We start from the raw sequence: 115,343 nt of genomic DNA, 5'->3' as shown, positions 1-115,343 counted from the left end.
TTCCAAAGTTCTGGAATTATAAATATTACAAAAAGTGCCGCCAAAACACTCAATCCCCTTTGCATATAAACTATTTCTTTTGAAATAGAAAGCCAATATCCTGCAAAAAAAAGCAAAAGCATTTGTGCAAATAACCACTCTTTTTTCATAATTTGAATCTGCAAGGCAATAAATTCAATAAAGCCAATTCTATTTTCATTTTCCTCACTATTAATAAATTCTTTAGCTTTAAAAACTAATTTGTCAATTGCTTCATTGGAAGGCTTTTTTTCCTCAAATTCCCCTATATTTCTTAGTATTTTTTCCATTTTTTTATCATACTTGTCTATTTTTTTCATCTTTCACCTTCTACATACTTTCTTATCATATCCTTGCCTTTCCTAAGCCTATATTTTGTTAATTCTAATGAAATGCCACAAATCTTTGCAACTTCTTTTTGTTTTCTATCAAAAAAATAATATAGAATTATTACATCCTTAATATCTGATGGCAATTTTTTAACAGCTTCTTTAACATCTAAATATTCTATTTTCCTATCAGATTCTGTAAATTCCAAAAATATATTTTCAGAAAAATCTTCAATATAAAGATCTTTATTGCTTGTCTTCTTTTTTTCATCAATACATTTATTACGAGCAATTGTATATAAATAATTTAAAAGTTTGCCCTTATGTTTATAATGATTAATCGTTTTTAGAAAAGTTAAAAATACATCCTGTGTTATGTCCTCAGCCGTATTTATATCCAAAGCATGATATTTGCAATAGTTAAATATATTTCCATAATATTTTCGTATTATAATTTCAAAAGCATCACTATCGCCATTTTTTGCCCTATATATCAATAAAAAATCTACGCTCATGCCTAACAATTCTCCTCAAATAAATCTTGCCCTTTGTAATGTTTAACGATCAAAAACTACAAAAAGATAGTTTAAAAATTTAATTTAAATAAATTATCCTTTAAATTCCATCTACAAGCAAAATTTTATTTTGCAAGTATTTGAAATTTTTCAAAAAAAGACGATGAAGATATACTCTCACCGTCCTATAATTTATATCAGTCTGTAATTCTCTTTTTTTCAATATGATAAGTTGTAAAATTAAATGCGACACAAATAAAAATAAAAAAGACTAAATATTTCTCAGATAAATAGCCTTTAATATTATTCACACAGAAATAGATTTCTGTATTTATTTTTTAAACATTTCTTAAATAATTCTGTACTATATTTAATTTTGCTATTTTAAGATATAAAAAATCCTATAATAAAAACAGCACACATAGATAAAACACTCAACCATAATTTATAGCGTTTTTCTATATCTAATAAATTAATATATCCAATCCAACTTGTAATTTGTACAATAAATATCAAAATAACCCAGATGTTATCTAACTTAATCTTCTCATTAGTTACCATCCCAATCAGGATAGTAGCAAGTAAAAATACTATTCCTAATATTTTATTCATATATACACCTAATAACGACTAACTGAAACGATTGATTTAGATATATACCATACATGTCTTTTCCCAAGCCTACTACGATAATGCTTAACTTTTTTATTGTAAATTTCAAACCATGGCTAGAATCATTAGGAATAAGTAATGTTCCTCCACCAACTATAGTGCTGATTGTTCCAATTACACTTCCTACAACTTGCCCACCAGGAACTCTTGTCAAAATTAAACCTACTACACCACCCACTGTTGCAGTTGTACCGATAGTAGTTTTAAACTCTGCCCATGATATATATACAGTACTATATGAAGTATCTGAGCGAGGTGATATAATAGGATTCTGTTCATCGCTACTTAATGTTTTATTCGTAATGGATGAATAAATTGAACCATCCTTTTTATTTAAGATTAAGTATTCTTCTTCACCAGTAGTATTATTATAAATGGTAACCTTTCTTGTGTTATCATCTTCTTTAACACTAACACGCTCAATTCCATCTTTTGAATTTATTGTAACAGCATCGTTGCCATCTTCGCTTATTGAGTAATCTTGTCCCTCTATTTTCTCTATACCATAATTTTCACTTGCGTATATTGGTGAAATTAGACTTGTAGACATTACTAAAACTGTCAATATTAATACACTCATTCGCTTTTTAAAGTTTTTATCATAATCTCTAACCTTCTTATTATCAATTATTTGTTTTTCAAATACAAACTATAATACTGTGTCAATTCTTATTCTCAAACTATAATATAAATAAATCTCCGTTCTTGTACCTCTGAGGATTCATATAATTTATCACAATTAAACCTACCTTTATTTTAAGAAATAACATAAATTAGTAATGCATTTTGCTAATTATTACTACAATTTGAATCTAAACATTTATAATGTCCTGTACCATCTAAATCAAATATTTGGTATATACAAACGTCCAAAGCATTTGCTATATCGTTAGCAGTTTTTAGGCTCGGAATCGTTTTTCCTGTTTCTATTTTATTTATACTTGTCCTTGATATTCCCACTTTTTACCAAGTCTATGTTGTGATAAACCTAGAGGTTTACGGTATTTCTCGATTCTATTATTCATTATTTCACCTTTCTTTGGTTAACTATAGTTAAACACAATCTCATCCAGGTGTCAATAATTCATCATATTTTTTAATTACCTTTTCCTCGTATATTGTTACATAATATCTATGTTAATACTTTCCATTTTGCCTTATTGCTCTAAGTGTTTCTTTGAATTCTTTTGTCTTTGTTGCTTCTTCTAGTAGGATTTTTATTTCTTCATCTGTTAGTTCCTCTGCATTTTCTATAAGGCTTTCTAAGATTGCTCCTCTTGTTATGAGCCTATGAGTTCTTTCTTTTCTTTTTTTCACTATGTCTTGTTTTAATATCTTTTTTTCTTGATTTTTTAGTTGCCTTAATCTTTCTTCTGTATCATCAATTTTATCTTTTATTTCTTTTGATTCTTGTCTTATTTGTTCTAATTTTTCATACTAATCTCCCTTCTTGCAATAAAAAGACGATAGAATTTTAATTTTCTATCGCCTAGGTTATTTATCCTATTTATTTTTATTTTACACCCATTTCAATTTTGCAAGCTATAGGTATCTCTATAAAAAATACTGTATATTGTCCAAACTCACTTCTTACTCTTATATCTCCTCCCGCATTATTAAGTATTTTTTTTACTATTGATAAGCCTAATCCCATTGATTCTTTATCAGTTGACCTAGCTTTATCCACTGTGTACAATGGATTAAAAATCTTATCTAATTCTGATTTCTCTATGCCCTTTCCATTGTCTTTAAATTCTATTATAACTGTATCTGGGTTTTCTTTTGCAATTATATCAATTTCCAATGGATTTTCTCCTCTATATTTTATAGAATTTGAAAACAGATTTTCTAATATGATTTCAAGCATCCTATCAGATAAACCTATAACTGTACTTTCTTTTATATAATTTTTATAAAAGAAATTTTCTATTTCAATTGTAAATGATTTATTTAATTCATCTACAATTCTATCCAAAGATTCTCTAGCTCTGATATTATTTATTTCTTTGTCATATATACCAAATGATGAATAATCTTTTAGTTGTTTGATTCTATTATTCAATTGTTTAATCTTTTTGTTTATTATCCTTATATATTCATCTTTTTTTTCTTGGCTATCAGCAACGCCGTCACTTATTCCATCTATATGGGCTTGTATTACAGATAAGGGAGTTGATAAGTCATGGCTTATAGATGATATCAGCTCTTCTCTTTCTTCCTTTGCTTTATTTTCTCTTTCCCTATATGATTTTAAGGATGCTACCAATTTATTAAAATTATCCAATAATTCTCCTATTTCATCCACCCTATCATTTTCTATATATAAATCATATTCCCCTTTAGATAACTTTTTGAAATTATCTAGCAAATTATATATAGGCTTTATAATAATCTTATCGACGTAAGCTAAAAATATAGTCAATATGATGGCAATTACTATAGCAATCAAGAAAAAAATTGATGTTATGGATAATAAAATACTTTTAGGTTCTTTTTCTGGTATTCCTAAGACCAACAAAAATAAAATTGGTATTAGAATGATTGTTATGACAAATACTATTAAGTTTTTTTTAAGTGATTTAGATTTCAAATTTATAACCTACTCCCCAAACTGTTAATATATATTTTGGATTCTTTGGATTATCTTCGATTTTTTGACGGAGTCTGTTTATAGTAACGGTTACAGTATTTAAATCTCCATAACTATCGAAGCCCCAGATTCTCTCATATAGTTGTTCTCGACTAAAAACTTGTCTTGGATTTTTAGATAAAAATATCAAAAGTTCAAATTCATTTCTACTTAAATCAAGATCTCTACCATCTTTTTCTACCTTATATTCTTTAGTATATATTCTGATATTTTCTAGGTCTATTATTTCAAGATTTTCCTTATTAAAAACTTGGCTTCTTCTAAGTTGAGCATTAACTCTTGCAAGTAATTCTCTTGGCCTAAAGGGTTTGGTAATATAATCATCAGCTCCAAGATCAAGTCCCTTTACCTTATCAAATTCATCAATTTTTGCTGACAAAATCAAAATCGGTATTGTAGATTTTATTCTTATATTTTGGCAGATTTCATAACCATTCATACCTGGAAGCATTAAATCTAATATTACCAAGGACGGCTTAAATTTATCAAAAATTTCTATTGCCTTATCACCTTCTGTACAAATTTCTACCTCATATAGCTCTTTTTCTAGATAATCTTTTATTATATTTGCCAAGTCAAGTTCATCTTCTACGATTAAAATTCTACTCATCCTATCCTCTCCTATTTTAATATTTCTACCCTTTTAAAATAGGAAATATTGACAAAATATAAGATTAATATACCTATTAAAGATATTGCAATATACAAGCTAAGTTCAATACCAAATTCCCCTTTTATTAAAAGAGATGGTATTTTATAAACATGTCTTACTAAAAATAAATATTTTAATTTTTCAGGACCTATTAAGCTTAGAATATAATATAAAAATCCCATTCCCATAACACTTGAAGCATTTTTTAAAACAAGACCAGCATATACAATAAACATAGCTAAACATATTAGTGGCAAGATAATAGAAATTTCACTAAAAAATACACTAACAAAGCCTCTTATTCCCTCTAACTTTACTCCTCCAAGCAAAATAGCTTTTCTATCGGAAATCAAAACTGTTCCATCATTAAGCATTATTTTACCAACTAGAAAAGATGACATTATATCAATAATCACTAAGGCTATTAGCCACATGATTATAGTTAATATTTTTGCTTTTATTAAATTTTTTCGATCTCCATTTATCATTATTGATAATTTGATAAGACCTTTTTCAAACTCTATAGCTGTTAAGTCTGATGATATATAAATCACAAATAAGACTAAAAACAAAACTGTATCCGGAACTGAAACTAAGGGAAATGACATCCAATTCATATCCGTATGAATAAATTGATTCGCTTTTACTATATGAGAAATTAAAATTATTAGAAAAAATAGATAATAAAACTTATTTTTCCTTTGTTTATATAACTCAAAATCTATAAATTTTTTCATATCTCACCCTAATATAAAATATCTTTCTTTTCTAAATAAATATTGCTTATTATTAAAAATAAAGCTAATAATATCCCGCTTGCTAATATTAGAATATTAAATTCATTAGCTGATACATTTTTTATCATTGTAAATTTTTCTCCCATACTTGTATTAAAGAAAAATATAAGACCAACAATAGAAATGATATTTGCTAGGCTTACATTTTCTATAAATAATCCTATTGACATACTTAATAAGCCGTAGGTAATTGTTGGTAAAAGAATCCTCCCATAAGTTAAGAATGTATAGATTAAATCACTAGCTTTTGTAAATCCTGGTCTTATTAAAGATAAATCACTCATGTTTTTAAAATATAGTATTCCAAATAAATAGGACAAAAGAATAAAAATTGTAGTTGCCATTATGCAAAATATAATAAAGGCGATTTGTTTGCTGACTAAATTTTTAATTCTTGACGGTTCTTTCAATATGCTCAATTTCATTGTGCCTGCTACTAGGTCCTTTGTTACTAAGGCATTTGCTAAAATTGGTATGAAAAATATTAATATTTGCATATAAATATCTAAAAGGCTAGCAGGAAAGGTATAAAAACTATCAATATTCCAAACACCTTCTTTTGGATCATACATGGTAATATTCATCCAAATTAAGAGTCCAGCTGATAATAAAAATACATATCCTATCTTTAATTTTATGATTTTCTCTAATTCATTAATAATTAATGCTTTCATTTTTCCCACCTACTTTATCAAAGAACAGTTCTTCAAGATTAGATACATTATTTCCTGAAACTAATTTTTTTACATCACCTTCTATACATAATTTTCCGTCATGTAAAATTCCAACTCTATTGCAAATACCTTCCATTTCATGGAGAAGATGGGATGAGATTATAAAAGTTTTATTAGAAGTTTTTGCCAAAGATACTATAAGTTCGTTTATATCCCTCATACCATACGGATCTAGTACATTAGTAGGCTCATCTAAAATTATTAAATATGGATTTCCTAATAAGGCATTAGCAATGCCAAGTCTTTGTTTCATACCCATGGAGTATGAAGCAAATTTATCTTTGCTCCTATCTTTTAGACCTACTAATTCAAGTAATTTATCAATATCTTTATCACTAGTGCCATCAATTAGTTTTGCCATCAATTTTAAATTTTCATATCCAGATAGATTTTCATAAAACTTAGGAGATTCTACCATAGCACCTATATTTTTAATTGCTTGATCTCTATTTTTTATTACAGACTTTTCATTTATTAAAATTTCTCCAGAATCAGACCTAATTAATGATGTAATCATTCTAATAGTAGTTGTTTTCCCCTCTCCATTTGCTCCAAGAAAACCATAAACATCTCCTTTAAACACAGTCATATTCAAATTATTTATAATCTTTCTTTTACCATAAGATTTAAATAAATTTTTTATTTCAAGTACTTTTTCGGACATAATTTCCTCCTTTGATGATTCTATTATAAGAGGTAAATATAACAAAACTATAAAAATAACATAATTTTTAACTAATTTTTGAATAACAATCAGTAATATTATTTTAATTGGTCTTTTAATTTCATATTAATGATACGAAACTAGTACCACAATCTTCGCAAGCCCTAGCATTGCAATGGCATTATTACAAGTCCTGCTATTGTTATTCTTAATAAAAAGATTTGGTTATTTTATTTAAATTGTTTGTATTACCACTTCCTAAACCTAAGTATGAAAAAGCACCCACTCTTGTAGATGCTAATAATCTTAGGCTTTTATATACTTAGTCGATCTTCCACTTCCTATTTGTTTAATTAATCCTCCATCTCTTAGTTCTTTAATGCTCTCTCAATAGTTCTCTTTGAAATATCTGGACAAAGTATAACAATGTCAGATTTGGATAGAGCCTCTAAGGAGTTTTCAAATACCTTCATCACTCTTTCTGCAGATGTCAAAGATTTCTCCCCAATTATCTTAAATCTCTCATCACATTCACTATATGCCTTGTAGATTACAGATAAGGTATATTTTATAAATGGCAACTCATCATTATTTCCAGAATGCCAATTTTCACTTGACGCTTGTAATTCTTCATAATACGAATCTTTAGTATCTTCTATTAACATTTCTAATGAAATATATTTTCCTACAAAAAAACCATTTTTGTAAAGAAGCAAAAGTGTTATAAGCCTTGACATTCTCCCATTTCCATCAAAAAAGGATGGATGCACAAAAATCATGAATTACCACTGGAATTAAAAGCAATGGTGGTATTTTTTGGCTTATAGCATCATCATAAGCACTAATCATTTTATCTATATAAGATTCTGTTTCAAAAGCTGATACAGGCTGAAATCTTATTCTTTTTTCACCAAGTGCATTTGTTTCAACTATACTATTATCTATGCCCTTAAATTTGCCCTTATGACTATGACCAGAGAAAGAATATAGTTTATTGTGCAAGGTCAAATATTATTTTTTGTAAATTCAATGTTTTCATAATTTTCATGTATGATATCTAGTACTTGTCTATAGCCATATATTTCTTCTTCATTTCTATTTCTTGGTTGGCTTTTTTTCTTCATCAATTCTTCTAACCTACTATCATTTGTAGAAATTCCTTCAATTGCATTTGATGATTTTGTTGATTGGATCTTAGCAACTTCTACCATTTTTTCAAGTATATCTGGGAAATTAACCACATATAATTCCTGTTTGCCTTTATACTCATATATTTTTGATATTAGATCATACATATTTGCTGGTATATTTAAATTAAGTAATTTTGCATAATTAAACTCTCTCATGTAATCCACCACCTTTCTCGCCATTATAGCACAATTGGCGTATATAAGTCAATGTTGGCGAGATTAATATCGCCATTTTAATGAATTTGGTTATGATGGATCAAAAGTGGCAAGATTAAATACAATTAATCATTTATCATCATTGGAAAATTCAATTGAATCGTTACCAAGTTTTATAGTCCTATCAAGAGCCAAAATTATAATGATAATAATAAACCGCTTTATATCTAAAATGAGCCTTATAATATTTCAACTCTCTTTCTATATCAACAAGTTGAGTATAGAATTCGTCATTTTTGTTTTTACTTGCTTTTTTAAATTTTTATTACTAGCTTGTCTACTCATTCTTTAATCCTCTTGTGATTGTATTGATTTGCTAATCTCGATAACATCTTCAATTTTGCAATCCAACGCCAAGCAAATCTTTTCTAATGACTCTAAGTTCACATAAGAGTTTTTGCTCATTCTTGAAACTATGTTGCTTGTTATGTTTGCAGCTCTTTTTAAGTCTTCTTTGTTCATTTCTCTTTCTACTAATAAGTGCCATAATGGTTTATAAGAAATTGCCATATTATTACCCCTTATCCGTTTTATTGTTAAGATATATTATATCATAAATGGCTAATAAGTCACTTTAGCCTATTTTATACTTGTGCTTGCGTGAGTATTTATTGAGATAGTCCTATCAAGCCGTTCCAAATCGCAAGACACATATTCCTTTACTAGTTTTACCTTAAATTCTTTTGTGTATTCTGGCATACAAAAACCCCTCCATCCGTATTCCGGATTTTGGGGTTCAGGTCCATATATAGCAAGTGATTATCTAATATTTATTTTTCTTTAAACTGATTCTATTGTATAGCTTAATAATTCTATTAATCCAATTATAAAAATTAAACTGGGATTCATTACAAACCCCAGTTTCATAATTAGCGTGTTCTTTTAATATAATTTTGATCCTGCTGGAATATTATTATCCAACATTATTAAGTTAAGTTTTTCTTCTCCGTCGTACTCACAAATTGCAGATATAATCATACCTTCTGAGTCGATTCCCATCATCTTGCGAGGAGGAAGATTACAGATAGCAAGTAGTGTCTTTCCAATTAAGCTCTCTGCACTGTAATATTCCTTAATACCAGATAAAATAACTCTTTCTTTTTCAGAACCATCATCTAATGTAAATTTCAAAAGTTTTTTTGACTTTGGAACTTCTTCGCAATTTTTAACTTTCACAGCTCTAAAATCAGATTTTGAGAAAGTTTCAAAATCTACATAATCTTCAAATAGTGGTTCAACTTTTATTTTTGATAAGTCAATTTTTTCTGTAGCAATTTTTCCATAATTTTCATTTGATGAGATTTCATTTTCTGCTTTTTCTTTTCCTATTGGCTTCATTGTTGGGAAAATCCCCTCTACCTTAGATAATTGTCTAAATCTCTATAAAAGTCTATTTTATGGTACTTCTCCATTTACGACAATTTGCTAACTCTCTATAAGTGCCTATAGATTTCTAGCAAATTGTCGTAAATTTGTCGTAAGCTGTCGTAAATTCTAAAATATAAATTTCATCGCTTTTTCAAATTCTCCCATCTGTTCTATCTTAAAATCTTCTGTTGCATCTACATATATATTCATTGTTGTACTAATATCAGAATGACCTAGAATAGACTGCATTGCCTTTGTATTTATATTTTGTTCATTAAGCCTTGTAGTAAAGGTGTGTCTGAAAATGTGATTGCTTAAATGTGGAACTAATAGAATATCATTAGAGTTCGATTTATTTTTATCCATTATACTTAAATTGCAATCTCTAACAATTCTTCTTAAAGCTTTATTAAGTGTTCCATTATTGTGAACCTTTCCGAATCTGTTTAAAAATACAAAGTCTTTAAATCCATCGATTGAATCACAACATACGATTCCAAAAGTCTTTTGTAACTCTCTTTCCATAAGAAAAGCATCTTTTACTTTTTGAACCATAGGAATACTTCGCTTACCTGATGCTGTCTTCGGTGTATTAATAGCATATCTATTGTTTAATCCTTTACCTTTACTATAATATACCAAAGTCCTATTTACATTTATAAGACCATTATCAAAATCTAGATCGTCCCATTGTAATCCTGTGACTTCTCCAACTCTCATTCCCGTCCAAAGCATAACAATGAATATTGGATACCATTTTCTATATTCATCACTATTAGATAAATATTCTTCAAATAGCACCTGTTCTTCTATTGTCATAGCTTTTTTCTTCGGAGATTCATTTCGATAAGCTACTTTCAATTCCTTCAAAGCATTGTCAGACGGATTAAACCTTATATATTCGTCATCCACTGCTAATTCTAATACCTGATGTAAGACAGTATGGACACAATCTATGGTAGAAACCATCAATCCCTGGTCTTCCTTTAATCTGTTATAAAAACTTCTAACATCAGATCTTTTAATATCAGATAGTTTAATGCGACCAAAAGTCGGTTCTACAAATTGTTGATACATATAGATGTAATTTTTAAAGGTATTATCCTTTAAACCTCTTTTAACCTTTGTCCATAGCTTAAAAGTATCATTTACAGACAAGCTACTTCCTTCGTTGTTGATTCCATCTATAGTATTGCGTAAAATATCTAATTCCTTTTCTCTTAATTCTTTTAGAGTTTTCGCATAGATAGATTTTCTACGACCTATTTTGTCTTGCCACTTAAATTCATAAGTGCCATTTGACCTTTGATATTCACCGTCTTTTAAAACAACCCCTTTACTATCTTTGCGTCTTTTTACCATAAAAATTCTCCTTTTTTGATAAAAGACACGCTATAATTATTATACCGCATTATGCGTGTTTTATATATAGTTTTAGATTAAATAGAGAACTGTCTATTTAAATATTCTTCCATTAATTTTTTCTTAATAAGACGCTTACTTCCATTAAATAATACAAAATCACAATCATTTTCATCCGTTAATTGTCTAACTTTATCTTGACCAATATTAAAATATTCAGATGCTTCTTTTAATGTTAGAAATGCTTTCTCAGAAACACGAACACCTTTTATATTTTCGTTAATCATAAATCCTCCAAATAATATATTTAAAATATTTATTTTAATATTTTTAAAGTTTTTTGACATTGACAAGTGCCTTGGATTAGCAACATAGGAATCTCACCTCCGCCTCTGTTCAGGATGAGCCGGCTTCAACCTTAGAAGTATCATTATCCTCATTTTCTTCATAGCGAATAGGGTATCCCTCCCTATATTCAAACTCTTACTTATCGCTCCCTTTCTTCTTCCCTTGCTTTTAGCTTAGCAGTACTTGTTTTGCCGAATTATTCAGCAGAAAGATCTTGGCGGATAGGTTATCACGCTCTAAAAATGATTAATGTCTTGTCTTGGTCTATTTAATTGTTATGGTTCAAATATTGTTTAAATTTCTTTTAAAATAGAAAGAGGACAAAACTCCCCTCACTTTATAAAGGAAAATTTGCCCTCTTTGGTAACCAGAAATTATATCTCTTCTATAAATTTCTTTAGTTTTTCTAAAATCTTATCTCGTCTTTTTATTAAAGCAGGATGAGATATATTTTGAGCCTTTGCTACTGCACGAAGTGTTTCATCATTGAAATATAATCTTTCAATTATTTCCCGTTCATCTTTATTTAACTTTGACATTGCATTTCTTAGTGCTTCAATCATCATTTGTGTAGCTACAACTTTTTCAACATCAACATTTTTATCTTCTAGATTATCTTCGAAATTCCCATCATGATTTAGGGACGAAAAAAAGAGCAAGTGGTTTTTCTTGTCCACCTGCTCTAAATACTTTTCGTGTTCTCTTTCTTGCCAGTAGACTTTGTATATCTGCTTGCTTACTTTGATTTTTTGTCCACCGACATAAAGATAATATTCTTTTGTCATAAATGTTTCCTCCATTTCTTTTTTTGTCTTTTTGTTTTTAGACAAAAAAAGGAGGACTCCTGCTCTTGGGCATGGTTAGTCCTCTAAAATGAACGAAACCCTTTCTAGTGTTGATAATATTTAATTTTTCATCAGAGTTATCTTGATGATAACCATAGTAAATTATAGAAAAAGGAATATTTACTTAGATCCATTATTGTTATTTTCATAAAGTAAGTCCTTTCCTTTTTTCTGAATTTATAAAGACCTTATCCTCACTAGATTATTTTCACTTGGTGAGAATAAATGCGAAACTAAGTTTCTTGTCTTTTAAAGTATAGTATAACTTAAATAAATTTATAATTCTGCTAACTTTTGTGCATATTTTATAAGCAATTACTGTTTTGTATCATGGGTAAATATGATAGATAAAGTAATAAAAATGTTATAATAAAGATAGAAAAATATACTGATAGATACCGAGCTTTTCAAAAATATCTGAATATATGAAATACGATTGTAATTAGCTTTTAGAATAAAACAATGAGTTTAAAAATCGAATTTATAAAAATGATTATAAGAAAGGATTAAGTATAGTTAGTAGTATTAAAAGCAAAGTCTATGGTAATAATTCACGTTAACAAAATTTATATTGGAGATAAAGATGTAACTAATTTAGATATTACTAATGCATATTAGTAAGATAAAAGATAGAATAAGAAATATCATTAGGAGATTTTTTCAATATAAATTGATATAATAAAATTATCAAATGCCTTATGGTTGGCACAAGCTTTTATTAAAATCAACATTATAGCTTTTAATATAATAGATCAAACTTATCATCAATTACCAATAACAAAAAGTATGATGATAAATCCTTAATTGTATTCTTGATTAGTATTTCAGTGTTTGAAAAGGTAGAATGCAATTCATACATGGAGGGACTTATGATACCAGTAAATATATCTGAACAACTTATGTTCAACACTGTAAGATTAGAAACTAAAGAAGGTTCTGGTACAGGATTTTTCTTCAATTTTATATTTGGAAATAGTTATGTACCAATTTTAGTAACAAATAAACACGTAGTAAACTACAATCAATCAGAAACCGTCACTTTTTCTTACATCTAAGAGAAGGAAAGGATAACGAGACTATAGAAAGTTATCCTATTACATTAGAAACAAATTGGATATTCCACTCGAATAAAGATCTATGTTTTTCATTTATGAACCAAGTTTTTGAAGAAGTAAAAGCACGTACTGGTAAAAGTGTATATTATATACCGGCCGAGGAAGATTTGATTCCCAATGAAGAAGTCACAAGTAATCTTTCTGCTTTAGAGGAAATAGTAATGGTAGGATATCCCATAGGACTATGGGATAAAATAAATAATTATCCTATTTTAGAAAGGGTTATACTTCTTCACATCCATCATATGATTTTAATGAAAAAGGAATTGCTCTCGCTGATATTGCAGCATTCCCTGGATCATCAGGATCTCCAATTTATATTATAAATGAGGGTAGTTACAAAGAAAAAACTGGTGGTATAATTATTGGACAAAGCAGGTTAATATTTTTAGGTATTCTATTTGCTGGTCCTACTATTAATACCAATGGAGAAATAATTGCTATTGATATACCTACACAACAAAAAATAATAAGCAAAACATCAATAATGACTAACTTAGGTTATTACATTAAATCTGCTGAATTACTTGAATTTAAAAATGTAATAGAAAGTATACTTAAAAATCAAAATTAAATATTAATACACGCTTAACGCTTATAACTTTAATAGCAAGCACAGTAAGTGTACGGACACTTACGAAAAAATTAATGGAGCAGACCTTTACGGAATGCTCCATTTTTTTAATTTTTACCTTGTTAGGGAGAACCCTAAGACCCCGAAATATATTTTATAAAGGAGAATAAAATGGCAAATAGATTTAGAAATGAAAGAATAGAAATAAAACTAACTAAAGAAGAAAAAGAAGTTTTTGAAAAGAAAATGAAACTTGCAAACTGCAAAACTATGTCCCACTTTCTTAGAAAATGTGTATTAGAAAAAGAGATTTATGTTGTAGATTTAGAACCATTTAGAAACCTACAATGGCTACTTTCAAATGCAACAAATAATATAAACCAGATTGCAAAAGCTACTAATACAACTGGTGTTATTTACAAAAATGAAATTGAATCTATGAATAAACAGATAGAAAAATTATCAAAAGAAATATGGCAGATCCATTCCCTACTTCTTAATAAATCAAAAGAAAGTTCTGGTGATTAGTATGGCAATTACAAAAATACATCCTATAAAATCAACTTTAAATTTGGCAATAGATTACATTACTAAGAGTGAAAAAACTGATGAAAAAATCTTGGTATCTTCATTCAAATGTCATCCATCTACTGCCCATATTCAATTTATGAAAACACGAGAAGACAATGATACTAAAGGTACAGTTTTAGCTAGACATTTAATCCAATCTTTTCTACCAGGAGAGGTTGATCCTATAAAAGCTCACGAGATAGGAATGGAATTATGCAAGAAAATTTTAAATGAAGATTATGAATTTGTTCTTGCAACTCATATAGATAGAGGGCATATCCATAACCATATTATTTTTAATAATGTTAATTACAAGACTGGTAAATGCTACCAATCTAATAAAAAATCTTATCATAAAATCAGATTTCAAAGTGACGAATTATGTAGAGGAAATAAGCTCTCAGTCATTGATGAATATTATGAAGCTTACAAAAGAAAATATAAAACTGCTGGTAAATCTTGGTATGAATATGACCAAAACAAGAAAGGAAATTCTTGGAAATCTAAACTGCAATTTGATATAGACAGAATGATTAATAAGTCTAAATCTTGGGAAGAATTTTTAGAAAATATGAAATCTCTTGATTATGAAATTAAGTTTGGTAAACATATTGCTTTTCGACATAAAGATAAGCAAAGATTTACAAGAGCAAAGACTATCGGAGAAGATTATACTGAAGAGAAAATCAAAGAAAGAATAGATTTAGCTATTAAAAATAAAGCTAATCCTATTAAAAAGCGTGTAGGAAATGTTATTGATATATCTACTAATGAAAAAGCTCAATCCTCTAAAGGTTATGAAGTTTGGGCAAGAAAACACAATATCAAAACAATGGCTGATTCAATAATTAAACTTAGAGAACAAGGAATTAATTCAATTACTCAACTCGATGATCTAATCAAAAAATCTGCTGATGATAGACAAGACTTGTTAGATAAAATAAAGAAAATTGAAACTGAAATGAAGAGTTTATCTCAAGATATGGAAAATATAAATACTATAAATAAGTATCGTGAAATCTACAAATACCACAAGAAAAATCCTGAGGATAAGCAATTTGCAGAAGAATATTATAGTGAACTTTCCGTCTACAAAATAGCTGCTCAAGACATACTAAAGAATTATAAAAAGCTACCAAACACAAAAGAAATACTATCAAAGCTCGATAAATTGCAAGAAAAAAAGAACACCCTTATGCAAGAGTATTCTTTGAATAAAGAACAATTTTATGACCTTGTTCAGTATAGGAAAAACTATGAAAATTATTATGGGAAGGAAGTGGAGAGGTAGGACTGCTTAACTACCTCTTTTACATTTATTACTTTTCCCACTCGAATAAAATATTTAGTTCATTATATTCTTCTGAATATTTTTCTTTGTCTATAATTACTCCTCAATATATTTTATCAATGATTTATTGTCTACAGTTTTAGCTATTACAATCTCAATAATTGCCGCTAATACATGAATTAATATTAGATAAGCCAACACATATATTAAGTTAAAATTATATTCGAACTTCAATACTATATCTCCGATTATATCTATCAATGTTTTCCCTATTATCCCCCCTAGTATAATTGAAATAATATTAGATATTACTATTATTATTTGTGTTTCAAATATTCTTGATAGTATAAAATGTGATTTTTTCATCCCTAGTGCCATCATAGTTCCTATTTGATTTTTTCTTTCAATAAATGTGGTTATGGATAAATTAATGACATTAAACAAAGCAAATATCAAAAAAACACACGTAAATATCAGTGATGCTAACAAAATTGTTTTGTATTGCTTGTTAAGCTCTTTTACATAATCATCAACTTTATTGAATTCAAGTAATTTATTTTCTGACAAGATGTTTCGAACTTTATCCTCTATAATATTCATTTTTTTCTTATTTATAGAGTCCTTTAATTTTAATGAAATAGAATTGTTAATGTTATAGTCGCATAATTCTTCTAATTTTTTTTCTGGAATACCAAATATATATTCTGAACTTGTATCGTTTAAAATAGCGGATATAGTAAAATCTTTTTCATCAATATGTCCATCTTTCCCTCTAAATTTTAACCTAATAGTGTCCCCTAACTTTGGACTTAGTTTATACACATCTTCAAAAACATTGTTAGCATTATTAACTATCAAATCATTCTCATCTTTTATATCTCCCAATACTAATTTAGTCTTTAATTTATCAATATCAGTTTCTTTATATCCCACAATAGTTGTAACCTGATTGCGTATATCATTCTTTTCTATATCAAAATTTACCGTAGTAGCTTTTTCAATATTAATACGATCAATCTCATCTATTTCCTTAATTTTTGATATTAATTTTTCATCAATTGGATTGTTTTCGGCTTGTGTAAAAGCTTTTTTATAATTGCTTGCATTTATATCATCTGGTTTATACTCCATAAATTTAAATGTGATATTATATTCACCTAATTTGAATTTAGTATTTTTAGCTATATCTTCAGTCGAAATAGAAGAAAAAACACCTATCATAGCAATAAATATTACACTACATAACGCTAAAGATATTAACGTAAATATAGAACGCTTTTTATTCCTTTTAGCATTTAACATACCTAGATATAAAGGAGTAACTTTTTTAGAGCTATGCCTTGGAGCTATAACATCCGTATAAGAAGTATAACTCATTGCTTCAACTGGAGAAATTTTAGATGCGTAATTTGCAGGTCTTAATGTAGAAATACAAGCAATTGTGAATACAAAGATGACTGTTGCAATAAAAATCAAACCATGTATCTTGAAATCAAAAGTTCCTGGTCTAATCAATATATTTACCAAAATGCCCAATAATCCGCCCACTATTCCTGAAGGAATTGCAATAAACTGAGCCTGTCTTATTATTAATTTTTTTAAATCTTTACGCTTTAAACCTAGTGCTCTTAATTTACCAAGTTCATTGATGCTTCTATTTATAGATATATAATATATTGAATATAAAACTAATGAAGTTGTAATTGAAAGCAATAGCAAAATAAGCGTTAGTTCTATACTAGAATCACTAATTTTTTGATTATTGGAATAAGTAAAAAACTCATTATAAATATTAATGTTTTCTTTAGGAATTTCAAACTTATCTCTTATTTCATTAGCTTTACTATAAGCAAACTTCTCTGACTTATCTTTCAAAAATATCATAGAGGAACTTACTTTTACTTTTGAATTCTTAAAATAATTTTCCGATACGTATAAATTAACCTGACTCACTTCCATATCCCTATATGCTATAGATGATATAGTAAATGTTTTTTCTCCAGAATTATCATCGACTTTTATTTCATCTCCGATTTTCAAACCATATTTGTCTGAAATAGATTTTCTATCATAATATCATGTGAATCTATTGGCAATTCACCTTTTATTGAATCGAAATAATTATTATTGTCTAAATAAATTACATTAGTTGGAGATCCTTGAAATTTTACTTGATCAATAATATTTAACGTAACAATTTTATCTATGCTTCTATCTGATTTTATATCATTAATTTTATCAGATTTATTTAATACTGTTATTTGAGGCATGTATTTTGTAGTCTTATGTATGCCAATTTGATTTGATGCAGAAAAAGAAAGTGTCAATGACAAAATAAATGCGGAAAAGATTATTGTTAAACCTATAAGGAAATTTTTATTTTCTCCTCTTATATACTTAGTTGCCAATCTACTAATATAATTCATTATTTTGATAACCTCCCATCTTCAAGACGCACTATACTTGCATATTTATTCTCCAATAAATACTCAACTATATTTTGATCATGGGTAATTAAAATAATTGTTTGGTTAAAATTTCTATTAGTTGAAACAAGTAAATCAATAACATTTTTACTATTTTTGCTGTCTAGATTCCCAGTAGGTTCATCTGCCAATAATATACTTGGATTTGTTATTAAAGCTCTTGCAATAGCAACTCTTTGTTGCTGTCCGCCCGAAAGTTCATTTGGCATTTTTTGTAATATATCTTCGATACCTAAAGTATCAACTATTTTATTTAGGTATTTCTCATCTTCTACAAGTCCACTAATATTAAGTGGAAAAAGTATATTTTCTTTTATATTCAATATATTTATCAAATTAAACCTTTGAAAAATAAACCCAATATTTTTACTTCTAAATTCAGTCAATCCATTATCGTCTAAATCCGCTAAATTTATACCATTAATTTTTATACTTCCGCTTGTCGCTCTATCCAGCCCTCCTATTATATTTAGGAGCGTAGATTTACCACTACCAGATGCTCCTTGGATTATTAAAAAATCGCCTTTCCCAACTTCTAAATCAACCCCATCCAAAGCCTTTACTTGATTATTTACTGTTCCATAATATTTTTTATTGCTTTTATATTTAATATTTCCATATTTATCTCCTTGTATATCTAAATTTAAAGAAACTTTAAGTATGTTTTTTATATTATTAGTACTAATAAACTCACTGTGATATCTATCATGACTTATACTTAAATGTTTTAATCCGCCTTTCTTAAGCTGATGAAGTTTATCGTATGTTGCTTATTCGTTTACAGCCCAAAATCCATTTGTCGCAATACTAGTATTCTTACCAACTTCTGTTGAAATTTCAACTAATTTTAATAATGTCGGATATTCTAAAAAAACTTCTCCTCCCGTAAAAGCTATTGTTTTTATTTCATTTATTTCTTCTGATTCTTTAATGTATTGTATCACTCTATTGATATCAAGTCTTTGTTGAGATTCAGGAGAACATGAAAAACAACAATGTTTGCATTTTGCCGTGCATTTATTAAATAGAGCAAATCCCAATGTATCATATGCTATAAAATCCTCCATTTATAGTTTAATAAATATCTCTTTTGCTAAGAATCATGGTATTCAATATTATCATAATCACCAAATAAATAATCGATAATAATGTCACTCTTAAATAAATAGAAACACTGCTATCAATTGATAATAATACTATGTTTCCTGATATAAGATAATTCATAATTGAAAATGATAAATTTCCAGATATTTGATGGAATATTGTATCAATTATTTGTAATATTCCAGCTGACTCAAGGAGACCAATAATAAGTGTAACGGCAGAATTTCTTATCAAATACGCTAAAAACATTATTACAATACTATATGTAATATATAATAAATATTCTGCGAGTATATATTTTATGAATATTCCTGTTTCTGTGAATTTCAAATATCCTTCCATAATATAAAATGATAATGACATAATAATAAAACTGGTAATAAATATTGCGAATGTATATATACATATTATTATTACTTTTCCTAAAATTAGCTCTATTTTTTTTGGAAAAACTTGATTAATATTTTTTAGAAAACTAGATTTAAGTTCATCTCCTATATACATCACAATAAAAACTGTTTGAAACATCAATAAAATTTTACTTTGAATATTTCTCATAAATAATTCAGTTATAGGTATATAGCCTAAATCTAACCAATCTGGAATCACACTTCCAACATAAATCCCCCAATTTATCTGTGTGAAATTTATTTTCAAGTTTTCTAGTGCTGCTTTATCATTAATATAGTAATGATAATCAACTTTTGTCATATATACAGATCCAATTATCATAAGGCTACTAAGAATTAAAATTATCCATGGATATTTGTTTCTTCGTAGTCTATATAACTCTAATTTTATTGCTCTACTCATCTTAATATCTCCATATAATAATCTTCAAAGCTCATTTCTTTTACAGAAATTGAACTTATTTCTATACCACAATTTACTAACAAAGAGTTTATTAGACTTATTTTATCAAAGTAATCGTTTAATATAACTTTTTTACTATTTATAATCTCATTTTCATATCCATTTTTAGTTAAAATTTTTGATACTTCATTCGTTTCGCTGGTTATTATCTCTATTCTTGATCTACATTTTTTATGCAAATCTTCTATTGTAAACTCAGCTAGTAACTTCCCTTTTGAAATTACTCCAAAATCTGTTGCGATTTTAGATAACTCTTCTAATATATGGCTTGATATAATTATGGTAATGCCGTATTTTTTATTAATTTCTTTTAACATATTTCTAATATCGACTATTCCTTGAGGATCAAGCCCATTAATTGGCTCGTCTAAAATAATAATTTCAGGAGATCCTATAAGTGCCATTGCAATACCAAGTCTTTGTTTCATTCCTAATGAAAAACTCTTAACTTGTTTATTATAACAATTTTCCAACCCAACTATTTTAAGTATTTCTTTTATATACATTTCATTTTCTATATCATAAGATAAACATTTTAATTTCAAATTGTCATAAGCTGTTAGCTGCATATATAATGCTGGTGTTTCTATTAAATTGCCTACTTTACTAAAATAACTAGAATTTTTTTAACATTTTTACCAAATAGCTCTATATTCCCACTACTCTTATTAGATAATCCAGATATCATCCTCATAATAGTTGATTTTCCGGCTCCATTATCTCCTATTAAACCATAGATAGATTGTTTTTTACTTTTAAATTAACATTATCTATTGCTGTAAAATTTCCGAAATTTTTTACTAAATTTTTAGTTTCTAATATATATTCGCTCATTTGATTATTCCTTTCTATAATTTTATGAGGAATTCTAAATAATGATATTATATATCCTACTTTTAACATAATTATAAGGTCTTTTATAAGATATTTCAGCTAACTTTTGTGAATATTTTTATTATCTTTCCTATATAATTTTTAGTCATTGAAAATACTTCGTCACTTGCTTTTTGAATTCCTTGTTCATAAAAAATTATTACTATAATACTATTTTAAATTTTGCCTTTTATTTTAGAAATTGCTCTTTACTTCAATTGTATGTAAAACTCAGATAATGCTACGTTTAAATGAATCAAAGAATGTTAAGCATGTCTTTATCCTAGTTAGCCTGATATTTTTGTTCTTTTTCTGATGTATAAACCGAAATAAAAAGTCAGTCACAAGATATGATAAAATGTAAATATTATAAATAAATATCATGAGATTTATAAATACCACAAGAAAAATCCTGAAGATAAACAATTTGTCAAAGAATATTATAGTGAACTTTCTGTCTACAAAATAGACGTTAAAGAAATCTTAGAAAGCTATAAAAAACTACCAAATACAAAAGAAATACTATCAAAGCTCGATAAATTGCAAGAAAAAAAGAACACCCTTATGCAAGAGTATTCTTTGAATAAAGAACAATTTTATGACCTTGTTCAGTATAGGAAAAACTATGAAAATTATTATGGGAAGGAAGTGGAGAGATAGAATATAACTTCTATAATGGATCTGTAAATAATTTTGTGTATCAATCTAAATCCTCAAATATTGTAATTTGATTTTTTATTTTTTACCCATACTATTTCCTCTTAGTAATCAATATGGTATCAACAATCCTCAAAACAATTCTTCCAATGACATACATAATAATAGAATACAATATAAATTCTACAATTGGGAATCTATATTGCAATCCACCAAGAATCGGATCATTATTTGTATAAACGTGAAGACCATACGAAATAATAACTCCACCTATTAAAGTAATTATAAGAATTCTCTTCATATAGTAACGATTTTCGTTCATGAGCATACTAATACGTTGAGATTTACTCATACCTACAAGATTTAAGAAAGAAATCTCTTTCTTCCTACTAATCACATTTGTAAAGTAAGTATTTATTAAGTTTCCAACACCCATAATCAAAATTAATATAGTTATTGATAAAAGAAACTTTTTACTAGTTTTTAAAGACACTTTATATTCATCTACCGCATTTAAATAAGTTTCCATTTTTAATGGATGCATATTAATCAATTGTTTTACTTTATTTACAGTACTTTTTTGAGCCTTTAATGTCTTATCTTTTAATTCAAGTCTCAATTCATAATTAAAATTAGTATTATTATCTCCAAAATAATTCAATGAATTATCTGGAATATAAAAGTATATCCCACTACTTAAAGTATCGGTTATACCCATTACTTTAGCCGTAAAATCTTTGCCATTTTGTTGAAATTTTACTTCGTCACCTATTTGTACATCCCATCCATAATATTTTTTATTTCTTTTGGCTGATTAACAATAACTCCCTTTTCTTTGGTCAACTTCGAGTATGAGGTATTTCCCTCTATAAGTTTGTTATTAAGAAAGCTTTCTTGTTGATGAGTATATCCTACAATACTCAAATCTTCTGAGTTTCCATTTGGACTTACGAAAGTTGCATTTGTACCTTTTACCACTTCAATTTTTTCTACATTATCAATCTCTTCTAATGAACGAATTAAGTTATTATCTAATGGATTTCTTTTTCCATATCACCATTAATTTCATCATTAGAACTGCCCAAAATAGAATCTTCATTTGACATAATACTTATTTCATAATTTGTATAACTTTTTCTTGCTAATTGTTCTGGATCAAAGGATTTTAAAAAAGCATAAGATGAAACAAGTAATACTCCTCCAATACTTAGTGATAGAATCATAGTTATTGTCTTTCTAGGATCTCTTTTTATATTAAGCCATGCTATAAATTTAGGTGTAACAAAACTATTTTCCTTTCTCTTTACCAGATGGCTTGTAGATTGACCACTTGTAAAAAGTTCTTTAGCAGAAATTCTATTTATATCTTTTCTTATAGAGATTGCCGAAGATTTAAGAACCATAAAAATATACAAACTGCTAAGTATTAAAGTGACTATTATATATAATGGATTATGTTCTAATAAAAATATTAGTCCATTTCTGTTATTGATAAAAATATGCTAAAAGTCCCTAAAATTCCTAAGCAAATTCCTATTAAACCAATATATAATATCCTTTTATTTAGAATAATCATTGACTGTTTTCTACTTGCTCCTATCAATCGCAGAATCGCTATGTTTTTCCTATCTTCTAATGTAAAAACATACAAAATATTATGGATAATGAGATATGAAACTACCCCTAACAAAACTGCCAATATTAAAAGCATAATATATTGATCTGTATTAACCAAATTCATATAACTAAAATACATATCAAAAAAGTGAACGTCAGATTCTTCTACTTTATATTTAGCTGCTATTGAATTTATCTCATTTTTTAGCATATCTTCAGAGTATGAATTTGGTGATTTCATACTTAGTTGTACTAAGTAATTATCAACTTGACCAAATTTATCAACATAAGATTTAGATACAAATATGGGATAAGTTCCTTCTACACCTTCTTTATATAAAATTCCACTTATTATATATTTTTTTGAACCATTACCTAAATTTAGGTTTATACTTTCTCTAATACCAATTTTTTTGTTAATACGTTTTAAGTAGTTTTCAGACACTATTATCTCATTATCTTTTTGAGGATAAGATCCTTCTATACTATTTACATTCCCTAAGTCACGTAAATCTGAATCCATATATGCAACTCTTAGATTTATATCACCTATACTAACTTCTGGAAAAATATATCCTATTCCTGCTTTTTTTATGCTCTTCTCTGATTTTATCCCTTCAACTTGTTTAGGATTTACTTTAATTAATGATGCTTGATGTCCATTTTCTAGTTTTTCCTGAAACATTAATTTAGCACTTATAGAATACAAACTCATTATGCTAATAAAGACAAAAGATAAAATTATAGTCAGCAATATTGTAGAACTTTTAATTTTATTAACTTTCAAATCTCTTTTGACATATGTTTTCAGGATATTATTTTTCATTTTTTTTATCCTCCACAATTTGACCATCTAATATGCGTATAACTCTATCGCAATACTTTGTTAATTCTAAATTGTGTGTAATCATTATAATTGTTTGATTAAATTTTTTATTCATCTGAACAAATAGCTCCATTATATTTTGACTATTTCTTTGATCCAAATTTCCTGTTGGTTCGTCTGCTAAAATTACTTTTGGTTTCGAAATGAGAGCTCTGGCAATAGCTACTCTTTGTTGTTGTCCTCCTGACAATTGGTTTGGGAAAGCAGATATTTTTGTTTTATCTCTAACAAATCTAAAATTTCATCTAAATAGTCGTTATCGGCTTCTTTGCCATCTAAATTTAAAGGTAAAATTATATTTTCTCGAACATTTAAGATGGGAATTAGATTGTATTCTTGGAATATAAACCCTATATTCTTTCTACGATACTCTGTTAATTCTTCCTCATTTAAATTATTTAATTCCACATCATCAAACATAATTTTCCCCTCTGTTTGATGATCAATCCCTCCTATAAGATTTAACAATGTTGTCTTCCCCTACAATGTCAAGCAATTGTTACATAAAATTAGACGATATTTCTATCGCCTAATTTATATACAAAACTTTTATTTTAACTTTTTATACGTTCACTTTCTGTTAGAATCCTCATTTGTTCAATAGCAATTGCATTTAATTTTTCTATCCTTTCAGTTGCATCCATTCCCTCATTTATAAAAACAGCATTTAAGTTCTCAAGATTTGATAAACACACTAATTGTGATATATCAGCATAGTCTCTCATATTTCCTTTTAAGTCCGGATTTTCTTCACGCCATTCTTTTGCTGTCATTCCAAACAAAGCTACATTTAATATATCTGCTTCACTTGCATAAATAAAGTTGATTTTTTCTTTTGAAAGTTTTTCAGGTACAAGCTTATTTTTAATGGCATCTGTATGAATTTTGTAATTTATCTTAGCTAAATTCCTCTTGATATCCCAACCTAATTGTTTTTGTTCTTCTTCTTTTAAGCGCTCAAACTCTTTAATAAGATAGAGCTTAAAATAAGGTGATACCCAAGAAGCAAATTCAAAAGCTATATCTTTATGAGCATATGTTCCACCATATCTTCCTGCTTTGGCAATAATTCCAATAGAATTCGTCTTATTGACCCATTGTTTAACAGATAAAATAAATCGGTTAAATCCTGCTTCATTTTTAATTCCCTCGAATTCGGGGGAATTAAAATTTGTATTATACATTTCTTCCCAAATACCTAAAAACTCTATTGTGTTCTTGTTTCTAAGCCATTTTTCTATTAGTGCCACACCATTTTCAACATTTCTAACCATATCTGTTAAAGAAATGTAATCCCTATTATCTATAGCAATAATGCTGATTTCTGAACCTTCAACATTTATTTTAGACACAAAAATCACCTCACAATATCTCATTTTAACTATAATTATATCATTTTTTATTTGTTCCTAAATATTTACCCTATCAACTCATAGTAAACAGTACTATTTATTTCCGCAAATTTCCTCGCCATTATTTTCACTTTGGCGTATTTAAATTAAAGTTGGCGAGATTATGAGTTACTTTTAATGCTATTCATCTATTTTTCTACAATTTCTATTTCTCCACTTCTTGATACGATTATTTTATCAATTAAACTTTTCACATAAACTTTCAGCAAACCTTCCTCATCTAAGATAACAATATCCGTTTCTTTCTTTGAATCAATATTCTCCGACTTCAATTCTTCCAACTTACTCTCCAATAATATCTTTTTATCTTGGATAAAAGATTTTTCCTTTAAATAGTCATCTTTTGAAATATTTTCCTTTTATAGTTTTCATAGATGATTTGTAAATTACTGTTTAATATGGATATTTCCTTTAGAATCTCTTCTTTCACATTCTTGTGTTCTATGACTTTCTCTTCATTTAATGTGTTTTGTATCTTAAAATCTTTTAATTTGGGTTTTATAAGTTCAATAATATCTTTCTCTTTGATATTGTTTGGTTTTTTCTCAGCTTTACATAAATTACAATAATAACTTTTATACTTGTATATTTTATCCGAATTTTTCTTTTGTCTAATATCACTGCGAAAACTCATATGTCTACCACATTCTTTACAAAAAATCTTATCAGAAAAAATAGAACGATTTTTGTTTCCTGTATATCCCCCAAAACTTCTTTTTTCTTTTATTTTCTTTACCTCATCAAATACTTCTCTTGAAATAATCGCTTCATGGGTATTTGGAAGTATTTTCCACTCCTCTTCAGGAAGTAAAATTCTTTTTCTTCCACCTATTTTTGTTTCTTTGAATTTATTATATACATAATCTCCTGTATATAGTTCGTTCCTTGTAATCTGTGAGATAGCTGCGTTTGTCCAAACTCTTTTCTTTACCTCACTTCCAGTAATTAAATTTCCAGTATAATCAGAAAGTTTCAGTTCTTCTTTTCGTTCAGAGCGTGTAATATAACCTTTTTCATTAAATATATTAGCCACTTGATTACAGGAATATCCTTTTAGCAATAAATCAAAAGCTTCTTTAACTATAAAAGCTGTTTTTTCATCAATGATGATACTATGTTTATCTTTAGGATCTTTAATATATCCAAAAGGTGCTGCCCAATTTATATTTTTCCCCTGCGATTTAATTTGCCTAATAGAACTTCTTACCTTTCAGATAATTCCTTACTGAATAAATCATAATACAATGTCTTAAACTGTGTATCTGTATCTAAGCCATTGCCTTGTTCTTTTAAAGAATCATAGTTGTCATTAATAGCAATAAATCGTATTTTTAGAAATGGTAATATATTGCTTAAGTAATCCCCAAGCAAAATATAATCTCTTGAAAACCTAGACATATCTTTTACAATTATAGTTCCTACTTTACCACTCTTTATATCCTCAATAAGCCTTAAAAATGAAGGTCTATTTGTATTAGTAGCAGAATATCCATCATCTACATATTCTTCTATTTCACAACTTTTTAAAGATGTTTCATTTTCAATGTAGCTTTTTATATAATCTCTTTGATTTACTATACTTACACTTTCATCTACTTTGTGATAATCTTCTTCAGAAAGTCTTAAATATATAGCTATCTTATTCATGCTCTACCTCCAACTGCTTTTCCATATCTTTATCAAGATTAAACTTAAAATATATGGTAACCTGCTTATACTCTGATATTTCTATATGGCTAATTAATGTATCGACCAATTCTTTATCAACTTCTATGCTTTTAGCATCCAAGCAGCAAAATAGTACATCTATAAATTCTATAATTTCTCTTTTTTCTTTTTTATATTTCTTATTCTTTCATCAAAAACTTTTAACTCATTTTTTAAGGTTTTTATTTGATTATTTATTTTTTACTTTCTATTTTAAAATCACTTAAAAGAACCTCTCCTTTAACATAGTTTTCATATTGTTCTTGTAGATTGATCCTAAGAGAAGCAATCTTTTTATTATTTACATCTGTTTTTATAGAAACTTGATTTATCTTTTCAGCACTTATATTTTCTAAATATATTTTTAGTTGTAATCTTTTATCCTTTTTATAAAAGCTTGAAAACAGTCTTTTAAAGGTATCTACTAAAATTTTGTCTAGGTCTGTTTCATATATTCTGACATGAGATTTTTCTAATTTTAATCTGTCTCCACCTTTACAATAATAGCAATAGCAAATCTCATCATGATATTTCAGTCCTCGTGGTCCATATTGTTTTTTCAAATTTCTACCACAAACACTGCATTGTATGAGGCCGTCATACTTTCCTTCTTTTTTATAATCTCTTTGAATTTTTACTCCAACATTTTCTTTTCCGTCTTTTATTATGTTTTTCAGTGAATGGTAAGGTAGATAGTTTTGTTTTTTCTCCTTTATCTCTCTGATATTTTTAAATGTAGTTTTGTCTATTAACCCTTCGTGGGTGTTCTCTGTTATAATCCACTCTTCTTTATCACGAAACTTACTTTTCCTACTTGGATCATGTCTATTTGAGTATACTCTTTGAATCAAATTCCCAATATATACTTCATCAGAAAGCATTTTTGATATATAAGAAATATCCCATTGTTTTGTATCTTCTTTATCCTTAAAATTTTACCTGTTCTTTTATATTCATCAGGTGTCGTATATGTTTTAGTCAATTCTCTTGCTATTTGCATATTGGATTTACCTTGACCTGCCATATAAAAGATAAGTCTTACTACATCTGATGCCTTTTCGTCCATCACCAGAACTCTTTTTCCATCAATTTTATCAACCTTATAGCCATACGGAGCCATCGCTCCTATAAAAGACCCTTGTTTCATTTTTATTTCTTTAGAGGCTTTTATTTTCTTTGAAATATCTTTTGCGTATAAATCATTGAAGATATTTTTATTGCTATTTCATAACTCTGATCTGATTTTATACCGTCTTTGGTATCCAGATTATCATTTACGGAAATAAATCGAACTCCCAAAAATGGAAATACTTTTTCGATATAGTTTGCGATTTCTAAATACTCTCTACCAAACCTTGACATATCTTTTACGATGATACAATTTATCCTACCTGTTCGGATATCTTCCATCATTTCAATAAATGCAGGTCTTTTAAAATTTGTTCCAGAATACTCATAGTCCTTGTATACTCTTAAAATCTTTATATCTTTTTCGTTTGCAGCTTTTATGCAAAGTTCTTCCTGCATTTCAAGTGAATTACTTTTATCCCTATAAGCTTCCTTTCTTTCCTGTGATAATCTAGCATAAATACCGGCAATGTATATTTTTTCAATCACTTTTACAACTTCTGTTTCTGATTGTGATATATGCCTATTTTTTGTTCTAGCCATAGCATACCTCACTTTCAGCCCTTACAAGACTTTTATTCATAACAGTGGGTATAGTTTTTGACTTCCTGCTTATATCGATACTTTTCTTTTTTATGGTGTTAGCTTTAATGTCAGACTTATCCATTTTTGTCATTTCTTCAAGTAAAGATAATTCTTCGGTATGATTAAACCTAACATATATCGTCTTATCTTCAGAAATAAAAATTTTATCAATAAGCATCACAACAGATAATCTATCTATTTCCGATAAATTTTTATACTTGTTAATGTCGATGATCCAACTTTTATTTTTGTCAATCTTCTCCTTAGTATCTTCCTGTTTTTTAATCTATACTCGATACTTTCATCTAATTTAGTCAATTTCTCTGTATAGTTTTTTCTAAAAAGTTGATATTCTTCTTTACTAATAACATCTTCTTTTAGATCAAGGTAAAGGGAAGATAAGAGTTCTTCTGTCATTGCTTTTTCTCGTTTTAGTATAGGAATTTGATTGTCTTTCAAATTTTTATTTATATCTATACGCTGAACTTTAGAATATAGATTTTCATTAAATTCAATGTAGGACTTCATTATTTTAGATACTGCTTTTATTAAAGTTTCTTCTTTTATGCTGTGTCTTGTGCAAGATTTTCCCTTGTTGTACTTTGAACAGATATAGAATATCTCTTCTCTTTTTTATACTTTACAGTCCTTCTAATCAAAGAACTTCCACATTCTTTACAAAAAAGCATTCCTGTAAAAATATCAATTTTGTCCTTTCCACGAGAATTATTCAAATCTCTTTTTAACATAGTATTTGCAATAGTAAAAACTTCTTTACTTATAATTGCTTCATGGGTATTTTCTACTCTTATCCATTCTTCTTTCTCTTTTTCTATCTGCTTTTTATTTTTATAACTTAAAGTAACACTCTTTCCTTGTAAAGTATTTCCAATATATACTTCATTTTCTATAATTCTATTTACTGTCTTTGCTGACCAAGTTCCACCTTTTGTATTTTGAAATCCATTACACTTAAATCCTTGACTTTCTTTATATTTTCTTGGATTTAAAACTCCTAAATGATTTAGTTCATCTGCAATTGCCTTTGAGGAATATCCCAAGAGTTTCATATCAAATATATTTTTGATAATATCCGATATCTTTTTATCAATCACTAACTTGTTTTTATTCTCCTCAGACTTTTTATATCCATAAGGTGCAAAAGCACTGATAAAATCTCCTTTTTCTCTTTTTATCTTTTGAGAGCTTTTTACCTTATTGGAAATATCTCGGCAATAACTATCATTGATGAAGTTTTTTATAGGAAGTATAAGATGTGTATCGTTTATATCTGCACTTTTACTATCGTAATTGTCATTTACTGATATAAATCTTATACCATTTTCCGGAAATATTCTTTGAATATATTTTCCAGCTTCTATATAATCTCTTCCGAATCTTGATAAGTCCTTTACAATAATTGTATTGAACTTTCTATCATAGGCAGCCTTTATCATTTCTTTAAAATTGGGACGATCAAAATTTGCACCTGAATACCCATCATCTACATACTCTTTTACTATTGGAATTTGATTTTTTCTTGCATAAGAGTTTATAATTTCTCTTTGATTGGATATAGAGTTACTTTCTGTTTTTTCGCCATCTTCTTTTGATAATCTTAAATACATAACTGCCAAATTTTCTTTTGCTAAATTGTTTTTAAACATAAAAAGCCTCCTTTAATTCAATTTACATACAATAAATCGAACCAAGGTTAGGCTTCCACAAAATATTATAACGCTCCTTATATTTTTTGTCAGCCCCTAATAGACAGAAATTTTTCTTTGATGTATTCCTCTACTAAATTTTCTAAACTAAATCCATTTTCATTAAATTTAACTTCTATATTCCAACCATCAATTTGATTTATCATCTGTTTATCTTTTTATCTGTTTTCATTTCTGTATTTATATTATGTTCATCACACATAATATCTTCTCCTTATCTTTAATTTTTTTAAGTTTTTTGACATTAACAGGCGTGTAGGTCACGACATTGGAATTTCACCACCGCCCCTTTTCAAGATGAGCCGGCAACAACTGTAGAAGTATCATTATCCCCATTTGCTTCAATGCATCAGTTTCCTAGGCTGAATATATAATTTCTTTTTGTCGCTCGTTTTCTTATATCCTTCCTTTAGCTAGAGTATTTATTTAAACCGAAATCCTTATCAGCAGAAAAGTCATGGCGAAGAAATTATAAAGCTCCACAAATGGTTAATGTCCTGTCTTGGTCTATTCAGTTGTCACGGTTCAAATTTCTATTAATTTCTTTTTTATATAAAAGAGGACAAAATTCCCCTTCAATTTATAAAGGAAAATCTGCCCTCTTTGGTAACCAGAATTTATAATTCTTCTATAAATTTCTTTAGTTTTTCTAAAATTTTATCTCGTCTTTTAATTAAAGTTGGATGTGAGATATTTTTAGTCTTTGCTACTGCACGAAGTGTTTCATCATTGAAATATAATCTTTCTATGATTTCCCGCTCATCCCTATTTAACTTTGACATTGCATTTCTTAGTGCTTCAATCATCATTTGTGTAGCTACAACTTTTTCAACATCAACATTTTTATCTTCTAGATTATCTTCGAAATTCCCATCATGATTTAGGGACGAAAAAAAGAGCAAGTGGTTTTTCTTGTCCACCTGCTCTAAATACTTTTCGTGTTCTCTTTCTTGCCAGTAGACTTTGTATATCTGTTCGCTTACTTTGATTTTTTGCCCACCAACATAAAGGTAATATTCTTTTGTCATTTATGTTTCCTCCATTCTTTTTTTGTCTTTATGTTTTCAGACAAAAAAAGGAGGACTCCTGCTCTTGGGCATGGTTAGTCCTCTAGAATGAAAGAAACTCTTTCTAATAGTAATTGTATTTAATTTTTTAACTGAGTTATCTAACTTGTAAACAGCGTAAACCAAAGAAAAAAGGTAAATTTACTTTAATTATATTTATTTGCATATTTCCCTCCATTCTTTTAAATAAACCCACTTATTATTCATTACTCGAATTTTTCAAACTAATTTTATCCATCCTATTTAATTCCCCAAACATCATTACTACACCAACTATTATCATAATTAAATCTACAAGGGGTTCTGCAAACCATACTGCTTTAACTCCAAATATCATTGGTAAAATAATCATGGCAGGTATGAATAAAAATAACTGCCTTAGCATGACTATTATGCCAGCTTTTTTAGCGTTTCCTATTGATTGGAAGAATGTTATAGTCATTACCATTACTCCATATAGGATAAAGATAGAATAAAATAGTCTAAAGTTCCCTATTCCCTGAGTTATAATACTTTCTTCTACTCCAAATAAAGACAGAATATTCTTTGAAAATGCTAATGCTGGTATCCAAAATATTGATGCAAGAACTAATCCTCCGATAGAAAATACTTTCATAGCTTCTTTTACTCTGTCGTATTTTTTCGCTCCAAAATTTGTACCAACTACAGGTTGTAAACCTTGACTCATTCCCCAAAGTGGAATGAATGAAAAGGCATATATTCTAAGTGTTGCTGCCATCAAGATAGCATTTGTATCTCCGCCATATTTAAATGACATTTTATATAGCATTGTTTGTTGAATCATAAATAAAATTTGCATCATCATAGCAGATGACCCTACGCCAAACATTTCTTTTTTTATTTCCTGATCAGGTTTGATTTTATTTATTTTTACTGCTTTACTTTTATATTTGAAGTAATGGAGTGTTATTATCGCTTGAACAAATTGTGCTGTAATAGTTGCAAGTGCAGCCCCTTCTATTGCGTATTTTCCCATTAATTTCATTAGAATTGGATCAAGAATTATGTTTAAAAAAGCCCCTAGCCCCATAATGAGCATTGCTTTTTTCATTAATCCTTCTCCACGCATAACCATGTTTGCTGATTGAGTAAAGTTTACAAATAAAGAACCAATGAAAATTACTCGTAAATATCTGATACCATATTCTTTAATTTTTCCACTTGCTCCAACCATATCTAAAAAATGTGGTGCAAGTAAAATTCCGCCTATTGTAATAATTGATGAGAATAGAATAACCCAAAAGATTAAATTCCCCATAATTTTATCAACTGTTTTTTGGTCACCCTTTCCTATAGCTCTTGATAAAACCGATGCTGAACCTACACCAATAAGTGTAGATACACCACTATTGAAAAATGTAAGTGGCATAGCTACACCACAAGCTGTCATTGCTGTTTGTCCTATAATATTTCCTGCAAAAATTCCATCCATTAGTGGATAAAGACCTATTACTATCATTCCTATTACAGCAGGGACAGATAATTGAAAAAGTAAATCTATAGGTCTTTTTGTTAATAATTGTTCTTTCATATCTTGTTTCATAAATTACCTCCTTTTTTTATCCAGATTTTTTTAGCAAATTTTAAGTTTGATCGAAGAATTCCCTAATTTTCCCATATTCTTTTCATCTTTAATACCATGCCATTTGACTTTTCCATTCTCCATAAACATAAAATAATCACAACAACATTCTACTAATTCCGGATCATGTGTGATAATAAAAATAGTTTTTCCGTCCTCTTTAAGCCTTATCATTTCATTAGAAACTTCTTTCATATTCTTAAAATCCAAACCACTTGTAGGTTCGTCCAAAATCAGTATTGTCCTATCAGAAGCGATAGCACTTGCAATTGCAACCCTTTGTTTTTGCCCTCCGGATAATGACATTGGATGGCAATCTATAAAATCCATTAAATTTAACTTTTTACATATTTCATCGATCTTTTCTTCTTTATTCTCATCGTTCTCTATACTCAAAAGAATTTCTTCTTTAACTGATTCGGTAAATAATTGATGATTAACATCCTGCATCACCATAAAACATTTTTTTAGCCTTTCTCTTGTAGCATAACTTTCTGTTTGTATATTTAAAGTTCCTTTTGCTTTTTCTTCAACTCCACATAAGCATTTTGAAAAAGTTGATTTTCCAGAACCATTATTTCCTAAAACAGCCACAATAGATTTTTGAGGTAATACAGCATCATTAATTTCAAAAAACGGCTCTTTTCCATAACTAAACATAAAATTCTTAATCTCTATTTGTTCCTTAGATTCTATATTTTTTATACGGCTACTGGTATCAATAGGGTGTATGCTCCTTAACCCCATATTATTTAAAATGCTGTTAGGTAATTTCTTGAACTCAACACAAGAAAATTCTTTGTTAATTTTTCCATCTTTCATATAAATAAATCTATCTGCAATATCTATTAAATATTGTAGTCTATGCTCTGCAATAACCACAGTTGACTTTTTTCTTTCCATTTTTTATGATATATTTTAACATTTTATAGTTTGTATATCTAAATTAGAAGATGGCTCATCTAATACATAGATTTCAGGCTCCATAACAGCAGCAGAAGCACAAGCAATTTTTTGTTTTTCTCCTCCTGACATAGAAAACAAGCTCTTATCAAGCAAATCTTTTATATTTAATTCTTTTGTTACCTTGCCAATTCTTCTACAAATTTCTTCTCTTGAAATCCCAAAATTTTCACAGGCGAATGCAATTTCGCTTGTTGAATCTACATTGAAAAATTGAGTTCTTGGATTTTGAAATACTGATCCTACATATTGACTCAATTCATTAATAGAATTTTAGAAATTTCATGTTCATTTACAATAACGCTACCAGTCAAATTTCCGGAATAATACCCGGGAATTAACCCATTTATCAACCTACTTATTGTAGTTTTTCCGCAACCGGACTCACCACAAATACAACTACTTCACCAGCATTGATATTTAAATTAATATTATAAATTCCAGCATTCTTATTCCCGCTATCATAAGTAAATGACACGTCTTTAAATTCAATCAATGCTATCCCCTCCTATAAAAAATAGTCCTGTAAAGGCAATTGAAAAGAGTAAAATGAGCAAATCATATATAGTAAACTTTACTTTTACTACAGTAGTTCTCTTTTTCAAAGCTCCCAATCCTCTACTTATTGCCGCCGCCGACAATTCATCACCTATTTTTGCAATAGAAACGATTAAAGGTATTGTTACATATTCCAAGTATAAGCTTGGATTTTTCCACGCCTTTTTATTTTTAAAACTAATTCCTCTCATTTTCATAGCAGTCTTAATAGAGTTGTGTTCTTCTTTCAAAGTTGGAATAAACCTGAATGCAACTGCTGTTGGAATAATAAATGCATTGGGAATTTTCCACTTTACCATGGCTGCTATAAACTCGCTCGTTTTTGTGGACATTACAACATAATATCCCAACATGAAAATTGGAAATAGTCTTAAAATTAAGGCATTCAACAATACTGAAATTGTATTTATGAGTGTAGGCAATGTGTACATATCTTTCGTAAAGTGTGCCATAATAGCCAAGGTAAATAGCCCTCCATAAATGAAAGCTATCTTAACTTGTTTATTAGATAATAATAATGCTATTGCCACAATGGCGGATATAAGGCTAACTAAAATATCCTTATATCCGACAGACATTATGGTTGTTATAAATATCATAAATAAAATTTTAGTACGAGGATCTAAGAAAAAGCCCTTTGGTTTATTCGGTTCGTATACCTCATACTCTTCCATTAAATGATACCCGCTCTCTCAAAGTGTTTCTTAAGCATTTTCCTCCCTAAATTTGCACCAATAAATGAGCCGATAAAAATAATTCCAAATGCAGCAATACCCATCCAAGAAGGCATATATTTTGCGAGTGCAAGTGCATATTGTTCTCCCATTTGTTGCTTAACACCTTCCATATAGGTATCTGCCATTACCCACATTGGCATTTGACAACCTATCATTCCACAAGAAAATAGCCAAAATCCAATAACATTCTTTTTAAAACTCTTAAAACCACCTGATTTCATAACCAGATCACTGATAATTCCAAATGGAATATATCCCACTAACGCTAACCATGTATAGCCCATAAAATACCAAAACACACCAATAATAATTGACATAATCGTAACCATGCCAAATTTTTCTATTTTGGTTAAAAACAACATAAATGGAATTCCTGTGACTATAGGAATGAGAAGATAGATAGCTGGGTATAAGATAGGAATTGCATTCATCATCCCTACTACAAAAAACAGAACTAAATAAATGGCTGTATAAATTCCTACATTGATTAGATCTTTAGCTGACAATCCTTTTTTCATTTTTTTAATCCTCCTTAAATTAAAATAATATAAATCTACATGAGCTATATTTGAATAATTCTCATATAAATCATTTTCACTCATGACAATTTCCAATTAACTGCCTTTTGTCGTGCCTCAACAAAATTTTTATAGATACCTTCTGCTTGAATTAGCTCTTCATGTGTGCCTTTTTGATTTATTTTTCCATTTGCTAAAACAAGTATTTGGTTTGCATTTTTTATTGTCTTTAGTCTGTGTGCTATCATTATTACTGTTTTATTTCTTGTGAGTTCCTCCATAGCAACCTGCAATTTATCCTCATTTTCAGGGTCTACATTTGCAGTAGCTTCATCGAAAATAATAATAGGTGCATTCTTTATCATTGCTCTTGCAATTGATATTCTTTGTCTTTCTCCACCAGATAAACTTGCACCTCCCTCTCCTATAACTGTTTCATATTGTTCAGGAAGCTTCATAATAAATTCATGACAACACGCTTTCTTTGCAGCTTCTATAACTTCCTCATGTGTAGCATCTGGCTTAGCAAACTTTATATTGTTCTCAATAGTGTCTTGAAATAAATAAACATTTTGAAAAACCATACTAATTTGTCTCATTAATGACTCCAATGAATATTCTTTAATATTATGTTTACCTATGCTGATTTCTCCTTTCTCTACATCCCAAAATCTAGCTATCAAATTACAAAGTGTTGTTTTTCCAGCTCCTGAAGGTCCAACTATAGCTGTCATTTGGTTTTGTGGTATCTTGACAGAAATATCATCAAGGATTTTTTGCCTGAATAAGAAAACTCTACATTATCAAAAGAAATATCGAAAGTAGTAGGCTTTATGTCTTTTCCATCAATATCCATCTGTGGAAATTTCTCTAACTTCTTTGTTTGCTCAATAGATCCACTAACAACTCTGAGAGAAGTTGTTGCACTTCCTGCCAATTTTATTTGAGAAAAAGCAAGAAAAGAAATTATAATCGTCATAACTGTATTTAAGAATGAGAGTTCTCCATTGATATAAAAGAAAATACCTGCACCTATTATCAAAATGCTAAACAAATCCAAAAGAATATTTTGCAAAATCGTATAAGGTGTAAACAGTTTTTCACAATCAAGATTTATTTTCTACTATTTTCAATAGCACCTCTGACTTTTTCATCTCCTTTCCCTGTTAAATTGAAGGATTTATAACAGACATTCCTCCAATTTGTTCTAAAATGGCATCAACTAATTTAGCAGATGCTTTTTGTCTTTTAGGAAGAACACTCCTTGATTTGCTTTCCATTTTTGAGAGAACAAATAAGTACAATAGGCATCCAATTGCAACAATAAAACCTATTCTCCACTCAAATGCTAAATCATTATTGTAAATATTATCGTGTTTATAAAACCTGATAATGTATTTACCATAACCATTGCTGCGGTATTTTCTACATCTTCTAAAACAGTTGTAGAAATTCCAACCACTTCACCAATATTGTTTTCATTGAAAAATCCCATAGGTATTTTTTTTAACATTTCACCTATTGCTACTCTTTTATTTGCCACCATGAAATAACTTGCATGGCATTGCTGTAATTGTGAAAATAATTTGTAACACTTCTTCCGATTATGCTAATAACAAGAAGTATTAATGCGATCCACGCGGGCATCATGCTCATGTCTTTTTGGACAATTGCTTTCACTATAAAATAAATAGCACTGATTTGAAGCATATGAAAAATCGCAAACAAAAAACTTACCCATATAGAGTGATATACATTTTTCTTTTCATCACCTGAGAAATCTAAAATCTTTTTTAAAGCACTTAACATTTCATCCCACCATCCTTTGTTCCTATATGAGCGTTCCACATATTTCGGTATAATTCACAACCTTTTAATAATTCATCATGCTTACCGTATGAAACAAGTTTTCCATTCTCAATTAAGAATATTTGTTCTGCATCTGTTATAGTTGATAATCTATGAGCAATAATAATCACCGTTTTATCTTTTATAAGCTTTGATAAAGCTTGCTTTATAATCACTTCATTTTCAGGATCTATATATGAAGTAGCTTCATCAAGTATTACAATAGGTGCATTTTTGAGCATTGCTCTTGCTATAGATATTCTTTGCCTTTCTCCACCAGAAACATGGCTACCACTACTTCCGACAACCGTATCGTAACCATGTTCCATTTTCATAATAAAATCATGACAACCCGATTTCTTAGCAATGTCTTCTACTTCTTTATCACTGGCACTTGGATTACCCATTCGGATATTTTCCCTAATACTTTCGTTGAACAAAAAATTATCCTGCGAAACAAAGGCTGTTAAACTATATAATTGCTTTAATGGAATTTCATTAAGATTGTATCCACCAATATTTATATTTCCTTCCGTAATATCCCAATATCCAGCTATTAATTTTGCTAAAGTTGACTTGCCACTTCCACTTGGTCCAACAAAAGCCACTGTTGTTCCTTCTTTTATGTTTAGGGATATTCCATGAAGAATTTCTTTTTCTTCTTCATATCCAAACTTTACATTTTGTAAATCAATATTATATTGCTGGATAGTTACTTCTCTATCAGAATGCTTTTGTTCTTTTCCTTCTAAAATTAAGTTAATAGAATTAGCAATAGTTCCTATCTTAGCAAGACCATCAACAAAATTGATTGTTTCAAGTAAAGGTCCTGCAATACCTAAAGATAGAATAATTACAGATATAAATACTTCTGCACTTAAACTGCCGCTAATGTAGAAATACCAACCAAATGGAAGCACTGTTATCATTGTAGTAGGAGATATATTTTAGATAAAGATACAGGTAACTGACAGCTCTTCATCCATTCATAAAAGTATCTTGCATTTGCAATGACTTTATCTTTGTACTTTGCGTACGATCTCTTGTCTTGATTAAATGTTTTATCACTTCTATTCCATTGACATACTCAATAATTGCAGAATTCATTTCTCGATTTACCTTTACAGATCCTTCATATTGAACAGCATAATTTTTCATTACGAGTCCCATAAAAAGCATTCCCACAGGAATGGATACTAATGATAAAAGAGCCATTCTCCAATCAAGAAATAATAAGTAAATAAATATACTCAAAGAACCTAAGAGATTCGATGTCATTTCAGGCAACAGGTGAGCGAGCGGTTTCTCCATACTTTCAACCTGATCCACTATAATCTGCTTAAAGTTTCCGCTTGGAACAGAGATTATTTCTCCTAATGGCATCTTTGGAAGTTTTTCAAGCATTCTTAAACGAACATCTTTCAGTACACTAAAAGTTGCTTTATGGGATACAGATAAAGCCATAGAGTATAAAAATGATTTTAAGATGTAGGATAACAATCCTATTCCTAACCATAAAGAATAAATTTTAAAATCCTCATTTCCCTTTAACAATTCAACTAAAATACGACTTGCTGCAATATATGGAACAATCCCTGCAATAACACCGATACTCGCTATAAATACAGATGTTTTAACTTTGAATGTTCCTTTTTGCAAGCTCCCACAATATAGCAGCAGGACTTTTTTGTTTCATAATCAACACCTCCAAATAAAATAACATTATTAGCTAACTTAGTTATCATTTATGCAAAAAACTAACCCTTAAAATCCTTGCAATTTTTTCCACCCTTCACGAAAAAATCTCGCAACAATTTCTGAGTTTTGTTTAACCTCTTCAATATTGTCAGAATGCATAATAATTTCACACAATGCATTAATATATGCATGATTAAGTAAGTGCATTGATTTTTCAGATATATTAATGTATTTATAATTATCTTTTAAAACTATTTTTGAGATTTTATTTCTATTTAAATCTTCCATTTTTACTAATTTTCAATGAAATTATCATATTTTGTTCCATACGCTTTATACACTAAAAGTTCAAATATATCTTTTTTTCTAAATATATATATTGCGGTTTCAATTGATCCATCAATATTAATTTCAGCTAAATCTTTAATGTGTTTCTCATCAATACTTCTAAATGATTCTTCTTCAAATTTTGTATATAAATCTAAAATCTCTTTAGCGAGTGGTTCAACTAATGCAACAAATAGAGCTTCCTTATCCTCAAAATGTCTATAAAAAGCCCCTGTAGTAACACCGGCATCTTTACATATCTTTCTTAAATTAGCTCGTTCATATCCATCATTTAAAAAATTAATTTTCCCACTTTTCAAAATGTTTTCGTGTGTAACATCAAATCCTTTCAGATTTTTCATGTTATTCACCTCTTCCTATATGCAGATAACTTTGTTATCTAAAATTTACTATATATTCCATTTTAAGTCAAGAGAATTTAGAAGAGACATGATTTTTATGAATTTACAACATCCATATTCATGAACGATTATTTTGTAAGAATAAATGTATGTCTTCGGCAACTTTTTCCCAATGTGGATCAAGCATACAATCATGACATAATTCATTATAAATCTTCAAAGTTGCACCATAATAATTCATACTATCAATCAGAGACTTTACAGGTATGCATCTATCATTTTTTGAGCCAATTATAAAAGTTGGTACAAATTTGCAAAAAAATTTAATAGAAGAATATGTTAATGTCAACAATCTTATATTTTAGCTTCTTCTTTCATTTTAGCTACATATTCTTCAGCTTTATCTACTCTTCCAGAAAAGAAAAGTTCTTCCTTCGTTTTTCCGTAATAATTAAAAGAAATTTTTATAGCATTCAATAACCTATTACTAATTGGATAAGGTGAAAGTAATACTATTGCATTTACATTATTAATATTTTATCATCTTGTAAATATTCATTTAAGATTAAATTGCCCATTGAATGAGAAACTATCGCTAATTTACTATTACTTTCTCTTTTATCTTTCTTATAATTTCTTCTAACATTAAAACAGAGTTCCTAACATTTCTCGCATTTTTAGACAGAACGTGGATATTAACACTATAGCCTTTCTTTATAAAATATTTAGTAAAATTTTCATCCCAACACCATTCAGCATGTGATGCTCCACATATAAAAACAATATTATATTTTTGTGTTACCATATTTTCACCTCACTTTATCTTTAATTATTAATAACTTTTGCCCAAATATATTCAATTTGAAATTTTCTCTAGGGAAAATACTAATATCAAAATCCCCACATCGATTAATAAGTTCTATCCAATCATTTAATTCTAAAAAAGTGCTATTTTTAATCTTTCGTATATCATCAGGTTCTTCCATCATAAATACTTGTGATACTAGCATCTCAATTGGATTACCTATTGGTTCTGTAATCAACATTACTCCATCTGGTCTTATCTTTTTTAAAAATGCCTTCATTACTTTCTCAAGATTACTAGAATTATTTAAAACCCCTGCTGCAACAATAATATCTACCTTATCTAAAGATTCTATCTCTTCTAAATTATCAATATTAAGCCTTAAATACTTAATTGCTGAATTATTTTTAAACTTCTCTTTTCCAATATCTAAAAAGAACTTCGAAATATCAGTATATAAATAATTTATTTTTGTATCAAACTATATTCATTTAATTTGTAATTATACTATCTGTTGACGCACCTATACCAGCGCCAACCTCAAGTATGGTTATTTTCCTAAGCTTGCTTTCAAAATGTCGGTTTACATAATCAGCGACCTGAATTCCGATTATTTCGTTTAAAAATCTGTATATTAAATTATTTTTATACAGAGCTGTAGCATATTTTATATCAGCTTCCGGGAATAATATAGCATTACAATCAATTTCCCCATAAAACAACTCTTTCAAATTTTTTATATTTTCTCTGATATAATCTATCGAAGAGGGATCACCTAATTTCCAATCCCATAATTCACGCAACTCACAAAAAAGTTGTTCTGTATTGATTTGTAAATTCTTAGTCAAATAAAAACTTCCTTCATTATTTTCTATAAATCCATGCAAAACAAGCATTTTTAACCATCTCTTTACTATCTTACTATTTTTGCTATGGAAGCAGTTTTTAATGATCTTTTCCTCAGAATATTTTATATTTTGATCGTTAAAAGCACCGTTGTCTTTAAAAAATTTAAATATTTCTCCTAATATATAAGTATCCAACGTTTCTTTATACTTTAATAAATATTCTTTCGAGATATATGAATAATTCCTCTCTATATTAGCAATTTCTTTACTCATATTTATTGTAACTGAATTATTATAATTAAATCCATCTCCTTGTTTCAAAGTTTGAAACCAATTATTTTTCTTTTATATTCTCCTATTCCTGTCATTTTATCACATGATAATACTTTATTTATATCTTGAATAAAAGATAAATCGTTTAATGCTTCTTGAATATGAGAGCGATAATTAATTTCATTTATATCTATGCCCTCCTCAATAACTGTACTTAAATTCAACTTATAATTGTTCTTCAATGTTTGATTAAAACCGCTAATATTTCCTGCTGTTTTTTTATTATATTATAACCATATAATATATTTTTCTGAATAAAGTTAATTGTTATGCAACAATTTTTTGTGAAAATTTTTAACTCATCATTGTACGCAGTAAATTGATATTCTTCATTAAGATTAGGTCTATATATTCTTATGCAAAACGGAACACTTGCAATATATCCTGAAAATGATTTTATCATTGAATTACCATGATTATTTGTTATATTTACTTTTTGATTTGTCTTCAATCCTTCTTTCAGTATTTTAAAAATATAATATATCAAAAACTTTGAAAATAACCCATCAATATATAAAATATTGTTCTTACTAAATTCTTCATATATCGTATTTGTACACTGTTTAAAAAAATATCATTTTCACTTGGTATTTCTGGAATATAATAAACTTTTTTATTATTTGCAATTTTTACACAATCTTTTATTTGATCTACATCCAATGGCATCTGATCAACTATAGAAATTCCGGCTTCTAACAATTCCATTCTTAAATAGGGATTGTTAGAAGCTATCAAGGATTTTTGAGGAATATACGCCCATTTAATATCTGATGGTAACTGCGAAACAAATTTGTATAGTTTTAGATTTTTAAAATAAGCATTTTCTCAGCTAACTCATCTTCAGAATCTAATATACATAATTTAGTTTTTGCTTGCAAATAATGTAAATTTTCTGGATTACCACATATCAAAACATTTGACACCTTCATTTACATCTCCTTTAGACGTTTATTTTTATTAACATCGCCAATTGTTTAGCATTATTTTTATTTTGTACACAACTGTAGTGATTTCCATCAATATAGAATTTGTTTATATCGCCTATAATTGAATCTTTCCATTTATCAACTAAATGCTCAATATATTTATATGCTCCTTTGTTATCTTTAGCAATATAATAATCAAGATCCCCAAAGAAAAGATCGGGATTATATTTTTGAGCTTCTACTGAATGTCTAAATATTTTATATAGTTCAAACAAAGAGTACATAGATAACGCCTGTTTCTGCTTTTTATTAATAAGACTATGATACTTAATAAATCTATCACTCTGTATCATATTGTTTAATTCTATAATAAGATTTTTATCTTCTTCATTATTTAAATGATCTAAAATATTTGATATCGTTAGTATGTTTTTATTAGTATCAATTGAAGTATAAATATCATCAAATATATCAATTTGTCTAATTCCTAAATCTTCTAAGTTTATACCAAACGCATATATGAATATTAATTCAAGTGGTAATTCATCAAAACTATTCTCTGGAATTGTTCCGCCTTCAATTATAGATAAATTAACAACATTGATTCCCATTTCTAAAAGTCTTCTTGCCATTTCTATTGCTACGACTCCACTAAAACTATATCCTATTAGCTGCACTTCTTTGACATCAAATCCAACTATCTTTTTACAATACATATCCGCTAACATAGGCACCAGGTTTTTCTTATCAAGTTCTAAATATTTTTTATATTTGAAACTCCCAATATCAAAACATCTCCTGCATTTTGTTGGCATAATTCTGTAGCTAAATACTTGAAATTTTCCCAACTTCCAAAAGCGCCGTGTACAAGTACCCTTAACCTTGAGGTCTCCAAATTGTTTGAACCTTTAAAAATTTTTGTATATACCATTTCTTCATCACTATAATCTTTTTCTACGTCCTTGTCATCACTTTTTTCCAGAAACGCAGAAATTTCAGATACAAAAGGAAAATTAATTATTTCTCTCAATAATTCTTCAAAAGAAATTTCCTTATTTAGCTTATTTTTCACTTCGGTTGCTATTTTGCAATAATAAGTGAATCTGCACCAAAGTCATAAAAATTTGATTCCAGTGTTAAATCTTCAGTTTCCAACAAATTTTTGCAAATTTTAAGAATTTTTTCTTCAGTTTCAGATGTCGCTTCATTGTTAGCTGTATAAACTTTTTCTTCATTATTCTCAGCATTAATTATATCAAAATTCTTTTCCTGATCAATTTTGCCATTACTATTCAACATTATAGATTCTACATAGTAAACTTTAGATGGAATCATATAATTTGGCAAATATCCCTTAATACTCTCGTTTATTTTTTCCCTATCTATTTCCATAAACTTCGTTTTAAACTTTTTAATAAAAAGAGTTGCCCCAAAAATCCCTAACGATTTATTCTCATATGGAAATTTATAAACTTTATTGCTATCATCAACCTTAAGCAATATATTTTCCCATGTTTTGTGTCTATAAATACAGTTTCTTCTCTTATGCTATCAGTTGCTTCTTCCATCATTAATGCTTGCGATACCAATAGCCAAGGTTCGTTTTTTATAGCTTCTGAGAATAACAAATATCCTTTAGGTGCCATCAATGTCTTAATGTAAGACATGCTTTTAGCAATATCTTTAACATTTTCCAATACATATGCTCCTATAATAATATCAAAATAATTTGGTTGTAGGCCATTTTTAATTGGATCTTCATTTATATCTAGTTGGTAAACTAATATATTCTTATTATTTTTAAAATTCTCTTTAGCCTGTGGTAAAAAATATTTTTGCAAATCTGTAAAATGATATTCATAGTCATGACCATCAAGTATTTTTAATAGTTTTTTGTTGTTGCACCAGTACCTGCACCAATTTCTAAAACTCTTATCTTTTCTTTTTATTGTACTTTAAATAATTTTCTAAAAACTGGCAATAATAGTCATTAATCAAGGCTGAAAATATACTTTTTTCATAAAGAGATTCTGTATATTTCTTTGAGCCATTAGGATAAAGAATTCCTCTTGGATCAATCTTGTTTGTTAAAATGTTTTTTAAATTATCTATATTTTCCTTAATATAATACATTATATTAATATCTCCGAATGCATTATCCCACATTAAAATACAATTATTCCATAACTTATCTAATAATTCTTTCTTTATTATTTTAGGAATTACAATTGATTCTCCCTTTGAATAAATAACATTATTTATTTTAAGCTGAGTTATCCACTTATTTATAATTTTATGATATTTTAAATCTATATCAGTTGAATTTTTTCATAATTATATAAATTTAAACCAATATTTTTAATACCCCTAAATCTATCAAAGTATTTAACATCGAATTAAGGCAAACTATATCCCTTTGTTTGCAAATATATTGATAACAATCATAGTCTATATTTCTCTGAATATTTTCTTCTATTGCCTCAAACCCATCAAAATATTTATCGTATTGTTCGTCAACCTCACTAATATCAACCCCTATTTTGGCAATAACTTCAATCGGTTTATCCTCCTTATTATAGTTGACTCTAACAATTAAATCATCAATTCCTTCCTGTTTCATTAAGGTGTTTTTTATCTCTCCAAGTTCTATTCTATTGCCTCTTATTTTTACCTGAGTATCTTCCGTACCTAAAAATTCTATTTCTCCACTTGATAAATAGCGACCCAAATCTCCAGTAGAATAAAGTCTGACCTGCTTTAGAGGATGAATAAAGAACTTTTCTTCTGTTAACTTTTTATCTCCTAAATACCCTTCCGCCAAGCCTCTACCAGCTATATATAAATTACCTTCGCAATAAACTGGACAATCTTCAAAATTTTTATCTAATACATAAATTTGTTGATTAGTGAGCGGTTTCCCATACGGAATGCTTTTCCATCCCTTTTTAATACCTTTATATTCATGATAGTTAGACCATATAGAGGCTTCTGTAGCACCTCCCAATACTATTATTTTAGATTCTACAAAAGTTTTTTGCACCGCATTAGGCATATTTAAAGGAATCCAATCTCTTGACAGCAATATTAGTTTAATAAAATTTTGTTTTTTTGATAAATTTTCTAAATAATTTAAATATAGTTTCATTAATTCTGGTACCATATTTAATATAGACACAGAATTTCTTCAATCAATTTATCCCAATGAGCAGGATTTAAATACTCACTTTCATCAGGATATACAATAGTTCCTCCAACTGATAACATTCCAAAAATATCATAAACAGATAAGTCGAAATCTAATTTTGATATTCTTAATAAGCAATCTCTCTCAGATATTTCGAATTTTTGATTTATATCATATATAGTATTAAATACTGCGCCATGATTTATTACAGCACCTTTTGGATTTTCAGTAGTCTCTGACGTAAACATGATATAAGCTGCATCATTCGAATCAACATGTTCTATATTAAACATATTTATCAAATCCAACCTATAATTTACATCATCAATGTTCACAAAATTTCTTTGTCTGCTATAATAACAACTGCCATTTGTCAAAATAACTTTACAATTACATTGTTTTAAAATATTCTCTAATCTTTTTCTTCTATATTAAAATCTACTGGAACATATATAGCTCCTACCATAAGTATTCCAAGAATAGTATAAACTTGACTTTTATTATGTGGTAGTTTTACAATTATATGCTCACCTTTTTTACATTTTTTCTTTCAATGCTAAAGCTATAGATACAGACTTATTATATAATTCTTTATAAGAAATTGAACCTCTAGAGTCTATAACAGCCGCCTTATCTGGATAAGATTTTACTTTTTCTATAAAATCTTCTAATAATGTCTTATTATTAATTTTTTATTTGTAGCATTAACTTTTTCTCTAATTTCACGTTGCCACTTAGGTAGATCAATTTCAAGACGTTTCTCCCAAAATTCTTTATTGTTCGATAAATTTATTAAAATCTTTTAAACTCACTAAACATATCCTCCAACATATCATCTTCAAATATTCCTTCACGAACATCCCAATTAATCTGTAAACCTAATTCAGTATCCATAGCTTGACAATCAATAAATACTTGCGGTGTTTGAGATATTCCATACACATATCTTCCTATCAACCTCTTTTTAATTAAACCTATTGCACTTGTAAATACATATGGTGCTAAAAATTCTTTGGAGTTATGCAGTTTAGCAATATCTCTTAATATATTAACTCCAGGATATGCACTATTATCTATTGAGCTGAATAATTCTTTATTAACTTCTCTTGCTAACTCTGAAAAAGATTCTTTTATGTTTTTATCGAAATTACCGATGTATTTGTAAAATCGCCTACTAAATATTCTATATTTTCCCCTAAATTTTCTTGTTAAATAAAGTTAAATTTATAAGAAATTCTTTTCTGTACTCCATTTTTTAGTACTTCACTATATACAGTCAATACTGATGCTGTCGGTGTTAAAGCATGGTTTTGAGCTAAAATTTTAAATTTATCCCACATATCCTTATCTAATGTGAAAGACAATCTTTTAAACTTGCAAACGTCCGTTTCTTTTAGCGTTTTTAAAGGTATTACTGGAGATGTCTTTAATTTTCTAGTCTTTTGACTCCAATATGCTTTCGCCTTCTTGTATTCCGAGTTTTCTTTTGTCTTTTCTTCACTTATTATATAATTCCTAAATGATATCTTAGATTGTCTATCATTCTCTATTCCTTTAAAATACTTCATCTCAAACTCTAATAAAAGTTGCCATATACTTGACCAATCACATATCATAAAATCCATCGAAAAGTGTAAAATTGATTTTCTCCATAATTTGATACTCCAATATCAAACATTGGCCATTTTCTAATTGATAAACTTTATCCTCTAACTGTTCTCTAATAGATATCCTATCTCCAGTAACAACCTCATATTCTGGAACTTTTTGTAGTATTTTTGATATCCTTCTTTAAATATAACTGCCCTCAGCATTTCATGTTTATTTATCAAGTAATTCCATGTATCTTGTACTTTTGAAACGTCTAAATTATCATATAAAATTCTTGATAAATGTGACAAGATACATTTCCATATGAATGTAAGTCATCTCTTCCATAAAGATATGATGTCTGAACTGGAGATAATGGAAATGGTGCGTAATCATCTTTAACATCATATTTATTCTCAAGTTTTTAATGTATTCTTTAAGTCCCTCTTTATTTAATTTTAATTCCATTAAAATATCTTCATCTAACTGACCATTTATGGATTTATATTTTAACTTTTCACCATCAACATACAACTCAATACCTTGCTTAGAATATTTTTCAATTATTTCTTTATAACCGTTCTCCATTATTTACCTCCTTATTAAATTATTCATCAAAAATTTTATATCACTCAGCAAAAGCAGCTTCTCTTTACTAGTCTCCATAAACTTTGCATATCCCGCTTTTTTCTGCAAAATTTCCCATTTTTAGATGTTGATAGTTCCCTGTTTACTCGACGAATATCAAGTTTGCCTGAATTCATATATTTCTTCATTTTAATCAATTCTGCTGTTATTGAATCAATCCAGTATGTTTGAAAAAATTTTGAAGTACTCGTTTCTTTTAAAGAATTCAAAACCTTGTAGATTGACTCTTTACCTATATTTAAATCGTCTTTAGCTCCTTTTAAATATGTTCTTGGACGCCAAGCAACATCTCCATAAGCATCATTTAGCGATAATACTCCATCTTCATAATAAAGTTTAAAACTATACATTAATTGCATATTATAATCAGGTGTTTTGGGATTTAATTGATTATTGAATTCTATTAAAATAGGCAATTTCCCTATATTTCCATATAATATATCAAATGGGCCTAATCCCTTTATTATATTATTATCCAACTCTAAATCACCTAAAATACCAGAAATAGCTAATAAATCCAAAGCTACATATGATAATTGTGTAGAAAAAGAAACGCTTATATATTCTAACTTAGAATATATATTTAATTTTTTGCATACACTGCAAAGCTCTGCATATTTGATAAATTTGAATATAGATTTGCAGTCAAATAAATAAGGTTTTTCTCTCTTGCTAGCTTATAACATTTATATAAATGTTCTTGATAAACAGGTTGCTCTTGAATTACGTTTATTCCTTTATTTAGTAAATCTATGCACAATTCTGTTCCATCCCCACCTGTTCCCTCACTTCTAACAATAACGCAAGCTAAATCTATATCTGATGGCAATTCTTCAACATTAAAATACAGTGGTACATTATATTTCTTTGAAAGTGTCTTTGACCTTTCACTGCCTCTTCCGATAATACCAACAATTTGAAAATCTGATTCGGCTCTCTTTAATGCTTTTAAATAAAATTCCCCAAAATTCGTGCCACAAACTATGGCTTTCAATCTTTTTTCATTTTATATTTCTCCTTCAAAGATATTATTCAATTTCAAATTTGTTCCTTTCATCAATTTGTAATAAAATGTTGTATCCATTTCCATCATCTTATCAAGTAAACTATTTAATAAAGGAAACTCACTCATATCTTTGATTTCAGTTTTATTACCATGTTCTAGAGCTAAAATAGAAACAGCTGCTACTGTTAGAGCCGTTAATCTAGTTGGTGAAATGCTTTTTAAAATCATATTAGCATCTATAGTATTTTATTTTTATTCCTGTTGCCTCTAAGATAAATCCTCCAAATTCTTTTTTTCAATATTATCCAAATTGGATAAATCCACTAATTTTTGTGCCATTACATTTATATTTTCAATGTTATCAGAACGAATATTCTTTAAAAAATTGCAAACATATCCGTTCTTTATGCACATATAAAATATGGCATTTTCCACACCTATTTGCCTACAAACTTTAAGAGTTCTTTTATCAATATACGGAAATGGCACCCATCTTTCGCTGCTTATTGGCAATGTTATTGTTTTATTTCCTGCCAAATAGGGTTCTATCTTTCCTGAATTTAAGATTGATCTTGCATAAAAACCATCTTCACTTAAATATCTCAAGTATTCTTTGGCTGCATTATAAGTAAATTCTCCATTAGAGGCGTAATACATTTGAAAACTAAGGGTTTTATCAAAAACTCTAGAAATAATAACTGGCAATGCTTCTATTAATCCTGGCGATGAACCAACTCCATGATATATTGTTCCTCCTTCAAAAACAGATTTCTCATAGAAATTATAATAACTTAAGTCAATGAGAATACATTTGTTTTATTAACTGTATCTATTAAATTAAATATTGATGAATCTGAATACCCTGAACAGTTTATAATACAGTCACATCCATCAACAAACTCAATACAAGTATTTATATCATCCAAATCTATAAATGCAAAAGTATTCTTACTCTTATAAACTTTTTCTTTTCTTCTATATCCCAACTTTATATCTTTGATTCCATAATCATTCAAAATTTTAGTACATTCTGAACCAATATCTCCAGTAGCTCCAATTATTCCTATCATATTTCACCTTCTACTACCTCCATACCTAACTGTTTTGAATTTATCGAATTTAACATTTTTCAAATTCAGGATTTGAAAAAATTTCATTTAATGTGAGTTTGCATTTTAATCTTCTTTCTATCTCAACTAGAAGCTTTGTTGCAGATAAGCTATTTCCTCCAAGCTTAAAATAATTAGAATTTCTATCTACATCATCTATATCCAAATTTTGCATCCATATTATTTTAAGATTTCTTCTAAATTTTCATTATAATTTTTAATTGTTCTTTTATTGTTGCTTTATCAGAGACATCCACATCAAAAGAGTCCAATGACAGCAAAACAATCTTCTTATCGAAATCTAACCCAATTTCATTTTCTAAGTTATTTGTCAACTCAAGATGATCTGTATAGTTTTCTGATTCGAGATAATAAGCAATATTATTTTCTATCGAAAACATAGTATTTTTAAAAAAATATTTTTGGCTATTTTCTTAATATAATCAACTTTATAAAAAACTGCGTACGTTTTTCAGTTTCTACATTAAGATTTTTTCTTGAAAAAATATGGCTGTAAGTATAGATATTGGATCCATTTTACCAAAATCAATTACATGAATTTTTCCGTTTCTTTTTAACATTAGTTTTGAGGTTTTGAAAAAAGATTCAACATCTTCAATTTGATGTAAAAAATTAACAGAAATAATGTGATCAAATCTACTTAAGTAATTATCTTTTAAAAATTTCTTATCATTGCAATCATTTAATAAAATTACATTGTTTAAATATTTAATTCTGCTGACTAAGTTATCTTTTATTGTGCAATCTACATCATTAACAATGCCTATTGTTAACCTTTTAATATCTTTACTTTCATTATTGATGTTTTTAATTAATTTATCTAATAAACTCTCAGTAAACTCACTTCTAATGCCTAGTTTTGCTGGGGATATTTCATTATCTAAAAGCAAAAGCTCTTTTTTATTATTATTCTCAAGTATATCTACAAATAAATTCTTTTTTAGTTGTAGTTTTCTATATAAAGAATCCTCTGCGATTTTTACTTCATTCATCTCATCTGCTTTAAAATCTTTCACATATTTCAACCAGTATTTAATTATATTTTCATTCTTGTTGTCTATTTTTATTTTTTAACATTAATTTCAGTTAATAAATCTAATAAAAATTTTTGGACAAAATACTTTCTCTTTTTTACTTCATTGTCTGTATTAATATTATCAATATAATTTATCTTAAATTCCGATTTATCTTCCTCTAATTCTGGTTCAACCAGGAGCGTTTTAACATTTTCTTGTGAGATTATTGTTTTATATTTACCACTATAAATTCTTTTTGATACTCAATATTAAACTTTTTCTTTTCATATTATTCCCTCCATAGTTGATTTATCAAAAATTAGAGCATATTTCATTTGAAACATCAATATACTTACCTACCATCCAAATAATATCCTCTTCATATAATAATTCATCTATATAATCAAAAGTAATCACAATACTATCATCAATCATTCTTATATGATGATCTAGATAAACTTGAGGTGTTTGACTTAATGAACATATTTCATGGAATCCATTTTTACAATTGTTATAACTCTCTCCAATCATACAGGTAACTACTATTGGAAACAATTTATTTATTCCATTCTCTTGCCTAGCTTTATTTATAACATTAATCCCATCAAAACATCTATATTCTAATAACTTAAATATTTGTTTTTGGGTTTTTTTGATGGACTCTAATATAGATTTATATTCATCTTTATAGCTAATTAATCCTATATTTGTAAATTCTCCCAACAATTCATCTGCATTTTAACTACTGGTAATTTCCCAAATAATGTTGTTGTTATTGTTAATTCGTCAGTCTCAATTAAGTCAGACAATACTTTCATATAAATAGTGATTAATATAGCAGACAACGTTACACCTCTTAGTTTTGAATAATGTATTAAATTGTCAGTTTGTTCTTTACTAAAACGATATTCTTTTCTTTTAAAATTGTATTCTTCTAAGTCATTAATCGGCATTTTCGTTCTTAAATTCGGTGCTTTTGGTAGTGTTTTTATCATTTTATTCCAATATTTTTCAGCCTCATCTAAAAGTCTCTTATTAAACGCAAGTTCCTTATATATTCTTAAATTCATTACATAATCTTATAAGATACATCGGAAAAACTTATTTTTCTCCTTCGTATAACGCAAAAAGCTTATATATCATATTACCTGCACTCCACGCATCTAATATAGAACAATCAAAACTTATGTGGAGTACATCATTTTTATTCCCGCCATTAATTTTCTTTCCAACTACGAATTTAAACATAGGCCATGTTTCGATATTATACTTCATATGCGATAAAATCTTTCGCATTTTATACCTATCCTCTTTAGAATTATATTGATATTTAAAAACTTTATATTCAGGAACTTTTTCCAGTATAATCCCTCTACCATCCGATAATAAAATCAATCTTAAAATATCATTTTTCTAATCATCAAATTAATGTTTTTTCAAGATTAGCAATATTTAAATTTTGCTTTTCAAATTCAATATAATAATGAGCATTAACTTTATTTAAAAATTCCCCATCTACTTGTCCAGCCATATATGCCAACTGAAGTGAACTCAATTCCAAAGTGTTTTCTTGTGCTTTTGATAAATATCTGAGTAAATCCTCTTTGTTAACTTTAATTTCGTTGATTACCTCTTCATTGTATAATTCTTTTTGATTCTATATTTTAATTTTTATCTTCCACAAATAAAAACATTCCCTGTTTTCTCAGCTCATTTACATAATCAAATAATTCTAAGTCTGTACTATCATTTTTTAGTTTCATTTTTTCATCCCTAAATTTTTAAAGCTTGTAAATGGTTAAGATGTTCTTCACCAAATTTAACATTTTTAGGAAACCCTATTTCTTTCATTATTTCTCCCCATTTTTCGAAACTATTATTTCCTTTTGCATTCTTGTAATATTATTTTTCTTTGTTTAACATTTTCAATAAATTTTCAATTTCTTTCCTTATGGCATTCGGAAAAACATCATAAAGTATAGTTTCATATGTCAAGTTACTGTAATTTGCCAAGCTAAATTTTATTGGCTTATTTAAATAATTAACATCAATTTGTTTTGAATCTAACACAATATTATCAGATATATTCATTCTATCCCTCCATATTACAGATCCAAAGGTATCTTCAAGATCTAATCTTCCACTTTTATAAAAAAAGTAATTTTATGAAGAAGATGCATATGGTTATTCCCATCCACATCAGAAACCTCATTATGAATTTGTAAGTTTACATCCAATTGCCCATTTGACAAAACAACACGATTAAAAGGGTATCTTTTCTCTGTTAACGTTGGAATTATATTAAAACTTCTAAGAAGAGGTAATGCTTCGTTCAGAATACCTATCAAAGAATAAAGAAGTTGCGAAGATGTCATGATATCTACATGTTCAAGAACATCTTTTTTATTTAAATATTTTGCAGCTTCAATAAATTTTCAATAGTTTCCAATGAATTATATAAATTCCCTACTATATAATATGAGTTGAATTCATGAGCCAACTTTAAGCAGTTCTCTATCTCTCTATAATGAATTGGATGTTCCTGTATCACATGAATTCCTTTTTTAAGAGACTCTCTGACAATTCAGTTCCCTTACCTCCCAATACAGAAGATTTAATTATAACAAATGCAATATCTATATTTCCTGGAATAGAATCTACATCAACATATAGTGGAACATTATGTTCTTCTGCACACCTCTTAGAACGACTACTTCCAAAAGCTAATATACCTACCAATTCAATATTATTTATTTTTTTATCGCATTTATATAGGATTGACCAAAAGTTGTTCCACAAACTATCGCTTTCATCATAATGTTCCTCTCTCCAAATACATCATTTCAAAAAATCCATCAACTTTATTACCAAATTTTCAATATATGGAGTTTCCATAAATTCTCCTAATTCTAAATGAAAACCATATCGTTCCATTAATGTATTAGATAGTTGTATCATATTTAAAGAATTCCCTCCTAGTTTAAAGAAGTTATCTTCTTTTTTATTTCTTCAATTTTTAAAATTTCTTTCCAAATTTCTGATATAGAATAAAGTAGCTCAGTGTTCAGTTTATCTTCTGTTTTCTTGTTTGATTTATGAATATCTTCATCAGGTTCATTATTTTGATAAACTGATAAGTCTTCTCTAATACATACATTATTTTCAGTATCTTTATTTTCCTTATAATTAATTTTAGTGGAAAATGTATTGGTATTATTTATTATAGTATCCAATAAGTTTCCATAAGACTCAAACATCCTATCTAGCAACTGTGCCGTAAATATTTCATCAATGGAATCCCAAATTATTTTTAATTTGCCGTCCATTTCCATAACTTGATGATCAAGCCAAACTTGTGGTGTTTGAGAAATATTATATACAAGTTCTCCTAGCCAAGTATCTTTCCTGCCTTCAGACAAACCTAATCCACTTGTAAATACTATAGGCATTAAAGAATATCTATTGTTAGAGTATTTATTCCTTAATTCTCTTCCAAATTCTACAGCACTATATGAATTGTGTTTTGTATCTTCTAATAATTGTTTTTGCAACATTTTGGATTTTTCTAGCAATGAATCGCTAGTACAATTTTTTACTTCAAGAAATGTTAGGTTAGTAAAATCTCCTATGATTTTATTTATATCCGGATGAATTTGTTCCTTGTTAAACTGTGTAATATTTAATACAAATTCATCATTTAATGAATATTTCCTAATTATTTCAGAAAATAATGTTATTAATAAAATTGTCAATGTTATGTTATTTTCTCTTGCGATTCCTTTTAATTTATTCAATCCACAAGAATCAATGATTTTTCTCTTCTATTAAAAGTTTGTTCTTCTATATCACTTTCTAACTTTGCTATTTCAAATTTAGGGGCTTCCAAAAATCCATTCAATCTATTCAGCCAATATTTTTTATCAACCTGATATTTAGATGTGTTTTTTACTTTTCTAATTTCTAAAACATAATCTCTAAATGAAACATCTGGTAATTCCTTATAAAATTTCATCATTATATCTTAATTTCAATTCATCTAGAATATAGAACATACTCCAACCGTCTAAAATAATATTATCTAAACTAATGTGGAGTCTGGATTTAATTTCATCTAAAATGCTAAGTTTGAAATTAAATATAGGCCATTTATCTATCTTTAATATTTCGTGAGACATAATATCTCTAGTCAATTTTAAAGCTTCCTCTTGTTCAACCTTATTAAGACATGATAAGTTATTAATATCTAACATAAATGGTGGAACTTTTTCCAATATCTGTTGTGTTCCATTGTTTAAAATTATCGCCCTTAACATAGAATGATACTTAATCATATCATTTATTATCTTTTGAAGTTTATTAGGCTCAATATTCAAACAATCTAATTCGAAGTAACAATGTGTTGCTACTGAACCTAAAGAATACATTTTGTTTCTTCCTATCCAATATGCAAATTGCACATCCGTTAATGGAAATGGCTCATTTATATTTTCAACATCAGGTATAATTTTTGAAATGATAAATTTCTCTTTTTGTCAATTTTTTAATATACTCTGAAAGTTCTCTCAAAACAGGATATTTGAAGATGTCTCCAATTGATATTTGTACACACAATTCTTTCTGTACTTCGGAAACAATTTTCGTCGCTGTAAGAGAATCTCCTCCTAATTGAAAATAATTAGAAGTCGATAATACATTCATATCATTTAAAATTTCTTTATAAATATTGACTAATTTCCTTGTAATTTCATCATACTTTTCTGTTTCATTTTACCTTCAATACTTTTGCTATCATAACCAGAATCTTGATTATCATGTCCTTCTATCAATTTCCTTAATTCTTTTCTATCAATTTTACCATTTTTATTTAAAGGCATTTCTCCTACTATTACAAATTCAAATGGAATCATGTATTCAGGAAGCTTGTTCTTTAAAAATTTAATTAATTCATCTTGTTCAACATCTATTTTGTTATTTTAAGAACATATATCATACTTCCCATTTTGTTAATTTCAGTCTCATTAGATAAATACTCAATTTTATATTTACAATTTTCACTTGCATTTTTAATGTTTTTAATATTTGGAATAATTTTCCATTACGCTCTAACAAATCAAAATCAATAAAACCACGTTCTAATACAGATGCACTAATTTCTGGTAATAATAATTCATCATTTATTTCAGTTCCAATCACAACGCCCATAGGAGATAATATGGTTTTTATATTACGCAACATATCTGAAATATTATGAGAACGATGTAGTGAATTATATAATATGACAATATCAAAATTTTCCGTTTTAAAATTTTCCAAATACTTACTTGAAGAATTTATTTTTATAAACTCGAAACAAGTATATTTATTTTTTATGTCTTCAAACTCATTTGCAAAATATAGTGAATTGTCCGTATAAACATATTTTTCGATTTTATCTTCAAAGTTTGTAATTACCTCTTCTGTTAATTCGCTATTTCTTCCACCTATTTCTAAAATCTTAAGCTTTTTATTTTTGCCATCAAATACCATCTTTATAGTTTCAATAAGTTCATTTATATTTTCTCTATAATTTTTCAGTTTTCTCAAAAGTCTGGAAGGACTAGGTTTAGATTCAGAAGCATAAAACACATCAATAGCTTGTTTCTTACCCTGTATAATATCTACCACATTATTTTTGAAATTATCTAGGTTGACTGTTGTGTCTAATGCTATATCTATTTTTTAAATAAGTAAATACCATCTTCTAAACTTATCATACTATGCTCTTGCAATAATAATAGCCATCTTTTTACGAGCAATTCGTATCCTATATCTATTTCTCCAAATTTCATTATTTCATCAAAAGAATACCTTTTTCCTTGACTAATACCCAAATCCATGAAATAGAAAATATCAAACCTAAAACCATATTATTTTCACTATTTAGATACTCATCATAATCAATGTATTCAGATTTCAGTTTATTTATTTTTTCATTACTACTTAATCTAGTTAATGTATAATCCTTACTCTCATTACTTTCAATAAATGCGACCAATTGATTATTAGTGCCTATCTTAATAACATCAACAACAGCTTTATTAATTTTAGGATTTCCAATTAAAGCATCTTCAATTTCTCCAAGTTCTATTCGATGCCCTTTAACTTTTACCTGATTATCAAGCCTTCCTAAAAATTCAATAGTTCCATCATTCCATGTTCTTCCAGCATCTCCAGTTCTATACCATTTAACTCCATCCGATTCTATAAATTTCTTTTCTGTTAATTCCTTATCTCCCCTATATCCCTTTGCAACACCAACCCCACCAATTAACAATTCTCCTTTAACATAGTTAGGACATATTCTTCCTAAACCATCAACTACTCTATAGACTTGGTTCTTTAACGCTTTTCCATATGGAATAGAAATCCAATTTTTAGGTATTTCCTTTGGAACATTGATATAATTTGACCAAATGGAAGCCTCTGTTCCTCCTCCCATTCCAACTACAAGAGAATTTTTGCTTCTGTTATAAAATCTTTTAGGTAATGTTGTTGCAATCCAGTCTCCAGAAAGAAAAACTAATCTCAATGGAATAGAAACATCTTTACCCTCTGCCATAGTTACTAGCATATCAAAAAGAATTGGCACCGAATTCCACATTGTTACTTCATATTTTTCAATAAGTTTTAACCAAAGTTCCGGATCTTTGAAATTATTATCATCTAAAGTAATGATGGTTCCTCCAGCCGATAATATTCCAAAAATATCATAAACTGATAAATCAAAATCAATTGCTGATACCATTATTACGCTATCATTGGCATTTACTTCATATCTTTCATTTAAGTCATTGATTGTATTAACAGCACTATTGTGTGCAATTTCCACACCTTTAGGAATTCCCGTCGTTCCTGATGTCATAATTACATAGGCTGTATCAAACGGACTAATATTGACAGGTTTTTCAATTATACTTTGAATAGTTGATTGATCTATATCAACAAATGTGATATCTGTATCATCTAAATTAAAATCCCTTATTGTATTTTTATTGGATAAGACATGTTTTATTCCTATCTGTTCATATATTTTCCTTCTTCTTTCGTTGGGTTGATTAATACCGATAGGAACATATGCTGCGCCGGCAAATAAAATTCCTAAAATACCAACTATTTGACTATATCCCCTTGGCAATGTTATTCCCACGTAGTCATTCTTTTTTACTCCAAAAGAAATTAAATTTGTTGCAATAATTAACGCCTTTTTGTATAAATCTCCATAAGTTAATTCAATACCGGATTGTGCATCCACAATAGCAACTTTTTCCGGGTTTACTTTAATCCTATCAAGAAATTCTGTATAGAGAGTTTGTTTAGGGTAACTCAAAGGCAAATATTTTTTAATTCTTTTTCTCTATCTTCAATCTGATTCAACGGAAGAATTTCAGGCAATCTATACCAATTTTCATTATCACTTAATGATTGTAATAAAGTGTATAAAGAGTCGAACATATCATCAATCATTCCATCTGGATATAATTCATCAACCACATCCCAGCATAATACAATCTCATCATCTACTAAATAAGTTTGAAAATCGAGCCAAACTTGTGGAGTTTGTGATACCATATAGTTTATTTTCCCGAATATTTTTCTTGTTTCCTGAGTCTCTAAAGGATAATCTATATTACAAGCAAACACCACAGGTGCAATATTGATAGTTTTTCCAACTTCTTTATAAACATCTCTTTGTACCTGCACTCCAGAGTATGAGCTGTGAGAGGCATTTTCTAAAAATGTGCCAGATATAGTTTTCACTCTATCTAAAAATTTTTCATTCTTTCTTTCACACTCAACTAATAGAAGATTAGTAAAATCTGCAACCATTCTTTTAACACTATTATCATTTACATCTCTATTGAATAATGGCACATTGATCACAAATTTTTCTTGATTTGTCCATCTTTCAATAATCATTGAATATGCTGATAACAGAACCATTGATGGGGTAACTTTATTTTTATATGCATTTTCTTTAATCTTAATCCAGTTTTCTTTGCTAATAATTTTCTTTCTTCTTGAAAAAACCACTTTTTCAATCATTTCTGGTTTTTTGTTAATGGGTAAGTTAGGTGCCTCTAAAGGAAAACTGGATTCAATTTTTTCTTCCAGAATTCCTTATCTTTTTTGTATATTTCGTCATCTATTTTTCGTTCCTCCAGATAATTTTTAAAAGTATAATTGCTATCTATTGAAACTTTATCTTCTCCGCAGTACAGCTCTACAAGTCTACTCATTATAATGCCTATGCTCATTATATCTGCAACTAGAATATCAATATCTAAAATATTCTATGTTTTTTATCCTTTAGTAACGCAATGCTAAGGCTAGCTACTTCTCCAACTTCTATATCAAATTTTCTATGAGACATTTCTTTTCTCATTTCCAATAATTTTATGTCTGCATCTTCTTCAGATAGTGAAGTATAATTAAAAATTTTAACTTCTTTTGAGTATGGTTCTTCCATAATTTGCTGAGTACCATTACGGTTAAATTTTGCTCTAAGCATTGGATTTTCCATTTGTAAACAGTTCCAAGCAGCAGTTAATTTATCTGTTACAATCTCTTGTCCATCAATTTCTAAGTATGCGTGACACCCAATACCACCTAGAACCTGATCTTCTTCTCTCCCTACAAAATAAGCATACTGTACATCCGTTAAAGGGAACTCTTCCGAAATATTCTTTTCTCTTGATTCAGTCTTTTTATCAATATTTTTAATATTTGCTTTTTCAATAAGTCTAATCCAATCTTCAAGTGTAGGATTTTCCATTAGTTTTGCAAATGATAATTTTATCCCTAATTTTTAAGCTCTGAAACTATTTGCATGATTTGGATAGAGCCTAAACCCTTTTCAATCAAATTGTCTTTTCCTGAAGGTTTAAATCCATCTAAGTTTGCTTGTAACACTTCATCAAGAAGTCGTACTGCCTGTTGTCTAGTTTGATATGTTTCCATATTGTAGCCTCCTTATCTATTTAATCATTTGTTGTTTTAATTTACTTTTATCTACCTTTCCAACGCTTGTTAATGGCCATTGATCAACATACTGTACTTCATCCGGTAACTTAAAAGAAGCAAGTCCTCTTTCTACCAAATAATTCTTTATATCTCTAAGTGTAAGAACGGTACTCCCCTTCAAAATAAATACACCTATTTTTTCTCCGAGAGTCTCATCGGGTATGCCAACAATTTGCACTTCTCTAATATTCTTATTTGTAAGCAAAATATTTTCCAACTCAGAAGGAACTATTTTTTCTCCAGCACGATTTATCATCTCCAACACACGACCAACAATTTTATAATTGTCTCCATATAACTTAGCGGCTCTATCTCCTGTTCTTAAAAAACATTCTTCTGTAAACTGAGTATTATTTAGTTTTGATGAATCATAATATTCCAAAATAGTATATGGTCCCCTAACTATTAGCTCTCCAAAATCTCCATCAGGAACCTCTTTCCCGTTTTCATCAACAATACGAGCTTCGTCAAACTCACTTAACTTCTTCCCTTGAGTATGTAATCTGTCATAATCATCGTCCAAAACCCTAGAGCAAGTAATCAACGACTCACTCATGCCATACAATTGCAATAATTTACAATTAAATTCTTCCTGAATCTTTTTTGCTAAGTTAGAATCAAGAACAGATCCACCTATCTGTATATACTTCAAACTGCTGATATCAGCATCATCATTTTCAAGATATTCTATACACATATTAGCTAAAGTAGGTACCAATGCCATAATGCTAACTTCCTGTTCCTCAATCAAAGGTATTATTTCATCAGGACTGGATACTCTACAAGTAACTACCTTACCACCTTTTGACAATGTCCCAATCATTCCCGGACAACAAAGTGCAAATTTATGGCTCATAGGTAAAGCTGCCAAATACACTGTATCTTCATTCATATCTGTTGCATTTGCCAGTTCTTTTGCTAAATATATAAATTCACAATGCCTATTAGGTATTAGTTTCGGAAAGCCGGTTGTACCTCCTGACAATAAAAATATAGCTGTTTCCTTATACTCTAATTCTTCAACAAATTTATTTTTTCTATTTTGTCTTAAGGTACATAACTTCTCATATTTCTCTGTTTCGCCAATCAAATAAACTTGTAAATCTTCTTTCGTATCTTCTATAATATTAGACACCATATCTTCATATGAAAATCCTAAGTACCTGTTAATTCCAATATATGCTTTTGCATTTGTTTTATTTAAAATTCCCTTAACTTCTGAATATCTATGACCCATCAAGATAATTACAGGAATCACTCCTATACTCATCATTGCAAATAAAATTATAATGAATTCTTTGCTATTAGGAAGTTGAAATAATACTTTATCTCCCTTACGGAAGCCTTGATTTAAAAGTCCATTAGCATAACAATCCACTTCATCTTTAAGTTGTCTATATGTCAATTCTTCATTTTCATCTACAACTGCTACTCTATCGGCGTATGTATTTGACCACATTTTCAAATGTTCGCCAACAGTTAGATGCTCCCAAACATCTTTATCATAAAAGTTGATTAATTGTCTCTTAATCTCTAAATTCATAATATTTGCCCTACCTTTTTAATAGCATAACGCAAAAACAAATTTTTCTTTTTCAAAAATCAAAATCTCCTTTTGAATATTATTTTCTTTATCTATAACTTTCATTACATTATTATTTTTATTAATAACATCAACTGTTTCCAAATTTTGAATTAAACCGACTCCTTTATATTTTAAATAAGCTTCTTTGCAAACCCAATATTTGTAAAAGTCTTTCAAACCTAATATTTTTTCATTGTTAATAAAAAATTATTCTTAATTTCACTATAATCTATATTTCTTTCTATATTTTCAATATCAACTCCTATATCATTTCTTGAGAAAGCTACTATTGAAAATCCTGTGGTATGTGATATATTAAAATGTAAATTCAAATGATTTCTAATATATGGTTTATTATATTTACCGTAACGCCATCTAATCTCTTCGAATTTTAGTTTCTCAATTTTAGAAAATAGCAAGTTTACTATTGCTTTTGTTACAACATAATTAATTCTGTCACTTTCTTTTCTATACTTCCACATAATTTCAATTTGATCTTTACTTAAATATGGAATACATTCACTTATAATTCCATAACTATTTGTTTCTACAGCAACTACTGCTATACAATCATCATGTATAAATTGAACTACCTCATTAATGTCAAATTTTGTTAATTCTGTAATTTTAATTATTTTTAACGTTTTCATTAATATAGCTTTTTATTTCCCTTATAACCATTTCAGTAGATGTATTTACAAACATATGCTTGCCATCTATATATTTATAGACAAATTCTTTTGTTGTATAATCTTGCCATTTTTTAAGTTCTTCTAATTTCATTTCTTGATCTTTATCTCCCATAAGGCCAAGTATGGGACTTTCTAATTTTTCATGTTTTGTATCTTGATAGTCTTCGTCTATTACAAAATCTGCTCTAAGTGTCGGTAAAAAAATTGAAATCAATTCTTTATTATCTAATATCTCTTTCGGGGTTCCCTCATATCTTCTTAGCCCTTCTATAAAACCTTCGTCATCAAGGTGATAGATTGGATTTGGTTCTTTATACACTGGAGCACGTCCACCTGAAATTATTATTCCTCTTGGATTTTCATAACTTGAATTTTTGATCTTTAAGGCTATTTCATAAACAATTTTGTTCCCATACTATGTCCAAATAAATAGTAAGGTTTTCCAAAATCAAAATTTTCTTTCATATCATTGAATAATGTTTCAACTAAAATATTAATATCACTTGTAGCCTTTTCAGAAAATCTATTTTCTCTTCCTGGATATTGAGCAACAAATACCCTTACATCTTCAAATTCATATTTCCAATTTCTAAATGCAGATACTCCACCTCCTGCAAACGGAAATATAACAAGACTAGCTTTAATATTGTTTTCGTCTAATTCTTTATTTAGCATTTCAAAATTTTTGACATAAATTCACCTTTTAATATATTTTTTGTTAGCAATAGCTAACTTTTATTCATTATATACCATTTGATAACATTTATCAATGAGTTTTTGAACTTTTTTGTAAAATAATTAAAAAAAATAGCATAAAAAACTTATTTAAAAGTTATCTATGCTATTAATTATAAGGTTTCATTAAAATGTTTTTTTAATTTTTTAAACGTTTCATCTGATATAACGTGTTCTATAAGACAAGCTTCACTTTCTGCTTGTTTAGGATTAACTCCAAGTTTAATGAATACGCTAGTAAGATACATATGTTTTTTATACATCTTTTCACAAAATTTTTTTGATTCGTCTGTTAAACGAATTATTTTATCATCTCCATAAGTTATCCTACCTTTATTGTCAAGTTTTTTAGCATTCTTGTAACCGTCGGTCTTTTGTAATCCAAATAGTTAGCAATGTCTATATTTCTAACCTCTTCATTTCCAAAGATAAAATATATATGGCTTCTAAATAATTTTCTTCAGCAAATTCTCTGTGTAAAATAAATTATTCCCCCTCTTAAATTGTTAGTAACTAATAATTTAATTAAATATCTTTAAATATGATAATTTAAAATATTTTTTAATATCATACATATTATTATAGTTGTAAAAGTATCTATTTCAAAGTGATTTTTTAATTTTTTAAAATTTAAGTTATCATAAAATAGTGTATTTTTATTAAACAAAAATAGCAAAAATAGCAAAAATAGCAAGCACAGTAAGTGCATATGCACTTACGAAAAAATAGATTAAATCAACTATAAAGCTACTGTTTGTTTTAATCTATTTTGCTTGTTGGGGAATATCCCCAAACCCCTAATTTTTTTAACTTGCATTAGCTATCCTTATAAAAAATATTTACATTCTCTCCTATATGAAATTTGATTATTCTTTTTAAAGGTGATAAAATATAAAATAATTAGAAGCAAAACTCAGGAGTTTTCTTAAAGAATATATAATAAATTAAACCTGTAAAACAAGTTGCTATACTTGCTTTTACAGGTTTTTCTTTTTTTACTTAACTATATAAAGGAGGGTAATCTATGGCAAATAGAACTAGAAATAACGGGATATATCTAATGCTATCTGATGAAGAATTAGAATTACTGAACAAAAAATATAAAGCATCTAAATGCAAATCTCTTAGACAATTTATTATAAAATGTATTTTAGAAAAAGATATCTTTATTCTAGATATGGATGTTTTTCGTGAAATGTCAACAAATATAAGTCGTACTTCAAGTAGTATAAATCAAATTGCAAAAAGAGTAAACTCAACATCCCTTATATATAAAAATGATGTAGATGATTTGAAAAATCATTAGAAAAACAAGCAAAAGATATTTTAGCCATGCGTAAAAAATATACTCTCTTACCTATTCCAATAGTTTTAATAAGGAGAAAAAATAATGGCTGTTACTAAAATCCATCCTATTAAATCTACCTTAAAAGCTGCCCTTGATTATATTATGAATAGCAATAAAACAGACGAAAAAATTCTAATCTCATCTCTAAATTGCAACCCTATAACTGCTCATTTAGAGTTTGAACAAACAAAAATAGAATGTAATTCTAAGGTAAAAGTTTTAGCTAGACATTTAATTCAAGCTTTTGCACCTGGAGAAACTACACCTGAAGAGGCTCACAAAATTGGAATTGAATTATGTGAGAAGGTACTGCAAGGAAAATATGAATACGTAATAACTACCCATGTTGATAAGGAGCATATTCATAACCATATTCTATTTAATAATGTTTCTTTTCATACAGGTAAAGCCTATCAAAGCAATAAAAAATCTTACCATCAAATTAGAAATTATAGTGATGACTTGTGTAGAAAATATAAGTTGTCTGTTATAGATGAAGACTATATGAAGTTTAAAAATAAATATAAAACTAATGGGAAATCATATAAAGAATATATGGAATTTAAAAAAGGAACATCTTGGAAATATAGACTTCAAATATCTATTGATCATGCTATTCAAAAGTCTAATAGCTATGATAACTTTTTAAAAACTATGGAAGAATATGGATACGAAATCAAATTAGGCAAGTACCTATCTTTTCGTCATAAAGAGCAAGGAGAAAAAGGACGATTTATTCGTGCTAAAGAAACTACTCTTGGAAAAGATTATACCAATGAAAAGATCAAGGAAAGAATCGAGAATAATATGAATAAAAAGTTCGTAAAAATTGATTTTGATTCTTCTACGAAAGCATACAAAAAGTTGATAATATAATAGACTTAAAAAATAATAAAAAGATACAATCTTCTAAAGCTTATGAAATATGGGCAAAGAAGCACAATATGAATACTATGGCTGACACTTTAAATCAACTCAGAAAGTATGGGCTGACATCTAATATAGATCTAGAAAATAAACTTCAACAAGAAGCCATTAATAGGCAAAAAACTTTAGATAAAATTAAGGATATAGAAAAAGATTTGAACAAAATCTATACTGCAATTGAGGCTTTAAACACTTTAAAAATAAATAAATCTATTTATGAAATCTATAAATCAAACTCTAAAGATAAAGAATTTTATGCCGAATACAAAACTCAAATTATTGCATACGAAAAATCAATAACTATTTTAGATAAAAACAAGTATAAAATTTAAGCATAAAAGAACTATCAAATATTTACGATGAATATAAAAGTAAAAAAGATATTCTTATGGTAGAATATTCCAATAAGAACATCTTGATTTACGAGCTTACTCAATTAAGAAAAATACAGATAAGTATATTAATAATGAGCTTGGTAAGTGGCAAATACTGTTAAATATTCACAAGAATGTTAAGAAAATTTAAGTATATATCCCTTGATCTACACTTACTTCCCCCAAAAAACTTCAACTCTAAATTTTTGAGAATGATAGTGTAAAATATTATGTATAAACTAAACTATAAAATAGCTACTAAGATCATATTAAAAAACTAAAATTTTCTGATACAAAAAAATATTAAATAAATAGCTCTATAATAAAAGCAGTACGAATACCGCCAATATCTTTTATAAAATTCCATTTTTACCTTTTTCTCATCTTCATCTTTAAAAACCATTTATATTTTCTAATATAGATTTCTTTTCTTTATTTTGTTCTTTTAGTGTTTTCTTAGCTTCAAAAAATTTATAAATAATATTCATAAATTTTTATGTTCTTTATAATTATTATAAATAGATGTCCTTATCCTCTAAAATATCTTCACTAAATCTTTTTTTATTTTTACATCTTTAAAATGATTTAGGTATTTCTCACGTTTTTTATCTACCAACATTAATTATTAATATATATTATTTTCAAATTATTTATGTACTCAAAACTAAAAAACAAACTTAAAATCATCATTTTAGCATTATTTTCCCCTCACCTTATTACATCTATATTTATAAATTAAAACGGAATACTATATAACAATTGGAATATGCTCTATTGTATCAAATATATCATCATGAGTAGCCAAAATTATTATTTTTTTCTTTGATTCCTCTATGAAAATTCTACAAGCTTCTGTTTTGACTGAAAGTCAAGATTTGAAGTGGGTTCATCTGCTATCAATATATCATTTTCATTGTATAAAGATCTCAAAAAAGCAATTTTTTGCCACTCTCCTCCTGACAATTCTTTTCCTCCAAACCAATTTCCTAAAATTGTATTTGGATTGATATCTTTTATTTTAATTCCTTTAGAGTTTAACAATTTCTTGATTTTCAATACACAATCTGTTTCATTCATTTTATTTAATGCTATGTTTGCTTTTACACTAGTTTCATATCTATTAAAGTCCTGAAATACTACACCTATTCTAGCCCTATATTCTAATAAACTATAGCTCGAAATATTCAAACCATTAACCCTTATTTCTCCTGTATAATCAAAGTATAACCCGCATAATAACTTAAGTAAAGTGCTTTTTCCTCTTCCATTACCCCCTTTGATTATATATAACCCATTGTGATCGAATTTTATATTGATATTGCTAAGCACATTTTTATTTCCATCATAAGAATAAGAAATATTTTTAAGTTCAATCTGATTTATTTTATTTATTTTTCTTAAATCATCTGTTTTTTTATTATTAGTATTATTTTATCTATTAGCCCAAAAAAGTTTCTACATAGAGTCTATTACTAATAATAAGCAGCATATTTCCAAGTAACAAATTGGTCTTCTGCATGACAATGTCTAAAGAATAAATATATGCAAGTATTGAACCTAGCAGACCGTCATTTGTAAAAACACTAATACTTTCTACTAAAATTAGATATACTTTTGCAATCAGCTCAATAATATTAAAAATGCTGTTTATTAATAAAGTCAAAACAGTGATCTTTTTGTTCTTAAGTATTATAGCATCTGTAACTTGATCCAATTTTTTTATCAAACTTTCACCAAAGTTATAGAATATTCTCTCTTTACAAGCAATATTATTACTAATCAAATAATTGCAATACTCTTGTTTTCTATATAAAACTATATTATCATTTTCGATATTATAGATATATTTCCCAAATCTAATGTTTATCAAGAAATTAATAATAGGTATCAAAATTATTATAACCCAACTATTGTTTGAGCTTGAGAAAATAATTCCTGAAATAGTAATAATAGCTATTACACTTTCTATAAACTGTACTATATTAAAAAATATTTCTACAACTTTATCTTTACCAAATCTGTTTATTTGGCCTATTTTATTATAAACTTCTTCGTTTTCAAAATCCTTTACGCTTAATTCATTACAATTCTCAGCAAATACTACACATAAATACTTATCCATCGAAAAGCTCAATATGCTATACGAATATTGCTGCAATGAACTTATTAATATAAATGCTATATTTATTATTAAAAATTTCCCTACTGGAATGATCATTGAATTGTCATTTTGGTAACTCACTTGTATAACATTTACCAAGTTTTGTAGAGAGAAGATAGATATGCCAGAGAAAATACCATTTAAAATTGTAAGTAAAATATAAATTATCATATGATTTCTGTTACTATTATATGCAATCTCTATACATCTTTTAATATTTCTCACTATTTTCTCCCTTCTATATATTATTTTAATTCTTGCTTTCGGAAGTATAACGCAGCTATTAAAGAGAGCAATATCATAATTAACACATTAATAACTGGTCCTATTTGATATATATTAAATATCTTTCCAAATAATGAATAACTTATATATGAATAATATAAAACTCCATTTAACTGAAGAGGTAATAACATTGCTATTTGTACAAATAATCTGTTCCTCACATCAGGTAGTAAAAAAGAAGCTATTATAAATAACATTGAAATAACATTTACTATATAAGTTTTTTTAGTTATTGATGATAAAAACAAACATAGTGATCCAAATGATAATGCAGTAACTAAACTTATAGCTATTCTAATCAAATATAAATCTAATAAATTCCAACTATATAGTATTTTGGTGTTTAAAATTTGTACTGGAAAATCCCAACCACTAGTCCCGTAGAAACATAAATTTGGAATAGTTAATATTAATATCATAATTAATGAAAGCAGTACTATATACAAACCAGAAGCTATTATTTTAGCTTTAGATAATTTTTTGACACCATTTCTAGATGATAAAATAATAGAAACCATATTACTTTCGTTCTCTCTAGAAAAAACACCTGAAATAGAGATGGCTACAACTAATAGTATTAATAAGACATATATATCGAAGGTATCATTTATTGAGCTCCATCCTTCATAATACCCATAATTATACGGACCATTTGTACGAATTGCCTTTTCTTTCCAATATTGTCTTTCTTTAGGATGATTTTTATAGTCTGTGAATTATTAATACTCTTCTCCACTTTCATCATTCTATAATTATAAAAATCATCTAACTTATCATTATAATTTAACAAATCAGATAATACCCAATAAGGTTTATCATCTAATCCTTCATAACTTTCTGATATCCAAGAATAATATCCCCTAATGGAAGAAATAAAGAGTTATAATCTTTCTTATCCATATAATTTTTAGGATCATAAAATTCTTCATTAGTATTTTTAGTTAATTTTTTAAATCTTTAATATCACCTAATATTTTATTTGAAGCTAATGGCTTATCAAATCTCTCATTCAAATAATTTGTTTCATATCTAACTGCTTTTTTACCTTTCAATAAGTCATTATCTTCTGTTGTTGTACTATAATTGATTATTTTGGAATAAATGAATATAAAATTATTAAGGTCATAATAAGAATTGAAATTATATTAACTTTATTCTTTATTATTTTTTTAAATTCATATCCGATTAAACTAAACATTTTTAACATCTCCGACTCTTTATTATAGTATAAATACAAATCTTCCAAATTAGGTTTAACTAATTTAGAATTGCATGTTTGTTTATTACTAATATATCTAACCCTATAGCAATTATCCTGTTCTTTATAATTTACTACTAAATTATTTTCTAAAAAATCTAACAAACCAGATTTTGATATTATAATTTCATAAATTTTATTTTCTAAAGCTTTTAATACTTCTTCTTCAGTACCTTCAGAAATTATTTCTCCAGATTTTATCATAATTATATTATCGCAAATAGATTCAATATCTTCGGTTATATGTGTAGAATATATAATAATTCTATTTTTACTCTCCTCAGAAATAAAATTCTTAAAAGTCAATCTTTGCATCGGGTCAAGACCAGCCGTTGGTTCATCTAAAAGTATTATTGATGGATTATTAATAAAAGCTTGTATTATTCCTATCCTTCTTTTCATTCCACCGGAATATTTTGCAACATTTCTACTTTTATAATCACGTAATTCAAATTTCTTAAATAGTATCTCACTACGTTCTCTTAATTTTCCTGTCGGAACTCCTTTTAGTTTTCCTATATAATCTATAAATTCCTTACCGCTAAAATTTGAATACACCCCAAAATCTTGGGGTAAATATGATATTTTATCTAAATATTTACTATTATTTCTCTTTACTTTTTCACCATTAAAAACTACATTCCCTGAGCTAGGCTTTAAAAGAGTAGCTAAAATTTTCATCAACGTACTTTTCCCAGATCCATTAGCTCCTAAAAGTCCGTATAATCCTGGTTCTAAAATTAAATTAATATCATTTAGCACTTTCTTATCATATGATTTGCTTAAATTTGAAATTTCTAATCTGTCCATATTTCTATCTCCAATATATAAAATAATCCACACTAAATAATTTTAAATGTAACTAAAATTTTATAAACAGCTCTTGAGTAAAAGCTCAAGAGCTGTTTATAATTACTTCTGTCCTATTGTTCTTAAAGATGCAACTCTATTTCCAGTTTTGTATTCACCTTTGGAACCACATGAACAACCACAATGTAAACAAGGTGGTATCCAGCTAGTATGTCTTGCATCAGCATGTCCTGTAGTTGTACTACACATACATGCAAATGGTCTAGCTCCACCATTTCCTGTAGAAATAAATTTCATTTTCTCACCTCCTATTTAATATTTTTATCAAAATCTAGTCTTCCAAATTTTTATGATATCTGGAAAATTTTCCAAACACGCACAATATTCACTTAGAAGATTAGAAAGATAAATCCTTTCTTCTATACAACTTTATGTCTATAGCTATAATGTATAGAATTGCTATCAAAACAGTTCGTATAGCATAAACCACATAAGTTTATTGCCCAGCAATTTTTGCAGTATTTAGAAGATTCATTAATGAAATCTTTTATATAAAATCTTTTATTTTATTTATATCAAATCCTTTTTCAACGTTGCCTAAAGACGGTATATTACCAGTCTTTTCACACGGATAAATTTCTCCATCTACTGTTACATACATCCTTTGTTTGCCAGGAACACAACATCCATTCATTCCATAATGAGTAACTGGTTTATCAATACAAAGGCGCTTATGTATTCTCTCAAGCCCTTTATACAATGACTGATCAATTATTGTTTTCTCTTTTCTATTAGTATTTTGCTTCCTAAGCCAATATAACGAAGGATCAATTTTATTTTTAGTGATTTCTCTTTCTTCAATACTCATTGGAAGTATGTATTCAGACTCTTCTGGTCCTAAATCTATTGCGGTAATCAAAATCTGTAAATTTCTGGTAGCCATTCATTACTATCAATAAAGTTTTGAATCTTAGTGTATTTACCTAAAATATCTTGACCATCTACTACCATGTTAAATACTAATGGGTTCTCCATTTCTTTTCCGCTTTTTTCTTTTACATATTGATAGTTTTTAACACCTTGAATAGCACTTTGAAAACTTCCTTTTCCATTAGCAAAAATTCTATTCTCATTATGTATTTCCTCTGGTCCATCTATACTAAAAATGATATTGAAATTATTTTCAACTATATATTGAGCAGTATCTATATCCATTAATGTTCCGTTACAAGTCATTGCAAATATAACATTTTTATCATATTCAATAGATTTTACTTTAGAGTACTCAACAATTTCTTTTATCAATTTCTTATTTAATAATGGCTCTCCACCATAAAAGCCTATGCATATATCTTCGTTTGTGTCATTCGAATTTTCAAACAACATATTAACAGCTTTGATTGCAATATCTATATTCATATCTCTATGTCCAAAGTCTCTAAATTCTGGATGATTAGGATTATAAATACAATATTTGCATCTTAGATTGCATTTTTCTGTAACCTCTAGCAATAAACTTGTGAGATTATTGGATAAACTATATTCTAGATTGTATACTCCCTCTCCAGTTAATTTAACTACTGGATTTGCAGATAAAACATTTTCTTCTTTTATAGCCTTGAAAATATCTAAAAAACCTTCTTCTAATTGTTCGTCTGTTAAATTCAGTTTATTAAGGTCTTGTATTTTTCCATTTTCTAAAACCGTCTTTAATATTTTATAAACTTCATCAGTTATTTCAGCTATTTTCCCTGTACCCGTATCATAAAAATATTTCTTTTCTTCAGCTTTAAACACTCTTCCTAGTCTAGGTGTATAGTAATCACTTAATATTCGCTTTACTTCTCTATTATTTTCTAATTTTATTAGATACTTTGAATCAAGCATTTTATCATTCACCCCCGCTTTATTTAACTTAACTATAACAACTTATGTGAATTTGTTTATTAAAAAACCATATAGATATAGTAAATATTTAAAAATAAAAATATTAAGATTTCTTTATTTTCCTGATAAAGAAATGCTAATATATAACATTCCTTAATTTATTTCAATATAAAACCTCCACTAGTTTTCAACTAGTGAAGGTTAAAAAATTAATATTTCTTTGTCATTATATTTCAACTACAATTGTCAATTCATTATTTTCTTGAAATGCTTTTATTGTACTCCCTTGTTTTTCTATTATTGTTTTTGCAATAGCTAGCCCTAATCCATTTCCTTCGTAACTATTTTCTCCTCTATAAAAAGTATTAAATATTTTATTTACATCAACTTTATTTACACTCGAAAATTTATTTGTAATGGACAAAGAAACTTTATCTTGATTATTTACTGTTAAATTCGTTATAACTTCTGAGCCTCTATCTGCATATTTAACAGCATTCCTATATATATTTATCAATGCTCTTGCAAAAAGCTCTGAATTCACATCAACGTACACGTTTTCTTCTAAATTATTACTAAGTGTTATATCATGTTTTTTTCTTTCAACATATAAGGATTCTTGTATCTCAATAATTATGTCTTCTAATTTTATATTTTGTTTAGTTAATAAATCAGATTGAACACTATATTTTGATAACTCAAAAAATTTATTTATTAAAGTTTCTAACTGATGAGAACTATCCAAAACTATTTCTAAATACTTATTCCCTTTTTGTCTATCTAATTCTGGATTATCTATTAATAAATTTGTGTAACCTATTATCGCTGTTAATGGTGTTTTAAGATCATGAGCTAAAAACATCATCTCTTGATTGTACTCTATAAATTGAGCTTTTATTTTTTCAGATAAATCATTTTCTAATTTTATTAGTTCTTCTATTTCTCTATCTATAGAAATAAATTCCAATCCATCTTTAACTTTCTCACCTTTTCTTATACTTATAATTCTCTGAGTAATATTATTAACAAAGTTCTTACTTTCATTTTGAAAAATATATAATTAATATAAAAAGTGATAATAAACACACAGATTATACCAATAACAATATGATTTCTTAAAATTTGCCAATCTAAAATTCCACTAGTATATACTTTACCTAAGTACTTAACTTCTTTTGTTTCAAACAAATAGTTCTTTACAAAAATATCATGTATATTACTCCCAAGTATTATATAAACTATAAACAAAATAAGTAGGAAAAACAACAAACTTTTTATTAATAATCTTTTTCTTTAGTCAACATAATAGCCAACTCCCCATGACGTTTTATATATTTATGATTATCAAAACTATCATTTAACTTCAATCTTAAATTTCTAATATGTACAGCCACTGAATTACATTCTCTATTATAGTAATCATCTCCACTAATTAACTTAAATAAATTTTCAGTTGATATAATTTTCCCTTTACATTTTATTAGCTCTTTTAAAATCTTATATTCTGATTGGGTAAGATCTAACTTTTTATCATTTTTAAATACCATCTGTTTGTCCATATCGATTTCTAAATCTTTATAATATATGATGGTATAATTTGAATTTTTGCTATATTCTTCATTTCGCCTAATCATTGCATTAACTCTAGCAACCAATTCACTTGGATCAAAAGGTTTTTTCAAATAATCATCAGCTCCCTTGCCTAATCCATCTATTACATCTAAATTGGTATTTCTTGCACTAACAAGAATAATCGGATACTTATACTTATCTCTCAATTTTATTAACATCTCTATACCATCTATTTCCGGCATCATTATATCTAACAACAAGATATCGGGAATGTTGTCGATTAAATATTCTAATGCATTGACTGGTGACAAAAAGTTACAACATTATAATTAGCATTTTCTAAATAAATTCTCATTAGATCTGCTAACCTTTCATCGTCATCTACAATTACAATGTTTTTTTTCAATAGTCTACCTCTTACTCTCAATTTATATTTTTTATTTATCTTTATTAATACCTTGTTTTTAAATATGCAAAATAATCATCTTACTTACAGTATTCTATTACAAATAGTATATGATATCTTAACTGATTATTCAATATTACATTCAATTCAGCAATAAAAAAACATGGCAGTCCGAAGACCGCCATACTACCTCTCAACTCCTTTATGATGCTCCAACTTTTTTATATTTTCTTTATTCTTACTTTTTAAATCGCCTATTTGCCCTAATATAGATTTCTTTCCTTTATTTTCTTCTTTAACTGTTCTCTTGTTTTTAAAAGTTTAGTAGATAGAATACGCACGTTCTTATATTCTTTTCCATTATTATCTATAAATGTCTTTACTTGTCCAAATATCTTTACGAAATCTCCTTTTCTATAGTTTGCTACATCCTTTGCTTTTTCTCCATAAGCCGAACATCTTGTATAGATTTTATTTCCTTTCTCGTCTTTTGATACTACTGAAAAATTACTTACTTTAAATTTTTCACCATTTGCATTTTCTTTTTCTAGATTTTTAACTTCTCCAACTATATTTCCTACCAAATTTACTAAATCATCTTTTTCTTCAATACTATTTTCATTTTCAACAATTTTCCCTTGCTCTTTCATTTCATCAATCATATAATCGAAACCTTCACTCAATAATACACTTGTATCATTTTCCATATACTTATCATATATCTCCTCAAGAGCCTTTTCGTCATCTATTCCTTTTCTATACCTACAATCGCTTTTATAAAATCCTTGTAATTGTCATTTGCCATTTTTTAATATTCTCTCTAATATCTTTGTAATACATATATTTATCCTCCTGTATTTCAAATTGCTTTATTTTATCCAATGTTAATACTGGTTCGTCTACATCTTTTTCGATAAAATCTGTTAACTAAAATTTATTATTATCTAAATTTTCTATTTCCTGTTCTAATAAGCTTGATATTAATTTTTTGAATTTTTACATCAAATGTAAATTTTCCCTCTAAGAAAATCTTCAAACTTATCTTTTTCAAATCCCATATCTACCTTTAAAATAAATATAAGAACAAAATCTGACCCTCTTATTACCTTTCTTGTATCTTATCATTTTATCTTTTATCTCTTCTATTCTTTCTTGCTCTTTAAATTCTGCAATTTTTCTAATATAGACTGCTTTTCTTCTTTAGCATGAAATTATCTTCAACATCATAAGTAGATTCAAAATAATCAGAATCTTTAAAGTCATTATCATATCTATCAGGAATTCCATCATTATCCAAGTCTAAATTTAATGGATCATAAAAATTACCTTCATCATCTATTTCAAATCCAAGAATTTCCTTTAACTTTTTTTCATCAACTGCTAAAAGCTCACTAAAATCCCAAAAGCCAATATCCGTCTTTATTTGTATTAACTCTTCCAATCACTTGCATCTAAGGGATCATAGGTGTATTGAAAGCTGTCAATTAGGTTCTTATCTACATAGGTGTTCATCTTGTAATTTATTAAATCTAAACTTACTTGTATTTCATGTTTTTCATCTGGTGTAGTTGTATAAGCTATTCCTATATCTGTTAAGTCAGGAAATATAGTATCAAAGTCCTCTAACCTGTTTTCTTCATCATATTCTCTGTTAAGGAAATCTATCAATTCTTCCTTTACTTCTTCTAGCAATGGATTATCTTGGCTTATATCTTCACTTTTTCCCATATCTAGTAAATTATTTACTTCTGCAAGTCTTAGTGTCTTATCCTTTAAAAGTTCAGCTTGTGGAAATGTCTTTTGTATTTCAATTTTAGCTGTTTGAAATTGCTCCTCTATATCTTTTAGTTTTGAAATTGTATTTTCTAATCTTTCTGGTAATTTATCCAATACATTATCCATTCTTGTTATATTACCTATTTCATCTGTTCCAAACTCTCCTCTATATTCTCCCTTACCTTTTAATATAAAGTTATATTTATTGAAAAAGAATCATATTTTATGGATAAATCAAAATTTCTATAATCACCTATTTTTTCTCCATCTTTATCCATTTCCCTATATATTTTAACTCCCTTAATTTTGTTCAACAAAACTCTCCAGCTATTTTCTTATCTATATACTTCTTTCCGTCAATAATTAGAGAGGTAAATTTATTATCTTCTTTTAAATTTTTATCTACTTCTCTATAAGGCTCAACATTTTTAATATCTTCCTTTAAGTTCTCTATCCTTTCTTTTAATCTTTCTATTTCCTTTGGATAAAATTTAACTACTTTATCTTCCAGCTTGTAAAGATTTGATTTGAAATTGGACTCTAGCATTTTAAGTTTAGAAACTTCAACATCAAGGTCCATCTTCTCCTTTATTAATGGATTTCCTGTTGCAAGAGCTTTGATTTCGGCATAGTTTAATGTGGCTTCGTCTACATCTTCTGCAACTCTTACAGGAGTCTTTGAAGTCATAATTTGGGAAATATATTTTGTTTATTCTCTAAGGTTTGGAATAGGTAGGCATCAAAAGTATTTTCTGTTACATATCTAAATATATGGACTTCCTTATTCTCATTTCCCTGCCTCACAATCCTGCCTGCCCTTTGAGAAAGATCAGCAGGTCTCCATGGTATATCAAGATCGTGAATTGCAATTAGTTTGTCTTGGGCATTAGTACCTGCTCCCATTTTCTGTGTTGAACCAAGTAAGACTCTTATTTCTCCTTTTCTTACCTTATCAAAGATAGCGTCTTTTTCCATATTGTTTTTGCCTTATGAATAAATTCTATTTCATTTTCAGGTACTCCCATATCTATAAGTTTTGTTTTAATATCATCATAGATATTAAAATCATTACTTGGTGTAGACATATCACAAAATATTAATTGAGCAGATTTTTTATCTTTATATTTATCCCAAATGCTAAATACATTTTTTATACAGGTATTCACCTTACTATTAGGATCATCAGAAAGTAAAGGATTGATTAACCTTTGGTCAAGTGCCATTTTCTTTCCGTCATTTGTAATCAAAAGCATATTATCAACACTTGCATCTACCTGCTTATCACGAACCTTATCTGCTCTCTCGGAAAAAGTTTCAAGAATTTCTTTTGTTCTTCGGTAGGCTTTGTTTTTATAGTTTCATAATGGGCAATTGGTGTAGGAAGATTTAAAACATCAACTGTTTTAATATCCATAAATCCTTTTACAGTATTCATAAGTTCAGGAAGATTATAAAATTTTGCAAATCTGGTTTTGCTCCTATAACCATTACCCTCAGGATTTAATTCTATTGCCGTTATTGTTTCTCCAAAAGTAGACGCCCAAGAATCGAAATGTTGCAATTTCATCTTTTTAATTCATCATACTGTAAATATCTCTGCATGGTATAAAGTTCAGCCATACTGTTGCTTACTGGTGTACCTGTGGCAAATACTAATCCTTTATTATTAGTTATTTCATCCATATAGCGGCATTTCATAAGCATATCTGATGATTTTTGTGAATCTGTAGAAGTAATTCCTGCTACATTCCTCATTTTAGAAAATAGATAGAGGTTTTTGTATGCGTGGGCTTCATCTACAAATAACTTATCTACTCCCAGTTCCTCAAAGGTTACAACGTCATCTTTCTTATAATCAGCATTTAGTTTTTCTAACTTTGTCTCTAATTTTTTCTTTGTTTTTTCTAATTGCTTTACAGTAAATCTTTGATCCCTTTCTCTCTTATATTCATCTATATAGTCAATGATTTCATCAATTTGACCTTGCAATTCATATTCTTGTCTTTCTTTTGATATAGGAATTTTTCAAATTGACTGTGCCCTATAATAACAGCATCAAAACTTCCTGTAGCAATACGACTACAAAATCTTTTTCTTCTATCTGGTGTAAAATCTTTTTCTGTAGCACATAATACATTAGCTCCTGGATAAAGTTCATTAAATTCTCTTCCAAATTGCTCTACAATGTGGTTAGGAACAACAAACATTGACTTATTACTCATACCAAGTCTTTTTGACTCCATGGCTATACCTATCATTTCAAAGGTTTTTCCTGCTCCTACTTCATGGGCAAGTAAAGTATTTCCACCAAACAAACCTCTTGCTATGGCATCTTTTTGATGTGCTCTTAATTCTATTTCAGGATTCATTCCTTCAAAAGTAAGATTAGATCCATCATATTCCCTTTGTCTTATGGAATTGAATCTTTCGTTATAATCTTCTACTAATCTATTTCTTCTTTCCACATCATCAAATATCCAGCTTTTAAATTCTTCTTTTATCATCTCTTGCTTACTTCTTGCAAGCATTGTTTCTTTTGATTAAGCACAGATTTTTCTTTCCATCACTGTCTTCTACTTGGTCAAATACCTTAGTATCTCTTAAATTTAAAGTATCTTCTATCAATTTGTAGGCATTTACCCTATTTGTACCATAGGTAAAAGAAGCAAGGTCATTGTCCCTATCAGAGCTTTTTCCTTCAACTCTATATTCTCCTGTAAAGTCAGAATACTTAATATCTATATTCCACCTTGATGAAACTGGTGTTTTCAACAAATCAAACATAAATTTTTTGTAATCTTGTTCCGGTATCCATGTTGCACCCATTCTAACTGTAATCTCACTTGCATCTAGTGCTTTAGGCATTACTTCCACTAGCTTTGCTTTTTGAAAATGTAACTCTTCTAATTCTTTTTTAAGAGTTTACTATCCTCTAGATTTTCTTCCTTTCCTAACTCTTTTTCGATGTTTTAATATAAGAGTCTACAACTTCAATTTTATCTCTTATATTTCCTGACAAGTATTCATCAGCACTTACGTAAGGTCTTGAAAAATCTCCTAGCTCATTAGCAGACTTAAATGGATTTATATCATTAGGTTCAAAGGAATCTAAATTTAAAAATATTTCTCCCTTTAATTCTTCTATTAATTTATCTCTTGTTTTCCTGTCAATTCTTCCATATAATCAAAATTTATTTTACCTTTTTGACTAATAGAGAGTACCAGAGCATCTATTGCCCTATCTGTATGATCTATTATTACAGCTTTTTTTATAGTTCTCTTGTTAAAGATGTCAGATTTTCCTATAAAGTTGCCTTCTTTATCTAATTTTTCCAAAGTTGAAATTAAAGAAAAATTGGCATCTTCTCTAAATAACTTTTTATTGGTTTTGAATTTAGTCTTCCATGTTTGCTATTGAAATCATCGTAGAATTTATTTAGATTTTCTTGTTCTTTTTTTATCTCTTCATCTGAATAGTCTTCTCTTTGATAGGTTATAACTTTCCTTAGACTTTCATTTAATCTTAAATATTTTTTTACCTTATCTTTATCCTTTTGGTTTAAGGATATTCTTTGCATAATTGAATTTTCTCTAAAATATATTTCATCATCCACTAAAGCAAAAGAATAGTTTTTAACACTATCATCAGCTGGTATTGTTTCTTCTCCTAAATCATCATTTATTTGAGCTTCTTCATACCTACCTTGGATATTTTTAATGGCTTTTTTTAGTCCTTCTTCTAAAGAAATATCTTTATTTTCAATACATGCAAGGCTTGTCCCAAATCTTGACGGTATTTCTTCCATAGTCCCTATTACCATCTGAGGATTATCTACAAAGTATTTATTATATATTAGTCCTTTTGCATCTTTGTCTAGCTTTATCCAGTCTTCATCTATCTTTAATAGCCTATTTCTCTTTTTTAAAAAGATTATATCTGAAGTTACTTCTGTTCCAGCTACCCCTTTAAATGTAGTATTTGGCAGTCTTATTGCTCCTAAAAACTCTGCTCTTTCCGATATATATCTTCTAACATCTTCACTTTTTTTATCCATTGTTCCTGAAGATGTTATAAAGGCAATGATGCCGCCATCTCTAACCTTATCTAAAGTTTTAGCAAAAAAATAATCGTGAATTAGAAAGTTATTTCTTTCGTACTCACGATCTGCTATTTTAAATTCTCCAAAAGGAATATTTCCTATGGCCACATCAAATAGGTTATTAGAAAAATTGGTTTCTTCAAAGCCTTTTATTTGTATATTGGAATTAGGGTAAAGTTCTTTGGCAATTTGTCCACTAATGCTATCTAATTCAACTCCATAAAAGTTTGACTCTTTCATTTCTTCAGGTAGATTTCCTATAAATCTACCTGTCCCAGCACTTGGTTCTAATATATTTCCTTTTTCAAAGCCAAGATTAGAAAGACTTTCATAGATAGCGTCTATAACTACTTTCGGCGTATAAAAAGCTGTTAGGGTTGATTCTCTTGCCCTATTATATTCTTCCCCAGTTAGATTTTCTTTTAAAAAGTTTCTTGCATCAAGCCATTGACCTTCCTTTTCTTCATCAAATACATCAGAAAGTCCTCCCCAGCCGATATATTTTGCCAAAATTTCCTGTTCATCTTTTCTTGCACTTCTATTTTCTTTTTCTAAAGCCTTTAAGACATTTATAGCTTCAATGTTGTTTTTTAATCTCTGTGAAGGTGGTAGGTTTTCCTCTTCATTAATAATTTTATAGTTTTCTAAAGAAACTTCAGAAACCCCTTCTATATTTTCTCTATCATTCCTTATTAAATTATTATTTTCTTTCCATTCCTTATATTCTTCTAACTTCTTATCAATAGTTTCTTTTCTATGAGTGGTTAATTTCAATGAATTACCATCTCCGTCAATTTTGTCGATTCCTTTGAGGTAAGAAAAAGGTAGAGTAAATTCCCTATAATTTTTTGGATTAGACGAACTATATACTAAAAATTCTTCCTTTTCATTATCAACTCTTACTATAAACTGATCAGCAATAAGAGAAGATTTATTATTTATTACATCAAGGCTTTTATGTAAAAGCCTTGAATTGTCTTTTTTAACTTTTTCTTCGTTATTATTGTCAATATCTTCAAAGCTAATTTGTTCTACTAATTCCTCTTTATCGATAGATTGTTTTTTACTTAATATATCTTTTTCACTAGATTTATATTCTTCTAAATCTTCCTTTCTTACAAAGATATTAGAAACAGGTCTTTCTCTACTATATATTACTTCAGTAATACCACTCTTATCTATTGTACTTAAAGCTAATCTACCCATTCCAGCTTCATTAAATTCATTTTCTTTAATTAAATATTCCTTATTTCTAAATTGAACTGGTAATCCTAAAAGACTATAATCTTCTATTTCTAACGGAATTAATTCCTCTTTTTTATAACTTCCAAATCAAGATCTTTGTAGTCATTAAAAAGAATTATTTCACTTCCGGTAATAAAACCATTCATTAGTCCTGTGCTATCTTCTAGTTCTATAGTTTTAGGACTTGTAGTATCGTTAATGGCAGTTATAGTGTATTCTTTTCCTTTGTATCTAACATTCATACCTTCTTTAAATGGATTTTCTTCTTGCCTTGTTCTATCATTTTCAATTTGCTGATTTAAATATCCATTTAAAAGCACTTCTCTATGTTTATCATCAAGTAAATAAGGTAAGTTACTTAATATGTCCTTATAACTTTTATATTTTATAGCTTGATTAGAATTTAAAATATACCCATTGTATCGTAAATTTTGTTTAAGAGATTTTCCCTTAACATCTAAGATTAGCTCTACCTTATACCCTTCTTTTCCATCTATAATATTTTCTGGTTTTTTTAATAATCCATCTTCTATTTTCTTTGACAGTAGTAAGTATTCTTCATCTTGAGGATCAAAATAGTATTCTCTTTTTCTTTGATATCCTTATCTATTAACATGGAAAGAACTTGTTTCTTATCTCTTATTTCTTCAATTTTGGATTTTCTTCTTGCGATAAATTTATATTAAAAGTGATTTTATTTTCTTCATTTATATGTGCTAAATTTTGATATGCTCCATTGATTTCAAGATTTTATTAAAAACATATATATCATTATAATAATCTGGAAATTGCTGATTAAAGCTTTGAACATCTATATCATAGCCTTCCTCAAATTTTGTAACTTTATCATCAGTAATTTCAAATAAACCTTCCCTTTCCAATTCTAATACATCATTTAAATTTGTAAGATTTGCTTCTTTCATTTTGGCAGTAATTTCATCAAACAAACTGTCTATTTTTTTGCTATCTTCAAAAGATTTCCCTTTATATAAAGTATAGATCTTTCCTTGTGAGTTTTCCTTTCTTGGATAAACTCTAATTCCTGTTTCTTCTAATTCTATATCCTTTGTTTTATATTTATCTACTAAAGCATAATAAAATCCTACTTTTACTGCTATTTTATCTTCTACAATCTCTTTTGTTAATTTTTCTTCTACTTCATTTCTTAATACTTCTAAAGCTTTTAAATCGCTTTCTTTAAAGGAATGTGAGAATAGTTTTAAGTCCTTATCAAAATAGGCATCATATGAATAATATATTATTTGATTATGGTTATTATCATATCCACTGGAAATATCTTTTATTTTTAAATATTTATTATCCTCTGTTCTAACTATATCTCCCACTTTTATAGAGAGTATCTCCTTATCATCTTCTATATTGTTTTCATGTGAATTATTTAAATATTCTCTATATCTATTTTCTATTCTAATAGCTAATTCTTTAACCTTATCTATTGCCTTCATATCATCCGGAAGATTTCCCTGTTTATCGGCAACTTCTCTCATGATTTTACATATTCTCTTTGGAATACAGAGTTAAAACTTGCTAAGGTATTATTTCCTAAGTTTTCTCTTGCCTTTATAATTTCATTTTCTAAAACTTTATCCTTAACTAATACATCAAAAATTCTATCTTCAATTTGATTTATTGAAATTATTTTTTCATCTATCTTATTTCCTTCTATAGTTTGATTAAGTTCTATCTGACTTTTTCCTATTTGTTCATAAAGAAATTCAAAGTCTCTTTGGTTGATCTCATTTCCATCACCTATGTCTATCTTATAGTGATCAACTATTTTCCCATCTACTATATGGTTAAAATAGAATTTGGAATACCCCTCCCACTTATCAGTCATCTGCCCATATTCATCTTCTCCTAAGGTCTTATTATGAAGTCTTATCTTTTCATCTATTTCCCTTATTTCATCTAATAGTTCTTTAGTCAGCCTTTGTCCTGCATAATCTTTTCTATTAGACTTGAACCCTCATTAAACTCAATTATCCAATAATCATCTTTTCTATGGCTATCTAAATCAAAACCTATATTCTCTTTATTTTTATTAGGATAAAATTCCTTAAATTCTTCAAAACCATTTACTATATCATCATCTATAACTTCTTTGTTAGAATTAACTACAATATTTGGAATATCATCATATCGACTTTGACTTTCTAAAAGGTAATATTCTCTTCCTTCTATTTCTTCCTTTTCTTTAATATAAAAAGTGTCATGTATTCCCTCAAGAATAATTCCATCGTCTAACTGGTCTAATGGTATATCTAATTGTTTTTCAAAGGCTATGGAATATATTTCTTCTTTTAAAAAGTTTGGCATAAATTCATCATAAATGATAAGTTTTCCATCATCACCTATACTTGCTACAGACTGTCCTTGATAATAATATATAGAACTATTATTTGTTCTTTCTATATATACATCATTATCAGTTGGAGGCAAATCATCTTGATAATTTATATACTCCTGGCTTTCTTTTTCTGTTTTATTTATTTCCTGATCTGTTTTTTTCTTCCTATTTTCTTCAAAACTTTCTTCATCTATATATCTATTCTTTTTAATAAGGTCATTAATTCTTCTTGCAACATTAGACCAAGATAGTAGTATTTCTTTTGCATTACCTTTATTATATTTTATTCCCTTCGCATCGTGCCACTCACCACTTTCTCTTGCAGCAGATAGTACATGAGAACTTCCACCTACGCCATATTCATTTTTCAAGAAATCTGCTTGTTCTTTTAAATCATGCTTTTCAGTAAAAAATTCATATATTCTTTTCTTTCCATCAGAAAACCCGCTTCCTCTTTTTAGGCTTTCATCTATTTCATCTTGTGTTATAAAACTCTGAATAGGTGCAATATCCTTTAAATTTGACCTATATAATTTTCTTTCTATTTCTAAATCATTGATATCATTATAGATTTTAGATAATTTATAATGATGAAATCTTAAAATATCAGGATTAATCTTATATTCTTCTAAAAATACCTCGTATTCTTTTCTGAGTTTATTTATAAAATTTTTATCTTCAAGTTTTTTCCCGAGATTTTCTTTTCATCTGGGAAGCCTCTTCCTTTTATATCATTAAGAATCGCTAAATATCTATCCTTAGTTTCATCAGTAAGATCTCTCTTTAAATACAATAATTTTTCTGCTATTTTTTCTCTTTCATATGTCGCACTTTCTACAATCTCAACATTGCTAGCAAATTCTCCTCTATCTAATAAATTATTAATATTATTAGCTAAATCTTTCCAAGAAACTATTTGCCCTTCTCTATATCTTGCCTCATCTCCATCTTTAAAAATTGCTCCTTCCTTTCCAAACCATGCAGATATCTTTCTTCCTTCAATTTCAAGACCATTGGCTCCCCTATATATTTCTTTCAAAAAGTTTGCCTGTTCTTCTAAAGATTTACCCTTAGAAAATTCTGCTATTACTGCTAATCTTCCATCTTCATGATTTCCTCCATGTATTAAAAATGTATCTATTTCTCTTTGACTTATTGGATTTGAGAAGGATATTTGCTCTCCATGATTTTTAGCAGAAAAAAAGGAAGTAGACTCTACTTCCTCATTTTTTAGATTAGGATTATCTCCCTTTCCCCTATTTCTTGTAGGGTCATATCCATGTTCTTCTTCAATCTCAGATATTTCAGATAGTCCTCTTCTTTCAGTTCTTCTGTCAGACCCCAAGTTTCCATCATTTTGACTTCTTCCCTCGTGATAAAGTCCTCTATCTCTTTTTCCTTTGATAGAAGATGATCCATCAATGTCCCTTGCAAATACATTATCTGATAATCCTCTTCTTTGTTCTCCTTGAGAAAGTTCAATCTCATCCTTCCCCATCTGTTGAGTTTCTTTAAATCTATTTCCTTGGGAATTGCCATATTGGGTATTAGGACTTCCATGCCTTCCTCCAATTCTTCCATCTTGTATGTCCCTCCCTGTCTCTCGAAGGAATTCTCCTTGACGATTGGTGTGTAAATCCCCTCCTCCATGAGGTATTCCTTGCCTGCCAATGTTAATTTCTCTTTCATCTTCCAAGCCTCCTTTAAAATTTATTTCACCGTTTATATCAGAACTTAATTTATTATAACGCTCCTTAAGCTCTTTTGTCTGCTCCAAATCTTTTCTTTCTTGAATTTTCTCTAAAATTTCTAATCTTTTTATTTCCCTTCCCAAGTCAAGTAAGATATTTTTACTTATGTTAGAGCTTATACTTAATACTTTGTCTACGTCCGAACTTGATATTTTAGACAGTAAGGACAAGTTTTCTTCTTTTAGCTGATATGAAATCTCCATTCTCTCGCTTATGGAAATTTTTACGGATTCTTTTAACAAATTAAAAAGGTCTACCTTTTGAATGCTTTTTAAACTTTCATCAGATAGACTTTCTATAATTTTATTGAATTTTCCTCTAACATTACTTTCTACTAAGGCATCAATTTTATCTTCTTGGCTTAATAGAAGATTACTATCTTTTTCTTTAAACTTATCTATCAGTTCATCTAATAAGTTTAAATGCTTTTTGCTATCATATTTCCATAGCTTTAACTCAGAAATATTATGATTAATACTTACTGTTTGCCTTATGTCGAATATATATTTTATTTTTCCACTATCTATATCTAAAAGTGGTATTCCTTTTTCGCCTCTTTTAACGCTTCTACCTATACTTTTCCAATAATCAAATTCTGCACAGGCTGTTGCTTTTGGATCCATATTGTATATAGATATTTGATGTATATATGGATACTTATAGTTATTGCCTGATACCTTTAAATATTCCTCATATTTTTTATATCTTTCTTAAATTCTTCTTTTGCAAGATAGATTGTTCTGCTTAAATCTACTATATCATATCTTGGCATTTTATCCCTCCTCATTATAGTGATAAAAATGAACTAAATTTTTATATATTTATTTATTAAACTTTATTTCTTTCTATTTTTTAAATTTCTGTAAGCAAAAGATAACTTTAAAATGTCATTTACTCTATCTTTTTATTACAATAAAAAAGTGATTAGATTTTTTACTTTTTTAATCACTTTAACTGCCTTTATTCTATTACTTCCAACACAACATTGCTTTTTCTAACTTTGAAAAATTGCAATTTGCTCTTCTTATAATTCCTGTTTTCTTTTGATTTTTGTATATTTTTCTACCTTTATCAAGATCTTTGTTTTTATTTTTAAACAAAAAGCATATTCTTTTGAAATAAGTCTTTATATCTGATATCTTCAAGTTCGTTAAAATCAATTCTTTCATAACAATCAGTCGGTACAGGAATCATTTTCTTAATATCCAATATAGATAATATGTGCATTTTTTCTTTATCAGAATAATATCTGTAAATATCTCCATCTATAGTAATACTATCATCGATCACTTCATAAATTAAAAAATGCTCATCAGAAACATTCTTTCATTTTTTGCGTTTTCCTTTGCAGAAGAAATTGGAATAAAAAAATAGAAAGGTTTTAACCTCTCTGTTTGCTTTAATATTTTACCTTTGGGATGTAGATAGTGATACACCTTCTTTAATGCTCCACCTTTAACGGTAGCGGGACACCATCTTTATCTGATAAGAGTATAACGTATATTTATAGTAATGTCAAATAAGCAAATTTCCTAATGCCTACTCGTTTATCACTTATATTATACCCTATTTCTTTCATAAATCATTCCTTTCTTAATTCCTATAATTATATTCAAGTTTTTATAATCAATTTACTTATAATATTTACATATAGTATTTTTTATTTCTTCTTCAATTTCTTTTAAAAAATTCTCTTTATATTCCTTACCCTTTGCTATATCACTTAATCTCATTTCCCATTTTGCTGTTGTCTTTGGAGATTTAAACTCATCTATAACTATAGTCACTAGGTTTAATCCCTTTCTAGTTGATATTAGGTTTTTCTTTTCTCTTTTATATAACCTTTGTATATCAAATTTTCTATTATTCCCGCTCTTGTAGCAGGAGTACCAAGTCCTTTTCTCTCAACTTCAACATCCTTAACTAATTCATCATTCCCAGCTATTTCCATTGCTTTTAAGAGTGTGTCTTCAGTGAAGTGTTTAGGTGGATTTGTATACTTCTCTTTTATATCTTTATTTTCAATATATAAAAATCTCCTATTTTTACATCAGGAAGTTGTATATCTTCTTTCTTCTTTGATTTATATTCTTCTAAATATTTTGTAAATCCTTCTTCAGCAATTATTTTATAAGTGTTTATAAATTCAAAACCGTCAAATTCAGCTACAACCTTTGTCGTATTTTCTACAAGTGGGTATCCAAAACTTGCATAGAGTTTATTTGTTATAAGTCTATATACTTTGGCTTCACTTTCCGGAAGATCTGAAATATCCTTATTTAACGAACTTATCGTTGGAATTATTGCATGATGATCTGTAACTTTTTCAGTATTAAAAACAACCTTAATTCTTTCTGTATCAAAATCATTTTTCCCTATAATATTATTTACAGTGCTTTCTATCATGTCTACTGTCAAATATCTTGAATCTGTTCGTGGATAGGTAATATACTTCTTTTCATACAGACTTTGAGCATAATCAAGTGTTTGCTTGGCACTATATCCAAAATACTTATTGCACTCTCTTTGAAGTGTTGTAAGGTCAAAAGGCAAATCAGGCTTTGTTATCTTTTCCTTTTGAATAACATCGGTTATTTCAATTTTTTCTCCGATTAAATTTTTAAGCTGCTCTGCCACTATCTTGTCATCAATTCTATCTGTTGATAGTGTAAAACCATTCATAGAAATCTCCACTGTATAATATTTTCTTTTTTAAAACTATTTATCTCATCATCTCTATTCACAATCATTGATAAAGTTGGTGTTTGTACTCTGCCTACACTATAATTTTCATTATATAGACAGGAGTAAAGTCTACTTATGTTCATTCCAACAAGCCAATCAGCTATGGCACGAGCCTTAGCTGAATCAAAAAGATTATCATAATTACTTCCATCTTTTAAGTTGCTAAATCCTTCTTTTATGGAAGAGTCTTCCATTGAGGAAATCCAAAGACGTTTCATTTTCTTCTTACAATTTGCCATCATATATACAAGTCTAAAGATAGCTTCTCCTTCTCTACCAGCATCACAAGCATTAATAATGGTGTCAACTTCATTACTATTCATTAGCCTTTTAAGAATATTAAACTGTTTTTTAGTTGTCTTCGTTACCTCATACTTGTATTCTTTTGGGATAATAGGTAAATCTTCAATTCTCCACTTCTTATATCTTTCATCATACACATCAGGATTTGCCATTTGTACTAAATGTCCAACACACCATGAAACAATATATCCGTTTCCCTCATAATATCCATTATTTCTATTTTTTGCTCCTATAACTTTTGCTATTGATGCTGCAACACTTGGTTTTTCTGCGATTACTAATTTCATTTTTCCTCCTTTAATTTTTTAATAAAAAAATGAGAGATTAAATTTTCAATCCCTCATCTTTTTATAGCTCTACTGATTTTTATTTTTCTATAATATTTATTCCATTATCTATTACATCTTCAAACTTTATGTCTCTAACATAAAGATTTTTCTTCGAATAAGAATTCCATCTGTATAAAAAAGCTTGATCCGTTTTTAGCATTCTCATTAAACTTATGATTTTATCTATATCAAATTCTTAATTATACAATCAATCATTTCAACTTAGCTTTACTTATATATTAAGTTTGTGCTGTCGTTTTGTTCATCGTTTTTTATTAAAGTTCCAGAATTCTAATTGTACTTTTTTTATAAATTTACACGATAATTGAGTTTATTGTTGTCCTTAATCTACTGCTTAAATCATTGAGAAGATTAAAATTCATCTTCATCTGGAATAATTTCTGTATCTTCCTTATCTTCAAGATCATAATCCTCCCCTTCAGATTCATAATCATCTTCTAATTCATTATAATCTTGCTCCTCTTCAAAACTTTCCTCTTCATTTTTTTATAGATTTTGAAGTAATATCCTGCACCCATTACACCAACAATAATTAAACCCATAAATAAATAAAGTCCTACCCCTGATTTCTTTTCTTCTTTCTCCTCTTTCTTCGGTTTTTCCTCCACCGGTTCTTCTTTTTCACTACTTCTTCTTTTGGCTTTACTTCACTTTCTCCTTCAATCATATTTAGTAGATCTTGTTCTCCAACTTCTGTTAGTAATTGTACATTTTCTTGATTTTCCGAATGATCTACAATGAGGTGCATAGTTTTTCCACTCTTTGTTTGAAAGGTTAAAAATTGTCTAACATCTATTGGATTTTCCTTTTTTTCATCTCTTGATGTTTGATCTTCTACTTTCGGTGTAATATCCTGTCCATTTTTATCTACATTTTCTATAACTGTTCCTCTTGCCTTATTTTCTTTTGTAGCTAATGGATTAATTGCTTTAGTATTGCCACCTTTAACAAGTTTAGATGGCTTTTCTTTTTTATCTACTTGCTCATTTTTTATGTTATTTTCTTGTATTTTCGGCACTTCCTGATAAGGAATTTTTTGACTCTCATTAGATGGTTCATATATATCTTCATCAAATAAGCTTTCTAATTCTTTACTTTTTTCTGGCAAATAAATATCATTTGACTGATTTTTATTTCATTATCATTGCTCTTAGCTATGGATATGCTTGGCATACTTAATAGTAAAAGGAGTAGCACTAAGGCTACCCCTAATCTTTTTTTCTTCATAGTTATCTCCTTTTCTTACTTTATATTCTTAAAGACATAAACTGCCTTTCTGCTATTATCCCATTCTATACTTTGATCTTTTTCATCTCTTATATCCCCACAGCTTGCATTAAAAGCTTTAGCTATATTGGAAATAGATGCGTGAATTCTTCCATTTATAATTACAGGTTTAGTGTCAGAATGATAAATGTTTCCTTGACTATCTTTCATAACACCAGTATCTATATTTAATCTTAGAGTTTTTTTAGGTAAGGCTGTATTTTCTTTATTTGAAAAGATAGCCTCTCTCTTACTATCATCATATTCTACATTAAACCCAAGAGTATAAGCTGCATATCTAACAGGTAGCATAATGCGATTATCCTTAATATATGCTTTTACATCCATATACACAGTAGTTTTCTTTCCATCTTTTATAATGTTATAGAAGTTTTTGTTTACTTGGAAAACTGCAAATTCTTTTTCATCTTTAACTTGTTTTTTATCTCGTCTTTCTTCTTGCTTTTTCATCTTGTTAAGATCAAATTGATTTAGAATGTTCTTGTCATCAGCTTTCAAAAGTTCGTCCCACTTCTTATCTTGAGATTTCTTATCTTCTTTCTTCTCTTTGTTTTCTTTTTGGAGTTTTAGAAGTTCATCTAATTTCTTAGATAAGTCTTGGTTTAGATTTTTGTCTTTTTCATCTTTAGATTGTTTTTCAAGTTCTTCTTTCGATTTTTTATTTACTTCCTCGATTAACTTCTTTGCTTCTTCGATTTTCTTATCTAACTCTTTTTTAGCTTTTTAATTTCTTCATCAGAAGATTTTTGTTTTCTTCTAGTTCTTTAATCTTATCTTCTAATTCTTTTTCGTCTTTTCAGAAGATTCTTTTAAACTATCAATAGCCTTTTGAAGCTCTTCAATTTTCTTACAGCATTCTGACTTAGTCTTTTCTATCTCTTTCTTTTTAGACTCTAGGTCTTTTATCTTAGTATCTTTTTCATCAAGAGTTTTTTCTAAGTCCTTAATTTTATTATCTTTATCCTCAATTACTTTAGTCTTCTTTGCAAGCTCCCCTTCTAAAGACTCAAGCTTTTCTTGCATTTCTTTGGTTTTATTTTCGTTTTTATCGGTCTTTTCTTTCTCAGCTTCTAACTCCCATTTTGTAGATGAATAATCCTCTTTTAGTTTTGCATTTTCATCTTGCAATCTTTTTAATTCATCTTTAAGCTGAGTAATTTCTGCTATTAGTTCATCATTATTAGAATTTTTAAGATCCTCAATTTCTTTATTCAATTGAGCTATCTTATTGTCTTTATCTCTAATCTCTTCTTCTAGCTTAGCTTTTTCTTGTTTTAGTTTCTCCCCATTATCTTTGCAAGATTCTAACTTTTTCTTTAATTCATCTATCTTTGATTGGTCTTCTTGTTTCTTATCATTTAAGTCTTTGATCTGATTTTCTAAATCATTAATGTTTTTAGTTAAATCATCAATCTTATTGTCCTTTTCATCAATATCTTGTCCTGTCAAATCTGTTTGAGTATCAATGGAATATTTATTTGGATTGTATATAGTCATCTTTCCTTGATACATATCATTGTTATAATCAAATTCAAGTTCTACACTATCTACATTCTTATCAAAGACAAATTCTCCATTTTCATAACTTAATCCATTAGGAATAGATTTGAATCCTTGATTTCCGTTGAAACCAAAATGATTTTCGTAAAATGGATTTTGTTTTGGTCTATACTCAACTTCTTGATCATGGAATACTCCCTTACTGTTAATATTTGGATTGCCTAAAACTTTTATAGTGTGCAATTTATTTCTTGAAAAAGCATACTGTTCAATTGTCTTCACAGACTTAGGTATAGTTATTTCTTGGAGGTTATTTCTTTCAAAAGCATTATGTTCAATATTTGCCAAAGTATCAGGTAAAGTCACTTCTCTAAGTCCACAGTTGAAAAATGCTAAACCACCAAGATAAGTTAGACTATTTGATAGTTTTACATCGTCTATACTTGCTTCGTAAAAGGCAGCATAACCTAAATGCTTAACAGAATCAGGAATAATTACTTTATCCCAATGTTTGCCACGTCCAAATTCTCTTTTATATCTAAGTTCATCGTTTGAATGACTTAAAGAATAATTTCCATTTACAGATTTCGTTCCTTCAGGAAACACTAGAATATTTGTCTTCTCTTTCTTTTCTAAGCCTTTATCACTAAAGGCAATTATATTTCCCTCAGAGGAATACATAAAATCATCTTCCGTCCACTCCACCTTATCATCTGTTTTTGCATATACAGGACTTACAGCAACTATATTCACTAGACTTACAAGTAGCATCATTACAGCTAAAATCCCACTGGTTATTTTTTCATAAATTTTCCTCACTTTCATTTATATCTTTTTTTTTAAGTTCTTGTCTTTCTCTATTTTCTTCTTCCTTATTTTTTCTAACAATAAATAAAAATTCATCAAGAGATATTTTTCGACTTCGAAATTCCTTGATGACCTCTAAATTTTCTATTTCTTCTTGTTCCTCTACTAATAACTGAAGTTCTATTTCAATTTCTTCTTTTTTCTTTCTTAATTTCTTCTGTTTTTCTATGTTTCTGATTAATTTTTTATTCATAGATTTTTACTCCTTCCCCTTATTTTGGTCTACCAAAGGAATAAAAGTGATTTTTCCAGTATCTTGAGTTTATACTGGTATATTGGATAGGATCTCCTGCATGGAGCATCATTCCATTTCCGGCATATATCCCTACGTGAGAAATTGGCGTACCGGAATTATATGTGCCTTTAAAGAAAATAATATCCCCAGGTTTTGCCTCGCTTGGAGATATTGGATTACAATAGTTTTTATAAATAAGCCAAGCTGTAGTTCTTGGCATTCTCTTTACACCAGACTTTGTAAATGACCAACATACAAAACCTGAACAGTCAAAGTTAGATGGTCCACTTGCTCCAAACACATATCTTTTACCTATATGCTTTTCTGCTTCATTAAATAAGGCTTTGGCAGTTTCAGAATCAAAAGCAAGACCGGGATTTCCAAAGTTTGGATTGTCTATAATCTCTCCCAAGTTCCCATAGCTTGATCCAAAATATCCACTCATATTTCCCTGACTATCAAGTAAAGCTAAATAATGAGCCATATTTGTTTCATAGTTTGCAAATTCTTCTCTTGCTATTTCATCAACACTTTTCTTTTTATAGTTAATGTTAGAATTCTATAGGTATATGGATTTCCTTCACTGTCATATTTTGTAATAGACTTTGAAGTATATTTTTTCTCATACATTTGATTAAATAGTTTTTTTAATTCCTTTTGTATCTCTTCAGCTGACTTAATCTCTCCATATCTTGCTGTTAAATAGCTAAAAAGCTCGTGTAGATCATGACCAACAGAATCTCCTTTTATATGATATTCATCATAATTTGGATAATTTTCTTTAATACTATCTATTTCATCTTGTAATGCATATTCATAACTTGTAAATTCATTATTAATATCCATTAAAACTTCTTCTTTTGATAGATAGCTTGTAGCTATAACATTACTTGTTAATCCTGAAGTAAGACTGCCAACATTGCTAATTCCTTGAAATAGCATAAAAAAAGTCCTAAAATACAAAGAGCAATTAAAATTTGCTTATATCCTTTGTTTTTTAAAACTTCCAATGTTTTCTTTCCAATATTAGCGAAAGATTTCTTTATTCTATTTACTAAACCTTCCCCGTGTTTCTTCCTAAAATCTCTCTGAAACTTCTTTTTCATAAAAAATCGATTCAATTTATTAGAGTTTTGATAAGCTTTAGTCTTCTTCAATTCTTCAAAATTTCTTTGAAAGAGGAGTTTACTTTCTTTCTTATAAATTTTTCCTTCTAAAGATTTTATTTTTCTTTGAGTTTTTAAAGGTTTTTTTCTTCTAAAATGGCTAATTTCTCTGCCTACAACTTCGGTAGTTCTACTAAGCTTATAAGCAGCGTTAACGCCTGCATTATCATCTTTCCCACTATATAGATAGTTTGCCGTCATAGCACTCGCAAAAGTAATAGGTTTTTCTAAACCCGCTTTTTTTGACTTTTTCTTATCCTTAATTAACTCTTTTTCCTTTTTATTCTTTTTCTCATATAGTTTTGATACTTTATCTTCCTTTTTATAAAACTTATCTTTTTCACTTTTGTTATCTTTTTTAGAATGGAATTTAGTTTTATTTTTTGTATCTACCTTATTTTCTTCAGATACATTTTTAGAATCCTGTACTTCTTTTTTTGTCCTGGTGTATTCTTTCTTTGGATCAAAGTTGCTTTTCTTTATAGTATTATCAAAAGCGTCTTTTATTTGTCTTTTCTTTCCCTTGTTTTTATTAGAAATTCCACTATGATTTAAATCAAGTTCATCTACTTCAAGATTCTCATTTTTTATTACGTTTTTTTCCTGTTTGAAGATTTCTTTTTCGTGCCTATTTTTCTTGATTCTTTTTATTTATATTATATTTATCTTTATTTTTTCAGATTCACTTTTAAATCCTTCAGATAGGCTATCCTGTCTAAATTTCCCACTAGAAACCCTACCCATTAGCATATTTTTTCTTCTAAATTTCTAACTTTGCCTTTGAAATATTTGCTATTTTGTTTTTATTAGTATTCAGATCTTGAATTATTTTTTATCTTCTTCATTTGCCTTATATGATAAGTCTTTTCTTCTAAACTTCCCATTTAAAGATTTTAATTCTGCTTTTTCCCCTTTGTCCTTAAACTGACTTTGAGATTGATAAAGTTTTTTTAAGGTGTTTTTTTGAAAGCTTTCTTTCCCTTTATTACCAAGAATAGAAGAACCATCCCAATTTTTTCTTTGCACATCAGAAGATGGTAAATACTTATAGTCATCTCTTGTGTCCCTATATGATACATTGCTATCACTAAAGTTCATGTCATAGCGATCTATGACACCATCATTATCTGAGTCCTGCGATAAGGGATCATATGTTGAACTTACCTCTATATTAAAATTCTTATCTTCTTCTTTTCTAAATCTCCTTATTTTTTATCTGGCACATCATTAAAACTTTCACTCTCAACGTTTTTCTTCAATTTTAAATTACTATTCCCCTTGTAATTTTTTTGGGGAGAAATGCTACTTTTTATATTAGAGTTAGTTGAAATTACTCCATTATTAAAATCTTCTTTAAAATTACTTAGCCTATATTCTGTTTCTTGCCCGTGATATTCACCATATCTACTTTCCTCATTTTCTTCCATTTTTCTATGCTGCCATTGCGAATATTCCGGCTGATATTCATTATGATAGGAGGATTCTGCAAATTTTTCCTCATGGATTTTTCTTTGTCTTCTTTCTCTATTTGGCTTTTCTTTTTCTTTGAATAAATCCTGACTATTTTCTTGCAAATGATCTGAGTAATATTTAGAGTTTTCAACATTATTGTCTATGTTGTTCCTGCTTTTTACTTTATTTATTTCTTTTTTTGAAAAATCTAATGGTCTCTCTGTATCACTGAATTTTTCATTACTTTCTTCTTTCTTTCCTGATATAAGCTTGGTCTTTGGTACATCTCTTGGGTTTACTTTCCCTTTCTTTTCATATATACCTCCTATTTCATATTTTTTTCAATCCTTTCTTTAGCTATTTGACAGTAGTCTTTGTTTATGTCAATTCCAATATATTCTCTGTCCATCCTAATAGCTACCATTCCAACAGTTCCTGAACCCATAAAGGGATCAATAATTAAGCCTTTTTTAGGACATCCTGCTTTTATACAAAGTTCTACCAGTTTTGGTGGAAATACAGCATAGTGTTTTCCTTTAAATGCACTGGTGTTAATAGTCCAAATATCTCTATTGTTTCTAAACTTAGGGACATTATCTCCTATATATTCTCCATACTCTCTTGCTTCATTTATGCTCTGTCTTTTAGCTCCTGTACCTTCTTGTAAATACTTATTATCTTTTCCTCTTGCCCTCATATATCTTTTCTTGCTTATTTCTTTTATTGGTTCTTTCATCGCGTCAAAGTTATAGAAATACTTTCTTGCTTTTGATAGTAGGAAGATATGTTCATAGGACCTTGATGGTCTATCTCTACAAGACTCAGGCATGGCATTTTCCTTATGCCAAATAATATCGCTTCGTAAATACCAACCGTCCTCTCTTAATTTTAAAGCTAGTTGCCAAGGTATCCCCATTAAATCTTTTGCCTTGTAGCCACTGAGTTTTTCTGTAATAAACTCTTTTTGACCACTTCTTCCTTCTATGTTTTTAGGATCTTTATATTCTTTTTTGCTTCTTGTCCCTGCATAAGAATCTCCAATAACTACCCAAAGTGTTCCTTCTTTTTTAATACTCTTTTTACTTCTCTAAAGACTTCAATTAATTTATTTAAATATTCCTCCGGACTTTCTTCTCTTCCAATTTGTCCTTCTGCTTTATAGTCTCTAAGTCCATAATATGGAGGAGATGTAATACAGCAATCAAATATTTTATCTGGAAATTCCTTTAGAGCAGAAATTGCATCTAAATTAATAATATAGTTAGTTTTTAACTTCTCTCTGTCTATCAATTTCTATCCCTTCCTTTAATTCTTCTGGTTTAGTTGTCATTAACTTATACAATTTTGTATCTTTAGGGAATCTATCTACAAAAGGTACTATTGTGTTTCCGTAGAATAGTAATCCCTCTCCCTCATTGGAATTTGTTACATAGGATAACTGATAAAGAGATATATTTAACTTGTTCGCTAAAATTTCCCTATCACCACTAGCTTGATTAAGCATTAAGATAAAATCTGTGTTATCAAATATATTTTCTATTTCAGGACTGGCTAAAAGGTCCTTTACATTTTGTGTTAATCCTGTTGGAATCCCACCCCATTTTCTAAATCTTTTCCAGATTTCTATGGAATATGAGGCTGTTTGTTCTTCTCTTAAAAGCAAATGGAATTCGTCACAGTAATATCTGGTTTCCTTCTTATTCCTATTAATAGTTACTCTGTTCCATACTTGATCTTGAACAATTAACATACCTATTTTTCTAAGTTGCTTTCCTAATTCCTTAATGTCATAGCAAAGAATTCTATTGCCTGTATCTACATTAGTCCTATGGTTAAATACATTAAGACTACCTTTGACATAAATTTCCATTTCTACTGCTAATTTTTTCCCTACCTTTTCTTCTTGTTTTAAAAGTAAATTATATAAATCTTCTAAAATTGGCATATTTTCAGGAATAGGATTGTCGAAGTAATTCTTATATAATATTGGAAGACATCTATCAATTACTGAAGTTTCTTCTGCACTTAACCCTTCCTTTCCTACTACAAGTTCAAACAGTGAAAGAATAAAGTCAGACTTTAAAGATAAGGGATTGTCTTCATCGGCATAGTCTACATTTATATCCAACGGGTTTATATAATCCTTACTTGTTGGCGATATTTTTATAACTTCTCCACCTAGTGCCTTAGTTAAATTTCCATACTCCCCTTCCGGATCACATATAATGATGTCATCTTGTGTGATTAAAAAAGCATTGGTAATTTCTCTTTTAGCCGAAAAAGATTTACCACTACCAGGCGTTCCAAGTATTAAACCGTTTGGATTCTTTAAAAGCTTTCTATCTGTCATAATAATGTTACGACTTAAAGCATTTAATCCGTAGTATAAGCTCTCTCCTTCTAAGCACAGCTCTTCTGTTGTAAAAGGAATAAAGACTGCTGTAGAGCTAGTTGTAAGTCCTCTTTTTATTTCGATTTCATTTTTTCCGAGTGGCAGGGAGGAAATTAGTCCTTGTTCCTGTCTATAGTTAAGATTTTTCAATACACAATTATGTCTACCTGCTATTGAATTTAGTTGAAAATTATATTACTCAATTTCTTTCTACTTTTTTCCATATTTGTAAACAAAATAGTTATGACAAACATTCTCTCATTATGATTTTGAAGTTCTACTAACAGTTTCTTAGCATCATTACCATAGGTAATTAAATCGCTTGGAAGAATATCAATATCATATCCTGATCTTATAGCCTTCTTATTTTCTTCAATTTTCATTTTATCCAAGTCTGTTATTTTTCTTTTAATCATCTTTATAGCTTCTGTTTGATCAATGGAATTTATATGAAATGTTACAATCATATTTTCTTCAACTCCTAAAAATTCTGATAATAATCTATCTGATAATTCAGGTGCTAGAATTTGTAGAAAGTTTACTTCTCCAAAGTATTCTCCAATTTTAAATTGATTGTTAGATGAAAAGTTAAATGATGCTGGTACTATATAATCCTTAGTAGATAGTCCACTATATTTTAGGTCTTCAAATGAAAAAACAAAATTCTTATTTGGATTTAAGATATCGTGAATAACCTTTAACCTTTCATATCCACTTAATACATAAGCTTTTACTCCCATCTGCTTAAAGTTATTTAATATATCCATTTCCATTCTTTCAAGTCTTGTAGTTGCCTCTTTTAAATCTTGTGCTTGTAAGCTAAAGGTTATATACATATATTTAGTAAGTCCATTATTTCCTTTTTGACTCTGATTTTTTAGCATTTCCCTGTACTCTTTTCGTATTTCATTATATGAATCGTTTCTATCCGGAACATTGATGTTTTTTTCTACTTCTTCATTTTTTCCTATGCGATTAATATATGAAAGTTCTATATCAACACTTGGATCAAAATAGTTTAAAAAACTTGAAAATTCATTAAATATACTTTCCTTATCTTCTTCTGTTGAAAGCTGGTAGTTAATATCTAAAAAACGTATCATTTTATTAAATTTGTTCTTCTCAACTTGGCAAATCCCATTTCTCAACATTCTTAAATAAGGGATTGTTTCCTGAACGCTCTTTTTCTTCTTCCCACCAAAAAGGAAAGCTTCTTTTTGGGCTTTCCTTTTTCTTTAGAAATATTTGCTTTTTTCATCTTTTTTTGACTTATACTAATGCTTTTTAAATCTTCTTTTTGTTTTTTTAAATTTCTTTTTCTTGATTTAATTTTTTCTGTTGTTTTTTCTGTATTTGATTCATTTACTCCTTTCCTTTCTTTGTTTCTTTATATCATAAATACATTCTGTCTTGTATATCCTTATACTTGTCTGTCTTTTCTTATCTATAATATACTTTAAATATTTTTCAAAATAGATCCCGTCCTTTTCATAAAGAGTTGCAAATATTATAGGAAAAGACACACCTATCATAATTAACATAGATAGGTCATTAGGCAGCACTTTTTTTACCATTAAATATACTGGAAAGCCTATTAGACCTGCAATTGTAAAGCCAATTAATTGTCTTTTTGTTAGATTTAGAGCTACCTTTGTTTTTACTTTTGTTAAGTCCTTTGGGACATTTACATAAGCCATTATTCTAAACCCTCTAAGTAAAAGCCATATATGTCTTCTCTGTTCAGATCTTCTAATGATTTTCCCATATTCACTGCTATTTCTAAGACTTTTTCATTCGTTTCTTCTCTATTATCTAAAACTTCCAATGTTTTTCTTATAATCATTCTATTTTGTATTTCTCTTGTAATATATCCCCCTATTAAAAGTATTGGGAGTCCTATTGTTCCAAGTGTTTTTAAATTAATTTTTTGTCCTTTTTTCTTCTAATTTTCATCATCTTCTCCTTTTTTATTAATGAGCATTTAAAATTGATTTTGCAATACTTCCTGATTTCATCATAGTTATACCAAGTATTAAGGTGTATCCTAGTAATTCAAAAATACTTTTGTGTATGTCTGATATATTTAAAGTCTTAACAAGTACGGCATAAATTCCTACGCATATAAGTAGGAATAAACCTTGCAAGCCAAGTGCGAAGAGCCCTCTTATATAGTTTGTTCCAATACTTCCCCATTCTTTATTACCCATTGTGGCAAAAGGTATGGCGCAAACTGAAGTATAAATATATATTTCTATCATCCTGCCGTATAGAATAACTGTAATTAGTATTGATATCCCTTGAATTATCATCTTTACAATTGATGTCTCTAGTACTATAGTCATTAATTTTCCTATTGACTCTCCTTTTAGGCTATCTACCATATTAGCTATATCACCTGGAGAAACTTTTGCACTAGCATTTGCCACACCTGCTGCCTTTCCTATTAAATTCTGTGCCACATCAAATACTGCCATAGAAAAGTCAAAAGCATGAGATACAAGCCATACTGCTATCCACATTTTTATCATATATTTAAAAAATCAAAGGTATCTGTGTCATGCATATTATTTTTGTTCATTACCATTTGAATTAATTCAATACATAGTACAGCCGTTATGATAAGACCTGCTATGGGAAGTATAACATTTTCTGAAATAGACTTTATGAAGTGGAAAACCTCCGAGTTCCATCCACTCGGAGTCTTTCCTACCTCATTTGCTATCGTTGATACTTTGTCATTTATATCAAGGAGCATTCCGCTTAAATTTTCCTTGATCATATCAATAAGTATCTCCGAAAAAAACTCTTTGATCTTATCTACTATATTAAACATTTTATTTTAACACGTTTGCTAATAGCGGTATTAGTTTTAAACCTATGAGTACAATTCCCCCTCCCGCCATAAGCTGCTTAATGCCCTGAGATTTTGCACCCGGATTGTCATTACCATAACCTTCCATCAGGTTAATTACACCCCATGCTCCAAGTCCTGCACCTACTGCCATAACTAAAATCTTTAATACATTTACTGCCTGTGTAAAAAATTCCATTTATATTTCCTCCTCTTTTCTTCTTTTTCAATTTTATTTATGTGCTTTACTATAAAATTTTTAAATGTCTTGTCTTCTTTTTTGTTTCCTTAAAATATCCAAAAATATGGATGTATTCTCCACTTTTAAATTCCTTCACACTTTTTGCCTTTTCCCCGTAGAGATTACAGTAGATATATTCTTTTTTAACCTTTCCTTCTTCTTTGTTCTTCCTAACTATTGTGAAGTTAGCTACCTCTTTTTCTCCTTCCTTTGTATCTATTGCAGTTGTTTTTATTTCTCCTACTAGATTTCCATTAATATTTAGCATTTCTCTTTCCATTTGTTCTATCTCCTTTATTCCATAAAAAAAGCGATAGTTTTCTCTATCGCTTCTACTTCTAATTCATTAATATTTCATTTTTCTCTGTATCTTATTTTTCGGCTCATCTCGTATATATTTCATTCTTCCTCCTTTGGGAATAAAAAAACACCGAAATGTTTTTTCGGTGTAAATTTCTCTATTTAATTTTATGGTTTTAGTAATTCTTTCCAGTTTTCTATAAAGCCAACATGCCTTAGTTCAATATTTTCATATCTTGCTATTAGTTCCGTTAGATCATGATAAAATTTTTTGTAATTTTCTTCTTCAGAAACTATTTTAAGATTAACTAATGTAGCAAATATTGTATTGTTTGAAATATTCTTTTTTAAATATTCTTTATATAGCTTTGGTGATTTTGTAAGCTTTGCTCCATATAGCCTGCCATAATGGGCACATATATTTCTTATATAGGCAAAATTTTCTATCCAAGATTCAAAGTAATGGTAGTCTGTATGAAAGACTTTTGCAATTTTACTTTTATCTTCATTTTTCATATTTTTATACATTTTAGATAAAGTTCCAAAACTTGCTACTTCTATCACTGCATAGAGCGGAATTTCTCCACCTTCATAATTGTCTTTAAAGTTTTTTATAAATGGTGAGCGTCTATTTCTTTTTGTTTCTCTTTCTAAATCATTTAATGCTTCTTTATATCTGTTTTTATATTTTCCCACATTTGACAAATCTTTGTAGCCAAAATTTCCATATTTTAAAGAAAAATAGTTTGTGATAACTGCTCTTAAAGAAACTTCAATATGTTCTATTATTTCAAATATGAGTTGTCTAAGTTCTCTATCAAATTTATATAAACTTACAATATCTTCAAAACTTATTCCTGATATATATCTTCCATCTTTTTTAATGTGATACTATAAGCTTTAATCAGCCTGTAATAGGATATTCTTCCAAGAATTTTCTTAGCATAAGTTTTATCTTCTACTAAAAGTCCTAAGTCTATTAAATTTTTACTTGATTTTCTATACTAATCGGTTCTTGATGAATTTTTTCATTTTTTCTCCTAAAATCAAATGACCCGACTTGGTCCGCATTGTTAAGAGGCGTGTCGGGTGCTGTTGAAATTATTATATGTTATAAAATATTTTTTGTCAAGTATTTTCTTTTAATCTTTCCTAAATATCTATCTTACTTCTTATTTAATTTTAAATTTATTCATCTAATATTTCAACTACCATACTCTCTTTTAACTTAACCTCATCTTTTCTCTGTAGGTATTTCTCTATGTCAAATATATTTCTCTTATCATAATCTTCAAGGAACTTATAATTCTTATGTTTGGTTATGTCAAATTTATCTGAAAGAAATGGTCTAACTCCTCTTAATTGGTAAATACATTTCCCACCATCCATTACAGTTATCTCATCTTGACTCATTAATTCTTTTCCAGTTTTTTGATAGTTTAAACCAAAACTCCTTTGATTTGATCTTGTTTCCGATGTGTTATATAGGTCTATTGTTTCTTTTCCCAAACTTTCAGATAATTCTTTTAATGTTGTTTTTTCTTTTCCTCCTAGAAAGAGTGTTGAGTCACAATTGCCAACTATAGTATCGGCATTATCTTTATAGATGCTTTTTAGTTGTGATTGTGCTTGTAATATTATACAAGCTGATATTTCTCTACTTCTAATAGTTGCAATAAGCTTTTCAAATTTAGGAATTAAGCCGATATTTGCAAATTCATCAAGTAGGCATCTCACATGAACTGGAAGTCTTCCGCCGTATTCGTCATCTGCTTTATCACATAATAGATTAAATAATTGTGAGTACATTATTGATACTACAAAGTTAAATGTATCATCTGTATCTGATATTATAACGAATAAAGCTGTTTTCTTTTCTCCCAGTGTATCAAGCTCAAGTTCATCTTCTTTCATCAAGTCCCTAAGCTCTTGAATATCAAAAGGAGCAAGTCTTGCTCCACATGAAATAAGAATAGACTTCGCTGTTTTTCCAGCAGCAAGTTTGTACTTTTTATATTGCTTTACTGCGAAATGGTTTGGCTTTTCTTTTTCTAATGCTTCAAACATATAGTCTACTGCATTTTTAAAATTTTCATCTTCTTCTCTTACTTCACTTGCATCTATCATATCCAGTAGTGTTGCAAAGTTCTTTTCTTCTCTTGGAGCTTCATAGAAGATATATCCAATAAGAGCTGTATAGTAGAGTTTTTCTGCTTTCACCCAAAAATCCTCACCTGCTTTTTCACCCTCTCCCTTTGTGTTTGCAATGATTGTCTGCACTAATTTGAGTATATCTTTTTCACTTTTCAAGTATGCAAAGGGATTATATCTCATGGATTTTTTAAAGTTTATTGTGTTTAGTATTTTTATCTCATATCCATTTCTTTCCAACATTTTCCCACATTCTAGGACTAATGTTCCTTTTGGATCGGTCACTACATATGAAGAGTGCATTTGCATGAGATTTGGCTTTACAAAGAACCTTGTTTTACCACTACCAGAACCTCCAATTACCAATACATTTTTATTCCTAGCATATTTTGGATTTTTAGGTCTATTGTTCATGGTAAGTCTTTCAGTTTGAGTTAGTAGCACATTGTTTTCAAACTTCCTGTCAATGTATGGCTCAATGTCTTTCTCATTTCCCCATCTTGCCGATCCATATTCTCTGCCCTCTCTAAACTTTTTTGCTTTTTTCTTTTTCTGTATAAGGATTATCTTAATAACTACTGATAGAATTAGACCAGGTATCAGGTTTTTATTTTTAATGATGGAATATAGTTTAAAGTATCTATTTGACTAAAAGCTACTAGAATTCTATCTATTATATCTCCTCCTATATAAGAGTTGACATGGCTTGTAAAGATATTTCCTATATAAAAAAATAAGAGGTAAGGAAAATTTTCTAATACAAATTTCTTCTTATCTCTTATCTTAAAAACATTTTTTATATCTTTTATTATTTCATTTAGTATTTTCGAATCAATCACTTCCTCTCCATAAAAAAGAGTAGATTTCTCTACCCATTAGCATCTTATTTATCCTATTTATCTTTTTATATCTTATTACTGGAACTTGTTTTATTTTTTACCTATCTTTTTCTTTCCAAGACAAACATCATATTTTCATTTCTTTTAAAATATCCTAAATCTTTATGATAGCTTATACCACACTTGCAATGTAGTAATCCTATAAATTGTTGTTTCATCTTTCTTTTACATTTTGGGCAAATATTTTTCTTCATTTCATACACTTATACTTTACTTTCAAAGGTAGCTTTTAGTTTCTTTCCTAATGCTTCTTCTCTCATTTTTATCTATAGATAAGAGAAATTCTTCTACTGGATGGCTCCCATCTTCTTTTCATAGTATCCAACAATAAGGCTATTCATGCCTTCTCATCATCTATATTATATATAGCCAAGTATTTTTATTATAAACTTTGTTCCTGATGCTTATGTTTAACCTTATCACTGTCAATAGTATCTTTGACTTTATCCTTGAAGTTATTAAGCCTTTCTATTACAGATTTCCTTTTTCTTGACTTATCTTTAGTAAATTTCTGGACTGTCTTTTTAAAAGCCTGTTCCATTACTTTTATATCTTTTGCTTGAAAAAAGATAATGTTGTTTCCATTTTCTAAATCTTTCTTTATGGAAAATTTCACGCCATATCTTTTTAGTTCTTTTTTCAATGCTTTTAAGTCTATGTCATTTAATTCTAAGGTTTCTACTTTACCTTTTTTTACAAGGTCTTTTACTTTTACTTTTTTAAATTTTTCTAAGGGTCTTGACTGTTCTGTCTGCGCTTTATGTTTATTTATTTCTAATATTTTCTTCATCAAATTTATAACTTGCTTGGCTGTTACTATACTTGCTTTTTTTACTATGGCTATTGTTCTGCTATTTATATCATCATTTTGCATTCACTCACCTACTTTCATTCTTTTTTAATATTTCATAGGCTAATTTTGATTTCTCCTTCATTTTTCTATTCTTCTATTTTCTCCTGTAAATATAATGGGACTGCATATTTCAAGTATCCTTGAGTAAATTCTTTTATCTTTTATAGTTTCAGGATTAGTTAAAGCTGATATATTTAAGTTTGTTGTTATAATTAGAGGTTTCCAACTTCTATATCTACTATCTATTATGTTAAAGATATGCTCAGCTGCAAAATCTGTATCTCTTTCCATTCCAAAATCATCAATAATTAATAGTTTCTTATGATTTAGGTTATCTATATACTTGCTTTTATCAATCTCAAAGTTGGTCATATCATTTAAAATTACTGAAAAATTTGTCATTTTAACTGATATTTCTTTTTCTAGTAAAGCATTTGCTATAGAACTTGCAAGATATGTTTTTCCACATCCCACATTCCCTGTGAGAATTAATCCTATATTATTTTCATATATTTCATCAAATTTTTCCACATAGTTTTTTGCTACTTTTTCATGCTCACTATCTTTGTCCATATTTTTAAAATTCCAATTTAATAAGATAGGATCAGAAAAACACTCTTTTTTTAAGTGTTCAATTTTTAAAAGCCTTTTATTTTCTTTTCTTTTTTCTTCCTCTAATTTTTGTCTTTCTTTTTGCATTGACATAAAATACCAACTTTTTTTATTTCTCCAAAGAAGTCTATTTCTTTTTCAATTGGTGTTTTACATTTTGCACAATATTTTAATCCTGTTTCTTGATCTATATAACTCCTATTTTCTTCATCATTTGATGGACTATTTGTTTCTGCATTTTTTATTTTCTGTTCTAGGATTTCTTTTATTAACTCCATATACTCATCTCCTATCAAGTATTTAAAATTTCTCTCCAGATATCCTCATCATTACTATAGTCATAATTTTCTCTTTTCTGATCTTCTCTCTTTATGACTTCTATGTTTCTAATATTTTCATCTGCATTGTATAAGAGAGTCAGTAGATAGGCATTAATGTTTTTAATATCCTTTGGAGCATTTTCTCTTAGGTATTTCAAAACATAGTCTATGTGTTTATAGTTAAGACTTAGAAATCTTTCTTTAAAATTTTCATTGGATATATGCATCCCTCCTATTTTAATCTTTGTAAAGCTAGTTAATGCCTTTACAAGTACATTTATCATTACATCTACTTGCTTCTTTTCTTCTATTCTTACTTTTTCAAAGGTTTCATAAGATATATTCTTTTTTATAGTTTCTTTTAATTCTTCCTCCTCCAAAGTTTTTTTTGATTTTTCTCCTAGCTTTTCTAAGGGGATATGGGGTGGTATTATTAAAATCAGTATTATTAGTTTTAGTATTATTAATATTAGTATTATTAGAGTCCTCTTTTGAAACTTCTTGAGGTTTGTTTTCTAAACTTCCTGAAGTTTGTTTTTTAAACTTCTTGAGGTTTGCTTTTGAAACTTCTGTAGTTTTATTATTTTCTGTGTAAATAAAGTTCTTTACATAGAGTAAATTTGGCTTTCCAAGTCCTAACCTCTTTTTTTCTAATAATCCTATCTCTTCAATTTCTTTCATTACTTTGACCGATTTATTTCTCCCCCAATTTAATACTTCCATAATTTCTTCTATGGTATAGATGATGTATACCTTGTTTTCTTCATCTAACCATTTATTCTTAATTGACAAGCTCATTCTATCGAGTAGAATTCCATAAAGAATTTTTGCTTCTACGGATAGTTTTTTAAAATTTAAGTCGGTAAATAAAGTTTTGGGAATCCTAAAAAATGAATATTGTTCTGCTTCATTGCCATAATAGTATTCAAATTTAACTATTTCTTTCATCATAACCCCCTTTCTTTTCATATAAAAAGAGATAGCTTTGATTTTGCTATCTCTTTTTCATCGTTTTAATCTATTTATTTTTATATTTAAATTGCTTTTATTCTTTCATTCACCTCTTCTATCACTTCTATAATAAAATATCCTAGCACTGGTAAACCATAAGGACTAAAAAGATATGCTAGTATAATTGCCTCTATAGCGAGTGCTTTTTCTCCATGATAAACAGATCCCAAAAATCCCATAATAGCGATAAATGAAATCAGTTTAAAAAATATTGTACTAAGTCCTAATACAAACGTTAAAAATAGAGTGATGATACTTAACGCTATACTAATAGGAAACAATATGATTTTGAAAAAATTTCTAAATATTATCATATTCTCTTCAATCCTTATTACTTATGTTTTCTTTTCTTTTTGCTAATTTAATAAAAAGATGACAGACTTAATCCTAAATCGTCTTGTTTAAAAGTTTTGTGGAAGCCTTTAAACTTTGATTTTAATGGATTTATTGTATCTGTCATCATTATATCACTGTCCCCCGAACCACTATCTCCAATAATAGATAAAAATTCTCCTTCCTTAACAGTAAAACTTACATCATTTACTGCTTTGACTTCTACTTCTCCTTGTTTGTATATTTTTTCACTTTATCTATAATTAAAGTCATTAAACATCCTCCTTAAATTTGAAAATCTATTTATCTGTTGATTCACAATTGTATCATCAAAATAATCATACATACTATAAATCGTTTACTATCAGCAGCATTGACACAAACTTATACTTCATTAAAATCTAAAGTCTTTAGTTCTTATTCTTTAGTTATTCCCAACTATTTTTATTTATTTTTTCAGTTTACTAGAATAATTCATTGCTTTACCAACCTTAAATGTTATTAATTTCCACCTTTCCCTAATTTTATATTTTTTGAATTCTATTTCAGCTAACTTTTGTGAATAAAAAAGCACTAGAATTATAAAATTCTAATGCTTGTCTCTAAAATGAATCAACATATCCTAACTCACGCACTTTATCTATCATTTCTTGATAATTTCTAACACCTAACTTTTGATATATTCGTGATAAAGATACTGCCAGACTTCTTACATTTGTATTTAGTTGTTTAGCTAACTCTTTCCTTGATAGTCCGTTTGAATATAGTTTAACTATATGAATTTCACTTTTTGTTAATGGTTCTAACATATGATTATCTTCTGGAAAGATCGCTTTGCCTTTCAAGGCGATAGATTTTATATTTTCTATTAGTTTAGATGTCTCTTCTTCTTTGGAAATAAATCCTTTACATCCAATTCTTTTTGCTCTTTTAATATAAAAGTCTAATTTATATGCAGTTAAGATAACAATTTTAATTTCCTCATACTTTTCTATTAATTTTTCAGCTAGATCTAAACCATTTATTGTTCCTTCTATTCCTGTCAAATTAATATCTATAAGTAATAAGTCATAGTTAAATACGGATTCATTTATACTAAGTTCTTTAACATCATTTACTATATCTACAGAAATAGATTCGTCCGTCTCTAAGCTCATTTTTAAAGAAGTTGCAACCATCTTATGATCTTCTATTAATAAGATTTTCATTTACTACACTCCTCTCTATTGGAACTTCTATTTTAAATTCTACAAACGATTCATCTAGTTCATTTTGGTTATTGGAAAAATCGAAATCAAATTTTCCATCATATTCTCTTAAGTTCAATCTTAATATATTTAATCCTATATTTCCCTCTACTATTTTTCTTCATCTTCTAAATAATCTCCATAATTTTTATGGTAAGATAAATTTTATCTTCTAAATTTATAAGAACAATATCCGTACTGTATCCTTTTGAATGTTTTAATGAATTTATCAATAATTCATTAATGCATTTATAAATTAACTCAGCATATGGACTAGGCAAATCTATGTTTCTATCACATTCAAATTCTATAAGCATTTCATTATCTAAATACATGTTTTCTATATCTACTATAAGTCTGTTGTATGCGTCATATAAAGAGCTATAATCATTTAGCATTGGATTGAATGAATTTATTTCATGGCGAATCAGATTGTTTAACTTATCCAGATTTTCTATAATGTATTTTTTGCCAGATCCTGAAAGATTATCCTCTATCCACCTTCTTATAGCTATTATAATCTGTAGAATATCATCATGTAAAAATGTCTGTATCCTTAGAGTATTCAGTTTTTCAATTTCTAAATTTCTATGTTTTTCAACATAATAGTTATCCAACATCTCCTCAAAAGTTATATAATTGGATTTTTTATGTTTTTCGAACAAGCTAAATGATACCAAAAACATGAAAAAGCTTAAAGAAAATACTATAACTCCCGAAAAAGATAATAATGTAAAGTAGAGCATTAGAAACAAAATTATAAATTCAGGAAATATTTTTTCAAAGAACGGGAGAAAAATAATAAACCGCTTTTGATTTTTGTCTTACCAATCCTATACAGTAATATAGACTCAATGAAGATACATGTAAATAGTTGATACTCACTTATAGAAATAAGTCCCTCAGATTCATACTTCTTGTATACGAAAAAAGCTATTATAAATAAAGTTTGCAATATTATAATTGTCTTACTTTCATATTTTCGAATATTTTATCCTTTGAATATAATATGATTGGAGTCAATAATAAAATAATCACAATATAATTGAATATTGAAGATGCCAAATAAGTATTAAATTTCATCACTATTATTGATATGATAATCCCCATTGTTGTAATTAATGGAACGAACTTAATTCTACTCGATGAGCTTAAAAGATTGAAACTTGCAAATAGTATCAAGCTATAGATTAATAGTTCGATATACTTTCCTATCGAAAGATTTCTTAATATTAAATCTTGTGAAAAAATGAAAGTAATAAATAATTCAACAACCAAGCTATGCATCAGTATATAATTTTTTTCAGTATTTAGCACGCATATAATATAAGCTAAAAAGTTTATAACACTTAGTAAAAATACTATTAAAATCCCAATATCTAATGTCTGCTGATATCTTATAAGTGCTGCTATGGGAATAAACAAAACAACTTGCAATAATATATGAATAATTAAAATTAAATTTTGTTTTTTCATCTTGACCTCCTTTTAAATTTTAATCTGATAATCTTTATATATACAATTCGATTTTCTTAATTCCGAAAAAAGGATCTATTAAAATTATACATTAAATCCTATTGCAAATTACAAATTTTAATGTATCGTAAACTTTTTGTGTTTGTATTTTAACTTCAGCATTCAATAATATTATAGATACATTAAGATTTAATTTCAGCTAACTTTTGTGTATTAATATCTATAATAATTATATAACGTCATTATACAATCTATTAAAATATAGCAAAAAAATAAAGGCAGTCCGAAGACTGCCGGTATTTATCTCTCTGCACCTTTGCTATGGTCTTTCTTATTTGATTTAGCTTTCTCGTCTGTCTTAAAGCTTTTTATTTGCCCTAATATGGACTTTTTATCCTTACCTTGACTCTTTACTTGTTCTTTTGCTTTTAAGAGCTTAGAAGACAAAAGAAAGAAAATTGAAACTGAAATGAAGAGTTTATCCCAAGATATGGAAAATATAAATACTATAAATAAGTATCGTGAAATATATAAATACCACAAGAAAAATCCTGAGGACAAACAATTTGCAGAAGAATATTATAGCGAACTTTCCGTCTACAAAATAGCTGCTAAAGAAATTTTAGAAAACTATAAAAAACTGCCAAACACAAAAGAAATACTATCAAACCTCGATAAATTACAAGAAAAAAAGAACACCCTTATGCAAGAGTATTCTTCCTCAAAATCCACTATGGATGAGTTTTATAAGATACGAAAAAATTACGGAATTTATATGGATAAGGAGATGGAGAGATAGTGTCCTCTCCTCTTTTTAAAATTACTTTCAACTTATTTTTCCAACTATATTCTTTTGCTAATTCTTTTCTTTTTGCCAACTTTCATGCCCTTTAATATTTTATATGAAATAAAGCAACAACCAAAATTTACAAGTACACTAATCGCAAATTCCAACATGGATGTTTCATACGCTCCTGACAAAATAAACACAGATGATATTGGATAAATGGCTCTTACAATTTCCTTTGAGGCAAAAAATATTCCCACAAAAGAGTATATCTCAGCGATAATCAGAGCTATCCAGTAGCTCCTTTTAACAAGTCCAATAAGTGCAATAATTGGAGATATTACCATAAAAACGCTTATTCCAGTTAATACATATACAACAAAATAGTGAACTACTTCACTCATATTTACTGCGTGTAAATGCAATACCGCTTCTATAATTAAGGATGCCGTAAATAGTATTAAATAAACAAAAATACTACCTAATAGAGTAATTATCATTTTTGCAGTAATCATATTACTCTCGTCTATCGGTATTAGCCTTAATGATTTCAGTACATCTTCTTGTTCCTCACGACAAATAATATATCCTCCAAACAATGCTATCAAACTTGGCAAGACAAAATATGTGGTCAAAGAATGCACCTGTAAAATATACCATCCAAATGTGTCTATATACTTTTCCCCACTAAATGTAAATTGTCCTTGAAGAAAAACAACTCCCAAAGTCATTATGAGTGCAAATACAAGCAAAAATATCAATTTTGATCTGTGAAGTTTTTTATATTCAGCTAATAAAAGTGTCTTCATTTACCATCCTCTCCTTTTCAATAATAATTTTGTAACTATTGTAAATCCGACGACCCATATCCCTATACAAAGAAGAGAATAAAATATATTTATATCCTGATTTAATATTATTCCCGGGACATCCCTCAAAACAATTGCTGTAGAGCTTGATAATGGGTGTATATACATATTAACCATTAAAATTACAAATCCCGAAAAGGCATAAACAATCGTAATGCAAATCGGTAAAATGTATTTTTTTGTTAAAAATGCGATAGATAAAATAGGCAGCATGGAAACTGATAAAAGTCCACTAATCTCAAAACACTTTCTAATGAGAAAAATCAACAAAAAATGATCCATCTCTATATGATGAATAATTCTTCCAAAAAGAAGTGTAAAGAGAATTGATAAACCCATAAAGACTAAAGTATATAAAAACACAATTATAAATTTGCTAATTAAAAGCTTCGTCTTTTGTATCGGAACAATCCATAATGCTTTAAAAGTGTCATTTTCATACTCCATAGACACAATCATTGTGGAAAATATTCCTAATATAATTGGTAAAATCAGCCATAAATTATAACTAAAGATTGTCCATTTGAAATATTTCATTGCATTGTCTGAAAGGTCTATATTCCCAAAGTATATAGTGGCAAGCAATGGCATTAAGAGTGTTGCCAGAAACATCATCCAAACAATCTTTTTCCTTTTCAATTTAAGAAACTCTACTTTAACTAAATTAAGCAATTCCCTCTCCTCCGGTTATCTTCTTGAAGTAATCTTCCAAAGAATCATTACAGGTTTGTGATGAAGCCACCGATATTCCATTCATAACTAATGACTTATTAATTTTTGCCATATCTAATCCGTGACTATATATCTTTACATGATTATTATCTTCAACAGAATAGTTGGTTATTCCGAACTCTTTTTCCAACACAATAGTCGTCTTTGATACATCAGACACTTCCAACATAATATACTTTCTATTTTTTTATTTAATTCTTCCATGCTGCTTTCTTCTAAAAGAACCCCTTTATCTATAATGCCAACTGTATCAGCGAGAAGTGTTATTTCAGATAAAATATGACTGGAGATTAAAATTGTCTTTCCTTTTTTTATACTTAAATCTTTTATAAAATTTCTAACTTCCGCTATTCCAATGGGATCTAAGCCATTTGTCGGTTCATCTAAAATTAAAACCTCTGGATCATGTAAAATTGCATTAGCAATCCCAAGTCTCTGCTTCATTCCTAAAGAGTAATTTCCGAATAGTTTCTTATCTTTATGTGGTAAGCCAACTACTTCTAAAGCATTTTTTACCGCATCAGGGAAAGCCGTTCCTCTAAGCAGTGCAAATATTTCCAAATTCTCCGTCCCTGTAAGATTAGGATAAAATCCGGGTGTTTCAATAATCGCACCAATTCTTGGATAAATCTTTTTCTCATTACCTTTTATATTTTGGTTAAAAACACTTACTTCACCATTCGTAATATCAGTAAGTCCCAGTATCATCTTCATAATAGTGGTCTTTCCTGCTCCATTTCGTCCTAATAGCCCGTATATAGAACCTTTTTCAATGTGTAAATTTACCGAATTTACAGCCTTTTGTTCTCCATACACTTTTGTTAAATTCTTTGTTTCAATAATATAGTTTTTCATTTTCTTTTTTCTCCTTAATAATTTTGTCTTTTCATAGATTTTATAGAGAACACAAAAAATAGTGTTCCAATTGTTAAAATATGTAACAAACAACTAAACTGCGATGCATTTAACGAATATCCACCTATACTATTTTCTACCATTTCTTTGGCAGCCGATGATACATTTTGATAAACCCCTAATAAACTTGCAAGCGGATGTATATGAACTAATATCGAAGCTCCAAATATCCCAATTCCTAAATAAAGCAAGCACATAGAAATAGGTAAAACATAACTCTTAGAAAAAGTAGCAATATAAATTACCGGAAGCATTGCAATCGGAATTAATAAAGCTGCAAGCATATATAATATTGCTGCCTCTTTTAATGTAATTAAATTAAAATCTACGAATCCGGCACTTAATACTGCACCCAAAACTGATGACATATATGTTAATACCATCAAAAATATAGTCAGTAATTCTATCAAAATAAATTTCGCAAAAAATACTTCAAATCTACTAACCGAAGTTATTAGTACATTCTTTAAAGTGTCATTCTTCCTTTCGTCAAAAAATAACATTGTAGAAATCATTCCAATTACGATTGGCAAGAACACAAAAGTTATATTCTTAAACGCTAAACAATATAAGTCTCCAAAACTATCCATGATAGGACTTTCTCTTGAAATTGAAAATGCTCTTTCAATTGCAAACAAATTCAAGATAACAGTTAGTATAATAATACCTATCAAAATTTTACTTCTCTTCCATTTTTTTATTTCAGCTTTTATCAAGAACATATCGCACCTCCTTACAATAAATATTATAAATGATTAACCTTGCCATAATCTTGCGACACCCTTGTTTTTATCTTGTTTCAATAAAAAAAGCCCCAAAAGGGGCTTTCTAAATCAGCTACTTACATTGCAAACTCCACAGTAAAGACAGTTTTTATGTTAGGTATACTACTTACCCTTATTTTGGCATTATTCACTCTTAACAATTCTTTAGCAATTGATAAGCCAAGTCCCGATCCTTTTGTTAATCTTGAACTA

131 protein-coding genes and 24 pseudogenes (2 of these 155 only partly in view) are annotated in these 115,343 nt (G+C 28.2%); 10 read left to right on the top strand and 145 right to left on the bottom strand.

Annotation, left to right across the window (positions count from 1 at the left end; genetic code table 11):
- The 20 genes and pseudogenes from I6H46_RS06665 to I6H46_RS06580 all read right to left on the bottom strand — a co-directional run.
- On the bottom strand, positions 1 to 338 hold the 5' portion of the coding sequence (locus I6H46_RS06665; protein ID WP_019118014.1) for a hypothetical protein. It extends 451 nt beyond the left edge of the window; only the first 338 of its 789 coding nucleotides appear in the window; the start codon lies at positions 336 to 338; its stop codon lies beyond the left edge, outside the window.
- On the bottom strand, positions 335 to 862 hold the full coding sequence (locus tag I6H46_RS06660; RefSeq protein WP_019118015.1) for an RNA polymerase sigma factor: 528 nt from the start codon (positions 860 to 862) through the stop codon (positions 335 to 337). Before I6H46_RS06660 ends, I6H46_RS06665 begins: the two co-directional genes overlap by 4 nt.
- Positions 863 to 1,246: 384 nt before the next feature.
- Complete coding sequence (locus I6H46_RS06655) at positions 1,247 to 1,474, bottom strand: hypothetical protein (protein ID WP_200225700.1); 228 nt, start codon at positions 1,472 to 1,474, stop codon at positions 1,247 to 1,249.
- A complete protein-coding gene (locus I6H46_RS06650; protein WP_200225698.1) occupies positions 1,467 to 2,114 on the bottom strand; it encodes a hypothetical protein in 648 nt (215 codons plus the stop codon). The genes I6H46_RS06655 and I6H46_RS06650 overlap by 8 nt, the downstream gene beginning before the upstream one ends.
- 209 nt (positions 2,115 to 2,323) lie before the next feature.
- Positions 2,324 to 2,494: a helix-turn-helix transcriptional regulator gene (locus I6H46_RS06645; RefSeq protein ID WP_234287324.1), complete on the bottom strand. Its 171-nt coding sequence runs from the start codon at positions 2,492 to 2,494 to the stop codon at positions 2,324 to 2,326.
- Between the two features lie 177 nt (positions 2,495 to 2,671).
- Positions 2,672 to 2,953, bottom strand: coding sequence for a DUF3847 domain-containing protein (locus I6H46_RS06640; RefSeq protein WP_200226305.1), 282 nt, complete (start codon positions 2,951 to 2,953; stop codon positions 2,672 to 2,674).
- Positions 2,954 to 3,047: 94 nt separating this feature from the next.
- Entirely contained in the window at positions 3,048 to 4,124 is a 1,077-nt protein-coding gene (locus tag I6H46_RS06635) for a HAMP domain-containing sensor histidine kinase (RefSeq protein ID WP_019118016.1), read from the bottom strand.
- A complete protein-coding gene (locus I6H46_RS06630) occupies positions 4,114 to 4,794 on the bottom strand; it encodes a response regulator transcription factor (RefSeq protein WP_019118017.1) in 681 nt (226 codons plus the stop codon). The genes I6H46_RS06635 and I6H46_RS06630 overlap by 11 nt, the downstream gene beginning before the upstream one ends.
- Before the next feature lie 11 nt (positions 4,795 to 4,805).
- Complete coding sequence (locus I6H46_RS06625) at positions 4,806 to 5,573, bottom strand: ABC transporter permease (RefSeq protein WP_019118018.1); 768 nt, start codon at positions 5,571 to 5,573, stop codon at positions 4,806 to 4,808.
- An 8-nt stretch (positions 5,574 to 5,581) separates the two neighbouring features.
- Positions 5,582 to 6,307: an ABC transporter permease gene (locus I6H46_RS06620; RefSeq protein WP_019118019.1), complete on the bottom strand. Its 726-nt coding sequence runs from the start codon at positions 6,305 to 6,307 to the stop codon at positions 5,582 to 5,584.
- Entirely contained in the window at positions 6,288 to 7,031 is a 744-nt protein-coding gene (locus tag I6H46_RS06615) for an ABC transporter ATP-binding protein (protein ID WP_019118020.1), read from the bottom strand. The genes I6H46_RS06620 and I6H46_RS06615 overlap by 20 nt, the downstream gene beginning before the upstream one ends.
- 368 nt (positions 7,032 to 7,399) lie before the next feature.
- Positions 7,400 to 7,768 (bottom strand): Fic family protein, encoded by a 369-nt coding sequence (locus I6H46_RS10040; protein ID WP_234287323.1) that lies wholly within the window; start codon positions 7,766 to 7,768, stop codon positions 7,400 to 7,402.
- A gap of 13 nt (positions 7,769 to 7,781) precedes the next feature.
- Positions 7,782 to 8,033, bottom strand: coding sequence for a Fic family protein (locus I6H46_RS10035; protein WP_234287322.1), 252 nt, complete (start codon positions 8,031 to 8,033; stop codon positions 7,782 to 7,784).
- Between the two features lie 2 nt (positions 8,034 to 8,035).
- Positions 8,036 to 8,377 (bottom strand): Fic family protein, encoded by a 342-nt coding sequence (locus tag I6H46_RS10030; RefSeq protein ID WP_234287321.1) that lies wholly within the window; start codon positions 8,375 to 8,377, stop codon positions 8,036 to 8,038.
- Between the two features lie 184 nt (positions 8,378 to 8,561).
- A pseudogene (locus tag I6H46_RS10590) lies at positions 8,562 to 8,645 on the bottom strand (hypothetical protein); the annotation flags it as partial.
- Positions 8,646 to 8,725: 80 nt separating this feature from the next.
- Positions 8,726 to 8,947 carry a helix-turn-helix domain-containing protein gene (locus I6H46_RS06600; RefSeq protein ID WP_004838491.1) on the bottom strand — a complete coding sequence of 74 codons (222 nt, stop codon included), beginning with the start codon at positions 8,945 to 8,947 and terminating at the stop codon, positions 8,726 to 8,728.
- A 372-nt stretch (positions 8,948 to 9,319) separates the two neighbouring features.
- Positions 9,320 to 9,787 (bottom strand): annotated as a pseudogene (gene metG, locus I6H46_RS06595) (methionine--tRNA ligase subunit beta); the annotation flags it as partial.
- A gap of 144 nt (positions 9,788 to 9,931) precedes the next feature.
- Complete coding sequence (locus I6H46_RS06590; protein WP_019118515.1) at positions 9,932 to 11,167, bottom strand: tyrosine-type recombinase/integrase; 1,236 nt, start codon at positions 11,165 to 11,167, stop codon at positions 9,932 to 9,934.
- 77 nt (positions 11,168 to 11,244) lie between these two features.
- Positions 11,245 to 11,454, bottom strand: coding sequence for an excisionase (locus I6H46_RS06585; protein WP_009345237.1), 210 nt, complete (start codon positions 11,452 to 11,454; stop codon positions 11,245 to 11,247).
- A gap of 435 nt (positions 11,455 to 11,889) precedes the next feature.
- Positions 11,890 to 12,300 carry a sigma-70 family RNA polymerase sigma factor gene (locus tag I6H46_RS06580; protein ID WP_200226303.1) on the bottom strand — a complete coding sequence of 137 codons (411 nt, stop codon included), beginning with the start codon at positions 12,298 to 12,300 and terminating at the stop codon, positions 11,890 to 11,892.
- Positions 12,301 to 13,053: 753 nt separating this feature from the next.
- Here I6H46_RS06580 and I6H46_RS10585 point away from each other — a divergent pair.
- The 5 genes and pseudogenes from I6H46_RS10585 to I6H46_RS06560 all read left to right on the top strand — a co-directional run.
- Positions 13,054 to 13,252, top strand: a pseudogene (locus tag I6H46_RS10585) (hypothetical protein); the annotation flags it as partial.
- Entirely contained in the window at positions 13,230 to 13,415 is a 186-nt protein-coding gene (locus I6H46_RS06575; RefSeq protein WP_200225695.1) for a hypothetical protein, read from the top strand. The pseudogene I6H46_RS10585 and the gene I6H46_RS06575, both read left to right, overlap by 23 nt.
- A gap of 95 nt (positions 13,416 to 13,510) precedes the next feature.
- On the top strand, positions 13,511 to 13,801 hold the full coding sequence (locus I6H46_RS06570) for a hypothetical protein (protein WP_200225693.1): 291 nt from the start codon (positions 13,511 to 13,513) through the stop codon (positions 13,799 to 13,801).
- Positions 13,802 to 14,220: 419 nt separating this feature from the next.
- Complete coding sequence (locus I6H46_RS06565) at positions 14,221 to 14,577, top strand: plasmid mobilization protein (protein ID WP_004835595.1); 357 nt, start codon at positions 14,221 to 14,223, stop codon at positions 14,575 to 14,577.
- 1 nt (position 14,578) lies between these two features.
- Positions 14,579 to 15,910, top strand: coding sequence for a relaxase/mobilization nuclease domain-containing protein (locus I6H46_RS06560; protein ID WP_200225691.1), 1,332 nt, complete (start codon positions 14,579 to 14,581; stop codon positions 15,908 to 15,910).
- A gap of 96 nt (positions 15,911 to 16,006) precedes the next feature.
- Here the strand turns inward: I6H46_RS06560 and I6H46_RS06555 are convergent, their stop codons facing one another.
- The 7 genes from I6H46_RS06555 to I6H46_RS10315 all read right to left on the bottom strand — a co-directional run bounded on the left by I6H46_RS06555 (position 16,007) and on the right by I6H46_RS10315 (position 21,070).
- Complete coding sequence (locus I6H46_RS06555) at positions 16,007 to 17,950, bottom strand: ABC transporter permease (protein ID WP_234287320.1); 1,944 nt, start codon at positions 17,948 to 17,950, stop codon at positions 16,007 to 16,009.
- Positions 17,947 to 18,336 carry a hypothetical protein gene (locus I6H46_RS10025; RefSeq protein ID WP_234287319.1) on the bottom strand — a complete coding sequence of 130 codons (390 nt, stop codon included), beginning with the start codon at positions 18,334 to 18,336 and terminating at the stop codon, positions 17,947 to 17,949. Before I6H46_RS10025 ends, I6H46_RS06555 begins: the two co-directional genes overlap by 4 nt.
- Positions 18,336 to 18,950: an ABC transporter ATP-binding protein gene (locus tag I6H46_RS06550; RefSeq protein WP_234287318.1), complete on the bottom strand. Its 615-nt coding sequence runs from the start codon at positions 18,948 to 18,950 to the stop codon at positions 18,336 to 18,338. Before I6H46_RS06550 ends, I6H46_RS10025 begins: the two co-directional genes overlap by 1 nt.
- Before the next feature lie 216 nt (positions 18,951 to 19,166).
- The gene (locus I6H46_RS06545) at positions 19,167 to 19,463 is read right to left on the bottom strand and encodes a radical SAM protein (protein ID WP_004838482.1); all 297 of its coding nucleotides are present in this window, start codon (positions 19,461 to 19,463) and stop codon (positions 19,167 to 19,169) included.
- A 7-nt stretch (positions 19,464 to 19,470) separates the two neighbouring features.
- A complete protein-coding gene (locus I6H46_RS06540) occupies positions 19,471 to 20,313 on the bottom strand; it encodes an ABC transporter permease (protein ID WP_004838481.1) in 843 nt (280 codons plus the stop codon).
- Positions 20,310 to 20,942: an ATP-binding cassette domain-containing protein gene (locus tag I6H46_RS10020; protein ID WP_267907438.1), complete on the bottom strand. Its 633-nt coding sequence runs from the start codon at positions 20,940 to 20,942 to the stop codon at positions 20,310 to 20,312. Before I6H46_RS10020 ends, I6H46_RS06540 begins: the two co-directional genes overlap by 4 nt.
- A 29-nt stretch (positions 20,943 to 20,971) precedes the next feature.
- Positions 20,972 to 21,070, bottom strand: a complete 99-nt coding sequence (locus I6H46_RS10315) for a hypothetical protein (RefSeq protein WP_407648127.1) — start codon at positions 21,068 to 21,070, stop codon at positions 20,972 to 20,974.
- A gap of 502 nt (positions 21,071 to 21,572) precedes the next feature.
- On the opposite strand from I6H46_RS10315, the pseudogene I6H46_RS06530 reads away from it, so the two are divergent.
- A pseudogene (locus tag I6H46_RS06530) lies at positions 21,573 to 21,906 on the top strand (relaxase); the annotation flags it as partial.
- A gap of 91 nt (positions 21,907 to 21,997) precedes the next feature.
- On the opposite strand, the gene I6H46_RS10010 reads toward I6H46_RS06530, so the two are convergent.
- The 72 genes and pseudogenes from I6H46_RS10010 to I6H46_RS09890 all read right to left on the bottom strand — a co-directional run bounded on the left by I6H46_RS10010 (position 21,998) and on the right by I6H46_RS09890 (position 64,467).
- Positions 21,998 to 22,621, bottom strand: coding sequence for an FtsX-like permease family protein (locus I6H46_RS10010; RefSeq protein WP_234287317.1), 624 nt, complete (start codon positions 22,619 to 22,621; stop codon positions 21,998 to 22,000).
- Between the two features lie 50 nt (positions 22,622 to 22,671).
- A complete protein-coding gene (locus tag I6H46_RS10005) occupies positions 22,672 to 22,881 on the bottom strand; it encodes a hypothetical protein (RefSeq protein ID WP_234287316.1) in 210 nt (69 codons plus the stop codon).
- Between the two features lie 53 nt (positions 22,882 to 22,934).
- Positions 22,935 to 23,306 (bottom strand): hypothetical protein, encoded by a 372-nt coding sequence (locus I6H46_RS10000; RefSeq protein ID WP_234287315.1) that lies wholly within the window; start codon positions 23,304 to 23,306, stop codon positions 22,935 to 22,937.
- Positions 23,307 to 23,374: 68 nt separating this feature from the next.
- Positions 23,375 to 24,346: an ABC transporter permease gene (locus I6H46_RS09995; protein ID WP_234287314.1), complete on the bottom strand. Its 972-nt coding sequence runs from the start codon at positions 24,344 to 24,346 to the stop codon at positions 23,375 to 23,377.
- Positions 24,336 to 24,826, bottom strand: a pseudogene (locus tag I6H46_RS09990) (ABC transporter ATP-binding protein). The gene I6H46_RS09995 and the pseudogene I6H46_RS09990 overlap by 11 nt, the downstream one beginning before the upstream one ends.
- 134 nt (positions 24,827 to 24,960) lie before the next feature.
- A complete protein-coding gene (locus I6H46_RS06510) occupies positions 24,961 to 25,758 on the bottom strand; it encodes a KilA-N domain-containing protein (RefSeq protein ID WP_200225685.1) in 798 nt (265 codons plus the stop codon).
- A gap of 188 nt (positions 25,759 to 25,946) precedes the next feature.
- Positions 25,947 to 26,099: a hypothetical protein gene (locus I6H46_RS10710; RefSeq protein WP_234287313.1), complete on the bottom strand. Its 153-nt coding sequence runs from the start codon at positions 26,097 to 26,099 to the stop codon at positions 25,947 to 25,949.
- A gap of 47 nt (positions 26,100 to 26,146) precedes the next feature.
- On the bottom strand, positions 26,147 to 26,878 hold the full coding sequence (locus I6H46_RS10705; protein ID WP_234287312.1) for a recombinase family protein: 732 nt from the start codon (positions 26,876 to 26,878) through the stop codon (positions 26,147 to 26,149).
- A gap of 143 nt (positions 26,879 to 27,021) precedes the next feature.
- The gene (locus I6H46_RS10700) at positions 27,022 to 27,465 is read right to left on the bottom strand and encodes a recombinase family protein (RefSeq protein ID WP_234287311.1); all 444 of its coding nucleotides are present in this window, start codon (positions 27,463 to 27,465) and stop codon (positions 27,022 to 27,024) included.
- A gap of 254 nt (positions 27,466 to 27,719) precedes the next feature.
- A complete protein-coding gene (locus I6H46_RS09970; RefSeq protein ID WP_234287310.1) occupies positions 27,720 to 28,406 on the bottom strand; it encodes a recombinase family protein in 687 nt (228 codons plus the stop codon).
- Positions 28,373 to 28,672 carry a hypothetical protein gene (locus tag I6H46_RS09965; protein WP_234287309.1) on the bottom strand — a complete coding sequence of 100 codons (300 nt, stop codon included), beginning with the start codon at positions 28,670 to 28,672 and terminating at the stop codon, positions 28,373 to 28,375. The genes I6H46_RS09970 and I6H46_RS09965 overlap by 34 nt, the downstream gene beginning before the upstream one ends.
- A gap of 20 nt (positions 28,673 to 28,692) precedes the next feature.
- A complete protein-coding gene (locus I6H46_RS09960) occupies positions 28,693 to 29,196 on the bottom strand; it encodes a recombinase family protein (protein ID WP_234287308.1) in 504 nt (167 codons plus the stop codon).
- On the bottom strand, positions 29,189 to 29,416 hold the full coding sequence (locus I6H46_RS10695) for a hypothetical protein (RefSeq protein ID WP_234287307.1): 228 nt from the start codon (positions 29,414 to 29,416) through the stop codon (positions 29,189 to 29,191). The genes I6H46_RS09960 and I6H46_RS10695 overlap by 8 nt, the downstream gene beginning before the upstream one ends.
- 17 nt (positions 29,417 to 29,433) lie before the next feature.
- Positions 29,434 to 29,850 carry a hypothetical protein gene (locus I6H46_RS10690; RefSeq protein WP_325100622.1) on the bottom strand — a complete coding sequence of 139 codons (417 nt, stop codon included), beginning with the start codon at positions 29,848 to 29,850 and terminating at the stop codon, positions 29,434 to 29,436.
- Positions 29,802 to 30,905, bottom strand: coding sequence for a recombinase family protein (locus tag I6H46_RS10685; RefSeq protein WP_234287305.1), 1,104 nt, complete (start codon positions 30,903 to 30,905; stop codon positions 29,802 to 29,804). The genes I6H46_RS10690 and I6H46_RS10685 overlap by 49 nt, the downstream gene beginning before the upstream one ends.
- 677 nt (positions 30,906 to 31,582) lie before the next feature.
- Complete coding sequence (locus I6H46_RS06485) at positions 31,583 to 31,993, bottom strand: RNA polymerase sigma factor (protein ID WP_200225683.1); 411 nt, start codon at positions 31,991 to 31,993, stop codon at positions 31,583 to 31,585.
- Between the two features lie 238 nt (positions 31,994 to 32,231).
- Entirely contained in the window at positions 32,232 to 33,596 is a 1,365-nt protein-coding gene (locus I6H46_RS06480) for an MATE family efflux transporter (protein ID WP_019117831.1), read from the bottom strand.
- A gap of 30 nt (positions 33,597 to 33,626) precedes the next feature.
- Positions 33,627 to 34,538: an ATP-binding cassette domain-containing protein gene (locus I6H46_RS09940; RefSeq protein ID WP_234287304.1), complete on the bottom strand. Its 912-nt coding sequence runs from the start codon at positions 34,536 to 34,538 to the stop codon at positions 33,627 to 33,629.
- Between the two features lie 15 nt (positions 34,539 to 34,553).
- Positions 34,554 to 34,856 (bottom strand): ABC transporter ATP-binding protein, encoded by a 303-nt coding sequence (locus I6H46_RS09935; RefSeq protein ID WP_234287303.1) that lies wholly within the window; start codon positions 34,854 to 34,856, stop codon positions 34,554 to 34,556.
- A gap of 100 nt (positions 34,857 to 34,956) precedes the next feature.
- Complete coding sequence (locus I6H46_RS09930; protein WP_234287302.1) at positions 34,957 to 35,094, bottom strand: hypothetical protein; 138 nt, start codon at positions 35,092 to 35,094, stop codon at positions 34,957 to 34,959.
- Positions 35,087 to 35,830, bottom strand: coding sequence for an energy-coupling factor transporter transmembrane component T (locus I6H46_RS06470; RefSeq protein ID WP_200225681.1), 744 nt, complete (start codon positions 35,828 to 35,830; stop codon positions 35,087 to 35,089). Before I6H46_RS06470 ends, I6H46_RS09930 begins: the two co-directional genes overlap by 8 nt.
- Positions 35,830 to 36,495 (bottom strand): MptD family putative ECF transporter S component, encoded by a 666-nt coding sequence (locus tag I6H46_RS06465; RefSeq protein ID WP_234287301.1) that lies wholly within the window; start codon positions 36,493 to 36,495, stop codon positions 35,830 to 35,832. The genes I6H46_RS06470 and I6H46_RS06465 overlap by 1 nt, the downstream gene beginning before the upstream one ends.
- Positions 36,492 to 38,220: pseudogene (locus I6H46_RS06460) on the bottom strand (ABC transporter ATP-binding protein). Before I6H46_RS06460 ends, I6H46_RS06465 begins: the two are co-directional and overlap by 4 nt.
- A complete protein-coding gene (locus I6H46_RS10680; RefSeq protein ID WP_456151198.1) occupies positions 38,214 to 39,188 on the bottom strand; it encodes an ABC transporter ATP-binding protein in 975 nt (324 codons plus the stop codon). The pseudogene I6H46_RS06460 and the gene I6H46_RS10680 overlap by 7 nt, the downstream one beginning before the upstream one ends.
- Positions 39,189 to 39,237: 49 nt before the next feature.
- Positions 39,238 to 39,918: an ABC transporter transmembrane domain-containing protein gene (locus I6H46_RS10675; RefSeq protein ID WP_456151197.1), complete on the bottom strand. Its 681-nt coding sequence runs from the start codon at positions 39,916 to 39,918 to the stop codon at positions 39,238 to 39,240.
- A gap of 105 nt (positions 39,919 to 40,023) precedes the next feature.
- Positions 40,024 to 40,245, bottom strand: a complete 222-nt coding sequence (locus I6H46_RS09925; protein WP_234287300.1) for a hypothetical protein — start codon at positions 40,243 to 40,245, stop codon at positions 40,024 to 40,026.
- 5 nt (positions 40,246 to 40,250) lie between these two features.
- Positions 40,251 to 40,646, bottom strand: coding sequence for a TetR/AcrR family transcriptional regulator (locus I6H46_RS09920; protein ID WP_234287299.1), 396 nt, complete (start codon positions 40,644 to 40,646; stop codon positions 40,251 to 40,253).
- 595 nt (positions 40,647 to 41,241) lie between these two features.
- On the bottom strand, positions 41,242 to 41,451 hold the full coding sequence (locus I6H46_RS06445; protein WP_200225679.1) for a hypothetical protein: 210 nt from the start codon (positions 41,449 to 41,451) through the stop codon (positions 41,242 to 41,244).
- A gap of 4 nt (positions 41,452 to 41,455) precedes the next feature.
- Positions 41,456 to 41,878 carry a methyltransferase domain-containing protein gene (locus I6H46_RS09915; protein ID WP_325100621.1) on the bottom strand — a complete coding sequence of 141 codons (423 nt, stop codon included), beginning with the start codon at positions 41,876 to 41,878 and terminating at the stop codon, positions 41,456 to 41,458.
- Positions 41,879 to 41,942: 64 nt separating this feature from the next.
- The gene (locus tag I6H46_RS06435) at positions 41,943 to 42,572 is read right to left on the bottom strand and encodes a hypothetical protein (protein WP_200225677.1); all 630 of its coding nucleotides are present in this window, start codon (positions 42,570 to 42,572) and stop codon (positions 41,943 to 41,945) included.
- Between the two features lie 44 nt (positions 42,573 to 42,616).
- Positions 42,617 to 42,814: a hypothetical protein gene (locus I6H46_RS06430; RefSeq protein ID WP_200225675.1), complete on the bottom strand. Its 198-nt coding sequence runs from the start codon at positions 42,812 to 42,814 to the stop codon at positions 42,617 to 42,619.
- 301 nt (positions 42,815 to 43,115) lie between these two features.
- Positions 43,116 to 43,337 carry a hypothetical protein gene (locus I6H46_RS06425; RefSeq protein ID WP_200225674.1) on the bottom strand — a complete coding sequence of 74 codons (222 nt, stop codon included), beginning with the start codon at positions 43,335 to 43,337 and terminating at the stop codon, positions 43,116 to 43,118.
- 95 nt (positions 43,338 to 43,432) lie between these two features.
- Positions 43,433 to 43,561, bottom strand: a complete 129-nt coding sequence (locus I6H46_RS10310; RefSeq protein WP_267907436.1) for a hypothetical protein — start codon at positions 43,559 to 43,561, stop codon at positions 43,433 to 43,435.
- An 11-nt stretch (positions 43,562 to 43,572) separates the two neighbouring features.
- Positions 43,573 to 44,286 (bottom strand): thioesterase domain-containing protein, encoded by a 714-nt coding sequence (locus I6H46_RS06420; RefSeq protein ID WP_234287297.1) that lies wholly within the window; start codon positions 44,284 to 44,286, stop codon positions 43,573 to 43,575.
- A 26-nt stretch (positions 44,287 to 44,312) separates the two neighbouring features.
- The gene (locus I6H46_RS06415; RefSeq protein ID WP_200225670.1) at positions 44,313 to 44,630 is read right to left on the bottom strand and encodes a hypothetical protein; all 318 of its coding nucleotides are present in this window, start codon (positions 44,628 to 44,630) and stop codon (positions 44,313 to 44,315) included.
- Between the two features lie 8 nt (positions 44,631 to 44,638).
- Positions 44,639 to 44,950, bottom strand: a complete 312-nt coding sequence (locus I6H46_RS06410; protein ID WP_200225669.1) for a hypothetical protein — start codon at positions 44,948 to 44,950, stop codon at positions 44,639 to 44,641.
- Between the two features lie 47 nt (positions 44,951 to 44,997).
- Positions 44,998 to 45,399 (bottom strand): methyltransferase domain-containing protein, encoded by a 402-nt coding sequence (locus tag I6H46_RS06405; protein ID WP_234287296.1) that lies wholly within the window; start codon positions 45,397 to 45,399, stop codon positions 44,998 to 45,000.
- Positions 45,400 to 45,490: 91 nt separating this feature from the next.
- Positions 45,491 to 45,691 (bottom strand): hypothetical protein, encoded by a 201-nt coding sequence (locus tag I6H46_RS06400; RefSeq protein ID WP_200225668.1) that lies wholly within the window; start codon positions 45,689 to 45,691, stop codon positions 45,491 to 45,493.
- Positions 45,692 to 45,902: 211 nt separating this feature from the next.
- A pseudogene (locus I6H46_RS06395) lies at positions 45,903 to 47,119 on the bottom strand (AMP-binding protein).
- A gap of 415 nt (positions 47,120 to 47,534) precedes the next feature.
- Positions 47,535 to 47,684: a hypothetical protein gene (locus tag I6H46_RS06385; protein WP_200225666.1), complete on the bottom strand. Its 150-nt coding sequence runs from the start codon at positions 47,682 to 47,684 to the stop codon at positions 47,535 to 47,537.
- 266 nt (positions 47,685 to 47,950) lie between these two features.
- On the bottom strand, positions 47,951 to 48,367 hold the full coding sequence (locus I6H46_RS06380; protein ID WP_200225665.1) for a condensation domain-containing protein: 417 nt from the start codon (positions 48,365 to 48,367) through the stop codon (positions 47,951 to 47,953).
- A 247-nt stretch (positions 48,368 to 48,614) separates the two neighbouring features.
- Positions 48,615 to 48,920 carry a TubC N-terminal docking domain-related protein gene (locus tag I6H46_RS06375; protein ID WP_200225664.1) on the bottom strand — a complete coding sequence of 102 codons (306 nt, stop codon included), beginning with the start codon at positions 48,918 to 48,920 and terminating at the stop codon, positions 48,615 to 48,617.
- A gap of 44 nt (positions 48,921 to 48,964) precedes the next feature.
- A complete protein-coding gene (locus tag I6H46_RS06370) occupies positions 48,965 to 49,501 on the bottom strand; it encodes a hypothetical protein (protein ID WP_200225663.1) in 537 nt (178 codons plus the stop codon).
- 62 nt (positions 49,502 to 49,563) lie between these two features.
- Entirely contained in the window at positions 49,564 to 49,974 is a 411-nt protein-coding gene (locus I6H46_RS06365; protein ID WP_200225662.1) for a Gfo/Idh/MocA family oxidoreductase, read from the bottom strand.
- Positions 49,975 to 49,986: 12 nt separating this feature from the next.
- Positions 49,987 to 50,214 carry a hypothetical protein gene (locus I6H46_RS06360; RefSeq protein WP_200225660.1) on the bottom strand — a complete coding sequence of 76 codons (228 nt, stop codon included), beginning with the start codon at positions 50,212 to 50,214 and terminating at the stop codon, positions 49,987 to 49,989.
- 39 nt (positions 50,215 to 50,253) lie between these two features.
- Entirely contained in the window at positions 50,254 to 50,691 is a 438-nt protein-coding gene (locus I6H46_RS06355) for a hypothetical protein (protein ID WP_200225658.1), read from the bottom strand.
- Between the two features lie 86 nt (positions 50,692 to 50,777).
- On the bottom strand, positions 50,778 to 51,056 hold the full coding sequence (locus tag I6H46_RS06350) for an NAD-dependent epimerase/dehydratase family protein (protein WP_200225656.1): 279 nt from the start codon (positions 51,054 to 51,056) through the stop codon (positions 50,778 to 50,780).
- Positions 51,057 to 51,105: 49 nt separating this feature from the next.
- Positions 51,106 to 51,270, bottom strand: coding sequence for an acyl carrier protein (locus I6H46_RS06345; protein ID WP_200225654.1), 165 nt, complete (start codon positions 51,268 to 51,270; stop codon positions 51,106 to 51,108).
- A gap of 304 nt (positions 51,271 to 51,574) precedes the next feature.
- Positions 51,575 to 52,132: a class I SAM-dependent methyltransferase gene (locus I6H46_RS06340; RefSeq protein WP_200225651.1), complete on the bottom strand. Its 558-nt coding sequence runs from the start codon at positions 52,130 to 52,132 to the stop codon at positions 51,575 to 51,577.
- A 312-nt stretch (positions 52,133 to 52,444) separates the two neighbouring features.
- Positions 52,445 to 52,855 (bottom strand): condensation domain-containing protein, encoded by a 411-nt coding sequence (locus tag I6H46_RS06335; RefSeq protein ID WP_200225649.1) that lies wholly within the window; start codon positions 52,853 to 52,855, stop codon positions 52,445 to 52,447.
- Positions 52,834 to 53,202: a condensation domain-containing protein gene (locus I6H46_RS06330; protein ID WP_200225647.1), complete on the bottom strand. Its 369-nt coding sequence runs from the start codon at positions 53,200 to 53,202 to the stop codon at positions 52,834 to 52,836. The genes I6H46_RS06335 and I6H46_RS06330 overlap by 22 nt, the downstream gene beginning before the upstream one ends.
- A gap of 31 nt (positions 53,203 to 53,233) precedes the next feature.
- Positions 53,234 to 53,527, bottom strand: a complete 294-nt coding sequence (locus I6H46_RS06325) for a condensation domain-containing protein (RefSeq protein ID WP_200225645.1) — start codon at positions 53,525 to 53,527, stop codon at positions 53,234 to 53,236.
- A 507-nt stretch (positions 53,528 to 54,034) separates the two neighbouring features.
- Positions 54,035 to 54,223 carry a hypothetical protein gene (locus tag I6H46_RS06320; RefSeq protein WP_200225643.1) on the bottom strand — a complete coding sequence of 63 codons (189 nt, stop codon included), beginning with the start codon at positions 54,221 to 54,223 and terminating at the stop codon, positions 54,035 to 54,037.
- A 41-nt stretch (positions 54,224 to 54,264) separates the two neighbouring features.
- Positions 54,265 to 54,507, bottom strand: a complete 243-nt coding sequence (locus I6H46_RS10575; protein WP_407648102.1) for a hypothetical protein — start codon at positions 54,505 to 54,507, stop codon at positions 54,265 to 54,267.
- A gap of 172 nt (positions 54,508 to 54,679) precedes the next feature.
- Positions 54,680 to 54,931, bottom strand: a complete 252-nt coding sequence (locus I6H46_RS06315) for a Gfo/Idh/MocA family oxidoreductase (protein ID WP_200225641.1) — start codon at positions 54,929 to 54,931, stop codon at positions 54,680 to 54,682.
- A 39-nt stretch (positions 54,932 to 54,970) separates the two neighbouring features.
- Entirely contained in the window at positions 54,971 to 55,090 is a 120-nt protein-coding gene (locus tag I6H46_RS06310; RefSeq protein ID WP_200225638.1) for a hypothetical protein, read from the bottom strand.
- Positions 55,091 to 55,107: 17 nt separating this feature from the next.
- Complete coding sequence (locus I6H46_RS06305; protein ID WP_200225636.1) at positions 55,108 to 55,926, bottom strand: condensation domain-containing protein; 819 nt, start codon at positions 55,924 to 55,926, stop codon at positions 55,108 to 55,110.
- On the bottom strand, positions 55,923 to 56,144 hold the full coding sequence (locus I6H46_RS06300) for a hypothetical protein (protein ID WP_200225635.1): 222 nt from the start codon (positions 56,142 to 56,144) through the stop codon (positions 55,923 to 55,925). The genes I6H46_RS06305 and I6H46_RS06300 overlap by 4 nt, the downstream gene beginning before the upstream one ends.
- Entirely contained in the window at positions 56,131 to 56,556 is a 426-nt protein-coding gene (locus tag I6H46_RS06295) for a condensation domain-containing protein (RefSeq protein WP_200225633.1), read from the bottom strand. The genes I6H46_RS06300 and I6H46_RS06295 overlap by 14 nt, the downstream gene beginning before the upstream one ends.
- 70 nt (positions 56,557 to 56,626) lie before the next feature.
- On the bottom strand, positions 56,627 to 56,830 hold the full coding sequence (locus I6H46_RS06290; RefSeq protein ID WP_200225631.1) for a phosphopantetheine-binding protein: 204 nt from the start codon (positions 56,828 to 56,830) through the stop codon (positions 56,627 to 56,629).
- Positions 56,831 to 56,859: 29 nt separating this feature from the next.
- Entirely contained in the window at positions 56,860 to 57,039 is a 180-nt protein-coding gene (locus tag I6H46_RS06285) for a hypothetical protein (protein WP_200225628.1), read from the bottom strand.
- A gap of 79 nt (positions 57,040 to 57,118) precedes the next feature.
- Complete coding sequence (locus tag I6H46_RS06280) at positions 57,119 to 57,796, bottom strand: class I SAM-dependent methyltransferase (RefSeq protein ID WP_200225625.1); 678 nt, start codon at positions 57,794 to 57,796, stop codon at positions 57,119 to 57,121.
- 163 nt (positions 57,797 to 57,959) lie between these two features.
- Entirely contained in the window at positions 57,960 to 59,498 is a 1,539-nt protein-coding gene (locus I6H46_RS09910) for an amino acid adenylation domain-containing protein (RefSeq protein WP_234287295.1), read from the bottom strand.
- A complete protein-coding gene (locus I6H46_RS09905; protein WP_234287294.1) occupies positions 59,495 to 60,214 on the bottom strand; it encodes a condensation domain-containing protein in 720 nt (239 codons plus the stop codon). The genes I6H46_RS09910 and I6H46_RS09905 overlap by 4 nt, the downstream gene beginning before the upstream one ends.
- Positions 60,215 to 60,249: 35 nt before the next feature.
- A complete protein-coding gene (locus I6H46_RS09900) occupies positions 60,250 to 60,408 on the bottom strand; it encodes a hypothetical protein (RefSeq protein ID WP_234287293.1) in 159 nt (52 codons plus the stop codon).
- Between the two features lie 44 nt (positions 60,409 to 60,452).
- The gene (locus I6H46_RS09895; protein ID WP_234287292.1) at positions 60,453 to 60,944 is read right to left on the bottom strand and encodes a condensation domain-containing protein; all 492 of its coding nucleotides are present in this window, start codon (positions 60,942 to 60,944) and stop codon (positions 60,453 to 60,455) included.
- Positions 60,945 to 60,970: 26 nt separating this feature from the next.
- Positions 60,971 to 61,129, bottom strand: coding sequence for a hypothetical protein (locus tag I6H46_RS06270; RefSeq protein ID WP_200225624.1), 159 nt, complete (start codon positions 61,127 to 61,129; stop codon positions 60,971 to 60,973).
- A 16-nt stretch (positions 61,130 to 61,145) separates the two neighbouring features.
- On the bottom strand, positions 61,146 to 62,735 hold the full coding sequence (locus I6H46_RS06265; protein ID WP_004838455.1) for an AMP-binding protein: 1,590 nt from the start codon (positions 62,733 to 62,735) through the stop codon (positions 61,146 to 61,148).
- An 18-nt stretch (positions 62,736 to 62,753) separates the two neighbouring features.
- A complete protein-coding gene (locus I6H46_RS06260) occupies positions 62,754 to 62,954 on the bottom strand; it encodes a 4'-phosphopantetheinyl transferase superfamily protein (RefSeq protein ID WP_200225622.1) in 201 nt (66 codons plus the stop codon).
- Between the two features lie 2 nt (positions 62,955 to 62,956).
- Positions 62,957 to 63,427, bottom strand: a complete 471-nt coding sequence (locus I6H46_RS06255) for a 4'-phosphopantetheinyl transferase family protein (protein WP_200225620.1) — start codon at positions 63,425 to 63,427, stop codon at positions 62,957 to 62,959.
- Positions 63,405 to 64,144: pseudogene (locus I6H46_RS10455) on the bottom strand (thioesterase II family protein). The gene I6H46_RS06255 and the pseudogene I6H46_RS10455 overlap by 23 nt, the downstream one beginning before the upstream one ends.
- Positions 64,145 to 64,317: 173 nt before the next feature.
- The gene (locus I6H46_RS09890) at positions 64,318 to 64,467 is read right to left on the bottom strand and encodes an iron dependent repressor, metal binding and dimerization domain protein (RefSeq protein ID WP_234287291.1); all 150 of its coding nucleotides are present in this window, start codon (positions 64,465 to 64,467) and stop codon (positions 64,318 to 64,320) included.
- A gap of 761 nt (positions 64,468 to 65,228) precedes the next feature.
- On the opposite strand from I6H46_RS09890, the gene I6H46_RS06240 reads away from it, so the two are divergent.
- The 3 genes from I6H46_RS06240 to I6H46_RS10665 all read left to right on the top strand — a co-directional run bounded on the left by I6H46_RS06240 (position 65,229) and on the right by I6H46_RS10665 (position 66,811).
- The gene (locus I6H46_RS06240) at positions 65,229 to 65,510 is read left to right on the top strand and encodes a plasmid mobilization relaxosome protein MobC (RefSeq protein ID WP_456151196.1); all 282 of its coding nucleotides are present in this window, start codon (positions 65,229 to 65,231) and stop codon (positions 65,508 to 65,510) included.
- Positions 65,511 to 65,594: 84 nt separating this feature from the next.
- Positions 65,595 to 66,428 (top strand): relaxase/mobilization nuclease domain-containing protein, encoded by an 834-nt coding sequence (locus I6H46_RS10670; protein ID WP_234287290.1) that lies wholly within the window; start codon positions 65,595 to 65,597, stop codon positions 66,426 to 66,428.
- Between the two features lie 77 nt (positions 66,429 to 66,505).
- Positions 66,506 to 66,811: a hypothetical protein gene (locus tag I6H46_RS10665; RefSeq protein WP_234287289.1), complete on the top strand. Its 306-nt coding sequence runs from the start codon at positions 66,506 to 66,508 to the stop codon at positions 66,809 to 66,811.
- Positions 66,812 to 67,684: 873 nt separating this feature from the next.
- Here the strand turns inward: I6H46_RS10665 and I6H46_RS06230 are convergent.
- From I6H46_RS06230 to I6H46_RS10430, 41 genes and pseudogenes are all read right to left on the bottom strand, one after another.
- On the bottom strand, positions 67,685 to 68,182 hold the full coding sequence (locus I6H46_RS06230; RefSeq protein ID WP_200225618.1) for an ATP-binding cassette domain-containing protein: 498 nt from the start codon (positions 68,180 to 68,182) through the stop codon (positions 67,685 to 67,687).
- Between the two features lie 109 nt (positions 68,183 to 68,291).
- The gene (locus I6H46_RS06225) at positions 68,292 to 69,239 is read right to left on the bottom strand and encodes a hypothetical protein (protein WP_200225616.1); all 948 of its coding nucleotides are present in this window, start codon (positions 69,237 to 69,239) and stop codon (positions 68,292 to 68,294) included.
- 20 nt (positions 69,240 to 69,259) lie between these two features.
- Positions 69,260 to 69,877 (bottom strand): hypothetical protein, encoded by a 618-nt coding sequence (locus I6H46_RS06220; RefSeq protein ID WP_234287437.1) that lies wholly within the window; start codon positions 69,875 to 69,877, stop codon positions 69,260 to 69,262.
- Positions 69,878 to 70,386: 509 nt separating this feature from the next.
- Positions 70,387 to 71,367, bottom strand: a complete 981-nt coding sequence (locus I6H46_RS06215; protein WP_200225614.1) for an ABC transporter ATP-binding protein — start codon at positions 71,365 to 71,367, stop codon at positions 70,387 to 70,389.
- 102 nt (positions 71,368 to 71,469) lie between these two features.
- The gene (locus I6H46_RS06210) at positions 71,470 to 71,616 is read right to left on the bottom strand and encodes an Apre_1838 family putative sactipeptide bacteriocin (RefSeq protein WP_232618477.1); all 147 of its coding nucleotides are present in this window, start codon (positions 71,614 to 71,616) and stop codon (positions 71,470 to 71,472) included.
- 298 nt (positions 71,617 to 71,914) lie between these two features.
- Positions 71,915 to 72,235, bottom strand: coding sequence for a hypothetical protein (locus I6H46_RS06205; RefSeq protein WP_200225612.1), 321 nt, complete (start codon positions 72,233 to 72,235; stop codon positions 71,915 to 71,917).
- A 47-nt stretch (positions 72,236 to 72,282) separates the two neighbouring features.
- Positions 72,283 to 73,254, bottom strand: coding sequence for a radical SAM protein (locus tag I6H46_RS06200; RefSeq protein WP_200225610.1), 972 nt, complete (start codon positions 73,252 to 73,254; stop codon positions 72,283 to 72,285).
- 226 nt (positions 73,255 to 73,480) lie between these two features.
- Positions 73,481 to 74,221: a sensor histidine kinase gene (locus I6H46_RS06195; RefSeq protein WP_200225607.1), complete on the bottom strand. Its 741-nt coding sequence runs from the start codon at positions 74,219 to 74,221 to the stop codon at positions 73,481 to 73,483.
- A 310-nt stretch (positions 74,222 to 74,531) separates the two neighbouring features.
- On the bottom strand, positions 74,532 to 75,083 hold the full coding sequence (locus I6H46_RS06190; protein ID WP_234287288.1) for a response regulator transcription factor: 552 nt from the start codon (positions 75,081 to 75,083) through the stop codon (positions 74,532 to 74,534).
- A 335-nt stretch (positions 75,084 to 75,418) separates the two neighbouring features.
- Positions 75,419 to 76,072 (bottom strand): annotated as a pseudogene (locus tag I6H46_RS06185) (single-stranded DNA-binding protein).
- Positions 76,073 to 76,374: 302 nt separating this feature from the next.
- Positions 76,375 to 82,152 (bottom strand): annotated as a pseudogene (locus I6H46_RS10570) (helicase-related protein); the annotation flags it as partial.
- Positions 82,153 to 82,412: 260 nt separating this feature from the next.
- Positions 82,413 to 82,673 (bottom strand): hypothetical protein, encoded by a 261-nt coding sequence (locus tag I6H46_RS10565; RefSeq protein ID WP_256584892.1) that lies wholly within the window; start codon positions 82,671 to 82,673, stop codon positions 82,413 to 82,415.
- Positions 82,674 to 83,069: 396 nt separating this feature from the next.
- Complete coding sequence (locus I6H46_RS10560) at positions 83,070 to 83,861, bottom strand: hypothetical protein (protein ID WP_407648101.1); 792 nt, start codon at positions 83,859 to 83,861, stop codon at positions 83,070 to 83,072.
- The gene (locus tag I6H46_RS10555; protein WP_407648100.1) at positions 83,858 to 84,211 is read right to left on the bottom strand and encodes a hypothetical protein; all 354 of its coding nucleotides are present in this window, start codon (positions 84,209 to 84,211) and stop codon (positions 83,858 to 83,860) included. The genes I6H46_RS10560 and I6H46_RS10555 overlap by 4 nt, the downstream gene beginning before the upstream one ends.
- An 86-nt stretch (positions 84,212 to 84,297) precedes the next feature.
- On the bottom strand, positions 84,298 to 85,092 hold the full coding sequence (locus I6H46_RS10550; protein ID WP_407648099.1) for a hypothetical protein: 795 nt from the start codon (positions 85,090 to 85,092) through the stop codon (positions 84,298 to 84,300).
- A gap of 290 nt (positions 85,093 to 85,382) precedes the next feature.
- Complete coding sequence (locus I6H46_RS10545) at positions 85,383 to 86,066, bottom strand: hypothetical protein (protein WP_407648098.1); 684 nt, start codon at positions 86,064 to 86,066, stop codon at positions 85,383 to 85,385.
- A complete protein-coding gene (locus I6H46_RS10540) occupies positions 85,952 to 86,260 on the bottom strand; it encodes a TnpV protein (protein WP_350310033.1) in 309 nt (102 codons plus the stop codon). The genes I6H46_RS10545 and I6H46_RS10540 overlap by 115 nt, the downstream gene beginning before the upstream one ends.
- A 1,304-nt stretch (positions 86,261 to 87,564) precedes the next feature.
- Positions 87,565 to 87,762, bottom strand: a complete 198-nt coding sequence (locus I6H46_RS10660; protein ID WP_234287287.1) for a type III toxin-antitoxin system ToxN/AbiQ family toxin — start codon at positions 87,760 to 87,762, stop codon at positions 87,565 to 87,567.
- Between the two features lie 341 nt (positions 87,763 to 88,103).
- Positions 88,104 to 89,807 (bottom strand): annotated as a pseudogene (locus I6H46_RS06160) (DNA topoisomerase 3).
- Between the two features lie 79 nt (positions 89,808 to 89,886).
- On the bottom strand, positions 89,887 to 90,009 hold the full coding sequence (locus I6H46_RS10290; protein ID WP_267907433.1) for a hypothetical protein: 123 nt from the start codon (positions 90,007 to 90,009) through the stop codon (positions 89,887 to 89,889).
- Positions 90,010 to 90,221: 212 nt separating this feature from the next.
- A pseudogene (locus I6H46_RS10440) lies at positions 90,222 to 91,097 on the bottom strand (CD1107 family mobile element protein).
- Between the two features lie 15 nt (positions 91,098 to 91,112).
- Positions 91,113 to 93,431, bottom strand: a pseudogene (locus I6H46_RS06150) (leucine-rich repeat protein).
- 28 nt (positions 93,432 to 93,459) lie between these two features.
- Positions 93,460 to 93,717, bottom strand: a complete 258-nt coding sequence (locus I6H46_RS06145; protein WP_004838435.1) for a hypothetical protein — start codon at positions 93,715 to 93,717, stop codon at positions 93,460 to 93,462.
- Between the two features lie 19 nt (positions 93,718 to 93,736).
- Positions 93,737 to 96,113, bottom strand: a pseudogene (locus I6H46_RS10535) (CD1108 family mobile element protein); the annotation flags it as partial.
- Positions 96,114 to 96,130: 17 nt separating this feature from the next.
- Positions 96,131 to 96,499, bottom strand: a complete 369-nt coding sequence (locus I6H46_RS10655) for a hypothetical protein (protein ID WP_234287279.1) — start codon at positions 96,497 to 96,499, stop codon at positions 96,131 to 96,133.
- Between the two features lie 203 nt (positions 96,500 to 96,702).
- Positions 96,703 to 97,667, bottom strand: a pseudogene (locus I6H46_RS06135) (DNA-methyltransferase).
- Positions 97,639 to 100,131, bottom strand: a pseudogene (locus tag I6H46_RS06130) (VirB4-like conjugal transfer ATPase, CD1110 family). The pseudogenes I6H46_RS06135 and I6H46_RS06130 overlap by 29 nt, the downstream one beginning before the upstream one ends.
- The gene (locus I6H46_RS06125) at positions 100,128 to 100,466 is read right to left on the bottom strand and encodes a PrgI family protein (RefSeq protein ID WP_002838958.1); all 339 of its coding nucleotides are present in this window, start codon (positions 100,464 to 100,466) and stop codon (positions 100,128 to 100,130) included. Before I6H46_RS06125 ends, I6H46_RS06130 begins: the two are co-directional and overlap by 4 nt.
- Positions 100,466 to 100,722, bottom strand: a pseudogene (locus I6H46_RS10530) (hypothetical protein). Before I6H46_RS10530 ends, I6H46_RS06125 begins: the two are co-directional and overlap by 1 nt.
- A gap of 17 nt (positions 100,723 to 100,739) precedes the next feature.
- A pseudogene (locus I6H46_RS06115) lies at positions 100,740 to 101,602 on the bottom strand (VirB6/TrbL-like conjugal transfer protein, CD1112 family).
- A gap of 1 nt (position 101,603) precedes the next feature.
- Entirely contained in the window at positions 101,604 to 101,819 is a 216-nt protein-coding gene (locus I6H46_RS06110; protein WP_000394208.1) for a Maff2 family mobile element protein, read from the bottom strand.
- Between the two features lie 49 nt (positions 101,820 to 101,868).
- Complete coding sequence (locus I6H46_RS06105) at positions 101,869 to 102,141, bottom strand: single-stranded DNA-binding protein (RefSeq protein WP_456151195.1); 273 nt, start codon at positions 102,139 to 102,141, stop codon at positions 101,869 to 101,871.
- Between the two features lie 188 nt (positions 102,142 to 102,329).
- On the bottom strand, positions 102,330 to 103,001 hold the full coding sequence (locus tag I6H46_RS06100) for an Abi family protein (protein ID WP_234287436.1): 672 nt from the start codon (positions 102,999 to 103,001) through the stop codon (positions 102,330 to 102,332).
- Between the two features lie 348 nt (positions 103,002 to 103,349).
- Positions 103,350 to 105,151 (bottom strand): annotated as a pseudogene (locus tag I6H46_RS06095) (VirD4-like conjugal transfer protein, CD1115 family).
- Positions 105,152 to 105,252: 101 nt separating this feature from the next.
- Positions 105,253 to 105,405: a hypothetical protein gene (locus I6H46_RS06090; RefSeq protein WP_200225602.1), complete on the bottom strand. Its 153-nt coding sequence runs from the start codon at positions 105,403 to 105,405 to the stop codon at positions 105,253 to 105,255.
- A gap of 188 nt (positions 105,406 to 105,593) precedes the next feature.
- The gene (locus I6H46_RS06085) at positions 105,594 to 106,085 is read right to left on the bottom strand and encodes a PcfB family protein (RefSeq protein ID WP_004838426.1); all 492 of its coding nucleotides are present in this window, start codon (positions 106,083 to 106,085) and stop codon (positions 105,594 to 105,596) included.
- 4 nt (positions 106,086 to 106,089) lie between these two features.
- A pseudogene (locus I6H46_RS06080) lies at positions 106,090 to 106,954 on the bottom strand (ATP-binding protein).
- A gap of 14 nt (positions 106,955 to 106,968) precedes the next feature.
- Positions 106,969 to 107,944 (bottom strand): annotated as a pseudogene (locus tag I6H46_RS10435) (replication initiator protein A).
- 86 nt (positions 107,945 to 108,030) lie between these two features.
- Complete coding sequence (locus tag I6H46_RS06070) at positions 108,031 to 108,321, bottom strand: CD1845 family protein (protein WP_004838423.1); 291 nt, start codon at positions 108,319 to 108,321, stop codon at positions 108,031 to 108,033.
- 621 nt (positions 108,322 to 108,942) lie between these two features.
- Positions 108,943 to 109,548, bottom strand: coding sequence for a response regulator transcription factor (locus tag I6H46_RS06060; protein ID WP_004838421.1), 606 nt, complete (start codon positions 109,546 to 109,548; stop codon positions 108,943 to 108,945).
- Positions 109,520 to 111,063 (bottom strand): annotated as a pseudogene (locus tag I6H46_RS10430) (hypothetical protein). The gene I6H46_RS06060 and the pseudogene I6H46_RS10430 overlap by 29 nt, the downstream one beginning before the upstream one ends.
- Before the next feature lie 430 nt (positions 111,064 to 111,493).
- Here I6H46_RS10430 and I6H46_RS06050 point away from each other — a divergent pair.
- Positions 111,494 to 111,862 (top strand): annotated as a pseudogene (locus tag I6H46_RS06050) (mobilization protein); the annotation flags it as partial.
- A 44-nt stretch (positions 111,863 to 111,906) separates the two neighbouring features.
- Here the strand turns inward: I6H46_RS06050 and I6H46_RS06045 are convergent.
- The 5 genes and pseudogenes from I6H46_RS06045 to I6H46_RS06025 form a co-directional block, all read right to left on the bottom strand.
- Positions 111,907 to 112,659, bottom strand: a complete 753-nt coding sequence (locus tag I6H46_RS06045; protein WP_200225599.1) for an ABC transporter permease — start codon at positions 112,657 to 112,659, stop codon at positions 111,907 to 111,909.
- Complete coding sequence (locus tag I6H46_RS06040; protein WP_004835604.1) at positions 112,660 to 113,391, bottom strand: ABC transporter permease; 732 nt, start codon at positions 113,389 to 113,391, stop codon at positions 112,660 to 112,662.
- A pseudogene (locus I6H46_RS06035) lies at positions 113,384 to 114,306 on the bottom strand (ABC transporter ATP-binding protein). The gene I6H46_RS06040 and the pseudogene I6H46_RS06035 overlap by 8 nt, the downstream one beginning before the upstream one ends.
- A gap of 14 nt (positions 114,307 to 114,320) precedes the next feature.
- Positions 114,321 to 115,088 carry an ABC transporter permease gene (locus I6H46_RS06030; RefSeq protein ID WP_019118535.1) on the bottom strand — a complete coding sequence of 256 codons (768 nt, stop codon included), beginning with the start codon at positions 115,086 to 115,088 and terminating at the stop codon, positions 114,321 to 114,323.
- Positions 115,089 to 115,207: 119 nt separating this feature from the next.
- Positions 115,208 to 115,343, bottom strand: partial view of a sensor histidine kinase gene (locus I6H46_RS06025; protein ID WP_019118536.1) — the final stretch only. 773 nt of this gene lie beyond the right edge of the window; the window shows 136 of its 909 coding nt (coding positions 774-909); its start codon lies beyond the right edge, outside the window; the stop codon is at positions 115,208 to 115,210.

Source organism: Anaerococcus obesiensis (genome assembly GCF_016599815.1).
Classification (GTDB): domain Bacteria; phylum Bacillota; class Clostridia; order Tissierellales; family Peptoniphilaceae; genus Anaerococcus; species Anaerococcus vaginalis.
The sequence above is the reverse complement of the archived record's forward strand: the minus strand, read 5'-3'. Positions and strand labels throughout refer to the sequence as shown.

What these genes read in the sequence shown, in the direction of transcription:
- I6H46_RS06310 (WP_200225638.1), bottom strand. Translation starts at nt 55,090, where the DNA reads ATGATACAACTATCTAATACATTAATGGAACGATATGGTTTTCATTTA.
- I6H46_RS06300 (WP_200225635.1), bottom strand. Translation starts at nt 56,144, where the DNA reads ATGAAATTTTATAAGGAATTACCAGATGTTTCATTTAGAGATTATGTT.
- I6H46_RS10680 (WP_456151198.1), bottom strand. Translation starts at nt 39,188, where the DNA reads ATGATAACAGTGCTTCCATTTGGTTGGTATTTCTACATTAGCGGCAGT.
- I6H46_RS06650 (WP_200225698.1), bottom strand. Translation starts at nt 2,114, where the DNA reads ATGAGTGTATTAATATTGACAGTTTTAGTAATGTCTACAAGTCTAATT.
- I6H46_RS06620 (WP_019118019.1), bottom strand. Translation starts at nt 6,307, where the DNA reads ATGAAAGCATTAATTATTAATGAATTAGAGAAAATCATAAAATTAAAG.
- I6H46_RS06270 (WP_200225624.1), bottom strand. Translation starts at nt 61,129, where the DNA reads ATGGAAACATATCAAACTAGACAACAGGCAGTACGACTTCTTGATGAA.
- I6H46_RS09965 (WP_234287309.1), bottom strand. Translation starts at nt 28,672, where the DNA reads ATGAAACAAGGGTCTTTTATAGGAGCGATGGCTCCGTATGGCTATAAG.
- I6H46_RS09925 (WP_234287300.1), bottom strand. Translation starts at nt 40,245, where the DNA reads ATGGAAGATTTAAATAGAAATAAAATCTCAAAAATAGTTTTAAAAGAT.
- I6H46_RS10010 (WP_234287317.1), bottom strand. Translation starts at nt 22,621, where the DNA reads ATGGGTATAACCGATACTTTAAGTAGTGGGATATACTTTTATATTCCA.
- I6H46_RS06125 (WP_002838958.1), bottom strand. Translation starts at nt 100,466, where the DNA reads ATGGCTTATGTAAATGTCCCAAAGGACTTAACAAAAGTAAAAACAAAG.
- I6H46_RS10575 (WP_407648102.1), bottom strand. Translation starts at nt 54,507, where the DNA reads ATGACATCTTCGCAACTTCTTTATTCTTTGATAGGTATTCTGAACGAA.
- I6H46_RS10030 (WP_234287321.1), bottom strand. Translation starts at nt 8,377, where the DNA reads ATGAGAGAGTTTAATTATGCAAAATTACTTAATTTAAATATACCAGCA.
- I6H46_RS06265 (WP_004838455.1), bottom strand. Translation starts at nt 62,735, where the DNA reads ATGAATTTAGAGATTAAGAGACAATTAATCAACTTTTATGATAAAGAT.
- I6H46_RS10695 (WP_234287307.1), bottom strand. Translation starts at nt 29,416, where the DNA reads ATGCTTATTGATAAAATTTTTATTTCTGAAGATAAGACGATATATGTT.
- I6H46_RS06575 (WP_200225695.1), top strand. Translation starts at nt 13,230, where the DNA reads ATGATACCAGTAAATATATCTGAACAACTTATGTTCAACACTGTAAGA.
- I6H46_RS06410 (WP_200225669.1), bottom strand. Translation starts at nt 44,950, where the DNA reads ATGGAAATAGATAGGGAAAAAATAAACGAGAGTATTAAGGGATATTTG.
- I6H46_RS06400 (WP_200225668.1), bottom strand. Translation starts at nt 45,691, where the DNA reads ATGTATTATATTAAGGAAAATATAGATAATTTAAAAAACATTTTAACA.
- I6H46_RS10665 (WP_234287289.1), top strand. Translation starts at nt 66,506, where the DNA reads ATGGCTGACACTTTAAATCAACTCAGAAAGTATGGGCTGACATCTAAT.
- I6H46_RS06600 (WP_004838491.1), bottom strand. Translation starts at nt 8,947, where the DNA reads ATGGCAATTTCTTATAAACCATTATGGCACTTATTAGTAGAAAGAGAA.
- I6H46_RS06655 (WP_200225700.1), bottom strand. Translation starts at nt 1,474, where the DNA reads ATGAATAAAATATTAGGAATAGTATTTTTACTTGCTACTATCCTGATT.
- I6H46_RS06565 (WP_004835595.1), top strand. Translation starts at nt 14,221, where the DNA reads ATGGCAAATAGATTTAGAAATGAAAGAATAGAAATAAAACTAACTAAA.
- I6H46_RS10670 (WP_234287290.1), top strand. Translation starts at nt 65,595, where the DNA reads ATGGCTGTTACTAAAATCCATCCTATTAAATCTACCTTAAAAGCTGCC.
- I6H46_RS06060 (WP_004838421.1), bottom strand. Translation starts at nt 109,548, where the DNA reads ATGAAAATCTTATTAATAGAAGATCATAAGATGGTTGCAACTTCTTTA.
- I6H46_RS06560 (WP_200225691.1), top strand. Translation starts at nt 14,579, where the DNA reads ATGGCAATTACAAAAATACATCCTATAAAATCAACTTTAAATTTGGCA.
- I6H46_RS06375 (WP_200225664.1), bottom strand. Translation starts at nt 48,920, where the DNA reads ATGGAGAACGGTTATAAAGAAATAATTGAAAAATATTCTAAGCAAGGT.
- I6H46_RS06615 (WP_019118020.1), bottom strand. Translation starts at nt 7,031, where the DNA reads ATGTCCGAAAAAGTACTTGAAATAAAAAATTTATTTAAATCTTATGGT.
- I6H46_RS06485 (WP_200225683.1), bottom strand. Translation starts at nt 31,993, where the DNA reads ATGACAAAAGAATATTACCTTTATGTTGGTGGGCAAAAAATCAAAGTA.
- I6H46_RS06435 (WP_200225677.1), bottom strand. Translation starts at nt 42,572, where the DNA reads ATGAGTAAAGAAATTGCTAATATAGAGAGGAATTATTCATATATCTCG.
- I6H46_RS06425 (WP_200225674.1), bottom strand. Translation starts at nt 43,337, where the DNA reads ATGGAATTGTTAGAAGCCGGAATTTCTATAGTTGATCAGATGCCATTG.
- I6H46_RS06570 (WP_200225693.1), top strand. Translation starts at nt 13,511, where the DNA reads ATGAACCAAGTTTTTGAAGAAGTAAAAGCACGTACTGGTAAAAGTGTA.
- I6H46_RS06420 (WP_234287297.1), bottom strand. Translation starts at nt 44,286, where the DNA reads ATGTTAGCGGATATGTATTGTAAAAAGATAGTTGGATTTGATGTCAAA.
- I6H46_RS06540 (WP_004838481.1), bottom strand. Translation starts at nt 20,313, where the DNA reads ATGAGTAGAGCAATAAAATTAGAGTTATATAGACTACGAAGAAACAAA.
- I6H46_RS06320 (WP_200225643.1), bottom strand. Translation starts at nt 54,223, where the DNA reads ATGAATATATCTGATAATATTGTGTTAGATTCAAAACAAATTGATGTT.
- I6H46_RS06210 (WP_232618477.1), bottom strand. Translation starts at nt 71,616, where the DNA reads ATGTGTAGTACAACTACAGGACATGCTGATGCAAGACATACTAGCTGG.
- I6H46_RS09940 (WP_234287304.1), bottom strand. Translation starts at nt 34,538, where the DNA reads ATGGAAAGAAAAAAGTCAACTGTGGTTATTGCAGAGCATAGACTACAA.
- I6H46_RS06630 (WP_019118017.1), bottom strand. Translation starts at nt 4,794, where the DNA reads ATGAGTAGAATTTTAATCGTAGAAGATGAACTTGACTTGGCAAATATA.
- I6H46_RS06215 (WP_200225614.1), bottom strand. Translation starts at nt 71,367, where the DNA reads ATGGACAGATTAGAAATTTCAAATTTAAGCAAATCATATGATAAGAAA.
- I6H46_RS10000 (WP_234287315.1), bottom strand. Translation starts at nt 23,306, where the DNA reads ATGGTTCTTAAATCTTCGGCAATCTCTATAAGAAAAGATATAAATAGA.
- I6H46_RS09905 (WP_234287294.1), bottom strand. Translation starts at nt 60,214, where the DNA reads ATGATTGAAAAAGTGGTTTTTTCAAGAAGAAAGAAAATTATTAGCAAA.
- I6H46_RS06660 (WP_019118015.1), bottom strand. Translation starts at nt 862, where the DNA reads ATGAGCGTAGATTTTTTATTGATATATAGGGCAAAAAATGGCGATAGT.
- I6H46_RS06205 (WP_200225612.1), bottom strand. Translation starts at nt 72,235, where the DNA reads ATGAGTATTGAAGAAAGAGAAATCACTAAAAATAAAATTGATCCTTCG.
- I6H46_RS06110 (WP_000394208.1), bottom strand. Translation starts at nt 101,819, where the DNA reads ATGGAATTTTTTACACAGGCAGTAAATGTATTAAAGATTTTAGTTATG.
- I6H46_RS06345 (WP_200225654.1), bottom strand. Translation starts at nt 51,270, where the DNA reads ATGCAAAATTTGGATATAGATGATGTAGATAGAAATTCTAATTATTTT.
- I6H46_RS10700 (WP_234287311.1), bottom strand. Translation starts at nt 27,465, where the DNA reads ATGAATAAGATAGCTATATATTTAAGACTTTCTGAAGAAGATTATCAC.
- I6H46_RS06090 (WP_200225602.1), bottom strand. Translation starts at nt 105,405, where the DNA reads ATGAAGAAAAATATTTGCCCAAAATGTAAAAGAAAGATGAAACAACAA.
- I6H46_RS06480 (WP_019117831.1), bottom strand. Translation starts at nt 33,596, where the DNA reads ATGAAACAAGATATGAAAGAACAATTATTAACAAAAAGACCTATAGAT.
- I6H46_RS06590 (WP_019118515.1), bottom strand. Translation starts at nt 11,167, where the DNA reads ATGGTAAAAAGACGCAAAGATAGTAAAGGGGTTGTTTTAAAAGACGGT.
- I6H46_RS06585 (WP_009345237.1), bottom strand. Translation starts at nt 11,454, where the DNA reads ATGATTAACGAAAATATAAAAGGTGTTCGTGTTTCTGAGAAAGCATTT.
- I6H46_RS10540 (WP_350310033.1), bottom strand. Translation starts at nt 86,260, where the DNA reads ATGGCAATTCCCAAGGAAATAGATTTAAAGAAACTCAACAGATGGGGA.
- I6H46_RS09890 (WP_234287291.1), bottom strand. Translation starts at nt 64,467, where the DNA reads ATGTATAAAAAACATATGTATCTTACTAGCGTATTCATTAAACTTGGA.
- I6H46_RS06290 (WP_200225631.1), bottom strand. Translation starts at nt 56,830, where the DNA reads ATGAATGTATTATCGACTTCTAATTATTTTCAATTAGGAGGAGATTCT.
- I6H46_RS10025 (WP_234287319.1), bottom strand. Translation starts at nt 18,336, where the DNA reads ATGAATTATATTAGTAGATTGGCAACTAAGTATATAAGAGGAGAAAAT.
- I6H46_RS06070 (WP_004838423.1), bottom strand. Translation starts at nt 108,321, where the DNA reads ATGATAATATTTAGAAATTTTTTCAAAATCATATTGTTTCCTATTAGT.
- I6H46_RS06240 (WP_456151196.1), top strand. Translation starts at nt 65,229, where the DNA reads ATGGCAAATAGAACTAGAAATAACGGGATATATCTAATGCTATCTGAT.
- I6H46_RS10555 (WP_407648100.1), bottom strand. Translation starts at nt 84,211, where the DNA reads ATGACTGATAAGTGGGAGGGGTATTCCAAATTCTATTTTAACCATATA.
- I6H46_RS10310 (WP_267907436.1), bottom strand. Translation starts at nt 43,561, where the DNA reads ATGAAGGTGTCAAATGTTTTGATATGTGGTAATCCAGAAAATTTACAT.
- I6H46_RS06580 (WP_200226303.1), bottom strand. Translation starts at nt 12,300, where the DNA reads ATGACAAAAGAATATTATCTTTATGTCGGTGGACAAAAAATCAAAGTA.
- I6H46_RS09995 (WP_234287314.1), bottom strand. Translation starts at nt 24,346, where the DNA reads ATGAAAAATAATATCCTGAAAACATATGTCAAAAGAGATTTGAAAGTT.
- I6H46_RS09895 (WP_234287292.1), bottom strand. Translation starts at nt 60,944, where the DNA reads ATGGAAAATCCTACACTTGAAGATTGGATTAGACTTATTGAAAAAGCA.
- I6H46_RS10290 (WP_267907433.1), bottom strand. Translation starts at nt 90,009, where the DNA reads ATGCTAAAAACGGATCAAGCTTTTTTATACAGATGGAATTCTTATTCG.
- I6H46_RS06105 (WP_456151195.1), bottom strand. Translation starts at nt 102,141, where the DNA reads ATGGAAAGAGAAATGCTAAATATTAATGGAAATCTAGTAGGAGAAATA.
- I6H46_RS06445 (WP_200225679.1), bottom strand. Translation starts at nt 41,451, where the DNA reads ATGGTAACACAAAAATATAATATTGTTTTTATATGTGGAGCATCACAT.
- I6H46_RS06145 (WP_004838435.1), bottom strand. Translation starts at nt 93,717, where the DNA reads ATGAATAAAAAATTAATCAGAAACATAGAAAAACAGAAGAAATTAAGA.
- I6H46_RS06295 (WP_200225633.1), bottom strand. Translation starts at nt 56,556, where the DNA reads ATGTATTCTTTAGGTTCAGTAGCAACACATTGTTACTTCGAATTAGAT.
- I6H46_RS06200 (WP_200225610.1), bottom strand. Translation starts at nt 73,254, where the DNA reads ATGCTTGATTCAAAGTATCTAATAAAATTAGAAAATAATAGAGAAGTA.
- I6H46_RS09920 (WP_234287299.1), bottom strand. Translation starts at nt 40,646, where the DNA reads ATGAAAAATCTGAAAGGATTTGATGTTACACACGAAAACATTTTGAAA.
- I6H46_RS06030 (WP_019118535.1), bottom strand. Translation starts at nt 115,088, where the DNA reads ATGTTCTTGATAAAAGCTGAAATAAAAAAATGGAAGAGAAGTAAAATT.
- I6H46_RS09960 (WP_234287308.1), bottom strand. Translation starts at nt 29,196, where the DNA reads ATGGCTAGAACAAAAAATAGGCATATATCACAATCAGAAACAGAAGTT.
- I6H46_RS09900 (WP_234287293.1), bottom strand. Translation starts at nt 60,408, where the DNA reads ATGAGTAGACTTGTAGAGCTGTACTGCGGAGAAGATAAAGTTTCAATA.
- I6H46_RS06465 (WP_234287301.1), bottom strand. Translation starts at nt 36,495, where the DNA reads ATGAGTGAAAATGATTTATATGAGAATTATTCAAATATAGCTCATGTA.
- I6H46_RS06350 (WP_200225656.1), bottom strand. Translation starts at nt 51,056, where the DNA reads ATGATAGGAATAATTGGAGCTACTGGAGATATTGGTTCAGAATGTACT.
- I6H46_RS10560 (WP_407648101.1), bottom strand. Translation starts at nt 83,861, where the DNA reads ATGAGAGAAGTTGCCGATAAACAGGGAAATCTTCCGGATGATATGAAG.
- I6H46_RS06085 (WP_004838426.1), bottom strand. Translation starts at nt 106,085, where the DNA reads ATGCAAAATGATGATATAAATAGCAGAACAATAGCCATAGTAAAAAAA.
- I6H46_RS06045 (WP_200225599.1), bottom strand. Translation starts at nt 112,659, where the DNA reads ATGAAGACACTTTTATTAGCTGAATATAAAAAACTTCACAGATCAAAA.
- I6H46_RS06380 (WP_200225665.1), bottom strand. Translation starts at nt 48,367, where the DNA reads ATGGATTTTATGATATGTGATTGGTCAAGTATATGGCAACTTTTATTA.
- I6H46_RS06255 (WP_200225620.1), bottom strand. Translation starts at nt 63,427, where the DNA reads ATGAAAACGTTAAAAATAATTAAAATTACAGAATTAACAAAATTTGAC.
- I6H46_RS06470 (WP_200225681.1), bottom strand. Translation starts at nt 35,830, where the DNA reads ATGGAAGAGTATGAGGTATACGAACCGAATAAACCAAAGGGCTTTTTC.
- I6H46_RS06330 (WP_200225647.1), bottom strand. Translation starts at nt 53,202, where the DNA reads ATGAATTTAAGAATATATAAGGAACTTGCGTTTAATAAGAGACTTTTA.
- I6H46_RS06285 (WP_200225628.1), bottom strand. Translation starts at nt 57,039, where the DNA reads ATGATTCCATTTGAATTTGTAATAGTAGGAGAAATGCCTTTAAATAAA.
- I6H46_RS10020 (WP_267907438.1), bottom strand. Translation starts at nt 20,942, where the DNA reads ATGCAGCTAACAGCTTATGACAATTTGAAATTAAAATGTTTATCTTAT.
- I6H46_RS06360 (WP_200225660.1), bottom strand. Translation starts at nt 50,214, where the DNA reads ATGATTTTAAAAAGCATTTCACCAACTAGATTAACGGCTCTAACAGTA.
- I6H46_RS10040 (WP_234287323.1), bottom strand. Translation starts at nt 7,768, where the DNA reads ATGTCAAGGCTTATAACACTTTTGCTTCTTTACAAAAATGGTTTTTTT.
- I6H46_RS06625 (WP_019118018.1), bottom strand. Translation starts at nt 5,573, where the DNA reads ATGAAAAAATTTATAGATTTTGAGTTATATAAACAAAGGAAAAATAAG.
- I6H46_RS10685 (WP_234287305.1), bottom strand. Translation starts at nt 30,905, where the DNA reads ATGTTTAAAAACAATTTAGCAAAAGAAAATTTGGCAGTTATGTATTTA.
- I6H46_RS09970 (WP_234287310.1), bottom strand. Translation starts at nt 28,406, where the DNA reads ATGCTTTCTGATGAAGTATATATTGGGAATTTGATTCAAAGAGTATAC.
- I6H46_RS06545 (WP_004838482.1), bottom strand. Translation starts at nt 19,463, where the DNA reads ATGGAGGATTTTATAGCATATGATACATTGGGATTTGCTCTATTTAAT.